This window comes from Vibrio sp. 1288 (assembly GCF_033344475.1).
On sequence record NZ_JAWPOX010000015.1, the window covers coordinates 1 to 115,343 of the forward strand.

Genomic DNA, 115,343 nt, shown 5'->3' on the forward strand with positions numbered 1-115,343 from the left:
CTTTAAAATACAAAACGCCCGATGAAGTACATCGAGCGTTTTAGTTAAAAAGTGTCAACCCATATCAGGACGGGTCATTGTCGTTTATACGTTGACAAAACTAAGCGGAATATCTGGATTCAACGCTTCCAACGTTGATTGCGTATCGGCTAAGTGACTGATCTTACCTTCAGAGTTTTCTACCAATGCAGCGGCTTTGATGCTGTCAAAGGTTTCACCCGCAAGTAAAACTTGGATTAGCGCAACTTGTAGCGGTGGCAAGCTAGGATTAAACGCTGCATTTTCTGCATAAGCGCCTTGGAATACACGGCCGCTAGTCATCTCTAATGCTAAACCACTCAAGTTGTTGGTGTATGGAGAGTGGCTCATGTTCATCGCTTCAACTGCACTTTGGATGAGTGCGTCTTCATCATCACATGAGAATTGGTGTTTAACTTCTGCCATTAAGCCGGACTCGATACCGAGATCGTTTGGTCCAAAGGCTTCAGGCAGGTATTCATGAAGTGACTTTTCTTCACGTTCTGGGAGCTGGATTTTAAGCTCGTTTGCGGTAGATAACTCATTCATGAACTGGCGGCAGTGACCACATGGGCTGAAGTTGATAGTGATATCCTTAACACCACGTTCGCCTTTCATCCAAGCATGGCTAATCGCAGACTGCTCTGCGTGAACCGTTTGACCCAACTGTACACCAAAGAATTCCATGTTGGCACCGAAGTAAAGGCGACCTGAAAGACCACGAACGATAGCGCCGACATAAAAGTCAGAAAGGGGAGCATAGGAGTACGCTGCGGCAAAAGGAAGTAGCGCAACACGAAGCTCTTTGTCTGATAGACCGGTAGCTGAAAGCAACTGCTCAAATTGTTGAACTGAAAGCGTAGCATCAAAATCATCAGCTTGGATGATAGGAGCAAGTTGTTTGGAAAGTGCTTCTGGAGCGCCTGCTAGCGCCTGTTCAATGCGACTTTTCATGTTGAATCCTTGTTATTGCATGGACAGTTATTCTATGTGAAAGATAGAAATGTTCCGTGCGTTAGATCACGATAAATAATGCAATTGATAATTCTGTTACATAATTAGAGTGAGCTCACACATGTATTCGATTGCACAGGTGTGAAGCGTTATCTCCGTCTCACAATTAACCATATCAGTATATATTCATATGACCAAGGAGCAGGAGTATGTTACCAACGCGACTTTTACCGCTATGCTACTTTATACTTACGTAATCTAGAGCGAGTGGTAGCAGCTAGAATGCTAATGCTATGAATGTATATCTCAGTCAAGTCCCTTCACGATATTACTGGGTGAGTTTGATAGATAAGATAGGGTTTTGAAAAGGGATAAGTAAGAAACGTAAAGGCTACGGCCTGCCGGAAGGAGGGCAGACCGAGAGCGCTTAACTATTGATATAGCCAGACCGCCAAAGCAAAAAAACTTGGAGCCAAAATAGAAGTTATGATCCCACATAAAACCAATGCGAGTGATGAGAACGCGGCATCTATGGGCTGTTTCTCTGCACATGTCGCGGTGCCTAAGGCATGAGACACGGTACCCATTGTTAGGCCACGTGCAATCGGGTGTTTAATTCCAATTAAGTTGTAAATTGGGTATGCCAAAATCGCGCCCAATAAACCAACAATCAGAACCAAGATCGCCGCAACGGCAGCTTCACCACCGAGGTGACTCGAAATTTCCATTGCTATTGGCGTAGTGACGGATTTACCCACTAGACTTGCGATTAAACTGATATCCGCTTTGAAAGCGACTGCGATCAAGGTGGTTGTCATCATCGACATCACACTGCCTACTGTGCAAGCGAAAGTGATGATTCGCCAGTTTGCTTTAATTTGTGGTAGTTGTTCATATAGTGGATAAGCCAGAGCAACTACAGCAGGTTGAAGCAAAAAGCTAATTCCTTCGTTATCCGCATAATACGTTTCAAATGGCACATTTAAGTAAGTAAGCAAAGGAATGAGCACTGCGATACTGATCAGCAAAGGGTTTGCTAGAGGATTGTTCACTTTGATTGCGATTTGACGAGCGATAAGAAAAACCGCAATGGTAACAACTAACCACATATCAGTGTTTCTCCTGTAGCAAGTAATCTAGCAGCCAAGCGAGGCTGACCAGTACAATGAGTGAACCGCCAACCGCGCTAGCGATGATAGGGAGCGCATTGGCGAGTAGTAGGTCGAAATGCTGCATTAATCCGACGCTGATAGGAACGAACAATAAGATCATATAGCGGATAAATAGCGTGGCGCCCGGTTTGACCCAGTCGACTTTTACAAGCCCAAGAGTCATGGAGAAAAACAGTACGAGCATACCGATGACACTTCCTGGAACGGAAACGCCAGTGAACTTTTGAATGGTAATTCCGATGCCAAGTGCTCCCATGATGAGGAAGATTGAAATGAGCAGTTGGATCAGTTGTAAGAATCGTTCTTTAATCATTTTGACAGTATATAAACAACAAGCACACCATAAGGTGCGCTTGTATTAGGAGGAGTTAGGAAGCTAAGCTCTCTACATAACGGTACACGGATTTTAATATCGCAATCTTCTTTTCGTCACTTTCATGTTCGTGAACTAAGTTTTCTAAATTCAGCATGTACTCTTCAATTTGGCTTTCAAACACTTCTCGACAGTGTAGTGCCCAGCGTCTTTGTTCTTGCTCGTCTAATGTGCCTGGGAAGTTACGCGCACGATAGCGGAACAATAGAGGTTTAATACGCTTGTCATCAAATTCAATGTCTAATGCAGCAAGATTATTCGGGTCGGTTTCTCGAATGATATCCATAGCTGCGCGATCAGCCGGAGAAAAGAACCCGTCGTAAAGCTGTGTATCGACGTCATCACTTTTATCGAATTTACGCTCGACGGAAAAGAGGCTAATCAGCTTTTCTCTAATTTCAGGATGTTGGCGCAACAAAGCGAGATTGGCGAGACATTGTTGGCGATCAATGCCAATAGACTCTGCATTTTCAGCCGTTAACGTTTTTGCAGGGGCGAGAATAGGGCATTTGTTCAAATGAACTAGTTTAACTGGCACTGGTAGCAATTCACCAAGATCTTCGCGCTTCGTGTAGAGTCTTTCGTGCAGCTCTTCTGCGGATAGCTCAAGAATAGGTTGAGGGTCTTTCGCTAAATCGATGGTGATAACGGCGTTATTATTGGTTGGATGCCAAGCAACAGGCACAATCCAGCTAGTGTACTGACATTCGCGCCCTAGCATGCCTGAAACGTGCATCAACGGTGTCATGTTGACGATGTCGACTAAATCATTGAGCTTGCGCTTTTGGCGCATAGAAAAAAAGTAATCAAACAATTTTGGTTGCGCTGCTTTTACTTTCTTTGCCATTTCGATAGTCGCAACCACATCTGCCATGGCATCGTGCGCGTTACTATGTTCTATGCCGTTAGCCACAGACAAGTGTTCTAATTTAAAGCTAGTGAAGCCATCTTCGTTTTCTGGCCATTCTACGCCTTCTGGGCGAAGGGCATGGCACGCGCGTAGTACATCGAGTAAATCCCAACGTGAGTTACCGTTTTGCCAACTCCATGCGTATGGATCGATAAAGTTGCGATAACAAGTATAACGGGTCACTTCGTCATCAAAGCGAATGCTGTTGTAGCCTAAACTGGTAGTATTTGGTTTCGCGAGTTCAGCGTGAATCTTAGCGATAAACTCTGGCTCAGAAAGGCCTTCTTGAACCGTTTTTTGCGGAGTAATACCAGTAATAAGTGCAGCTTCAGGAGACGGAAGATAATCAGCAGGTGGCTGGCAGTACATGACTAAAGGCTCGCCGATGATATTAAAGTTTTCATCTGTACGAACACCAGCAAACTGGCTTGGGCGATCTTTCGCGGGGTTGGTTCCCCATGTCTCATAATCAAAGAAGAAAAAAGTGGGCTGATTATCTTGGTGCATTCTGCTTACCGTTTACAAAACCGATGACAGTATTAGACCATTCAACGCCTTGACTAGCAACGAAAGATGCAAGTTGAATTTTTGAAAATGAAAAAAGCCGATGGCGAACCATCGGCTTGATATTTTACGTTTTATCGCTTTGGAAGGAATTTGAGTTCTATGCTCGTGTTTCTTCCAATGTTGCTTCACTTTCTGGTGACTTCAGCACTCGGCTAGCAATTGTACCCGCAGTCATTGAGCCTGAAACGTTTAGTGCGGTACGTGCCATGTCAATCAGTGGTTCAATAGAGATAAGCAGTGCCGCGATGGTCACAGGTAAGCCCATTGCAGGAAGAACAATCAAGGCTGCAAACGTCGCACCGCCGCCGACACCTGCAATACCAAATGAGCTGATGGTGATAATCGCAATCAATGACAGGATAAAGTGTAGATCAAGTGGGTTGATGCCCATTGTTGGAGCTACCATCACTGCCAGCATTGCAGGATAGATACCCGCACAGCCGTTTTGGCCGATAGTGGCACCAAACGATGCTGATAGGTTTGCAATCGCTGGTGGTACGTTAAGCTTGGTGATTTGCGCTTCTACGTTTAGTGGAATTGTTGCTGCTGAGCTACGAGATGTAAACGCGAAGGTCAGTACAGGCCAGATTTTCTTAAAGTATTCCGCAGGGCTAACGCCAACAAAAGAGACCAATACGCCATGAACAACAAACATCAGTGCGATAGCAACATAAGACGCCACAATAAAGCCAAGTAGGTTTAGGATGTCGCCTGCGCTTGATGTCGCTACCACTTTTGCCATCAGTGCTGCGATGCCGTATGGCGTTAGGGCCATGATCATCTTCACTAATCGCATAACGATAGATTGAGCAGCTTCTACGAAAGTACGAATCGGTGATTCCAACTCTGCTTTTTCTATCATCACTTTACGAGCGGCGATACCAGTTAACACGCCGAAAATCACAACAGCGATAATCGATGTCGAGCGAGCACCTGTTAGATCAGCAAATGGGTTGGTTGGAATGAAGCTAACTAGCATTTGAGGAATAGTTAAGTCACTTACTGTACCGGCACGGCTTTCTAAAACGGCGATACGAGCGGTTTCACGCGCACCTTCAGTTAACCCTTCTGCTGACAGGCCAAATGTCGTTGTCACCAAAATACCGATAAGTGCAGCAATTGCAGTCGTTACTAGAAGAACAGAGATGGTCAGGCCAGAAATTTTACCTAATGATCCACCTTTCTCCAATTTAACAACTGCAGAGATCATCGATACCAACACCAGTGGCATGATGACCATTTTCAGTAGACCAACGTAGCCACTGCCTACAATGCCTACCCATTCAAGTGTTTGAGCAATTGCGCTGTTACCTTCACCGTGAATGAGTTGCAAAGCAAGACCAAAAAGAGAACCGGTAACAAGACCGATCAAAACGAGACGTGAAAGAGTGTGTTTCTTTTGTTGTTGATTAAATAGAAAGAACAATATTCCAACAAAGACGGCTAGAGAGGCTATCACTGCAAAATTCATAATTTGACCTTATCAACCAACCTAAGTGGCGGTTGTTTTTTATACGGGGTTTTATACGGATTTATTTATGGAGCGTAAGATAACGCTCGTGATATAACTTTAAAAATGACAAACGGGTATTAGCTAGATCTAAAATGAATATAAAAACGAGATCTAAGTCGCGTGAGAGCGTGAATTAGCACATTAATTGTACAAAATGGTTATTCGTAGTGATGCAGTAAGTCACGCATTTCTTTCCTTTGTAAGTAAACCACCGAGTCTTCTTGATAACTGAAAAGTTGATAAATCATCGCTTTGGCGACATCTTCTGCTCGAATCGGTAAAAAGTTGGACAGTTTGCCAAGCATAAGTGGGCGAATTACCTTAAACAGAGTTTGTACTAACTTCTCGTCCATTCTTGGGTTTTGACGTTGACCAACAAGCGGGCCTGGGCGAACAAATACGATTTCCTCAAAATCCATAGCTTCGATTCGTTGTTCCATTTGTCCTTTACAAGCTAGGTAATGGGATGGCGATTTACTATTTGCACCGAGGCTAGAAACAACCGCAAGGCGTTTGACTCCGATTGTTTTCATCTGTTGGGCGACTTTGCACACCAGATCAACATCTACTCTACGCAAATTATCCTTACTACCAGCTTGCTTAAGGGTCGTACCTAAACAGATAAAGCCGATGGTTGGTGTTGGTTGGTTCTCATCCCATTGGTGGATAGAAAGGTCTGCATCAATGAGAGGAATAAGCTTGTTGTCCACATCTAGGACGCCATCGAGTGGGCGGCGAGAAAGATAATATAATGTTCCAACACCTGATTGATTTATGAGGTTTGCAATGACTTTTGAGCCTACTAAGCCAGTTGCACCGGCGATGATTGCGCAGGTGTTGTTATCCATATCTTTTCTCCTATATGGGAACATAGTCTAAGCTATTGTAGCGGATTTCAACGAGTTACTTATAATCTCGTGCAAGAAAGGTGAGACGCTCTGCGAACTCGGCAGACTATCCTGAGATAAACTTGATTAGCGCTGCCCCAATTGGATGCAAGTGTATACAATAGTGGGGCGCGCAAAAACTGTCGCTGAACAAGACCTCTTGAACAACAGAACACCTCTCACCCAGACAACATCAAAGGAACGTAAAAAATGGATGACTCTTTTGCTGCGGAGATACAAGCACGCATAGATAACAAAACCAAACCCGTCGGTTCTTTAGGCTTATTGGAAAAGGTGGCACTGCAGTTAGCTCTTATTCAAAGTCAGGATAAACCTCAGCCAGTTGATTCCATCGCTATCTGCAAACCGAGCATGCTGGTATTTGCTGGAGATCACGGCGTTGCAGAGGAGGGTGTGAGCATTGCGCCAAGCGAAGTCACTCAGCAAATGGTGGCTAACTTTCTCGCTGGCGGCGCAGCCATCAACTGTTTTTGCGACATTAATGGCATTCAACTCAAAGTAATAGATTGCGGCATGTTGGCTCCTATTGATGTGCTGGTTCCAGAATTTAAATCCCATCCCAACTTGGTTGAACAACGGTTGGGTAACGGTACGGCTAATTTTTCTAAACAATCCGCGATGTCCCCAGAACAAGTGGCGTTAGGTTTAGAATATGGTGCGAAGATTGCTGAGCATACCATTTTGCATGGTTCAAACCTCTTAATGTTCGGCGAGATGGGCATCGGTAATACCAGTTCGGCCTCAGCATTGTTATCGGCGCTGAGCTCATTAGATATTGATTATTGTGTTGGCGTTGGCACCGGAATCAATCAACAGCAGTTGAGCCGCAAATATAAACTGGTAGCACAGGGGGTAAACCGATGTCGAGGTCTTGATACCAAAGCGATTCTCGCACAGGTTGGGGGCTTTGAAATCGTACAAATGGTGGGCGCTTTTTTAGAAGCCAAGCGGCTTAAAACTCCAGTTTTAGTGGATGGGTTTATCGTATCGGTAGCGGCTTATATTGCGACGTTGTTAGACGAAGAAACGCGTGAATACATGTTGTTTGCCCATCGCTCTGAAGAAAATGGACATAAATTTGTATTGGAACATCTAAAAGCAGAACCTCTGCTCGACCTTGGTTTACGGCTAGGGGAGGGAACAGGAGCCGCTCTTGCCTTGCCTCTGTTAAAAGCTGCTGCTCAGTTTTACAACAAAATGGCGAGCTTTGAGAGTGCAGGAGTTACAGTTTAGTGTCAGTCCCTGATAATTCTGAGAAAGTCATGCCGTCATCGTTAAGATACCAGTGGGAGTTATTTCTATTAGCTACCAGTTTTTTTAGCCGCTTACCCGTGCCCCAAGCGTTGCCTTACAGTGAAGAACGCATGAATCAGGCAGGCCGTTACTTCGCGTTAGTTGGTCTCGTGCTTGGAGCACTTTGCGCTTTGGTATTCTCGCTCACCTCAATTTTTTTCCCAGAGTCGGTTGCCATAGTATTAACGATGGTGTTTAGCTTATTGTTAACTGGGGCTTTTCACGAAGACGGCTTGACCGATATGGCGGATGGCATTGGCGGTGGCATGACCGTAGAGCGACGCCTCTCTATTATGAAAGACAGTCGTATTGGCACTTATGGTGCCGCCACTCTCATTATGGCGTTATTGGCTAAGTATGTTTTTTGGAGTGAACTGGCTAACTTGCCGCACTTTTGGTTGGTCATTGTCGTCGCTTACACCGCAAGCCGAGCACTAGCAGCGACGCTTATTTATGACATGCCTTATGTCAGTGACAGTGATACGTCGAAAAGTAAACCGCTAGCAAGTCGCCAGTCTTCTCTAGAAGTCTCCATTTTGTTGTTTACTGGTGGCGTAACATTGCTTGTGCTTGGTATCGCGGATGCGATCTTGATATCGCTTGTTCTCGTGGTATTTCGTTTGATGTTCAAACGTTGGTTAACCAAGAGAATTGGCGGCTTTACGGGGGATTGCCTTGGCGCAGCGCAACAGTTGTCGGAACTGCTTATTTATCTCACTATGATTGGGTTGTATCACTCCTCATGAAGCAATTGATACTCGGTGGCGCGCGCTCTGGGAAGTCGCATTTGGCAGAAAAAACAGCTAAGCAATTATCGGTCGCTTCTCATCGATCATTACAATATGTTGCAACCGCGCTGCCATTTGACCAAGAAATGCGAGAGCGAATAGCGCATCATCAAAAGCAACGCGGGGGCGAGTGGCAAGAGCATGAATGCCCCCTTCATTTATCTGAGTTACTGACAAATTTCGCTATCACCGATGTTGTATTGATCGACTGTTTAACCTTGTGGCTCAACAATTGGATATTTGAGTTAGGTGATGAATGTTCCAATGAGAAGCTAGAAGCAGAAATTGAAAAGCTTATACAGGTGGTACGTGGTTCAGATGCGACGTTAATATTCGTCTCTAACGAGGTTGGAATGGGCATTGTACCTTTGGGGGCGGTTAGTCGTTATTTTGTGGATAATGCAGGACGGATGAATCAAAAACTAGCCAGTGTTTGCCATCGCGTTACCTTTGTTGCTGCTGGTTTGCCGTTGGTTCTTAAAGAGTAGGATGGAACAAAATGAAAACACTCAATATCTATCTTGTGCGTCATGGAAAAGTAGACGCTCCACCAGGACTCCATGGCCAAACAGATGTAAAAGTTACGCCTGCTGATCAAGAAAGTATTGCTCGGGCTTGGGCTGAGAGTGGACGAGGTGTGGGTGGAATAATTTCTTCTCCACTTTCACGCTGTCAAGAACTGGCAAACATCATTGCTGAACAGCAATTATTACCAGTAATGACGGATGAATCTTTACAAGAGATGGCATTTGGTGATTTTGATGGTATGCCTTTTGATCTGCTCACTGAGCAGTGGAAAAAGCTAGATGCTTTTTGGCAATCGCCAGCACAACATACGTTGCCGAATGCTGAGAGCTTAAGCACATTTTCTGAGCGCATATGTCGCGTTTGGTCTCAAATCATCAACGATATCAATGACAATCTCCTTATCGTCACGCATGGTGGCGTCATTCGTATGATTCTTGCTCATGTATTGGAGTTAGATTGGCGTAATCCAAGGTGGTATTCGACGTTGTCGATAGGAAACGCTTCTGTCACGCATATAACAATTACCATAGATGAGCAAATTTACGCCTCGGTGCGTTCGATTGGCGTACCTCTTTTAACTCGTTAACTTATAAATATTAAAATGCCCAGAACGATATTGCTTACGGGCATAGTCACGGAAGATGTCAGTGGAAGCCCATCTGCTAGGTGCAGGAAGCGAAAATTGACTCAGTTACATAAAAAGGAAATATAGAAATGACAACGCCGAGTTGGGATTTGTCCATCGTTTATAACGACCTTTCTGACCCACGAATTCAAGACGATATTGCTCTGGTGGAACAATGTATTGATCTTTTGAATAAACAATCAGTAGATTGTGGCAACGTAGAGATCATGCAAAATGCGATTTTGACCAATGAAGCTGCGAGTCGTTTAGCGGGTACAGTTGCAAATTTTGCGAGTTGTTATGCTTCTGTTGATGCAACAAACGCCAAAGCGAAATCGTTACTTGGTAAAATGACCCGCATCTTTTCGGAGCTTTCCCAAGCGTTCAGTCCCTTTGATTTGACATTAACTCATGCCGACGAAGAGTTTATCTTGCGCGTGTTAGACCATGAAAATCCTGATATCAGTGGGCAAGCTTTTTCTATCTTGAATTCTAGAAAGTTGGCGGATACTCGTCTTAGCAACGCAGAAGAACAGTTACTGGCTGCGATGAGTGTGGATGGCAAATCGGCTTGGGGTAACCTATACGATAACCTGACTGGCTCATTGAAAGTGAAGCTTGAGTACACAGATGGTAATAGTGAAGAGCTTGGGTTTTCTCAAGCGGCAAGCATTCTTTATGGTTCTGAATTCGAGCGTCAAGAAGCCGCGTGGCGTGGCGTACAAGATGCAATGCAAACGCACCAAGAATCATTCGCTGCGATTTTGAATGCGTTAGCAGGATGGCGCTTAACTGAAAACAAAAAGCGTTCTACGAAGCGTGAAGTTCACTTCCTAGAGCCGAGTTTGCATGGTAGCCGAATCCAAGCTGAAACTTTAAATGCGATGATGACAGTAGCCAAAGACAGTCGAGCTATTGGTCAGAAAGCAGGTTTATTGATGGCGCAAGTACATGGTCTGGATGAGATGAAACCTTGGAATCATCTGGCGGCTATGCCTGCTTTGAGCGGTGAAGCGAAGGTTTACGATTTTGATGAAGCGATTGAGGTTATTTGTGAAGCATTTGAAACAGTAAACCCTGAGATGTCGGAGTTTGTCCGTTTGATGGTACAAAATGGTTGGATTGATGCCGCGCCAAATGCTAACAAGCGTCTTGGCGCATACTGCACCAAACTGCCAGCAACGCGAACACCACTTGTGTTTATGACTTGGAGTGGCAGCCGTTCAGACCTTATGACTCTGGCACATGAACTTGGCCATGCGTTCCATAACTGGGTTATTCGTGATTTGCCACTTTGCCAAACTTACTACCCAATGACGTTAGCAGAAACCGCCTCTATCTTTGCAGAAAACATCGTTCGTGATCATTTGATTTCGAAAGCGGAGAGCGTTGATGAAAAGCTCGAAATGTTGTGGGAAGAGTTGTCATCTGCGCTAGCTTTAATGATCAACATTCCGGTTCGCTATGAGTTTGAAAAATCGTTCTATGAACGCCGCCAGGATGGAGAGTTAACCGCAGATGAATTCTGTGAGTTGATGTCAGAAACTTGGAAAGAATGGTATGGCGACGTAATGAGCGAACCGGATCCGTACTTCTGGGCAAGCAAGCTGCACTTTTCTATTGATAGCGTGAGCTTTTATAACTACCCATACCTATTTGGTTTCTTGTTTAGCAAGGGTATCTATGCACAGCGAGAAACCAAAGGCGAAGCGTTTTACACCGATTACATCAATTTGCTGCGCGATACAGGCTGCATGATGGCGGAAGATGTCGTTGAAAAGCATCTGTCGATGGATTTAACCCAGCCAACGTTTTGGCAGCAGAGTGTTGAGCTAGTGCGTGAAAAAGTCGATGAGTTTGAGCGTTTGCTCGCACAGCGCGGCTAAGTTTTTCGCAGTGTTGATGCATAATCTGCTTTATAGCTACAAAAATTTGATCAAATCATAATGATCTTAATCAGGGCTGTGGTAAAGTTCACAGCCCTAACACTTTGTAATTGTTTGAAAATTAAACGCCTCAATGCTTGATTTGAGTGCCTGGCGCGAAAAGGCATCGGATTTTCGAGGGAAATAGTGATTTCTACTCATAAGTGAGATCGCAGCAACAAAAATCCTTTGTACAATTTATTAACATATCCGCCGTGCTATTAAGGAGTAACGCATGACGAAGTCTCTCTTTCGCCAATCGTTTTTAACTGACACGTTAGATGTTCATATTGATGTTGCACCAGCGGAGCAGGTGCTTTCTAACGGTGTAAAACTTAAACTCTATCAGCGTGGTGTATTAGAAGTAATCCCTGCGAATTATACTCAGGATACGAAGAACATCATCATCTCTTGTGGGGTTCACGGAGATGAAACCGCACCGATGGAGCTGGTGGATTCCATTATTCAAGACATAGAATCTGGGTTCCAGACGGTCGATACCCGTTGTCTGTTCATTATTGCTCACCCAGAATCCACTCTGGCGCACACGCGATTCCTTGAAGAAAACCTCAACCGTCTGTTTGACGAAAAAGAACACAAACAGACAAAAGAGCTTGTTATCGCCGATACGCTTAAGCTGCTTGTTCGAGATTTTTATCAGGATACCGACCCGACAACACGCTGGCACCTTGATTTACACTGCGCGATTAGAGGCTCGAAGCACTATACGTTTGCAGTAAGTCCTAAGACTCGTCATCCTGTGCGCAGCAAAGCATTGATCGATTTCTTGGACAGTGCACACATTGAAGCAGTGCTCCTGTCAAACTCACCATCGAGCACGTTTAGCTGGTACAGTGCCGAGAACTTTGGTGCGCAGGCTCTCACAATGGAGCTTGGCCGTGTGGCTCGTATCGGTGAAAATGACCTCGATAAACTGACCGCGTTTGATTTGTCTTTACGTAATTTGATTGCGGAAACGAAGCCAGAACACCTACCAAAACCATGCATTAAGTATCGCGTAAGTCGCACAATCGTTCGTTTGAACGAAGACTTTGACTTTATGTTCGACGACAATGTTGAAAACTTCACCTCATTTGTTCACGGCGAAGTGTTTGGTCATGATGGCGACAAACCATTAATGGCGAAGAATGAAAACGAAGCGATTGTCTTCCCGAATCGCCACGTCGCAATAGGTCAACGCGCAGCTCTGATGGTTTGTGAAGTGAAAACCCGTTTTGAAGAGGGTGAGTTGGTTTACGATTAATCCAACATTGCTTTGAGAAGTTAATTGCAATTTACCGAGGCTTAACTGTAAGGTTAAGCCTCGTTTGTTTGTATCGGCTGCTATGGATTTTCAACAACTTATCCTGAACAAGGAGCGACGCTGGCAACGTAACCTGATGGTTATGTCGATCGTGCTCGCTGTACTCTCTGCCATTCACTTGATGGTCGGAGAAATTTTCCTTTCTCCTTTTCAATCCTTATCTGCATTTGAACAGAAGTTATTGGTGGACTTGCGTTTACCGAGGTTAGTGTCTGCGGCAATTATTGGTGCTGCGTTAGCGGTATCTGGCGCGACGTTACAAGTGTTGCTTGGGAACGTGTTGGCTGAACCCGGCGTACTCGGTATATCTGGTGGTGCAAGCTTAGCAATGGTCTTAATCATGTTCGCGTCACCTGTTCTTCCTACCCCGATTGTTTTTATGTTGGCAGCGATTGCAGGCTCGATGGTATTCACGTTTGTTTTGGTGGCGATAGCAAGGGCAATGCACCTGACGACGGCTCGATTGCTTTTGGTTGGGGTCGCATTGGGTATTTTATCGAGCGCGATTGTGACCTGGGCATTTTACTTTAGTGATGATCTCAGTTTACGCCAACTGATGTATTGGTTAATGGGCAGTATTGGCGGTGCAAGTTGGTATCAACATACCGTTACTTTGGTGATGTTACCGGTGCTTATCTGGTTATGTTGTAAAGGCAAGTCGCTTGATAAATTGATGCTGGGTGAGATTCATGCGACCCAATTGGGTGTCGATGTGCATCAAATGCGTTGGAAATTGATCCTCGCCATTTCTGTTTTGGTGGGTAGTTCAGTCGCTTTGGGTGGCATCATCAGTTTTGTTGGTTTGGTGGTGCCGCACTTGTTGCGTTTGGCTTTTGGTACGGAAAACCGTTATTTATTGCCACTTTCTGCAATATCTGGTGCTGCGTTGCTTGTATTTGCTGACATCGGCGCAAGACTGTTATTGGACTCCGCAGAGTTACCTTTAGGTGTCATGACAACATCGATTGGCGCACCTATTTTCATCTGGATGCTGGTGAAGAGTCATGATGCACGTTAAACATATGTCGGTTGGTAGTCGATTATTGCCTCTTTCTTTTGAATGCAAAGCTGGCGAAATCGTACATATCGTTGGGCCTAATGGTTCCGGTAAGAGTACTTTATTGGCTGCGATTTCTGGTACGTTAAGTCACCGAGACGGTATGAGTGGTGAAGTGTACGTTGGCAACAAAAACTTGCTTACTTTACCGTTGTCAGAGCAAGCTCATGTTCGAGGTTATTTGTGTCAGCAATCGCGCCCAGCGTTTAATGTTGATGTGTTTCAGTATCTCGCTTTATCTCTGCCAAGTGGTGCTGAGATTGCGGATATCAAAGTGCGTGATGCCGTCAATATGGTGGTGGAGCTGGTACAACTGCAAGATAAGCTTCATCGCAGTATTCAAACATTATCCGGTGGTGAGTGGCAGCGTGTCCGATTAGCAGGTGTATGTTTGCAGGTGTGGCGTACCATTAATCCTTTTTCGCAGTTTTTAATTTTGGATGAGCCAGCAGCACCGTTAGATATTGCGCAAGAGGGTCTGCTCTATCAATTGATTAACGCTATGGCGGCGCAGGGAATTGGAGTATTAGTTGCTAATCACGATCTCAATCGCACATTAAAGCACGCAGATAAAGTATTGCTGCTTAACAACGGTGTGCTGCACTCATCAGGAAGTGCCGATACTGTGCTAACGGAAGAAGCTCTCGGGGAAGTGTTCAATACTCAAGTCAAAAAGGTCATCGTAGATGAGCAACCTTATTTAATCTTTGATTAGTATTTAGGGACAATAAAAAAACGACCTACTTGAGGTCGTTTTTTTTAATCGAGATAGCCAAACTCAACGCTTATTGAGTTAACGGTTTTAGATCTGCAGGGCGGTAGTAAACAGATTTGAGTACTTTGCCTTTACGAATGGTTTTACCTTCCGATACGAAATCTTCGGCGCATTTCGCGATGATGTATTCACCTTTCTGCACCGCCATCAACTTGATGCCTTGTTCCGCGTAGAATGCTTCTGTTTCTGAGTACTCTTGCTCGTTACGGCATACTTTGCTCATGTTGCTTGAATGTACTTCATCCCAGCAAGGAATAAACTCGATACCACGGTTTACCGCAACGTTTAATAGAAGATCAATTAAGTAGCTGATCGCCAGGTTGTCTTCTACTTTGCTGTGGCCAAGATGAACGAGACGGCCCATTAATACATACACGCTGTCTACGATGGCATCTGCTTGCTCAGTTTTACAATCTGCTTCTGCTAGCTCTGTTAGCTCTTCGATCGCCAAAGAGGTGTGTAGTGTGTCTGCTTGCGTATCAAGGCTTGCAGCGTCTGCGACTGGTAAGTCGAAGGTACTACGGAACTCGGTGATATCACGGTATAAGTGATCAAAAATCTCTTGGGTTAGCTTTGACAGTTGCATTCTAATTTCCATTGAATCGATTGAAGCGGCAATGATACCAAACCGCACTTTGAACCCCAAGGGCATTGCATCTAACTGGTGATAAATCTGCCTTTGGGAATGGTGGTGCTTAACGAAATAGGTAAGGGAACAGCTTTTTACGTTCTTCCTCTGAAAGGGCGGAAACACGAGCGATGTTCGTATCGGGAATGGATTCAGGATCAGGATAGTGTTTTAGTACCTTTTCCATACTCTCTTCGCGAATCAAATGGAAGATCGGGTAAGGAGAACGATTGGTCAGGTTTTCGTCGTCTTCAGGCCTTGCGCCGCCAAAACAGTAATCAGGATGGAAAGTCGCTACTTGGAAAATACCTTCCCAGTTTTGCTGCTTAATTAATCCTTCAACCCAATCTATGCAAAAGTTGTAGTCCCAGAAATCTTGTAGCATGTTGGGAACCACAACCAACGTGGTCTCAAGTTGTTCGGGCTCTGTGTTACTCAGCTCAATCAGTTGCAATAAAATATCTTCAAGAAGCGTTTCTTCTTGAGTCGCTTCACTAACAAAGATTTTGATTTGTTTATTACGTTGCGGCTTGGCAGCAAACGGACAAAGGTTGAGACCGATTACTACATCGTTGAGCCATTGATCGACCTGTTGAGTGATCGCTTCGATATCTGTGTTTTGTGTTGAACGCGTTGACATACGACTTTCTGGTTTTTATTAAAGTAGCGCAAGCATAGCAGAGTTGGTTATCCAAGTAACCAGAGAGGTATTACGTAAATGAGCGTACCTTAGCTACTCTTTAAACTCGCAGTGTCAGGTGTTTGGTCAGTATGCTTTCTTTCGGCAATGTGTTTCAAATACGCAATTGCAGCAAACATTGCTAGGTAGACTGCGCTTCCCCCCATAAGAACACTCGACCAACCTCCATGCTGCCAACAATAAAGAAGTAAGAATCCTCCTAAGCTACCGCCTACGTAGTAGTGTACTAAGTAGAGCGCTGTCGCGGTGGCTTTGGCACGAGTGGCATTCTGACCGACCCATCCGTAGGCGAGGGTATGAGTAAAGAAGGCACCAAAACTTATCAACAACAATCCAAATAGCATTGCAGTCAAGCTTTCAACCGCCGCAATCCACATCCCCGTCATGCTCACTATCGCGCCTAAGAACATACCGAGGATTGATGAATAACGTTTACTCCAGTGGCCTGCGCAACGAGAGGAGAAAGTCCCTCCCAAGTAACAAATAAAGATCAGTGAGGCCAACCCGACGGGCACATTGTGAGGTTCACTCACCAGACGGAAACCCATGACGGAGTAAAGGTTGACGAACAAAGCAAAGTTGAGTCCTCCTATCAGCATCGCGAACCACACGCGTTGGTTTTTAAAATGACCAATAAGCGCACGATTTTGATGGCGCAAGCTGCTTGATGACGGGGTGAAGTTGCGCTGTGTTGGCAATAAATAGTGAACGCCAATGACACCAAGAAGAGTGAACACCATCATAACTTCTATGGCGACATCAACACTGAAATTGTCCGCCAATAAGCCGCCGCTAATACGCCCTGCAATACCGCCTAATGAGTTAGCCGCAATGTACGTTCCAATTGCCATCGAGAAAGCGTGCTTGTCGAGCTCTTCTGCCATGTAAGCCACGGCGACCGCAGCAAAAGCTGCGAGCGCGACACCGATCAGTGCTCGACATACCACCAAAAACAGAAATGAGTCACCAAACAGCATCAAAGCGGAAAGGGTAGGAATCGAAAACAGACCAGCCATCATGACTGGCTTTCGTCCCACTGATTCTGACAACACAGCCATTGGAACGAGGCTAAAAGAGAGAGCGAGTGTTGAGGCCGCAAATAACCAGTTCACTTGCGTTTCTGAGATCGTGAAAATTTGGGCAAAAGTGGGCAGCATTGGCTGTAGTAGGTATAAATTTGAAAAAACCAAGAAGGAACCAAGCGCTAGCGAGAGCGTAATGCGTTTGTATTCCGGTGTGCCAAAACTGACCATGAATCCTGCCTAATGTGAGCAAATGGAGAGACTGTGATCAATCTATCAGTTCGTTATAAATTAAAAAAATATATTAAAAATATGGACACCATATATTTATGATCTAATGGAATCGAAACAACTTAAACATTTTCTGGCGGTCGCTGAACATGGAAATATTACCCATGCGGCGAAAGCCCTGCATATTGCCCAGCCCGCATTAAGCATTTCTATCAAAAAGTTTGAGCAGTCTTTGGGCGTTACCCTATTTCGCCGTGATGATAAAAAAATCAGCTTAACGAAAGAGGGCGAAACGCTACTTATACATGCCAAGCGGGTGATTCAACAGTTGCACGACGCGCAGCTCGCGATTGATGAGTTGAAAGGCTTAGCGAAAGGCGAAGTAAGGCTCGGGACGCCATCAATGATGGGCAGTTATTTCTTTCCACGAATTGTGATGGCGTTTAAAAGCCAGTTCCCGGAGTTAAAATTGACCTTGGTCGAAGCTGGGACTCAATCGATTCGTCGTATGCTGCTCAATGGTCAACTCGATATCGGTGTGATCAGTTGTGATAACGTGCCTGATGACCTAGAAACTGACCATTTGTTTACTAGCCAAATGGTCGCAGTTGTTTCACCTGAGCATGAGTTAGCCCAGCGACACGCTCTTACTTTTGATGAGTTCTTTGAACACGATTTGGTTATGTTTCAGCATGGCTATTTTCACCGCGAATTTTTGGATCAGGTGAGTGAGGAGCATGGGTTTACCATGAAGTCATCATTCGAGACCAACTTACTGCCTTTGATTTTGAGTATTGTAAAACAAGAGTTTGCGATTACCGCGTTACTGGAATTGGTGACTCAACATGAGTCGGGCGTTGTTGGCTTACCGTTTGAACCACCAGTGACGCTGGATCTGGCACTTGCTTGGCGCAAGCAGGGGTACTTATCAATAGCAGATCGAACGTTTATCGACTTTATCAAGCGCTACGTTTAAACGCAGCGCAGATTCATCGTCCGAGCACTAGTCGCCTTTGTACATCTTCTCGAAGTTCTTTGGGTTCCAGCCAATCATTACCCGATCACCAATTTTTAAAACTGGCACTGAACGAGCACCAAGCGCATCAAGTTCTTTGCGACCGCGTTGCATCTTAGCATTGCACAAACGATAGTTAATATTTTTCGAATCCAGATAACGTTGAGCATCTTTGCAGTGAGGGCATTTGTCTTTGACATAAAGAACGACACGTTTCATTGAATTTCTCTCCATTATCATTGGGAGGCGAAGTTTAACGGCCTTTCACAATAAATGAAAGGCGAAAGCTAAGGTGAAACTGTCCTTTATCTCAGGTATATTGAGCGCCTTTATTTTGTCATAACAGACGTTAACTCTATGCATCCGTCACTTCGATACATTCAAGGCTACCCACAAAACATCGTAGAGCAGGTGAGCTCATTGATAGCGAGTGGCAAGTTTGTTCCTTGGTTCGAAAAGCGTTATCCCGACAGGCACCAAATCAAAAGCGAAAGGGCGCTCTATGAGTACGCCATGGCAATCAAAAACCGCTACATGAAGAAAGCCGCGCCAATCAGTAAAGTCGTCTACGATAAGAAAATTCACGCGGTAAACAACGCGCTTGGTTTGCACAGTGTAATCAGTAGAAACCATGGCGGTAAGCTGAAGTCGAAAAACGAGATACGCATTGCCAATGTATTTAAAGATGCGCCCGAGCCACTATTAAGAATGCTGGTGGTACATGAGTTGGCACATACTCGTGAGAAAAACCACGACAAGGCGTTCTATCAGCTATGTTGCTACATGGAGCCTGAGTATCACCAACTCGAATTTGATGCTCGTTTGTTTATGATTTACCTCGATTTAAAAGCGAATTTGAATGAAGAACAATAATCACAACGCGAAGCAAGCAAAGCCAAAGGCTTCAATGACGGGTCAGAAGAAAGACGCGAATAAAGCCAAGCCGAAGCGTGTTAAAGACAAAGTTGCGCGCAAATCCTCGCAGCCTGCAGGAAAGAGCGAAGTCGAGTTCATAAAAATAGCGAAGAATGGTTTGCATGAGCGTAATGTTCATCGAGGTCGTTACGATTTTAAAAAACTCGTGGAAAGTGAACCACAGTTAAAGCCATTCGTTATCAAAAATCCGAAAGGGGAAGACTCCATAAACTTCTCTGATCCTAACGCTGTTAAAATGCTCAATAAAGCATTGCTTGCTGCGTATTATGGTATCGAGTTCTGGGACATTCCCGACACCTACCTTTGCCCACCGATTCCGGGCCGCGCTGATTACATTCACCGAGTGGCAGAACTACTTGATGGTGAAGTAAAAGGTCAGTACGCGCACCAAAAAGTGAAAGCGTTGGACATTGGCGTGGGAGCAAACTGTATTTATCCGATTGTTGGTGTAACAAAATACGGTTGGCACTATACGGGCAGCGATGTCGATCCAAAATCCATCCAATCGGCTCAAACGATCGTAGAGCACAATCGTGTTTTGACGGGAAAAATTGCACTGGTACAGCAATACAATGATGCCAATATTTATCGAGGTATCATTCAACCGAATGATCGTTATGATGTGACGACATGTAATCCGCCATTCCACCGTTCGGCGGAAGATGCCGCTATGGGCAGCCAGCGTAAAATCGATAATCTAAAAGCAAACCAGCTTAAGAAAGGGCTAAAACCTCAAACCACACAAGTAAAGACAAGTAAACCTGCGTTGAATTTTGGCGGTCAAAACGCTGAATTGTGGTGTGAAGGCGGAGAAGCGGCGTTTATCCGAAAAATGGCGAATGAAAGCCAAGCTTTTGCCGCACAGGTCTTGTGGTTTACGACACTTATATCCAAAAAAGACAACGTTCGCCCGATGCGCAAGCAGCTTGAAAAATTGGGTGTGAAGGCCATTCGTGTGGTTGAAATGAGTCAAGGGCAGAAAGTGAGCCGCTTTGTAGCTTGGTCATACATGGATAAGCAACAGCGCAAAGCATGGATTGAACTAAAGTAACGTTGACCGTTTCACACTGAACAATAAAGTAGGAAGCCCGCTGATATCAGCGGGCTTCTATTTTGGGAGATCTAAAACTTAATGATGGGCTCACAATCTAGTGAACTGAGAGAGACAAAAGTATCTGTTTTGGCATAGTACAAGCCACAGGTTTCACCTCTTATCTGCAACGTATATTGGTCTGGAAGATCCGTATAGCTGCCATCCAACAGTTGATTGTTGTTCCCTTTTACTCGTCCTTTTTCAATCAACAAATGCGGTGAGGATTCAAATACGTTATTTGCGATTCTAGGTGCTGGTGTCCCTTGGATTTCTGCGATCGCGTTTTGAATCTCTATGACTGTTTCCGGAGAGTTCTTTTTACTTAATGCTTCAACGGGTTCTTGTGACATAGCTTGGCATCCTATCAAAGAAATCGAAGTGCCTAAGAAAAGCGCAACCCGAATCAGCATTCGTAAAAAGTTAGTTGATCTCAACATGAATTGCCTCTGTTCGTAGCGGAGAGCGAACATCGCTTAACTCCGGAGATGAAATGTTACGCGGCATGGCGTTGAAACTTGAAGGGGATACTGGCGGACAGGTTCCTGTTTCCATGTAGTTTAGCGCCGCAGAAAGCATACCTTCAGATGGATCGCCTAATGGTTTTGTTAGGTCGTCATTGACCCAGCAACCTTCCACTCTATTGTCTAAGCCTAGCTCGGTATTGATTTGGCTCTTTGGAGTAGGAATAAAACCATCAGCGAAGTCGCCAAATTTTTTCTCGTTCGCCGACTTGAACTGAATAGTGTAGTACATAGTGCCGCAGTTTTGTTCTGGTGAGAACCCGTACGGTTTACCTGTGGTTGTTGAACCTATTTGGATAACCTCCACATCAATGCCGCGCAAAGCGTTGATTAGCAGTTCACTTGAGGAAGCCGTGCCTCCTGAAGTCAGTACATATACGCGCTTTTTGTTCAGTGTCGGAAGCACTTGATCCGAATATTTCTGTGCTGCCCAGTCTATTGCTAGATTCGTAAAGCGATAGATGTTATCCCCATCTTTAATGGTACGCATCACTTTGTCATTATGAATCAACTCACTGAAGACTCGGTTCTGACCAGCACCGCTTAGCATGTAGCCTACTTGCGAGGACTGAAGGACTAAGCCACCGCCGTTGTAACGTAAATCAACGACGATCTCGTCAACATTCTCTGCTGAGAGCGTACTGAACGCCTCAATAAGCGGGGCTTGAGCGCTTGGTTCAAAGGAGTTGTATTGCAGATAGCCGATCCGCATACCATTTTGTGTAATCACTTTGGCATTTTTAACTGGAGAGGTCATGACATCAGAGGCGGTAAGCGTCACGGTTTTCTCTAGACCGCCAACACTCTCAAATGTGAAGGTGTAATCTTGATTGATGTCAGGGTTAAAGAGCGTTTTATTAATAAAATCAATGTCGGACTGACTACCGGTGTTAACCACATCAATATTATTGATTTTCAGAAGCTTATCACCACGAGCAATGCCGCTTCTATCAGCTGGCGAGGCTTCTTCAGTGTAGGAAATACGAACGTCTCGAGGTTGTACGCCACGTAGGAATGCCCAGTTAAAACCAAATCCAGCAACTAAACCGGATTGCGATGATTTCATATCATCCTCATAAGGGACGGTAAAATGGAAGCGATCTTTTGGTTTACCCGTCGCGGTAGTAGCAGAGGTGACCAGCGTATTGAAGTAATCAGTAACAGTTTTGTAGTTTGCTGGATTATTATCAGGAACCTCGTCATACCATAGATACGTTTCGTTAGTAAAAGCTCTTAAAAAGAGTTTTTCGTGTAATGCAGAGCCCAATTTATCTGGATAGGCGGCATAGTTGTCATATGGGTCCAGTCCGACGCGGGGCGTTTCACATTGGTTGATAAACGTTTTCGACGATTGGCTAAAATCATGAACTTTCCATGTTGGACCGTTTGCACTGCTAGTGGACGGAGTAGGTGATGAGCTATCACCGCCGCCACCGCCACAGCCTTGTAATAATGCGAGAGTGACTGCCGTTGCTAAAGAATACTTAAATTTCACTTTTCTATGTCCTTATAAATAATAGAATTATAATTATGTGTTTTGCTTTTGTTTTTATTAGCTAGGTGAATGTATTAATTTAATTTGTTCGTCTGCAAATTTATAGTTAAATAGTGTGAGGTAAATAACGTAAAAAAGTTGTCTTTTATCCTTAAGCTAAATTAGTCATTACTTAAGTTTTCTGTCTATTTCAAAAGATCTAACAAGACAATTAATAAGTGTGAAATTAAGACAAGTTCTTAGTTGACTAAGCGATGCTTGTTAAATAAAAATCAGAATTAGATTCAGGAAACGCTTTGAATCAATAATTTGGTAGGGGTATATGATGTTATCTGGGATTTGTTTGATTTATTTGTCTGATGCTTTAACTTAATTTAGTGAGTTGAGCGACGTGCTTTAATAGGCTTCCGTCAATGTTAGGTAAATCATCAGCGAAAAATATCTGAGCACCGGGAGTGCAGCGCATTAATATATTTGTTAGTTCACCTTCATTGTTGGAAGTGTTAACTGCGTTAAGTTTCGCTAATTTATTACAAAGCTCGTCCTCTATTTGCACTTTCTGCTCTTCGGTGAGCCTAATGCGACCTATACATACGCCTGGGTTGATATCATGAGAAAGCGAATCTTGTTGAAATCGCTCTTTGAATAAGGTGTCTAATGCCGTACCTTCTTCCATAATAAATCGACGACCAGAACGGTAAAACAAGCCGTCTCCGAAGTTTTCGACATATCCTAGAATTTCCGCGATACGCAAATAGAATCGTAAGCTTGTATCAGAAAGTCCGTAAGTTTGGGCTATCTCTTGCGGTTTAATATCACGAGAAGTCAGCATATAAATAAAATCAAGTAAATAAGGATGCTCAACGAAAAGGGCGCTCTCTTCATCTGTTAGCATTTGCTCGTTTTGGTGCTGAAGCTCGTTGGCTAAGGTTGCGAGTTCGATGAGATCGGTATTCAGGTAGTTCAGATAAATAAGTACTTTATCCAAACCTAAAGCTGGATTATGTAGGTGGCGTTTAATACTAGATAAAGGGATGCCACTTTTCTCTGACAAGGAATTGTAGCAAAGCCCTTCTTCTTTAATCTTTTGTCGTAGCGCTGCAAGTAAAAACTTTGGTCCAACATTCATCCTTGAATATCACCTTATTCGTTATTCCGTTTACTGGCTGATATTTTGCCTTTCAAGCAGCAGGTTTCGAATCGCTGTGCCCGCTTCTAGAATGTGCTTTTTCAGTAGATACTTGGCGCCTTCGATATCGCGATTTTGGCACATTTCAAACAAGCTTAAGTGCTCTTCTTCTGCCTTTTTAATGCCTGTAGTAAACAATAGCTGCATGCGTATGTATCGGTCACACTTTGTGTTCAGGTTGTAAATGACGTCCATAGTTTCAGGCATGTTGGCTGGCGCATATAGGGCTTTGTGGAACTCGTAGTTGTAGTTGCTCCATTCTTCTACTTCGTCGCCACTGTTCACTACTGACTCGAAACGTTCGCGAACTTCGCGCGCGCGTTCAAGGTCAGCGTCTGTCATATTTTGAATCGCGCGCTCTAAAATGTGGCATTCCACGACAGCGCGCAGTTCAAATAGCTCATTGATTTTCTCTGGAGATAGCTCAGTGACCGTCGCACCTTTGTGAGGTTCAAAGCTAACGAGTCCTTGTGCTTCCAATTGAACTAACGCTTCACGCACAGGAATTCGGCTAACATTAAACTCTTTTGCTAACGCATCTTGACGTAAAGGTTGACCAGTTTTTAACTCGCCCTTCAAGATCTGAGTTCGAATTGCTTCCTCAACGAGCTGAGTGCGCGTTTTAAAAACAGGTTTCTGTGACATTGAAGTCTCCCGTGAAATTAATATTGTATCCAATCCATTTTACTTTAGTAGTTTATTGTTTTTCTGGCACAAACCAACTAGGAAAGAAGGTTTTGAGAAGTAGAGTGAAATAAAAGGCATCAGTTGATGCCTTTTTGAGCCATTTGTTGATCTTATTGGGACACACTGCCATCTATGGCGCGTTGGATACCCAGTGGGTTCGACGCTTTTAATGAATCCGGCAATAAAGATTCTGGCAAAGCTTGATAAGAGACCGGACGCAACCAACGATGAATAGCCTCCGCACCGACAGATGTTGAGGCAGAATTGGTTGAAGCCGGATATGGTCCACCATGAACCATAGCGTAACCAACCTCGACGCCAGTTGGCCAACCGTTGAATACAAGGCGTCCGGCGATTTCTTCCAAACTTGGAAGCAGTTGCTTGGCTTGTTCTTCGTCTTCAGCGGTAGCGTGAAGGGTTGCGGTGAGCGATCCAGTCAGTGAATCACTCAGTTTCAACATGTCATCGAAATCTTCACAGATTACGATTAACGATTGAGGACCAAATATTTCTTCCTCCCATTGCGGGTTTTCACGCCAGTTTTTACTGCCCGTCACGAACAGTGCTGGTGAGACATTGGTCGTTTCTGCTTGTTCAGAACGAGTGACGTTAATGCCTGTTTCGGAAGCTCGCTTATCCACTTCGGATTCATACGTTTCTCGGATTCCTTGCGTTAGCAAAGTGGCCGTTGATTGTTGTCGAATTAACCCTTGAGCGATTTCGATAAAGGCTTGCGTTTCTGGGCTATTCAAGACAAATACAACGCCTGGTTTTGTACAAAATTGTCCACAGCCCAAAGTCATAGAAGCCACAAATTCTTCAGCCAATGATGCGTTTGCCCGTATGGCTGAAGGGAGAATAAATGTTGGATTAATCGCCCCTAGTTCGCCATAGAAGGGGATTGGCTCTGGTCTTTGCTGGGCTAGATTGAACAGCGCACGGCCACCACCGACTGAACCTGTAAACCCAACCCCTTTAATTTTTGGATGGGTAACGAGTGCTTGGCCAAGTGCACGTTTGTTACCTTGCAATAGCGTGAAGATGGCTTGCGGTAAGCACTCTTTCTCAAGTGCAGCCTCAATACACTCAGCAACAAGTTGACTGGTGCCAGGGTGGGCGGTATGGCCTTTTACAATCACAGGGCAGCCAGCAGCCAGTGCCGAAGCCGTATCACCTCCTGCAGTAGAAAATGCGAGCGGAAAATTAGACGCACCAAACACGGCGACAGGGCCAATTGCTATTTGCTGACGACGAATATCTGGTTTTGGCAGTGGTTGGCGGTCTGGGTTTGGCGTATCGAAAATTGCTTGATGGTGATTACCCGATCTCACAACCTCGGCAAATAGTCTTAATTGGTTCGCGGTACGTCCTATTTCGCCGCTTAAACGTGCTTCGGGAAGGGCAGTTTCTAAATGAGCACGAGCAACGATTTCTTCACTCTTCACTTCCAATTCAGAGGCGATAGAGCAAAGTAAGCTCGATCGCTTTGCATTACTTAGTTGGCGAAACTCACGCGCAACGTTTTGGGCGGCTGAGGCGGCTTGATTAACTTCTTGCTCTCCATGTACCGGAAACGCAATAGGTAGAGGCTCACCAGTAAAGGCGTTGACTGCGTAAAAAGTGGTTGGTTCTTGTGGGTTCATCATTCTTCCTTACTATCCTTAATACTTCACTTCAAATCCGTACGCATATGGATCTTCATCGTCTACCCATATTGTGTTGTGACCGTATACTTGTGCCCATCCTTCAATACTTGGCAAAATAGCGGCTTTGCCATTCACCTCGGTAATGCCTTCTATACGTCCTTGAAATAGGCTGCCGATGATACTTTCGTGAACAAAGTCTTCTCCTTGATTGAGTTTGCCTCTTGCATGCCATTGCGCCATGCGTGCACTAGTACCCGTACCACATGGCGAGCGATCCAACGCTTTGTCGCCGTAAAACACAGCATTTCGAGCGGTGGCGTTTTCTTGAGTGGGCTCTCCGGTCCATAGCACGTGAGAAACACCGCACACTGTCGGATCTTCTGGATGTACGCACTCAACCGCTCGAGATACCGCTTCGCGAACTTTTGGAGAAAGCATCAAAATTTCATCTGGAGAGTAGTGTTCAAGTCCGGCGTAGTTTTCTTGAGGGTCGACGATTACGTAATAGTTTCCGCCATAAGCAACATCGACAGTGAGCTCACCTAAGCCCTCTATGTCCACGGTTACGTCTTGGTGGGCAAGGTAAGCCGGTACGTTAAATATCTTTACCGACGTGACCTTGTCACCTTTTGTTTGGTAGTGCACTTCGATTTGTCCTGCTGGGACATCAAGTATCAAACGACCTTCTTTTTGGGGAGTGATAAGGCGATTTTCGATAGCGGTGGTGACGGTTCCAATGGTGCCGTGGCCACACATTGGTAAGCAGCCACTGGTTTCAATAAACAGAATTGAAGCGTCTGCGTTATCGCTGCAAGGAGGCAAGACAACGGACCCCGACATCATCGAGTGTCCGCGAGGCTCAAACATGAGTGCCTGACGAATCCAATCATAATGCTCAAGAAAGTATTGGCGCTTTTCGCTCATGGTATTGCCTTCGAGTGGAGGCACACCGCCTGCTACCAGCCTAACTGGGTTGCCGCAGGTGTGGGCATCAATACAGAAAAAAGTTCCTTGTCTCATTTTTCGCTCCTTGCTGAAAAAATGGTTGAATTAAACAATAGTGATGTTAACGTAATGTAAAATATATTGTATACAATCTACGTTTTCAAGTGTGACTCGGAGCATATTTATGTTGGTCAAGGATGAAACTAAAAAGGAAAGGATCGCTGTGATAGGTGCGGGGATTATTGGCTTATCAATTGGCTTGAAATTGCAGCAGCAAGGTTATCAAGTCACGATTTTTGATCCCAATGGCGTGGGGAATGGATGCTCTAAGGGAAATGCAGGCCATATCGCGACTGAGCAAATCTTCCCTCTTGCAACGCCAGCGCTGCTTCCACAATTACCTAAAATGCTGCTAGATCCCAAAAGTCCGGTTTCGATCCGTTGGCAAGATATTCCAAACACAATCGGGTGGATGATTCGTTTTCTATTACAAACCAAGCCATCAGCCGCGGAGCGGGCAAAAAACGTGATTAAGAGTCTTAACGAGCGGTCAGTGGCAAGTTGGCGTGGCATGCTTGATTCAATCGGAAAAGCGCATCTAATAAAAATGAATGGTTCATTGCTCACTTTTGAAAACGAGAAACTGTTTCAGAATTATCAAAGTAAGCTTAACTCACTGGCTAAAAACGGTGTGACGCATCAAGTTTGGACACAAGAGGAGATTCGAGAGCGGATACCTGATCTCAGCCATAAGGTTCGTATCGGAGTCTTTTTTCCCGAAACCGGTCATACGCTAGACCCTTATCAGCTCTGTGCTGAGCTAAGTGAAGCCTTTGAAGAGCTTGGCGGTAAGGTTTTACAAAAAGGTGTATCTGCGTTGGCGAAAAATGGCGATGTGCTGGTTGAGTCTCAAACACATTCATTTGACCGAATCATTGTTGCCGCTGGTGTACATTCTAAGCCTTTGATACGGCAACTAACCGGAGTCAAAGTGCCTATTCAAGCCGAGCGTGGTTATCACCTAATGGTGGATGACAAGCGTGATGTACTGCCATTTCCTATTAGCTCTGCCGATAGAAAATTCATCATGACTCCGATGTCTGGTGGGCTACGCTTGGCAGGCACTGTTGAGTATGCCGATGTAGAATCACCACCCAATATGAAACGTTCAGAAATGCTTTTTCAGTTAGGTGATGAGATGTTTGAATCGGGGTTAAATCCACTCAAGCAAGGAGAAAAGTGGATGGGGAATCGGCCTTCAACAGTCGACTCGTTACCGGTTATTGATAGCATTTGGGATGGAAATGTATTACTGGCATTTGGCCACCAACACCTTGGATTAACTCAAGCGGCGATTACGGCAGATCTCCTTTTAGAGCTTATCGAAGGAAAGCCAACATCGATTGATCTTTCACCTTTTTCACTACAACGATTTGCCTGAAAAATTTAATATTAAATATTGTATAAAATATATTAAATGCTAATGTTAACTTAATTTTAACAAAAACTGGTATCCAACAGCCGTACTCGGATGCCTCCAGAAAAACAACCAAAAGGAGTAAAACATGTCACGAATGACCAAAGCACCATTGGCGCTGTTGATTTCAGGAATGCTGTTGGGGACCTCTGCTTATGCTGAAGACAAATTGACGGTCGTATCTTGGGGTGGTGCATTCACCAAGAGCCAAGTGGAGGCATATCATAAGCCTTTCATTAAAAAAACAGGTGTTGAGATCGTATCCGAGGATTTCAGTGGCGGATTAGCCGAAATTAAAGCGCAGGTGGAAGCGAACAATGTGCGCTGGGATTTGGTTTCTCTCGACAAGCCGGACATTGTTCGTGGTTGCGCCGAAGGGTTACTAGAACCAGTGAGCCCAAGTATTTTGCCTCCGGGCGCAGATGGAACACCAGCACAAGAGGATTTCATTGATGGTGCGATTCACGAATGCGCAATCAATACCATCGTTGTGTCCACAGTATTAGCGGTGAACGAAGACGCGTTTAAAGGTAAGGCTTTGCCTAGCAAGTTGACCGATCTTTTTGACCTAAAAACTTTTCCAGGTCGACGTGCATTGCAAAAACAACCTCAGGGCAATCTTGAGTGGGCACTATTGGCTGATGGTGTAAAGCCAGAAGAGGTCTACAGCCTGCTCGAAACCGAAGCGGGGCGTGAGCGTGCTTTTGCTAAGTTGGATACGATCAAATCAGAAGTGCTGTGGTGGACAACAGGTGCCCAGCCACCTCAAATGCTTGCAGACAAAGAAGTGGTGATCGCCTCGGCGTTTAACGGCCGAATCCACAATGCCCGTAAGGATGAAGGTCAACCATTTCGGATTATATGGGACCGTCAAATGGGTTACATGAATGGATGGGCGATACCTAAAGGGAGTGAGAACACAAAGCTTGCATTGGACTTCATTGCTTTTTCTTCAGGAACAAAACCATTAGCTGATCAAGCTAAGTACGTTGCCTATGGGCCTACGCGTAAGTCGTCTTCGGCGGAGGTGAACCCAGACATTTTAGCGAACCTTCCTACCGCACCTCAAAACTTCCAAACCGCCTTCCTGATTAACGATGAATGGTGGTCAGACTACGCAGATGAACTCAATGAAGAGTTCAACACTTGGCTGCTTAACTAGGCGTTAATTTGTGTATAGGGCCGAGTTTTCATCCATAAGCGAGGTTCCGTACTTTTCCTCAACTGTATTTATGTTTTCGGAGAAATGATGAAAGTCATCGAAGCACAGCAAGTCGCGCAATGTTTAACAATGAAGTCTCTTATTGAAACGATGCGTGAAATGTACTCGCGGCCAGCGACAATACCTCAACGCCGAGTCATGCCCTTAGAAGAGGGAGAATACGAGGCGTTTGCGCTACTTCCAGCTTGGAACCAGGAGTTGATTGCGGTGAAAGCCTTTACGTATTTCCCGCATAACCCTGAGCAAGGCAAAGATACGCTTGCATCTAAGCTGCTTGTTTTTAGACGAAACGATGGTGAGCCGCTCGCACTCGTGGACGGTAAAGTTTTAACGTTTTGGCGCACCGCCGCAGCTTCTGCGTTGGCAGCGGACTATTTGGCGCGTCCCGATGCTGATCGTCTGTTGATCTGCGGAACGGGCAATCTTGCGCCTTATTTTGCGTGGGCATACGCTGCGGTTCGCCCACTTAAGCAGGTTTATATTTGGGGGCGTAACTCAGATAAAGCCGAGGCGACGGTAGATGCCATTGTGTCATCTTCAGAGTATCAGTCGCTTCCTGATGAGCGTCGGTTCCGTGTTTCAGTCGTAGAAAATGTGGACCACGTTATCAAACACGTTGACATCATCAGCTGTATTACCGCATCAGCAGAGCCTTTGTTTAATGGCGCAGACGTGCAGCCGGGCACCCATATTGATTTGGTCGGTAATCATGACTTGGATAAGCGTGAATGCGACTCCGAAGCAGTGCAACGAGCACAGGTGTATGTTGATAGCCGTATTAATGTATTAGCCGAAGCGGGCGATCTTCTCATTCCAATTCAAGAGGGCGTGTTCACGTCAGACGATATTAAAGGGGAATTACCGCAGCTTTGCGCCCAACAAATCTCAGGACGTCAAAACGATGAGGTCATTACTTTATACAAATCAGTTGGCAGTGCTTTGGCTGATTTGGCCGCTGTAAAGGCGGTGTTGTTAGAAAATGGCATAGATAGCCATGCCTGAGCATTTTTGCTCGTTCATTTAAATTGCATACAATATACATATAAGGAAAGTAGTTCATGAAAATTGATTGGAAAGGTGTTTATCCGGCGGTCAGTACGCAATTTCGTCAAGATCAGTCAATCGACTTAGACGCAACGCAAACTGTTATAGATAACCAAATTAAAGATGGTGTGAATGGCATTATCTGCATGGGTACTGTCGGTGAGAACTGTGCGTTGTACCCGGAGGAGAAACGCCAGGTCTTGCAAGCGGCAAAAGAAGTCGTAAATGGCCGTGTGCCTTTGATTGCTGGTACAGCAGAGTCTATTACCACAGCAGCTGTTGATTACATGCAGGATGCGTACAAAATTGGTATCGATGGTTGTATGGTGATGCCTGCCATGGTTTACCGCACGTCTGAGAGCGAAACGTTCGAATATTACCGCACGCTAGCAGAAGCAACGCCAGAAATGCCAATCATGATTTACAACAACCCGGTTGCTTATGGTGTCGATGTAAACCTCGACATCATGGCGAAACTGGCTGAGTTTGAAAGTATTGTAGCTATCAAAGAGTCGACCACTGATACTCGTCGTATCACCGAGCTTTACAATAAATTTGATGACCGCTTTACCGTGTTCAGTGGTGTTGATGACATCGCTCTTGAATCATTGATGCTAGGTGCGACCGGCTGGATTTCTGGTTTAACCAACGCATTCCCAGAAGAGTCCGTTGCGATTTATAAACTGGCAAGCCAAGGTCGTTATGCTGAAGCGTTAGAAATCTACCGTTGGTTCTTACCGCTACTGCGTTTAGACACCATTCCTACGCTGGTTCAGTGCATAAAATTGGCCGAGCAAGTCTGCGGACGTGGCTCTGAGCAAGTTCGTGCGCCACGCCAACTCTTACAAGGTGAAGAGCGTCAACAAGTCATTCAAATGGTTGAACATGCGTTAGAAACCCGCTTAGACCTATCCAAATACAATCTGTAATTGTGCTGTTTAGTAGAGCGTTAACTGACGCTCTACTCATTCGTAATATTCAAAAAATGAGAAGAGGGAAGTCATGAGCACGGAAAACAAGGACTATGTCAGCTTTCAACACGTTAAGAAAACCTACGATGGCACGAATTTGGTGGTGAAAGACTTCAACTTAGATATTGCTCCTGGAGAGTTCGTTACTATGTTGGGGCCGTCAGGATCGGGCAAGACCACTTGCTTGATGATGCTAGCAGGCTTTGAAACTGCGACTGGTGGAGACATTTATATTGATGGCGTTCCTGTCAATCATCTCGCGCCGCACAAGCGCGATATTGGTATGGTGTTTCAAAACTATGCGTTGTTTCCACATATGACCATTGCTGAGAATCTTGCGTTTCCTTTAAAGGTGCGAAAACTCGACAGTGACACGATTCAAAGCAAAGTTCAGAGTGTATTAGAAATGGTCGAGCTTGAGCATGTTGCGACTCGATACCCGAAGCAGTTATCAGGTGGTCAACAACAGCGTGTTGCGTTAGCGCGAGCATTAGTGTTTGAGCCTAAACTCGTGTTGATGGATGAACCACTAGGCGCGTTAGATAAGCAGCTGCGTGAGCAAATGCAGATGGAAATTAAACATTTGCATGAAAAGCTTGGCATTACCATTTTGTATGTGACGCACGATCAAGACGAAGCTCTCACTATGTCCGACCGTATTGCGGTTTTTAATCACGGCGAAGTGCAACAACTCGCGACACCAACCGAGCTTTATGAATCTCCGAGTAATACGTTTGTTGCGCAGTTTATCGGAGAAAACAACCAACTCTCAGGTTTAGTCAAAGAGTGGGACGGAAAGTATTGCCAAGTGCTCGTTGGGAAAGAGTTATTTACTGCGAAACCTGTCAGAGTCTCTGAGCAAGGGCAGAGAACAACACTTTCCATTCGACCAGAAAAGATTGTTATTCAACCAGAGAAAGCGTCTTGCGAGAACCAAGTCTCAGGCGTCCTACGAGAATTGATTTATCACGGTGATCATTATCGTCTGGTCGTCGAAGTAGAGAGCGTTGGTCACTTCATCGTTAAAGTACCTAACGATAATCGTAAACACTTGCAGTTAACGCCTGGCTCAATTTGTCGTATTGGTTGGCAAAGTGACGATTGCCATGCTCTTGATGGGACACAAACTCAAAGTAGCGAGGTAGCAGCATGAGTCGAGAGCTAACCGCATTAGATTCTGTATTGGAAATCGAACGCCAAGTTCATGAGCAAGAAACCAATTTGAAAGCGCAGTTGCAAAAGGCCGAGCGCCGAAAAAAGCTTCGCTCCATTATGCTCACAACGCCATTGGTGTGTTTTATTCTGCTTACGTTTGCTTTTCCTATCCTCGACATGCTTTATCGAAGCGTGGATAACCGAGAAATATCCCTGTCACTACCACAAACTATTCAAGCCTTAGAAAGTTGGGATTATCAAGGTCAGCCTCATCAAGAAGTCATTGAGGCATTCTCTGTTGAAGTACTTGCGCTTTATCAAAGCAAAGAGCTGCCGAAAATAGCCAACCGGATGAATATTGAAGAGTCTGGTATGCGCAGTTTACTCATGAAAACCGGCAGAAAGTTGTCTCGTTTGACGTCGCTGCCGAGCTCGGTGACACAGTTGGCTAAGCTGGATAAGCGATGGACTAATCCTAAATATTGGGCGGCGTTTAAGAATCTTAGTGGCGCATTAACATTCAGTCACTATCTTGCAGCGCTAGACTTGCAAGTGAATGAGTTTGGAGACATTGAACCCCAACCAGAAAAACGCCAAATATACGTCGACCTTTTCTTTAAAACTTTTTGGATGTCTATTTCAATCACCTTAATTTGTTTGGTGATGGCGTACCCCGTTGCTTACCTGCTTGCCAATTTACCTGATAAGCGCGCGAACTTACTTTTAATCATTGTGCTGCTGCCATTTTGGACATCATTATTAGTCAGAACCACGTCTTGGATTGTTCTGCTGCAAAACCAAGGGGTCATTAATGATCTCCTTATTTGGTCGGGTTTTACTTCTGAGCGAATTCAGATGATTCACAATACCTTCGGAACGGTGGTGTCTATGGTGCACATTCTGTTGCCTTTTATGATCCTGCCTCTGTATAGCGTAATGAAAGGAATTAGCCCAACTTATTTCCGTGCCGCTCGTTCTCTAGGCGCGACGCCTTTCATTGCGTTCATCAAAGTTTATATGCCGCTTACTTTACCGGGGATAGGTGCGGGGGCTTTGCTTACTTTCATTCTTTCTATTGGTTTCTACATTACGCCCGCTTTGGTTGGTGGAAGAAGCGGACAGATGATCTCCAATATGATTGCCTATCATATGCAGACATCACTGAACTGGGGGATGGCTGGCGCATTGGGTGGACTGCTTTTGTTCGTTGTACTGGTTCTGTTTTATATGTTCAACCGTGTGGTTGGCATTAACAACCTTAAGGTAGGGGGATAACCATGGCATTACCAAAATATGCATCAAAAGTAGAGCGAGTTGCTTACGCAGGTTACTTAGCTTTTTGTGGGGTGGTGCTGTTCTTTTTAATCGCTCCAATTCTGACCATCATCCCGTTATCGTTTAATGCAACGCCTTACTTTACTTTTACCGAGGGGATGTTAAACCTTGACTCGGCAGCGTATTCTACTCGCTGGTATCAAGAAATGTTTACTAGTGATCAGTGGCTGTTGGCGCTGAAAAACAGCACGTTTATTGCTTTTATGGCGACACTCGTTGCAACAGGGCTAGGAACTCTGGCGGCGTTGGGTTTAGCAAGTAGTAACTTGCCTTTTCGCAATACGATTATGGCGCTGTTGATCTCACCCATGATCGTACCAGTCATTATCTCTGCTGCTGCGATGTACTTTTTCTACACACGCCTTGGCTTATCACAAACTTATTTAGGCGTCATTTTGGCACATGCTGCGTTAGGTACGCCTTTTGTCGTCATTACCGTTACTGCGACGTTAAGCGGCTTTGACCATAGCTTGGTAAAAGCGGCGGCTAGCTTAGGAGCAAACCCTGTTTATACTTTCAGACACATTACCTTTCCGCTGATTCGTCCGGGGATGATATCTGGCGGCTTGTTTGCTTTTGGCACCTCGTTCGACGAGGTTGTGGTGGCGTTATTCCTGACTGGGGCAGAACAAAAAACCGTTCCGAGGCAGATGTGGTCAGGAATTCGAGAGCAAATTAGTCCGACCATATTGGCGGTCGCTACGTTGCTGATTTTTATGTCGGTGTGTTTGCTCGTGACATTAGAAGTTTTACGTAGACGTAATGTACGCATTCGAGGCATTCAAGAATAACCAGACTTTTTCTTTGTTGGTCACTTTACACTTTTGTTTAGGGGCACCTCAATTTTTGATCAAATGCGCCTCATTGTAGGCGCTTTTCTTTTGTGTTTGTCGTCAGCGATGACTGACATATCACTCTTGTAGCTTAATGCCAGCTTGCTCGAAACGTGCCAAAGGCGACTTGTTTGATTGCTGATACCAACTAGCTGGCATGTTTGATTTAAGTCGCGCTTTTTCTTCCTTGCTAATCACAACATAGTGTAAAAACGCATCAAGTGTGGTTCCCACCACGTCAAACGTCATTTCCCCGTCTTTGCTGATGGCTTTCAATAACCCAACGACGGTTTCCTCAGAGACTAACGGTTCAACCACCGCGTTTTTTCGCTCTTTTATTGATGTTGAAGCGGGCAGGTTTGCACGTGCCGTCTCCCAGCAAACTTTGTTGGCTTTACTGACAAGGTTGTGCTTGTAGCAGTAGTAACTGAATAAAAAGCGTGGCAGGTTTTGCCAGCGTTCGGCTTGCACTTCTAACCAAAGGTGTTGTAGCTCAATATCAGCGTCGGTCATAGGAGTTGTTTAGCAAAAAGAGAAGAAACCATTTTATCGCTTTTGTGAGGAGCAATAAAAGATATTTGAATGGAAAGATAAACAACTAGTTGATCAATATTACTAAAGCAAATCGATTTCTGGCAAGCTCGTGCAACGGCAACTCGAGTACCAAAAACTGACACCGTCACGTTCAGTTGTTAACAAAATGTTTCATCTTGTCTTGCGAGTAGATTATATGGAGATGCTCTTGCAGTAATAAGGGCAGTGGCGATGCAAAAGACGTAATGCATTTAAGGAAAACTCAATATAGAAGAAATTAGATGGAACTGAAGACTTTGAGTGTCGCGATTGCGACAACATTAACCAGCACTGGCGTATTTGCGTTAAGCGAGCCAGTTTCTCAAGTTACAGAGCAACATGCACATTCGGCTCATACACACGGTGTTGAATCCAATCGAGTTGAATACCAACCAACCGCAACTCTCCCTATTCAGCCCTCCAAGGCAACTCGAGTACAGTCACTTGAAAGCCTTGATGAGTCGAGCACTGCTTGTGATTTGGAAGCATTGGTTACCGAAAGCAGTAACCAATTGATCAGCGAAATTTTAAGTCAGGGCGCGACGTGCGTGAACCAGTTATTCTCTGCTGAAAGTCGGATTCAGGAGTCGGTATTTAGCTCCGATCATATGTACAACATTGCGAAGCGCACTACGACATTGGCGAAGGGGTATACAGGTGGCGGGAGCGATGAACTCGAAACGTTTTTCTTATACTTGCGCGCGGGTTATTACGCCGAGTTTTACAATGACAACATCTCATTTATTGAATGGGTTACCCCAGCGGTGAAAGAATCCGTGGATGCGTTTGTTAATAACGCAAACTTCTATGAGAACAGCGACCGTCACGGCAAAGTGCTTAGTGAAGTCATCATCACTATGGATAGTACGGGCTTGCAGCACGCGTACTTACCGCAAGTGACCCAGTGGCTTACACGTTGGAATGATCAATACGCCCAGCACTGGTATATGCGCAATGCAGTTAACGGTGTTTTCACTATTTTGTTTGGTGGGCAGTGGAACGAGCAATTTGTGCAAATAATTGGCAACCAAACGGACCTTGCCAAAGCTTTAGGCGATTTTGCTCTGAGGGCATCATCAATCGGTGCTGAAGATGAGTTCATGGCCGCGAATGCGGGGCGAGAGCTCGGGCGTTTGACCAAGTATACGGGTAACGCGAGTTCTGTTGTGAAGAGTCAGCTGAGTCGAATCTTTGAACAGTATGAAATGTATGGTCGGGGTGACGCGGTTTGGCTTGCGGCGGCGGACACTGCCTCATATTACGCAGATTGTAGTGAGTTCGGAATTTGTAATTTCGAAACTGAGCTAAAAGGCTTAGTGCTATCGCAAACTTATACTTGTAGTCCAACAATTCGAATATTGTCCCAGAATATGACGCAAGAGCAACACGCGGCCGCATGTTCTAAAATGGGTTACGAAGAGGGTTACTTTCATCAGTCATTAGAAACTGGTGAACAGCCAGTAAAAGATGACCACAATACTCAGCTCCAAGTCAATATCTTCGATTCAAGCACCGATTATGGTAAGTACGCAGGGCCAATTTTCGATATTAGTACTGACAATGGCGGTATGTACTTGGAAGGCGATCCTTCCCAGCCGGGGAATATTCCCAACTTTATTGCTTATGAAGCCTCTTATGCGAACGCGGATCACTTTGTCTGGAACTTAGAGCACGAATACGTGCATTACTTAGATGGTCGATTTGATCTCTATGGAGGGTTTAGTCATCCAACTGAAAAAATAGTGTGGTGGAGTGAAGGCATTGCAGAGTATGTCGCTCAAGAAAATGACAACCAAGCAGCACTTGAGACGATTTTAGACGGCTCGACATATACCTTAAGTGAGATTTTCGAGACTACTTATGATGGGTTTGATGTCGATCGAATTTATCGTTGGGGGTACTTAGCTGTACGTTTTATGTTTGAAAATCATAAAGATGACGTAAACCAAATGCTGGTGGAAACACGCCAAGGGAATTGGAGCAATTACAAAGCAACGATCACCCAATGGGCGAATTTATATCAAAGTGAGTTTGAGCAGTGGCAGCAAGCCCTTGTCTCAAATGGTGCACCTAATGCAGTCATAACCGCAAACAACAAGGGGAAAGTCGGTGAAAGCATTACATTTAGCAGTGAAAACAGTACAGACCCAAACGGGAAGATCGTCAGCGTCTTATGGGACTTCGGTGATGGCTCGACAAGTACACAAACCAAGCCGACGCACCAATATGGGAGTGAAGGGGAGTATTCGGTCAGTCTAAGTGTGACAGACAGTGAAGGCTTGACGGCAACCGCCACTCATAGTGTTGTTATCTCAACGTTGGGCGGTAATGACACATTGCCACAAGACTGCGCGGTGCAAAGTAAAGTAAGCGGTGGGCGCCTAACAGCAGGAGAGCCTGTTTGCTTGGCAAATCAACAAACCATTTGGCTGAGCGTGCCAGCGGTGAATGAGAGCTCAAATCTGGCGATAACGACGGGGAACGGTATGGGCAACCTAAAGCTTGAATACAGTAACTCTGGTTGGCCGGATGGTGCTAATCTTCACGGGTGGTCAGATAATATTGGTAATGGAGAGTGTATTACGTTGTCAAATCAGAGTAACTACTGGGGCTACGTTAAAGTCTCTGGTGACTTTGAGAATGCCGCCATCGTCGTTGATTTTGATGCTCAGAAGTGTCGTCAGTAGGGCATTTTAACTGCATCATTTTAATTTAATTGATCGCCTCGCTAACATTGCGGGGCGTTTTTGTTTTTCACGCCGTTATCTCTATAAAAAAACCAGCCCGAAGGCTGGCAAACAAGGAGTTTGAGATGAAAATGAAAACGTTATAAAGCTTGCTGATATCCTATTTCTCAATAAGTTGGGTTGTGCGTTGAAGCCAGTTTTTATCTTGCGTATCAAGAAAAGGGCTAAGTGCTTGATAGACTCGTGAATGGTAATGATTGAGCCAGTCTAGCTCTGCTTGATCTAGCATTGATAAATCAAGGGCGTTGGTCGCAATTGGAGCAAGAGTGATGGTCTCAAAACCGTAAAACGTGCCGAACTCATTTTGTTCTACTTCTACAACTTTAAGAATGTTCTCTATTCTTACCCCGTACTCACCTTCGCGATAAACGCCTGGTTCATTAGTAATGACCATACCCGGTTTTAGCTCAACCTCATGGTGGCTTTGCGAGAAATTTTGTGGGCCTTCGTGAACATTCAAGCAAATGCCCACGCCGTGTCCAGTGCCGCACTTGTAATCAATACCATGTTGCCATAAGACGCCACGCGCCATGATATCAAGATTGGCACCCGTAGAGCCTTTCATGAATCGAGTCTGAGTCAGTCGGATGACCGCTTTGAGCACCAAGGTATAATCTTTGCGCTGCTTAATGGTCGGTGACCCGAAGTGGAAAGTACGGGTGATGTCTGTTGTCCCGCCAAGGTATTGGCCACCAGAATCGACGAGAAAGAAGTTGCTTTCATTGACTGCCGCATTGCTTTCTTCATCGGCGGCATAATGCATTTTTGCCCCGTGAGCTGCGAAGCCTGCGATAGTGCGGAAACTGTCACTCACATAATGTCGGGTTTGACGGCGATAGTGATTCAGTTGTGCCTCAGCAGACAATTCTGTAACGAGTCCGCTTGGAACTTGCTCTTCGAGCCAGTTCATAAACCTTACGATTGCCACACCATCATCTGTTAATGCCTGTTCTAGGCTAGTTAGCTCGGTCGCATTTTTTATGGCCTTCATTGCCGTTACAGGGCAAGCCATTGGCTTTAGATTCACATTCCCTTCAATCGAACTCACCAATAAGCTGTCTGTGTGGGTCGGGTTAAAAGCGAGCGATAATCCCTCACATTGCTGATTCAAATACTGACTTACGTAGTTGTAATGGCGAATGTGTACACTCTGCTCGGTCAGCGCTCTTTCAACGTCTTGAGGCAGTTTGGCTTTATCAATAAACAGTGTCGCAAGTGATTGCTCTACGACTAGATAGGCTTCAGAAACTGGGCAGTAATTCGTATCACCACCTCGAATATTCATTGTCCACATGACATCATCTAGCGTTGACACTAATAAGCTATCTACTTGGTTCTCGGTTAACCAAGAACGGATTCTCGCTAACTTATTTTCTGTGTCGACGCCAGCAAAAGCGGTGGTGTGCTCGAATACGGGTGCACTTGGGCGAGGTGGTCTTTCAAGCCAAATCGGTGTGAGCAAATCTAGGTCGAGAATGATCTTAATGTTTTTCGCTTCAAAGGCTTGTTTGAGGCCTTGATAAAAAGCGTAACTGATGGCGCGCCCGTCAACCGCGACAATACTGTTTTCTGGGAGCGTGGTAGCCAGCCATTTGGCAATTGTCGGCGTTTCTGGTTGTTTGGCTTTAAACAGTTCAAGTCCTGTGCCGTGTAACTGTTCTTCAGCTTGAATATAGTAACGACCATCAGTCCACAGGCCACCACCTTGTTGGGTAATGACGACATCGCCTGCTGAGCCGGTAAAACCTGAAATCCAGCTTCGCGCTAACCAATGATCCGCTGAGTATTCACTGTTATGTGGGTCATTGTTGGTCACGATATATGCAGACACGTTATGAAAGGACATTGCCTCACGCAATAACGTAAGGCGTTGGTTTACTGAGTTAGTATTGTTCATTAAATGGTTCCTAAAGTCATATTTGAGCAATAGATATGATGCTGCTCCGAGCCTGTTTTTATTGGGTTCTGTTGCCCACATACTTCTGTTGCTTCTGGGCATCGAGTACGAAAAACGCAACCGCTCGGTGGATTAAGTGGAGAAGGAAGGTCGCCGGGCAATAGTTGTATTTCACGGTAACGTGCTAATTGCGGATTAGCTATCGGGACAGCAGATAACAGTGCTTTGGTGTAGGGGTGTTGTGCATCATCAAATACTTTATCGTAACGTCCTACTTCCATAGGTTTACCAAGATACATCACCATAACGCGGTCGCTGATGTGGCGCACCACGCTTAAGTCGTGCGCAATCATCACCAGTGTTAACCCCATTTCTTGTTTAAGATCATCTAGAAGATTGATGACCTGAGCTTGTATGGAGACGTCTAGCGCACTAACGGGTTCATCACACACGACCAAATCTGGATTGAGAATTAATGCTCTGGCAATACCCACACGTTGGCATTGACCTCCGGAAAATTCATGTGGATAGCGGTTTCGCTGGCTCGCCAAGAGACCCACTTTATCCATCATAGCGATGACACGCTTTTCTACCTCTGCCCGTTTAAGTTGTGGCTCGTGGGTGAGCAGTGGTTCGGCGATGCATTCTGAGATGGTTAATCTCGGATTCAAACAAGCGGATGGGTCTTGAAACACCATCTGAAATTCTCTACGTCGAGAGGAAAGCTCTTTCTTACTAAACCCGCGCATGTCTTGATCTTTCCAAGTCAACTCGCCATGTGTAGGTTCAATTAAGCGAAGTAAGGCGCGTGCAAGCGTTGATTTTCCGCAGCCTGATTCCCCCACAATGCCAAGTGTTTCACCTCGATAAACATCTAAGTCGATACCATTGACCGCTTTCACGATTTTACGTTGACTTGGAATAAGGTGACGCGAAACAGGAAAGTGGACGTTTAAATCACGAGCAGACATGAGGACTTCTCTTTTATTCATAATGCCTCCTTAAGCTTTTATTTGAATAGGAGTGATAACACTGGGTGCGTTAACGTGACAGGCAATGGACTGGCTCGTGTTTAATGGAGAAAACCGTGGGGTTTCGTATTGGCAACGCGTCTCTCGATGCTCGCACCGCTCTCTAAACGGACACCCTTGATGGTTAATCAACGCACTTGGTGGGTTACCTGGGATGGTTGGTAAACGCGGCATATCTTCAGTGATGGAAGGAATCGCCTTTAGCAGGCCTTGAGTATAGGGGTGCGCAGGTTGAGCGAACAATGTCTCGGTATCTGATTGCTCCATTTTTTGACCACCATACATGACCAATACGCGATCACACATCTCGGCGACGACGCCCATATCGTGAGTGATCAGTAAAATTGCGGTGTTGAACTCTTGTTGTAAGTCTCGTAATAGCGTCAAAATTTGAGCCTGAACGGTTACATCTAATGCGGTGGTTGGTTCGTCTGCAATTAACAACTCGGGCTTACACAACAACGCCATCGCTATCATGATTCGCTGACGCATTCCGCCAGATAATTCTTGAGGGTATTGATTCATCCGAGTTTCGGGAGAGGGAATACGCACCGCATCCAACATGTGAATCGATTCAATTTTTGCTTGTTTTCGGCTCATTCCTTTATGAATCATGAGAACTTCACAAAGCTGCTTGCCAATTTTCATGAATGGATTAAGTGACGTCATCGGATCTTGAAAGATCATTCCGATTTTCTCTGCACGGATGCGGTTGAGCTGCTTTTTCGACATCGCGAGTAAATCATCACCGTGGAACATTGCGCTTCCAGACACGGCGCCGTTGTCCGCGGTTAACCCCATTAATGCGAAAACAGATTGGCTTTTTCCCGAACCTGATTCCCCAACAATCCCAAGAGTTTCGCCCGCTTTAATCGAGTAGGAGAGATTACTGACCGCTTGCACTTGCCCATCTGGCGTATCGAAGCGCACGTTCATGTTTTCAATAGATAGCATGGGTTTGTCCTTATCGGTCTTTCGGGTCAAGAGCATCACGCAAGCCATCGCCGATGAAGTTAAAACAAAAGAGGGTGGCAACTAAAAACAGAGAGGGAAAAAGCAGCATCCACAATGCAACGTCAATTGTTTTTGCGCCTTCGGAAATCAGGATCCCCCAGCTCGTGTCTGGTGGTTGAACACCAAGCCCTAAGAAGCTTAAAAACGATTCGAACATAATGAATCCTGGTACCATTAAGGAGGAATAAACCATCACGATCCCAAGAACATTAGGCAGAACATGGCGTCGGACAATTGTCAATTTAGAAACCCCAATAGAGTGTGCGGCTTCGATGAACTCTCGCTTTTTTAGACCGAAGGTGACACCACGTACAACACGGGCAATGCCCAGCCAAGATACCATTCCGATCACGATAAAAATCAGGTAGATGTTGTTGCCAAAAAGGGTAACAAACAGGATAACCATAAACATAAATGGCACCGAATCGAGCACCTCAATAATGCGCATCATTACGCTATCGACAACGCCGCCAAGATAGCCGGAAATACTTCCCCAAATCGTACCAATAACAACGGCGACTAAGGCCCCGACAAAGCCCACCAAAATAGAGAGCCTGCCACCTTGCATCGTGCGAGCGAAAACATCTTGCCCGAGATCATCGGTACCAAAGTAATGGCCACTGCTCAGTGAAGGTTTCCCTAGCTCGTATGGATCGATGAGCACTTCCCAGTCAATTTCATCATGGCCAAAAGCGGCAAGAGAGGGGCCGAAAGTTATGCATAAGGTAATGAAAGCCAAAACATACACTGATGTCATCGCGGCTCTGTTTTTACGAAATCGAGTCCATGCATCCTGCCAAAGACTGCGACCTTCGACGGCTTCAATATTGTCGACGACTTGATCTTGAAGAGCTTGTGTATCCAGTTTTTTTATCGTTAACATGCCGGACTCCTAAACGCGTATACGAGGGTCGATAATCGTATATAGCAAGTCGACCACAAGGTTAAAGAAGATAGTGAGTGAAGCGACAATCAGAGTAATGCCCATTACTAGGCCGTAGTCGCGGTTGAGAGCCCCAGACACAAAGTGTTGTCCCATGCCACCTGTACCAAAGAAAATGTCGATAATCACCGAGCCTGTCACGACAGAAACAAACGCAGGGCCGAGCATCGCAACGACGGGAATCAGGGATGGTCGCAAAGCGTGATGGAATAAAATGTAGGTTGTGGACAAACCTTTGGCTTTTGCCGTTCGAATGTATGGTTGGTTGAGCGTTTCAATCATTGCGCCACGCATGACGCGTGCAATACTCGCAATGGAGCCAATCGCCAGGCTGAGCACGGGAAGAACAAGAAAAGCCAGCTTTCCTCCTTCCCAACCACCAGCAGGGAACCAGCCGAGCTGAATGGCGAAGATCATGACTAAAACTGGAGCAAGTACGAAAGCCGGAACCACAACTCCAGTCATCGAAAGTGTCATCAGGCCGTAATCTAGGCGGCTATTTCGGTTCAATGCCGCAATGGTGCCAAGCAACATGCCAAGTGGAACGGAAATGCAAAAGGAGAGTACGCCTAATACTGCTGAAACTGGCCATGATTGTGCGACGAGCTGTGTAACACTGAAGTCTTGATAAACGAAGCTCGGACCGAGATCTCCTTGTATGAAATTACCAATGTAAATCCAAAACTGAGTAAGGAAGGGCTGGTCCAAATGGAATTTTGCTTCGATATTCGCCCGTACCACCTCTGGCATAGGCCGTTCCATATCAAATGGCCCCCCTGGTGCAATGTGCATCAGCCAAAATGATACGAGTGCGATGAATAGAAGCGTGGGGATAGCGATAGCTAATCGCTTAACAATGTACCAAATCATGATCCATCATCCTTTGGTCATCCGAAATCACTTCGAACGGTTATGAATAAAAAAATGGTCTGAGCTCAGGTTGCCTTCTCCACCGAGAGATATGAGGAACGGCAAGTAAACATTGAACTTGCCGACTCAGACCGAAAACATGCTTTTAGTGGGCTTTTACATAGACATTCTTGCGGTAGTACGACGACTCAGGGTTTGTCAGTTCGTAGCCGCCCACGTAAGGCTTGATGAGGTATTGATCGTTACCCGGACGATAAATAGGAATAATGGCCATGTCTTCAATCAGCATGCTTTCTGCTTGTAGATACAGTTCTGATGGGTTGCTCATGGTCTTTGAGCGAGCCATTAACTCGTCGTATTGCGGGTTGTTATAACGAGAATCGTTGTACTCGCCACTAGAAACGAAGATATCCAACCATGTAGAGGCTTCATTGTAGTCGGCCGTCCAGCCGCCGCGAGTAATGTCGGTCGGCTCTTTAAGTGCGTAGAACACTTTCGGTTCTAGCTGTTTTATCGTGACTTGCGCACCCAATCGGCTTTTCCACATGCCTGCCATGGTGGTTGCCATTTTTACGTCCATCGAGAAAGTTGGTACGGTAAACGTTAACTTAAGCGGATTGCTTTTATCGTATCCAGCTTCTGACAGTAATTGCTGCGCTTTTTCGATACGTTTATGGCGGTTCCAAGTTGCGAACTCAGGAGTGTGAGATTTAAAACCATCTGTTTGAGGTGGCACAAGGGTATACATTGGAACCCCACCGTTTCTCAAAATAGCACTCGTTAACAGTTGACGGTCAATGGCATATGAGAGGGCTTTACGAACTCGCACGTCTTTTGTTGGCCCTTGTTGAGTGTTGAGGTAATAGAATGTGGAGCCAAGAGACGCACTGGTGCTTGCCACTTCTTGTGGGCGTTGTTGAATTAACTTTTTCTTCTGAGCGGCAGGAATGGAAACCGCTTGGTCTATCTCACCAGCTAGGTAGCGGTTTAGCACTACGTTTGCATCACCAATTGGTAGCCAGGTGACTTTTTCCAGCACTACATTGCTTGCGTCCCAATAATGTGGATTTTTAACCATCACCAGTTTTTCGTTAACTTTCCATTCAGAGACAGTAAACGCACCATTTGTAACTATATGTTCTGGCTGGGTCCAACGGTTGCCATGTTTTTCAATGGTCGCTTTATGAACGGGGGCAAGCACTGGATGACTTAATAGTTTCGTAAAGAAGGGAATAGGCTCTTCTAGTGTTACCTGGAACGTTTTTTCATCCAGCGCCTTCACGCCCAAAGACTCGGGTGCGGCGTCGCCCTTCATAATCGCTTGCGAGTTTTCGATCTTTGGAATGGCCGCAAACCAAGCGTAGGGTGAAGCAGTGCTTGGATTCAGTAAGCGTTGCCAGCTGTAGACAAAATCTTGTGCAGTGACCGTTTCGCCATTTGACCATTTTGCATCACGTAAGTGGAAGGTATAAACCGTATTGTTGTCATTGACTGACCAAGACTCAGCAACACCAGGAATGGTTTTACCTTGCTTATCTTGAATGACCAGACCTTCAAACAGGTCTCGACCGAGATTAAAAGCGGGCTCTGCGGCTTGCTTGGCTGGGTCAATAGAAGTAACTTCAGCTCCATTGTTTAGCGTAATTTCTTGTATCTCATCGAGGGTCACACCTGCGGGATACGGTGCGGCATAGCTTGATGTTGCCAGTATTGGACTCATCATCGACGCTAATAAAAGCAACTTAGGTAATTTCATCCTTGTCTCACTCTTTTCATCCTGAAAGATGCCAAAAATGTATATTGTATAAATTGTCTGCACAATCGAGTTTTAACATTACTGTAACAGGGTGTCGGGTGTTGAGCTGTCTGGTCTCAAAAAGTGAGCTAGGGGAATTTCTTTGAAGATCTGATATCAAGTTGGCATGACGGGAAGTAATTTTGCTTCGATACAAATTAAAATCCCCTTCAAGCACAGGCTAGAAGGGGAAGATAGTCAGTCTGCTCTTCAAAAGGCACGACGTTAACTGACTAGGAAATGTTTCACGAACTCAGTGATTTTGACCATATCACTTACCGCGATAAACTCTTCTGTCGTGTGTACTTTTGCCATGCCAGTTGAAAGGTTGACAGTTGTGAGACCTTTCTTGTTAAAGTTGTTGGCATCGCTACCGCCGCCAGTGCCTTTTGTGAAGGCGTCAATGCCCAACTCTGAAAACGCTGCTTTTATAGCGTTTACGTGTGGGTGGTTTTCTTCAATAACAAAAGCGTCGTAGGCTCGGCTAGATTCAATTTCGACTTCTGCACCGTGTTTTTTACAGACAGACTCTAATGTTGAGATCATATGATTGACCTGAGCATCTAGTTTATCGCCATTCAGGGAGCGTGCTTCTGCCACGATTTTTAATTCAGGCATAACAATGTTTGTGGCCTGACCGCCGTTAACCATACCGATGTTGGCTGTCGTTTCTTCGTCGATTCGAAGCAGCTTCATTTGGTTGATGGCATCTGCCGCCACCATGATCGCACTGATGCCTTCTTCTGGCGCAAGCCCTGCGTGTGCTGGTCGACCTTTGATTTTTGCCATGATCTTTTGCTGGCCTGGGGCTGCGGTCACAATGGTGCCAATAGGGCCACCCGTATCTAACACGATTGCTTCCGTTGAAGTGACGTGTGACATATCGAAGTATTGTGAACCGAATAAACCGCCTTCTTCATACACGGTGAAAGCAAGTTCTAACGTTTTGTGCTCACGGTTTTCCGCTTGAATACAACGAACGGCTTCCATGATGGCAGCAATACCAGATTTATCATCGCCACCAAGAATCGTATTGCCTTTTGAACGGATAACGCCGTCTTCGATGAGTGGCTCAATGCCAATACCTGGAGTGACCGTATCCATATGACAGCTCATTAGAATAGAGCCGTCTTTTTTGCCGTCTAAACGGGCGTACACGTTAAAACCGTTAGAAATGTGCTCAGGTACTGGAAGTTTGCGTACGGTAAAGCCTAGCTCGCCTAGCTGTTCTGCCAGTGTTTCTGCAATTTGTTTTTCGTTTTTTGATTCGCTGTCGATACGTACTAGTTGGCAAAAGTGTTCAACTAAGCGTTCTTGATTGATGTGTGTCATTAGATGTCTCTTTTTCTGATCGAGCGTGAAGCCTTGTGGCTCGGCTCGATAGGGAACAGAGCACCACTTATGGCACAGTTACTTTTGAATAAAACTGAGGTGAATCAATAAAGGGGTATCCATGACACGATTCTGACCGATGAGCCTTTCGAACTGTATGAAGCGTCACGAAACATTACTTTTGATGTTTTGCAGGATCAAATGAATAAATCGGATAGAGATAGGGTGCAATAGACTTTCCATCCCCTTTTGCTTTTTGAGCTACGTTGCCAAGATAAAATGCCAAAGTAACAACTTGTTTACATTTTATGTGGTGGCGTAAAGCCGAAAATATCAATCTAATATATTGAAAATAAGCAGTTTGTTTGATGTTTACGAAAGTGGGTTCGACGGGCTCTCTATGTGTAACATATATTTTACAATTATGCGTAAAAATCGCCAAGATAAAGATTTCTCCCCACGTATTCCAATTTCTCAAGACCTGCGCCAAGTTAGAAAAATAAGTCCAAACAAAAGCTACTGAGACAAGGAGAAAGTCATGGTTGATGCATATAACCCACTAGGAACAGACGGATTTGAGTTTGTTGAATATACCGCTGCTGACAACAAAGGCATTCAACAGCTTAAAGATCTGTTTATATCGTTAGGTTTTGCGGAGATTGCAAAGCATCGCTCAAAAGAAGCGTGGTTATATCGACAAGGTGACATTAGCTTTATTGTGAATGCGCAGCCGCATAGCCAAGCTGAGGGATTCGCCAAAGTTCACGGTCCGTCGGTTTGTGGCATGGCATTTCGTGTGAAAGACGCCACCGTTGCTCTGGCGCATGCGTTAGAGAATGGCGGTAAAGAATATAAAACGGAAATTGGGCCGATGGAGCTTAGCATTCCTGCTATTTATGGCATCGGTGAAAGCTTGCTTTATTTTGTCGATCGTTATGGAAAGCAGAGCATTTATGATGTCGATTTTCGTTTTTATGATGATGCTGATGAGCGTTTATCAAAAGCGAATGTTGGTCTTTACGAAATCGACCACTTAACGCACAACGTTAAGCAAGGCAACATGGATGTCTGGTCAGGTTTCTATGAGCGCATTGGTAACTTCCGCGAAATTCGTTATTTCGATATCGAAGGTAAGCTGACTGGTCTTGTCAGCCGTGCGATGACCGCACCTTGCGGCAAAATCCGAATTCCTATCAATGAGTCGTCAGATGATAAATCGCAGATTGAAGAGTTTATCCGTGAATACAATGGCGAAGGTATTCAACACATCGCATTGACCACAGACGACATCTACGAAACGGTCAAAACATTGCGTGAGCGCGGCATGGACTTTATGCCAACGCCAGATACTTACTACGAGAAAGTCGATCAGCGTGTTGAAGGCCATGGTGAAGATGTAAGCAAGCTTCGTGATTTGCAGATTCTTATTGATGGTGCGCCAACGAAAGATGGCATCTTGCTACAAATCTTTACTCAAACCGTTATCGGCCCTGTGTTCTTCGAAATCATCCAACGTAAAGGCAATGAAGGCTTTGGCGAGGGTAACTTTAAAGCGTTGTTTGAGTCGATAGAAGAAGACCAAATTCGACGAGGAGTATTGAGCGATGCATAAATGGATCACATTCCCTCACCGGGAGGGAGTGTGCTCTAAACAAGCGCATGCTGACTTCCCGGAAGAGGCAATTTATGAACGTGAGGCAGGTCGAAGTGGCTTCTTCGGCCCCGCAACACATTTTCATCATCAACATGCCCCAACGGGGTGGTCTGAGTGGGAAGGCGAGCTACGTCCACGAGCATTTGATTTTAATCTAGTCGAGAAAGCCAGCCATATTACCCCTTGGGCAGTCCCGCATCTATTACACAACGCGAATTGTAAAGTTCGTGTTTGGCGTATGGATGAAAAAATGGACTTCTTGGTGAGAAACGCGGATGGCGACGAACTGCTATTCATCCACCAAGGTACGGCAGATCTCTACTGTGATTATGGTCATTTGAAAGTAAGTGAAGGGGATTATGTCATGATCCCGCGCTCAACGAGCTGGCGTTTAGAACCAAGCGAGCCGATGTTCATTCTGATGATTGAAAACACCGATGCGGCCTATACATTGCCCGAAAAAGGCATGGTTGGAAACCACGCGGTGTTTGATCCAGCGGTTTTAGAAACGCCGTCGATCAACGATCAGTTCCGTGCTCAATATTCTGAGAATCAAACACAGGTTCAGGTGAAACGCCACGATAAAGTCAGTGTTATCACTTACCCATTCAACCCGCTGGATGCGATTGGGTGGCATGGTGATTTGGCGGTAGTAAAAGTGAACTGGCGTGATATTCGTCCACTTATGTCACATCGTTACCATTTACCGCCTTCTGCACATACTACATTTGTAGGATCAGGATTTGTGGTGTGCACCTTCGTTCCTCGTCCAATTGAAAGTGATCCTGGAGCGCTCAAAGTACCGTTCTACCACAACAATGACGATTATGACGAAGTCTTGTTCTACCATGCAGGTGACTTCTTTAGTCGTGACAACATTGAAGCGGGTATGGTGACATTCCATCCAGCAGGTTTTACACATGGCCCTCACCCGAAAGCTTTCAAGGCAGGGCGAGAGCATAAGAAGACTTTTGCCGACGAAGTCGCGGTCATGATTGATACGCGTCACGCACTTCAGTTTTCGGATGAGCTGGAAAAAGTAGAAAACAAAGAATACGTCTATAGCTGGCAAGAGAAGTAAGAGGCAAGGATGAAATTAGCAACCAAGAAAAATGGCACTCGTGACGGTTTGTTGATGGTCGTGAGCAAAGACTTAACGCGCTGCGTACCTGCGACAGAAATTTTCCACCCTATGAACTTAGCACCGACGATGCAGGTGGCGCTTGATAACTGGGATACGCTAGCACCACAACTGGAAGAGCTATACGTTGCACTGAACAATGGCACGGTTGCAGGGTATGAAGAGTTTGAAGCGCACTACTGTGAGTCGCCGCTTCCTCGCGCTTATCAGTGGGCTGATGGCAGTGCTTACGTAAACCACGTTGAGTTGGTTCGAAAAGCTCGCGGCGCTGAAATGCCAGAGAGTTTTTGGACGGACCCGTTGATGTACCAAGGAGGCTCTGATGCCTTTATTGGACCTTGTGACAACATCGAGTTTGCGAGTGATGAATGGGGTATTGATTTCGAAGGTGAAGTTGCTGTGGTAACTGGTGACGTACCAATGGGCGCGAGTGTTGCAGAGGCTCAGGAGTCGATTCGTTTGATCATGCTGGTGAATGATGTCTCACTGCGTGGGCTAATTCCCGCAGAATTAGCTAAAGGGTTTGGTTTTTTCCAATCTAAACCTTCTTCTGCGTTTTCTCCTGTGGCAGTAACACCAGACGAACTAGGCGATGCGTGGTACGAAAACAAAGTGCATTTACCATTGGTCTCGACCTACAACCACAAGCCGTTTGGTCGCCCGAATGCAGGTATCGATATGACGTTTGATTTCGCAGACTTAATTATTCACGCGACTAAAACGCGCCCGCTATCTGCTGGGGCGATTATAGGCTCAGGTACGGTATCCAACAAGCAGGGAACGGAACATGGCACTTCTATTGAAGAAGGTGGCGTTGGCTATTCATGTATCGCGGAAGTTCGCATGATTGAAACCATTCGTGATGGTAAGCCGTCGACTAACTTCATGTCGTTTGGAGATTCAATCAGATTGGAAATGTTCGATGCGGATGGCAACAACATATTCGGCTCGATTGACCAACAAGTTAGCCAATATCTCAAGCACTAACAATGCTGGTTGGGAGACGATATGAGCGATAGCATGATTTTATACGGATACTGGCGATCATCGGCGGCGTATCGTGTGCGTATTTGCTTGAATCTTAAAGAGTTATCGTATGATTCAAAATCGGTACACTTGGTGCGCAATGGTGGCGAACAACACAGTGACGAGTACCATGAGTTAAACGCTTCTGAACTGGTTCCTTTGCTGGTGGATGGGGAGGTTCAGTTAACCCAGTCACTGGCGATCATTCAATACTTAGAAGAACACTACCCGGATGTCACTGTGATCCCCAAGCAAACGCCGCTTCGATACCAAGCGCTAGCTTTGGCTCAGGATATTGCAATGGAGATTCATCCCCTGAATAACTTAAGAGTTCTACAGTATTTAGAGGGGGAGCTAGCTTGCGAACCAGAGCGCAAAGTCGCTTGGATTCATCACTGGATCCACAAAGGTTTTACAGCATTAGAAGAGAAACTTCAGAAGCATCGTAAACTAAATGGTGATTGCAAGTTTAGCCTGACAAGCTCGCCATCTATTGTCGATATTTGTCTGGTACCACAATTTTATAACGCACAACGCTTTGGTGTAGATACCTCTCTTTATCCAACCATTAACGCTGTTGTGCAGTCATGCAATCAACTGCCAGCTTTTATTGATGCGATGCCAGAGAATCAGCCAGACGCTAATAGTTGATTCTTAGCATACATAATGTATTAACAAAATTTAAACGAGCCAATCCAAGTGTGTGATTGGCTCGTTTTTATTGGTGAGCAAAATTTTCTGTTTCTCGCTATCGTCGTGGCGCCTCAAAATTGCGAGGTTTTGTTGCTCTGCATAACATTTCCATTTACGCTTTGAGCAACGAGTTGTTTTGGATGCACTTTATTTATGACCAACATTTTTATCATTGTTGTTCTTCTGGTTTTATTCTTCTTTGTTATTCAAAAGTACGTGATTAAGCACGATGACACGCGTGATTATCCTTATCGCTCGAAAGGCCCTCTGCTCAGAGGTCAAGAGGGTGCGTTCTATAATGCGTTAAGAGCGGCGGTAGGGGAGCATGCCGTAGTATTCGCGAAAGTAAACATGTCCAGTTTGGTTACGCCAAAAGAAATCAAAAATAAGAAGCAGTTTTTTGTCGCGAACAACCGTATATCTCGAAGCTATTTTGATTACGTTATTTGTGACCCAAGGACACTAGAGCCGCGCGTTATCGTTGAATTGGATAATGGGCAGGAGCTAAACAAGGGTAAGATAGAAAGACAAAAGTTATTGATTCATGTTTGTAAGACGGCCAACCTGCCTTTAATTGGCGCTTCGATAAAGCACAGTTATCAAGTTGGGCGATTACGTCGTTTGCTTGCGGCACACATTGATTTGATTGAGCCCGATAAAGAAGTGCGTTTTTGTAAAAAATGCGGCAGTCCGATGATCATTAAAACCGCAAGCCAAGGTGAGTTCAAAGGGAGACGTTTCTTTACTTGTAGCCGTCAGCCGAATTGTACATACACCGAAAATTATAACGTTGTGTTTGAGGCGGACGACTAAACACGACAATTAACCAGCAGAAACAAGGGGCTTTGATTAGAGATGATCAAAGCCTTTTTTGTATCAGTCATCAAGGCAGGGCCTATACTTTGAAAAAGAGGGCAGAATAGGGCAGCCATATGCGATACGGATGGATTTTATCGGCGTTGTTCATCGCATCGAATGTTAGTGCGATACCTAATTTGAAACCACTGGAGTGTGAATTGACAGAGACACCCCAAGATCATTTCTTGTTTTACCGAGAGCAAATGGTTTACCACAGTGAGCAGTTTGTCATATTTCAAAACTTCAAAGGCAGGGTGAGCACTCAAGTAGACGTCAAAACAGGAGAGTTGATCCGTACAACCTATATCAGCGAACCATTTAAACCTAAATATCAGATTTTGTTCGGCACTTGCCCTAAGGTATCGCAAACCTTACAGATTTGGATGCTCAGTGAAGTGCCTTACGACAATTAAGTGAGATAATAAAAGTTATATAGATCACACTTTTAAACCCTGCAGGCTCAGTCCTTGTCGATAAAATCATCTGAAAACGCGTGTTGAGTTTACATTTTCGCCAAACGGTTCAAAGTTGGTAAATTTGTGCTTGCACCGTCGTTCGCTTATAGCTAATATCCTCGTCGTTCCAGAGAAAAGCGTCCGTAGCTCAGCTGGTTAGAGTATCGCCTTGACATGGCGGGGGTCGGTGGTTCGAGTCCACTCGGACGCACCATTCTGAATTGAATGGTTAGGAACATAAAAATTTGGGTCCGTAGCTCAGTTGGTTAGAGTACTACCTTGACATGGTAGGGGTCGGCGATTCGAGTTCGCCTGGACCCACCAAATTTTAGAAAAGCCCACCTTTTGGTGGGCTTTTTTGTGTCTGTAATTCATTAATACTCAAATAAAACTACTTCTTTTCTTGTCCTTGTTTTTGCTCTGCGTTAGCCCCTTGTTAAAGATAAAAGCGCACTACCTGATCCGCAACACAACCTCAAAACCCTAAATGCCAATGCATAAGGTGCATACGCTTCAAACCCACTAGAGCCGTCTATAAATTGTGTTGCGTGCCACTTGCTGTGGCACTAGAGACACTGACTACTAATCTAAATTATCTGGCGTGTGAAGATTAGTGCCGCATATTGTACATTTGTAGTCACCAGTCGCTTCGCCTTCCATTAATGAGCCAATTATTGCTGCAAATAGACCAGAGAAGAAACCTTTAGCTTTTTTCTCGGTCTTTTCCTGTGCTTTAGAGAAGCTTTCGTACCGATGTAGCGTTACTTCTTTACAATTACAGCAAAACGCTCTTGTCTCTTCAGAACCGTACATTTTTACCAATTGATTTACTCCCTGTAAGTTAATTTCCCCAAGTGGCGTTATGTTCAAGGGTAAGTCACACAAGACTGGTGTGTGACTTACCCTAAACACTAAAACTAACGTAATGTAAAACACCACATGTTATGAATGATTATTTAACGCCTTGTTATCCGAGCTTGCTAACTCTGCTGATTGAATAGTTGTGGCAATAAGCTCTTCAAACAGCTCTAATTGCCCAGCAGGTATCAATTGATTTTGTATAGCTTTTCGTTTGTTTGAGTCAAATAGCCGCTCTGTTAACCAACCAATTAGATACATCAGTGAAAGGCAGCCACCGGCCGTCGCTACATTACCGTCTATCACGAGAGGCAGATCCTGAACATCTCCTCCCATACTTTGTAGAACAGCCTTTGCATCTGGGTTTGTTGTTAATCGCTTGCCTTCTAGTAAACCGAGTTCATGGAGGATGAATGATCCCGCACAAATCGAACCTATTAGCTGCCTATTTGGATCAAGATTCAACGCTGACATAAATTCAGCATCTTTTAAAGCGGCTGGAATACCCCGTTTGCCGCTTGTAATAAGAACGACATCTTGATTCGTCACCTCAGAAAGGTGTCCGTCTGTTTTAACTTTCATACCGAGGTGGGAATGATGTTCAGATTTAGTTCCAAGTATACTTACTGTCCAACTGTCGGTTGTGCGCCCTAGCAAGTCATACATAAGAAAGAAATCGACATCCGTGAAATCATCAAATAAAACAACGCCGATTTTATACATAACATTTATCCTTTTGGACTTACTCGTAAGTCGCAAAATGTGTAGTAGGAGGGGAGGGGCATTCAATACGCAAGCTTCTGCTGAGCACCTTAAACACCAAAGGCGGTGCAAACTAACAATGCCATGTGTACCAAATCCCTATTATAAAACTTTGTTATGTTTGTTTTATGAGCCCGCCCAGAAAAACTCAACCCTAATACCACTTGGGTCGTAACACATTAAATGTTTTGCGGGTCCTGTTTTAACAAGCTCGGGACCAAACTCAATTTCGATTCCCGACGCCATAAATTGATCACGCAACTCATAGAGTTGCTTCTCAGTCTCTACGAGTAAAGCTAAGTGATGCAAACCAATATTCGTTTTTCTGTCAAATGGAGTGGCGGCATCAGCCTTAGCCGCCCATAGTGTAAGCATGATATGCCCATCACTCACAAATATTGCCGGGTAGCCTGGATTTCTTTTTACTTCACTCCAACCTAATTGTTCAGTGAAAAACTTCGCGCTTGCTTCTAGGTTAGATACGGTTAAACCTACGTGGTGTATGCCTTTTGTTAACACAGTCACTTTGTTTCCTTACTCGTTTTAATGGCTATCAAACAAAGATAACTCGATAAAAAGTAAGCATCAATACACATATATTGATTAACTTCGTCAATCTATTCGAATACGGTAATCCAACTGGAAACATAACATTGTAAACAAGAAACCCAATCTTGAACTAAAAATTAAACTTAGAGTTCATTCTTAAGTACTGTATTAATCAAATACATTAATAGCCATAATATTTAAGCCAGCCTATAGGGCATATCATTCCATTAAAGGTTTGAATGTTCTTATTCAAGCTAACGTCTTCCAATTTGTAACAGTGAACAACATTACTAGTCGAAGTAGATGCTGGTGTTGAATACGTCACAGGTTTAGAAGCGTTTGCTTTATGTATTTCATGTGCTCGCTGCTGGTTTATCGCCACTTGATTCTTGTGATTGTTAACTTCTCGCAACCCAGATTCTAAGGGTAGGTGCCAATCCTTACATGTTGTTCCTAAACCATCATTCTGAGACTGATATTCTGATAACGCTACACGAGCTTCATTTACAGACTGATCGATATCGGACTGATCGACTAGCCAAGTAGAAAAAGAATAGTTAATGGCCTCTCGATAGTTTACGGATTGCTCTAAGCTATAAGCATCGGAGTGAAAACAGGCCTCTACCACTGCCCATTGAGTCGATAGGTTTGATAATACGTTTTCAGGTATAGGCTGAAGCTGGCTTTGCGTAGACTGGCAACCGGTTAGAAGAAAAGGGACAGGGAGTAGTTTTAGAAAAAATTTTTGGTTCATTTTAATTTTAAAATTAGTGCAATCTTTTTCATTATCATAATACAGGACGATTGAAGAAAGTAGCATTTCTATCAGTAAGGGAATATAGCTAACGCACTGATAAGGTGTGAGTAAAGCGATATCAAAGCCCTTAACACACCTTAACTACGAATACTACCGCATAACAAAGATGCTATGCGGTAGCGGTAGTATTCAGGCTTGAACAGTTTGTCGCACGTTGCTCTCGCCTGACAGCACGGAAATTCTCTCAAAATCTCGACTCGGGAAGTCAGGGTCTACGTACACAAACATACGACTTATCATTTTTCCTTCAAACTCAAATACACTACAAAAACGCCCTGTGGAAACTTTGTTGTCCGGCCAAGAGGTACCATCACTCATTACGCCGCCTTCCTGTCCTTCAACAATGACCTTGTTTCCAGCAGTCGTTATTTGAAAGCCGTCTATGTCGTGCCAGATACTAATCAACGAGCTACCAATCCTATTGCCAAACTCCACTAAGGCACTCTTTCCTTTCGCTTGCCCAAATTTAGGAAAGAAAAAATCAACATCCTCTGAGAATAGATCCAGATAGCTAGGATCACCGGCATCTATTTTCTCGAAATACTTAACTACTAGCCCAACTAAATCGTCTTTTTCCATAATTATTTCACACCCATATTAGCTTTACGCACAACGCAGGGTTAAGTAGTAAGCGGAGCGACCACTCAACCTGAACGTTTGCATCTTAAACACCGAGTACATTTAAACTGAAATTGCCAAGAGTTGCGAATCTTATTGAAGTGCTTTGTTAGATGTAATCCGTTTAGCCTACGTATACTCCATTGAAGTACTCGACGCGTTCTAACGTCATTCTTAACTTACACTCTTCAATCTGGACACCTTGCCAGGGTGAGGGTGTGGAAGACAGGCCCGTAAATTCACATTCGGCGTCTCTGTATTTTAGCCAAGCTCTTTGGGCCTTTCGAAATGGCTCTACCAGTTCGGTCTGAGACCATGTTTTCCTTAGTGCTTTTTCTTCCTCACCTATTCTAGCGATTGCTTCCTTGTAACTTTCGTTAAGCTCTTTATCTGCAGATTCCATCTTCTTTTCTACACACTGATAACCAGCCATAACGCCCCCGCCTTTTACTTTGCAGGGATCTTCAACATCATCAGAAGCCAAGCAAGGTAAAGAAACCAACGCAAACATCATAAGTAATTTGTTCAAAATTGCCTCCAAGCTCCGAGTGCTTGTTAAACCGTTATCCGCTATTTTTCCTTTTTAATCATGCAGCTTTTTATCTGTGCCTTCAAAGATAAAATAGAAGGTTAGTGATTCTAGTGCCTAAACAGAAGGTAAAAGAGATTGATACACGGATTAAATGACGCCTTAATCTGAGTTACTTTTAGTGGGCGTTTTGTATCAATCTTTTCTGTGGAATCATTAGTTTGATGGCGACTGAGGACGTTAAGATGACTCCCATTGAATTTATTATCGCCCTGAAACACCTAGGTTGAATTAAGTGGTGACTATTCCCCTCCAATCATGAAGTTGGTTCAAAGGTAGGGCGATAAATGTTGCGATTCGTAATAAAAATTTATGCCAAGTGCAGTTCGCTATCGCGGCTTATATTGAGTTGGGCAATAACCTCTAATGATGTCTGAGTTTCGTAGCTTGTTGTGTTTTGTATTGCGCCCCGAAACCCTTTTACGCCACAATTTAAAGCTACTTGATTTGAGCCGGCTACGCATAAACTGAATCACGTCGGATTCATTCAAACCAAATTGAAATTCGATAGCCTCAAATGGGGTGCGGTCTTCCCATGCCATTTCTATTATTCTTGACTCAGTTTCCGAGGTCAGTTTCATTTCAAATAACCTATTTTAGAAAAGAGATTTCTACGACGGAAATTGAGTCTTGGTTCAAATGTTCTTATATGCGTGCTTAGTGTTTAGCGACTTAACACCTACAAAAACTTCTCAATGAGGACTTCGTCTACGTATTTCCCACGAACTTTTGCATGCTTCTTCGCGGTCCCTACGATTTCGAAGCCTTGTTTGAGATAGGCTGATAACGCTCGCTCATTATCGCCGCGAACGTACGCAAATAGTTTTTCGTAACCCTTTTGTTTGGCTACTTCGAATGTCGATTTGAAAAGCTGTTTAGACACACCTTGGCCACGAGCACCGTCACTAACAAACGTACCAATTATGCCAACATGGTCAAAAGCTTTTGTATATTGTGCAAATGGCTCGATATTTTGGAAACCTATGACTTGTGAGCTATTTTCGGATAAAGCGACTGTAAACACGCCCCGTTCTGGGAAATGAGTAATGAACTCTTTTTCTTCTTCAGGTGTGAAAGGCGTATCTAATACAGTGTATAAACCTTCAATAATGATGGGGTTGAGGACGTTTGTAATGCCTTCAGCATCACCTAAAGTTACCTGACGTACAATTAAATTCATGCCACTTAGCTCCTATTAAAATTAGGGCTGCTTTGTACATGAGTTGGAGACTTGCGGCAACAAGTAACGTCATTAAGTCGTAAAGAATATACCTATTACACTTAAACGGCGGTTAATAGTGCTGATTGTTACTTTAGTATTTCTGATATATCACTTTTTAAGTGACGGCTTAACTTCTACAGAATATTTCCACATCACGATCCCGTTTTCTACAAGATCATAACTCGCGCTTTGACCCTCGGAGTTGAGCACAAATACCGGCATTTCCATCCTTGACGTAGAGCCATCTTGGTTGCATGACATGGTAGCTTCAAGCTGTATACTATTTTTGCTCGGTTCTGAAAGGGTCCCTAAGTACGTGCAGCCGTCGACAAAACTGGTTTTGCTTTTTCCTTTAGAGGATATTTCAAAAGTCGGAAAAATGAATGTTGATTGAGGCTCTGTTACTACCACATTGACTTGATAGTTCGTCGCTGAAAAAGCATTGAAATGAGCTCCAATCATAAGTAAGAACAAGATTTTTGATTTCATAAACTCTTCTTTATTTCGATATTACTAGTTTGGTTACGGCGCTATTAACGTGACCACTTAATCTAAAACTTTACTGCGGAAGCATTAAAAAGGATACAAAGGTAGAGTAGTTGAATATGGTTAATCGGCCGTAAATAGTTTTATTAAGCGATCTTACATACCTAAAAGAGGTAAGTTCTTTCGCTTTTGATAGGTTAATGCTAATTCTAAACAGGTCTTGATTGAAGCTTCTGGCAAAGGTGCTGATAAAGATAGAATTATTGCTCGATTACCCTGAAACTCAAGTGAGTCACTATACAGTTCGCGGAATGTGTCGACGAGCTTAGTTTGGCAATTAAAGAACAGATAATAACGACTAGGCGTTTTCTGTTTCCAATCCATCCTTACCGGGCTACCTGTTTTCACACTGTAGCTTGGCTCTCCCCATTTTAGAGATTCTTCAACTTCCCCCAGTTTTAATTCAGAAGCGATAGTTAAGACGATATTTCGTAGCTCTTCTATCCGAATACGCACATGTTTTGGATACTCATCAAATCTTGCCTTCACTGCATGGTTCATTAGTATCTCCTATAAATAGCGCTGTTTTGGGGTGAAGCCCAAGCGTACTTTGGCTATGTAGCAATTACGTCATAATGTTATTAATCAATAAATCTAGCACATAGCCAAAATACTAAGCGTAAGGGTTTCCCTCGGTTACGTTTAGGATGCTCTGGGTGAAAACATGATGATTGACATGCCAAGCATAGCGACAGAAACCCCCACTATGTCCCAGAGCGTTGGTCGAACGCCGTCGATACACCACAACCATAGAATTGCGACAAAAATATAGACACCACCGTAAGCGGCATAAACTCTGCCAGTTGCGGTAGGATGTAAAGATAGAAGCCAAGCAAACATAGCAAGGCATAGCGCTGCTGGTACCAAAAGCCAAACTGACTTATCTTCCTTTAACCAGAGATAAGGTAAGTAGCAGCCTAATATTTCTGCAATGGCGGTTATAAAGAAAAGCCCAATGGTTTTGACTTCAGTCACTTAAACATTCCTATCTTTCTCTACAAATATATGATGCTTGTTAAATGGGCAATTGTTCGGCTCATTACATTTCGCCCAGCTTAATCTTGGATTGAGCCTCACTCACGGTTTGTTTACCGAATAACAGATCCATCATCGAAATGATTCGTTTGTTGTCTTTACCCCATTTATCTGGATTCGCGCTGTTTGGTGCTTTAAATTCAACTTGTCCTACTTTTTCGTTATTTTTGTAGGCTTTGATCTGAGCATCAGCGATAAATGTTCTAAAATCCCAGCTCCAGCGTGATACGTAAGTAAGTGTTAGCTCAGAGCTAACAGGAGGCGTGCCGTCGCTTACGACTGTGCATTTATGGGCGGTATCCAAACACCAGTCTTGCATCGAATCTAAGAAAACATCTCGCGTGGCGTTGTCTTTTACGATGGTGATTTCCTTGCTCTGATTTTCTTTCGAGATTGTTTCTACCGTATACTTTGGTGCCGCACATGCAGCTAATAGAATAGGCAAGCTTAGAATGATGAGTTTTTTGTGCATCTTATGTCTCTTTTTTTTAAATTTATATATTCAAACAACTTCAAGATACTGAGTTCAACGAGAATAACTAACAAGCATGGCAACTGTTATTAACAAAACCTTTAGAGTAGAAGGGTTTGTTTCGGGAGTATGCCAATGTCTCGATGCAAAATAATTAGTAAGAGATTGCTATTGCGTTATGTTAACTCTTGAACTTATGTCCGTATCAATGTCCAGAATTCTTCGCATTGAAGTTTTTGAAGTGCAATTCTAACGGAATTTTAAATTGCTGCATAATGCTCAATTAAGAGGAATAGGGGAGCTTATCGTTAAACATAACGTGTAGTGCTGTAAATTCGTCCCTAAGACTAAGCTAAAAGGGCCTAATGTTTTAAAATAGCTTCTTGTCTATTCTGTTGTGTGAGTTTTCAATGTTGTCTCATACTAGCCACTTAAAAGAGCGCTGTAAGAACTCGTCTGCATTATCAAGGACGATTTCACCGTGAGCCATAACCAATATATTAGGTTTCCAAGACAGCAATTTATTTAAGTGTTTTCGAGCCTCTTGTTTGCTAAACATAAAACTTAGGCGCCAATCCAAAGGCATTTTTCCATTCGGAGCAAGAATACCGGCCCCTTTAGCCACAAACCGCTGCCAGTAGTTAAAGTCCTGGCCAGAAAAATTCTCGACGAGGTCAGTAACAATTAAGGTCTTTGAAAGTCGATGATAAAACACACACTCTTCCATTAATGGAGAGCCAGAAAATAGTTCTTGTTCAACCTCAGAGTTCCAAGCATTACCGCCTTGGTTAAGTGAAGCGTGAAAGTGTATATCACGGCACTTCTTAATGACTTCATCTGTGCCATAAACTTCTGCGCTAGGATAGGCAAATACCCATTCAGATAAGAACAAGTGGTGTAAATGATTAGGAGCGATTAAGTATTTCACTTGGCCTAGATTGTTGATTTGCTCTCTAATCGAATTTGATAACTTAATTGGACTATGAATCCAAAGGCCACCATCAGAAAGCCTAACAATAGTCATACGAGTGGTGTATGGGAGTCCTAAAAATTGGACGGGATCTCCATCAAATATCCATATCTCATGGGCTAACTTTTTCATGTCTCTCCAACCGTTAACACTGTATTAAGGCGGCATTTTAGTTACTCAAAAGCTGCCTTGCTGCACAATAAACGCTTCGCTAAGCGTAAACCAAAAATATTAGGTTTACCAAACCCTTATTGAGTGCAGTTGTATATCTTTGAGTATTTTTATACTGAACGGGCGTAAAGTAGTTTTAAGAGGATCATTTGACTTGATAGAACAAAACCCCGCTATTTTTGAGCAGGGTTTTGCAATTAGATAAAGGGGCTAACCGATGATGAAGAAGAAAATCGCGGTTGCAACAATACCAATCAACGCATAAGGAAACTGTGTGGTTGCGTGTTGCATTGCTGTACAGCCTGAACCTTGTGCAGATAACACGGTTGAGTCACTAAAGAAACAAGAGTGGCTCCCTGCCGCTGATGCTGAAAGCAGCGCTGCAACGGTTAAGTGTAGAGGCACACCAAGCTGTTCGCCCAAAGGTAGAACAATTGGCATCGCTACTGCAAACGTTCCCCAAGACGATGCCGTTGCAAATACCAACGCGCCCGTAATCATAAAGATAATCGCAGGGAAGTAAGACGCTGACAGGTAAGGGCTGACGGTCTCAATGACATACTGCGTGACGCCCAATGAGTCGTTGACCGATTTCAACATGAAACCACCAATAACGGTCGCAAGCGGCAGTAGCATAACTTTAATGCCATCATAAACAGCTTCGAACATGTCGTTCATCGAGATCAGTTTTTGTGCGCCGTAAAAGCTAATAGTAAAGATTAACGCGACGAAAACACCAGCAAGTAGATCGATACCAAAATACCAACTTGCGGCAACAAGTACGATCATTGGTAACAAGAAGTTGACAAGGCCCATGGTTGGGTTGGTATGTGCAGATACATCGGGACCAAAGTCGACATCTGTTGCACCGTCTGGACGAACTTGACCATTCTTCGCACGCTTTTCTGCCTTTTTCATCGCACCTAGATCTGGGATCTTTTCCATTGCAACCAGCAAAACAATCACCAGCGTTACCCAGCCGTAAGCCATGTATGGAATAGCTTCAATGTATGCTTTGATACCATCTCCCGCTTCTGCTACTCCGTTTGCTTCTAGCAACGAACTGAAGAAAATTGCCCAAGTGGAAATCGGTACGAGGATACAGATAGGTGCGGCGGTTGAATCCACAAGATATGAGAGCTTTTCACGCGAGATTTGGTAGCCGTCCGTAACTTTTTTCATTGAGGAAGAAATTGCAATCGCATTCAAATAATCGTCGATAAAGATCAGAATACCTAAAGCAAAGGTCATCAGCATCGATTGCTTACGGCTTTTTACTTTCGTGACTAGCATGTCGGAGAAGCTTAAGATACTGCCGCCTTTCTCCAAAATAGCAATTAGGCCGCCCATCAAACCACAAACGAGGATGATCCAAGCAATAGTTTCATCCATCATTACACTCATGGAAATATCAACAATCTGTTCTACCGCTTCAGTTGGGTTAAGCAGAAGAACACCGGCAATAGCGCCGCTAAAGAGGGCTTCCACTGTTCGGTGTGTTGTCAGCGCAAAGACCAATACCAACGCCGTTGGTAAAAGACTCATCCATCCGTAGGCTTCGCCTTCCTCATGGTTCAAACCGATTGTGGTAAAAAAGACAAACGTCGCAACCGAGATTAAAGAAACAATAATGTGTTGAGAGTTGATTTTAAGAGGCGCATCCAGCGCCTTGGTCTGCGTAGTCATAAAGTTCATTTCCTTTGTTTATGCCGAGTGCAACATCCAGTCGATTTCCAATGGAGTAATCGCTCGCTCAAATTCTGCGAGTTCACTCTGTTTGCAAGCTAGATACAAATCGATAAAATCTCTTGAGATGTATTGAGCTAGCTCACTGTGCTCCAGTCGCTCTAGAGCTTCTGACATACGCAGAGGTAACTCAATTGCATCATCACTGAGAGTCGGTGGACATTGATCTTTGGTGTAGCTTTCACTCGCTAATACTGCGGAAAGTACTACTGCAGCGAGAATGTATGGGTTAACGTCAGCGCCTGCTATACGATGCTCTATACGGCGATTTTTGCTATCGCTGATAGGCACACGCAACGCAACACCGCGGTGGTTTTCTCCCCAATCGGCTTTGGTTGGGACGTAAGCGCCAGGAACAAAGCGACGGTAAGAGTTAACGTTAGGACAGATTAGGGCCATGGCATCGGATGTTTGTGACAGCATCGCTGCCATGGTTTGATAGAAGAAGGCGCTCGCTTGACCGTCTGATTGGCTAAAGTGGTTGTTACCATCTGTATCAACCAAGCTGAGATGAATGTGCATGCCATTACCCGCTTGCTCACTAAAAGGTTTCGCCATAAATGTGGCGTCAAATCCGTGCTGATGAGCGACCTGGCGAATCAAGCGTTTTGCGATGATGATTTCATCACATGCTCGAAGTACATCTTTAGAATGGTTGAAGTTGATTTCGAACTGCCCTGGTGCCGATTCAGATAGGGCTCCGGAAGTGTTTAAACCTTGTTCTAATGCAATTCGATTAAGGTCGGCCAAGAAATCAGCGTAGTCATCTAGTCCATCAAGGTCGTAAACCTCGGTATCTTTTTCTCGAGTTTTTTTCGTGGGGTTAATTGCCGTTAATGGTTCGCCATTTTCGCCGCGGGTTTTGTCTATTAAATAGAACTCCAGCTCGAGCGCGACACAAGGATATTGGTCTTTAGCATGCAGTGTTTGCAATATAGAAGCGAGAATGTTTCGGATGAACAGTGGGTTAGGGTGCTGCCCGGTTTCATCCATCATACTAAGCAGTAGCTGACCAACTTGTTCTTTTGCCGTCGGCATTAAGGTGCCGCTGATTGGATAGCAGAGATTATCTGGTTCTCCGAGATCTTCTCCCAACCCGGCCGTTTCAACGACGTTACCTTTGGTATCTAGGGTGATGGTCGAAAGGGGGAGGGCAACACCTTTATTCAGTTTTTCTAGAGCATCTATCGGGATGCGCTTTCCTCTTGGGGTGGCATTTATATCGGTAAAGATGAGATCGATAAATTCAATATCGGGCCATTTTTGTTTAAAATTTTGTACTTCCTGTAGATACGATTCCATTTTCTTCTCCAAATAGCCTGACGAGTAGAAATTAGAAATAACCAAATTAACAAATAAATTACAGCACTCTGAACGAGTTGTTTGTTTTTTAGGTTATTTTTAATTTAAACATGCACTTACACTGTGTTTTTGATGTTTAACGGCTGGTTTTTATGTCTTTCTGTTAACTATTTTGTAACAGTTGGTTTTGTTTTGTTCAATATAATGAGCATAAATATTCAGTTTTGAAGCCTAAAAAGTGCGTCAGATCACGTTGTGACGATAATAATGGTCATCTGTGTTGATAATTTTGTACATGGTTTGTAGGGTTTGTGTTAAATAAATTGAACATGGACATATCATGGCAGATACACACAAACCCATCATTGGTGTGGTTAGCTGCGCTAAAGAGTTGGGTGGTTATCAGATACAAGCGGTCAACGACTTTTACCTTCGCGCCATAAAGGATTTTGGAGGACTACCGATTATGTTGGCTCCCGACATGTCGGGCGATGACGTAACCACCATCCTAGACATATGTGATGGTTTTCTTTTTCCTGGCAGCCACTCTAACGTTGCGCCACATCGATACAATGCAACGCACGAAGAGAGCTACAAAGATGAAGCTCGTGATGAGCTCTCATTCACGTTAATTCGTCATGCGGTTGACCAAAACATTCCGTGCCTTGGTATTTGCCGCGGTTTTCAAGAGATGAATGTCGCACTTGGTGGCTCGTTAAACCCAGCCGTTCATGACTCCGGCTTCAATGACCATCGTGAAGCGCCTGTTGAAGATTTCGAACAAAAATACGCGCCAGCACACGCTGTGCTAGTTCAAAAGCAGAGCTTATTTGAACAATGGCTGGTGCAAAATCATTGGGAAAATACCACCTTCTTTGAAGTGAACACACTACACAACCAAGGCGTCGATCAGCTTGCTCCTCTCTTACAAGTAGAAGCTAAAGCCCCGGATGGCTTGGTAGAAGCATTTAGTCTTCCTAATCAAAAATTTTTCGTTGGCGTGCAGTGGCACCCAGAATGGGAAGCAAAAACCAATCATTTCTCTCAAATTTTGTTCAATGAATTTATGATGGCTACCTCTCGTTAAACGTTTGGAGCTGTATGAATGGACAATCAAGAGATTGGTAAAAATATTGTTCAGTTACGAAAAAAACATGGATTGTCACAAAGGGAACTAGCCGAGCGCGCTGGTATTACCCATAGTGCAATCTCATCCATTGAAAATGGCAAAGTGAGCCCGTCGGTCAGCTCACTACAAAAAATCGTTAATGTATTTTCTTTATCGTTATCAGAGTTTTTCACTTTTGAACAACCTTCGAACGATGAAGTGAAAGTAGTCATCAAGCCGTCAGATCTTGTGGAAATCGGGAGCGAGACGGTGTCCATGAAACTGGTAACGAATGGCGACAAAGATCAAGTAATCGGATTCTTGATCGAGGAATACGCACCTTATGGAACCACTGGTGCGGCAGAAATCAAACACGAAGGCGAAGAGATTGGCACCGTATTAGAGGGCGAAATCACTCTGGAATATAAAGGGCAATCTCATGTCATAACAGCGGGCGAGTCGTACATTATTGATACGACGAAGCCCCATCGATTTACAAATCACACAGACAAGGCTTGTCGAATGATAAGTGCGCATACGCCAACCACATTTTAGTGGGGGCTTGCCTTGTGTGATCACAAGGAGAGCGTATGAAAACCCAAGAGCAATGGATTGAACTAAAAAACAATCTAAACATCGAAAACAGGGCGTACATTAACGGTGAATACAGTGCCGCTTTAACAGGGCAAACCATCCCGGTAGTTAACCCAGCAACAGATGAGATATTCACCGAAATCGCCCGTTGCCAAAATGAAGATGTTGATCTCGCGGTTTCATACGCTCGCCAAGCATTTCAATCCGGTCAGTGGAGCGAGAGCAGCCCAGCTCATCGCAAAGCAGTGCTTAAACAGTTTGCTGACTTGATTGATCAAAACAAAGAAGAATTGGCTCTGCTAGAAACGCTTGATACCGGTAAGCCTATCTCTCACAGCTTCTCTACCGATATCCCTGGTGCGGCGAGTGCATTACGCTGGTACGCAGAAGCAATCGACAAAGTATACGGCGAAGTTGCCCCAACTGAAAAAGATGTACACGCTTTTATTTCTCATCAACCAATTGGTGTGGTTGCTGCGGTTGTACCGTGGAACTTCCCCCTTTGGCTTGCGTGCTGGAAGCTTGGCCCTGCTTTAGCTGCTGGTAACAGCGTGATTCTAAAACCGTCAGAAAAATCTTCTCTCACCGCGATATTCCTAGGTCAACTTGCTTCTCGAGCGGGCTTACCAACAGGCGTTTTCCAAGTCGTTACGGGTTTTGGTCATGAAGCTGGCGACGCGCTGGCGAAACACCAAGACGTAGACTGCATCGCCTTCACAGGCTCGACGCGCATTGCAGGTCAACTGATGGTCAGATCGGGTGAGAGCAACCTAAAGCGTGTGTTTGCAGAAGCGGGCGGCAAGAACGCGAACATCGTGTTTGAAGATTGTGATGATTTAGACCGCGCAGCAGCAGACACCGCCGCAGGGTGTTTCTACAACCAAGGTGAGGTGTGCGTCGCGGCAACCCGCCTGCTTGTTCACGAAAGCATCAAAGAGCAGTTTATAGAAAAAGTTATTCAAGCGTCGAAAGCGTTCACGCCAAAAGACCCAATGGACCCAAGTTCATCCATGGGTGCGCTTATCGACCATGATCATAAATCAAAAGTGTTGGAATATATCTCGTTAGGTGAATCAGAAGGTGCAAACGTACGTTGTGGCGGCGATGTCGATGGGCAAGGTGCATTTGTTTCCCCAACCATTTTAGACAACGTCGACAACAAGATGCGTGTCGCTCAAGAGGAAATTTTTGGTCCGGTGCTGTGTGTCATTCCATTCAAAGACGAAGCGCAAGCAATCGAGATCGCTAACGATTCGAAGTACGGCTTAGGCGCGGCACTCTGGAGTAGCAATATCAACCGCGTTCATCGCGTAGCAAAACGACTGCAAGCCGGCTCGGTTTGGGTTAACAACTACAACGAAGGTGACATGACGGTTCCATTTGGTGGATTCAAAATGAGCGGAAACGGTCGAGACAAGTCTCTCCACGCGATTGAAAAATTCACCGAAACCAAAACCACTTGGATTCGCCTCCATCCTTAAGCCTGCTGACGATTACGATAAATAAAGGAATAGTTCTATGAACAAGCATACGGATTCGTTCTACGCGCACTCTGTGCCAAACATGCCGGAATACCCACAGTTGCAAAACGACATCGAGTGCGATGTGTGTGTAGTCGGTGCGGGATTTTCTGGTCTTTCTTCTGCACTACACCTTGCAGAAAAAGGTTTTAAAGTCGTTGTGCTAGAAAGCGCAAAAGTGGGCTTTGGAGCAACTGGTCGTAACGGTGGTCAAATCGTTAACAGCTACAGCCGAGATGTTGACGTGATTGAAAGCCGTTACGACCAAAACCAAGCAAAAGCTCTGTGCGATATGATTTTTGAAGGCGGCGATATCATCCGGGGTCTGATCGACAAATACGACATCAACTGTGATTACAAGCAAGGCGGCTTGTTCACGGCACTGAACAGTAAACAACTCAAAGGGCTAGAAGAGCATAAGAAGAACTGGGAGCGTTACGGCAACGACCAACTGACTCTGCTTGACGCAGGAGAAGTAGAACAAGCGGTAGGGACCAAAGTGTACACTGGTGGCTTGTTGGATATGCGCGGTGGTCACATTCACCCGCTTAAACTCGCGTTAGGTGAAGCCGCTGCGTTTATTTCTCTGGGTGGCCAAATCTTCGAACAGTCGGCGGTCGTGTCGATTGACAAAGGGATTAACCCAGTAGTCAAAACGGCGCAAGGTAGCGTGAAGAGCAAGTACGTGGTTTTGGCAGGTAACGCGTATCTTGGTGGGTTGGCACCAAACATCAGCAACAAAGCGATTCCGTGTGGCACACAAGTGGTGGCGACTCAGCCTTTGAGTGATGAGCAGCTAAAACAAGTGCTGACCAGTGACTACTGCGTTGAAGACTGTAACTACTTGCTTGACTACTTCCGCTTAACCTCCGACAAGCGTTTGTTATTCGGAGGTGGCGTGGTTTACGGCGCACGTGACCCAGAAAACATTGAAGCATTGATTCGTCCGAAGATGGAAAAAGTCTTCCCACAATTGAGAGGCATCAAGATTGATTACACCTGGACAGGTAACTTCTTGCTGACTTACTCACGCATGCCGCAATTTGGCTCGTTTGCAGACAACATTTACTACCTACAAGGCTACAGCGGTCACGGTGTAACGTGTACTCACCTAGCAGGTAAGTTGCTGGCCGAAGCTCTGACCGGACACGCAGAACGCTTTGACGCGTTTGCGGCTCTAAAACATTACTCCTTCCCGGGTGGCCGCCACTTCCAAATTCCGTTTACGGCAATGGGCGCGGCTTACTACAACCTACGTGACAAACTGGCGATTTAAGAGATAAGGAATATCCAATGAGCAAAGTAGTGAAATTTGCAGCCCTTCAACTGACGAAAAGCTGGGATCTGGAAGAAAATCTAGTTAAAGCCAAAAAGGCGATTCGTGAAGCAGCACAAAACGGTGCGAACGTGATTCTTCCTCAAGAGCTGTTCGCCGCGCCTTACTTCTGCAAAAAACAAGAAGCGAAGTATTTCGAGCTCGCAGAAGAGACGGCAAATAGCCACCTTATTCAGGAAATGAGCGCACTGGCGAAAGAACTCGGCGTGGTTATTCCTGTTAGCTACTTTGAAAAAGCGGGCAACACGTTTTTTAACTCGCTAGTGATGATAGATGCCGATGGCACGGTACTAGATAACTACCGCAAGTCACACATTCCTGACGGTCCGGGCTACAGTGAAAAGTACTACTTTAGCCCTGGCGATACCGGTTTCAAAGTGTGGCAAACCAAGTTCGGTAAGTTCGGTGCCGGCATTTGCTGGGACCAATGGTTTCCAGAGCTTGCGCGCAGCTTGGCTCTGCACGGCGCGGAAGCGATTTTTTACCCAACTGCAATCGGTTCTGAGCCTCAAGACCCAACACTGGATTCTCGTGATCACTGGCAACGTACAATGCAAGGTCACTCGGCAGCAAACCTCGTTCCAGTGATTGCGTCAAACCGAGTGGGCACTGAAGTCGATGATGGTATCGAGACGACGTTCTACGGCTCTTCTTTTATCACTGACCACACTGGTGCAAAAATTGCCGAAGCACCGCGTCAAGGTGAAACCATCATTTACGCAGAAATCGACCTAGCTACGACAGCGAAAGCGCGTCACGCATGGGGCTTGTTCCGCGACCGTCGTCCAGACCTTTACACCAGCGTTGGCAAACTAGCCGTTTAAAGAGGCGTTAAAATGAAGTTATCGACAACACCAGCGCAGGATGGCTTCTATTTTCCGGCTGAGTTTCAGCCGGTTAGTGAAGTTTGGCTAGCGTGGCCAGAAAGGAAAGACAATTGGCGTGATGACGCATTACCCGCGCAAGAAACCTTCGCCAGAATCGCGAACTTAATCGCGGAAGTGACCAAAGTGTGTGTGGCGGTGTGCTCGCACAACTTTGACCGAGCGCGTCAAATGCTTCACTCAGATGTACGTTTGGTGGAAATCCCATTTAACGATGCGTGGATGCGAGACATCGGGCCGACCGTGCTTGTTAACCAAGCGGGCGAGCGCCGTGGGATTAGTTGGCAATTCAACGCGTGGGGCGGCGAATACAACGGCCTTTACGACAACTGGCAGCAGGACGATCTTGTCGCTGGTTCGGTGTGCGACATCATCGGTATTGATCATTACCGCGCACCGTTTGTACTTGAAGGTGGGGCGATTCACACCGATGGTGAAGGCACCCTTTACACCACAGAAGAGTGCTTACTTAGTCCGGGGCGAAATCCACAGTTGAGCAAAGCGCAAATTGAAGAGCAGTTAAAGGCGTATCTCGGTATCGAAAAAGTCATTTGGTTGCCAAATGGTTTATTCAATGACGAAACAGACGGCCATGTTGACAACCTGATGCACGTTATCGCTCCGGGTAAGGTGGTACTGAGTTGGACCGATGACCCAAGTGATCCGCAATACGCGTTATCTCGTCAAGCGGAACAAGTACTGAAATCTCAGCACGATGCGAAAGGGCGCAATATTGAAATTGTCCGTTTGCCATTACCGGGTCCGTTGCATTACAGCGAGCGCGAAGCCAATGGCATTGACGCCAGTTCGGGAATGAGTCGACAAGCTGGCGAACGCCTAAGTGCCTCTTATGCGAACTTTCTTATCGTCAACGAGCATGTGTTCTTGCCGATGCTGGACGAAGAGACCGACGCTATGGCGATCGATATTTTGCAAAACGCGATGCCGGAATACCAAATCATCGCGATACCGTCGAGAGAGGTTCTACTCGGCGGAGGGAACATTCACTGTATTACGCAGCAGATCCCTGCTTAAACATAAACTCGCCGCTGGCTTAGCGGCGATGATGAGTTGTCAAAAGGAATGACCATGCAACAGATACAAAACCAAAGCCTTGTTTCGTTTATGGTAGCGAATCCACAACAGGGCATTGCAGTGACTAATCCGGCGACCGGAGAACTCCTCGGGTACGCACCAGTCTCAAGCGAAAACGACATTTTAAATGGCATTGAACGTGCCAGTGTGGCGCAGAAAGAATGGTCGGCACTGACAGCAAAAACTCGCGCTGGCATGCTCAATCTTTGGTTCCAACTTCTGTTAGAAAACAAAGCCGACCTTGGCCGCTTAATGACGTTAGAGCAAGGTAAGCCGCTAGCGGAAGCTCAAGGTGAAGTGCTTTACGGCGCGAGTTTTATCGAATGGTTTGCTGAAGAAGCGAAACGTACCTACGGTGAGACGATTCCTGCCCCAAGTGCTGACAAGCGTTTGGTGACCATCAAACAGCCGATTGGTGTCGCCTGTGCGATTACACCGTGGAACTTCCCAATTGCGATGATCACGCGCAAAGCAGGTCCAGCTTTAGCGGCAGGCTGTAGCTTTGTCGTAAAACCATCTGAATCTACGCCGCTGTCTGCGTTTGCGGTCGCTGAGCTTGCCTATCAAGCGGGTATCCCACGCGATGTGCTGCAAGTGGTATTGGGGGAAAACTCCCGTCAGGTCGGTGCTATCTTCACTTCGCATCCGTTGATTCGCAAGTTGTCTTTCACTGGCTCTACCCAAGTTGGTAGTGTGCTGATGCAGCAAAGCGCGGCGGACATTAAACGTACCTCAATGGAGCTCGGTGGCAACGCGCCGTTTATCGTATTCGATGATGCGGATATTGATGCAGCCGTGGCGGGTGCGATGGCGTCGAAGTTCCGTAACGCAGGCCAAACGTGTGTTTGTGCGAACCGTTTCTATGTACACAGCAAAGTGTATGACGAATTCGTTGCTAAGTTTGACGCTGCGGTTCAGCAGCTCAAAGTTGGTAACGGATTGGAAGAGGGGGTCAACATTGGTCCAGTGATCAGCGAGTCAGCGAAGCAAGGCATTCAAGCGTTGATCGATGGTGCTATCGAGCAAGGCGCGAAGCCGGTTTCAGAACTTAAAAAGCTCGATGGTCTATTTATGCAGCCAGTGGTTCTCAAAGACGTTACTCACGACATGAAGATTGTCTCTGAGGAAATCTTTGGCCCTGTCGCGCCAGTGATTCGTTTTGACAGCGACGAACAGCTAGTCGAAATGGCGAACGACACCATCTACGGTCTCGCGTCGTACTTCTACAGCCAAAACATTCACCGTGTTTGGAAAATCGCAGAAGCGCTCGAATACGGCATGGTCGGCATTAACGAAGGTATGATCTCTACTGAAGTGGCTCCTTTCGGTGGTGTTAAGCAGTCCGGTATCGGACGTGAAGGAGCAAAACAAGGTATCGATGAATACATGGACGTGAAATATCTCTGCTTTGGCGGCAACTAATTAAGGACAAAACAATGACAAACCAACAACTACACGAAAGAAGAAGCCAAGTTATCGCTCAAGGCATGGGCGCACTGTACCCACTTTACGTCGAGAAAGCAGAAAACGCTTACGTATGGGATATTGAAGGCAATAAATACATCGACTTTGCAGCAGGCATTGCAGTGACCAATACAGGGCACTCTCATAAGCGCATCAGTGAAGCGGTCAAAGCTCAGTTGGATAACTTTTCGCACACCTGCGCGATGGTTACGCCGTACGCGTCATTCGTTGAGCTGGCTGAAAAGCTGACAGAACTTGCACCAGGTGAGACTAAGAAGAAAGCGATCTTTCTTACTACTGGCGCCGAGGCGGTCGAAAATGCCGTAAAAGTGGCACGCGCTCATACAGGTCGTAGCGGCGTAATAGCGTTTAAAGGCGGCTTTCACGGTCGCACAAACATGACGATGGGGTTAACTGGTAAAGTTGCGCCGTACAAAGCGGGCTTTGGTCCTTTCCCGAACGAAATCTACCACGCGCCGTACCCAAATGCGTTCCACGGCATCAGCGTTGAGCAAAGCTTACAAGCAATCGACGATCTATTTGCTTGCGATATCGAACCTTCACGCGTTGCGGCGATCATCTTCGAGCCAGTACAAGGTGAGGGCGGCTTCTACAAAGCACCTGAAGCGTTTGCACAAGGCTTACGTCAGCTGTGTGATAAGCACGGTATCATGCTGATTGCCGATGAAATCCAAACGGGTTTTGCTCGTACCGGTAAAATGTTTGCAACAGAGTACCTAGGCATTGAACCAGACCTAATGACAATGGCGAAAGGCATTGCTGGTGGTTTCCCAATCTCAGCGGTAGTTGGGAAAGCGGATGTGATGGACTCTGCACTACCCGGTGGTTTAGGTGGCACTTATGCGGGCTCGCCACTTGGTTGTGTTGCAGGTCTTGAAGTGCTGAAAATCATCGAAGAAGAAAACTTGTGCACTAAAGCGATGGGCATTGGTGAAGTGGTCAATGCACGTATGACCAAACTGCAACAATCTGTGCCTGCTATTGGTGAAATCCGTACCACGGGTGCAATGATGGCGATTGAGTTTACTGACCCAGAATCAGGCAAACCACTGCAAGAGATGACCAAAGCGGTGATTTCTAAAGCGCAAGAAAACGGCCTTATTCTGCTTTCTTGTGGAGTAAAAGCGAACGTGATTCGTCTGTTACCGCCGCTGACCATTGAATCTGACGTGCTAAATGAAGGCCTAGATAAGTTGGAAAAAGTGATTCTTGAAGTGGCGTAATTCAAGCGCTTTTAAATAGCAATAACAAATCAAGGAAGCGGTTGGCATCAATCGTTTCCTTTTTGTTTTTTAGCGTATCTGCTGCCTATCTAAAAAGTATTGCTCAAGCTCCAAGTTGTCACTTTTATTACGGATGACTTAACAATTGGGTTCGTTCTTACTTTCCACTTAGTCGCTACTTTGTTCTCCTCGAATGCGGTTTGGTGCTCACATTCTAAATCTCGACATCTGAAAGCCACTTGAGTCTATAATTTTATTGAGCGTCATTCCTCACTTTTTGGACTATAAAAATGAGATAGTATTCATATCCCACTTAGGTTGCTTGACAGATTAGCAGGACGAACTTTGATAACAAAGAATACAAGGTATGCCATTTTACTCGGCTTAGTTCCCATCGCCATATTTGTAGTGGCCTTTCATTCGATAACCAACTTTTACGTCAACTCGGTAAAAGCGTCGAAAATAGATGCTTACGTAGATTATTTAAATCAAAGGTCTGCCTATTTGGACGGAGCAATAGTGAAGCAGATTGCTCAGTTAGATTTTACTTGTAGTGATAGTGATGTAAGAACTTTACGCGACCCACGTTTTTATAACCGTTACATTCGTTTTATTGCGATGACCACAGAAGGCGGAAAAACGTGTTCCACGGTTGGTAGTGAAGTGTCTCGCCCATCTAGTAGTGAACGATTTCAGATGGATGAAAACTTTTTCGCATCACTTATTTTGCCGCAACAGAATGACCAAATAGAGTGGATGGTCATTTATGATAATGAACACGTTGAAGTCTTCTGGGTACTTGATAACAGTTGGGTTAACGAGGTAATAAAAACGCCTTGCAAAGACTGCCTATTTGTAGAGTTTAAGTATGATGAACCAATATTTGGTGATTTAACGATAAGCCGTGGCAAAGCGAATATTGCAGGAGAAGAAAACGCACTGTCAAAAGAGTTTTTCTTTTCAGGAGAGTCTCAAGCCAACATGCTCATCAAGATATACAGCGGTGAAAAACTTAAAAATTATGCTCAGGAAAGAGTACTTTTGTGGGGCGGTCTTGTAAGTGTGCTTGCAGGTCTTGTGACTGCCTTTGCATACATATCTGGTAAAAGCTTGAGAAAATCCATTACAGGTCTAATTGAAAATGGGATTAGTAATACAGAATTTATTCCTTACTACCAGGCGATTGTCGATAGTCGCGATGGTAAGACAGTAGGATATGAAGCTCTGATTCGATGGTCGCGACGTGATGGAATGGTGCCACCAAATATGTTTATTGGTGCTGCAGAAGAAAGTGGCCTGATTATCCCGATGACCAATCAGCTTATTCGTAAAATCATACAAGACTTAAGTGACTTGCCCGAGCATACGTGGGTCAGCATCAATATTGTTTCCTCCCATTTAGAGTCAGGCGTATTAACGAAGTTGCTGTCGGAGTTAAATTGGCCAATCTCGAATAGAATTCATTTTGAGTTGACCGAGAGAATACCAGTAAAAGACACTGAGGCCGCGAAAAAAGAGATTTTGTATTTAACGAATAAAGGCTACAAGTTCAAAATTGACGATTTTGGTACCGGATATGGTGGCTTTTCTTACCTACAAGATTTGGGCATCCGGTGTGTAAAAGTGGATAAGATGTTCATTGATCCAATAGGATCTGACGATCAAAAGTTGAAAGTGCTGGACTCAATTGTGTCTGCAGCGAACAAAGCGGAATGTGAGATGATTGCAGAAGGTGTAGAGAGCCAGGCTCAAGTCGAATATCTGGCTCAGCATGCGATTTACCTTATTCAAGGTTATGTTTACGCTAAACCAGAGCCCCTGACTAACCTTGCAAGCGCTTAACAGCCATAATGTCAAAACGTACCGTTTTAAAGGTGTCAGTTGCCTAGGTTAGCGCTGATTTCTGCTGATGGGGTTACACTTGAGGATTCCTAACACTCTCATTACTTCTAGAGTGTTAGGAATTAACGTTACTTAGGAGGAGAGTGCGGCTCTTTTCGTTTTGATTGACGTAATGAGCTGAGGTAGTAATGACATTACGATCATTCCTAGCATTAAGCTGTATTGCAGAGGAGTGAACGTTTCCCCCAATAGCAGTAGGCCCGAAACAATGCCTGCGACTGGGTTTGCAATACCACCAAAGGTAAAATCTACGACCGACATCCGCTGTAATAACCATACATACATGCCATACCCTAATGCGGTGTTCAGAATAACTACCCACAGTAACCCTAGAATATTCGTCATGGATACGTCCTGAACGACCGTAACATATGGCTCTGGATTGTTTATCGCCAGCACACTTGTTGCGATAGACATAATCACGCCACCCAAAATGAGCTGCCATGTTAGCACTGTCCACCAGTGCATTTTTGTACCTAGTGACTTTGTTACGCTACTTCCTATCACGATGCACATAATGGCGGAGATCATCGCAAGTAAGCCCACGGGTTCGAGAGAAATAGAGCTAGGATCAAATAAGAACCAAGCTAAAGCAATCAAAGTTGCGCCGCTTATCGCTTGAATGCCACTAGGCTGACGTTTGTAGACCGCCCAACCAAACAGCATCGCAAAAACGGGGACCGAAACCATACCAACACCAGAGATGGCAGAAGGAAGCGTCAACGCCATGACAAAAATGAGACCAAAGAAGCAAGCGATGTTGATGGTTCCTAAAACAAGCAGCACTTTCCACTCACTTCTTTTTGGAAACGAGGGCTTTATTGCCAGCAACAAAAGACCCGCAGGCAGTGCCCTTAGAGCACCAAGTAAAACGGGAGGCCAGTCCGGTAGAGTAAACTGAGTAACAGCGTAAGTCGTCCCCCAAAAAAAGGCAGGAATCATCGCAAGTAAAATGTTCATGTTAAATATCTTTATGTAGAGATAATTAAATGTAACGATATCGGCAAGGTGGCTTTTTGTAAAGTATCTTTATGTTAAAATAAAAAATATATGATGTTTGGAGAGAAATAATGGATGCAATTGATAGAGTGGTAGAGCAGTGGGCTAGGGAGAAGCCAGACCTCGACACTGAACCGATGGCAATAATGGGTCGACTAATGCGAATTGCAAAACACATGGAATCTAGGGTCGCCGAGCTACATAAGAAGTACGATCTGAAAATGGGTGAATTTGATGTGTTAGCGACACTGCGTCGAGCTGGTTCACCATATTGTCTTACTCCCTCAGCGTTAATAGAGTCAATGATGCTCACTTCGGGTGCGATGACCAATCGCTTAGATAAACTAGAGAAGAAAGGGTTTATTACCAGAACCCATAGCAAAGAAGACCGACGTAGCGTCACCGTTGAACTAACAGAGCAAGGCTTAACCTTAATTGACAAGCTAATTTTGGAGCATGTAGACGTTCAGCAATCGTTATTGCATGGTTTAGAAGGCAATGAAAAAGAGCAGGTTAACCAGGCGTTAAAATTGCTATTGCCACAATTTGAGTGAGAACGTAGAAGGAGGTAGGGGATATGAAAAGCAAAGAACTAGAACAATACTTAAGTACCTTCATGTGTGCAGAAAGTGATTTCCCATTTGGGCCTGAAGCGCTTGTATACAAAATCAAAGGCAAGATGTTTGCCATCATTGCAGAGAGAAACGGTCGGGAGTATGTCAGCGTAAAAGTAAAACCAGAAGATGGAGAAGTCTTAACGTCGCAGTTTACGGATATTATCCCGGGTTATCACTTAAATAAGCGTCATTGGATAACGGTTTATTTTAACGGTGATGTCGAGGATGGGTTGATTCAAGATTTGTGTGAACGCTCTTATGCTCTTGTCGTTGCCAAGCTGCCGAAAGCACAACGAGCGTTGCTTGGTGAGTAATCGGCAACGCACTGGCCTCTGTTGTCTTGTCGCTCGTTGCTCGTAGCCTTTACGGAAAAATTCGCACCTTTTTCATCCTCGGGCTATATAAGAATAAGAAGGTGGAAAAGGGGAATGATATGCGAGCATTATCTGAATGGCTAAAAGAATATGGTGAGAGTCACCAAAACCCTATCAACCAAAAGATTCACACAATCGCAGTTCCAGGTATTTACCTTTCTGTGGTTGGACTTATTTGGTCGATTCCCCAGATTTCATTATTAGGCTTCGAACTTAATTGGGTTTGGGTAGCGGTGATCCCCACTTGGGTTTTCTATTTTCGTTTGTCTCTGAGCGTATTCATGATGATGATCGGCTACACATTAGCGTGCATTGGCCTTATTTGGTCTCTAGAGGTATTGATGTTGCCCGTTCTGCATATTTCTATGCTTTTGTTTGGCGTATTGTGGATATTGCAATTTATCGGTCACAAGATTGAAGGTAAAAAACCGTCGTTTTTTGAGGATTTACAGTTTCTACTCATCGGCCCGATTTGGGTGTTCAGAAAACACTAGCGATAAGCAAAATCAGGCATCATCCGAATGACACAAGACATATAACGTTCAGAGATTATGTAGCTCTTACTACAGAATACCTCTCCTTCTTATTGCCACGACAAGCATTCACTTTAGATACGCACTATGATTAAAGAGGTGCCAACGCACTTTACGCTATCGAGATGCTTAAACTTACGGCAAGTTTACTTTAGGGGGATGAATGTACGACCGACAATATAAATATGCCTATTGGAGAGAAGAGCGTAAAAAAGGCAAATGGCACTATATATTAAAGTCCTTCTTTATGATTTGTTGTGCATTACTGCTTGGTAAAGTCATCGGTTTGTTCATTTTTGGAGAGCTGCATTCTTTAAGCGACATTTGGGAACAACTCCCTGCGGATGTTTTTATTATGATGCTCGTGGGCTTCCCAATTAGTGTCCTTGGTTGGTACCACGAAGAGTCAAAGTTTTTCCGGGCACTGCGACGCAAAGAAAAGCGGTTAAAAGGCAATCAAAACAAACCGAAATAGAGTAACCTTTGTCTCTGTTTGGATTGCCACTTACCTATCTGATCGATTCTATCCCTTCCAGTCGTTTAGCGTTTAGTTACGTGTTGCAAAAAGCCTTCTTAATACAACAGCCCCCAGTGTTGTGGAAATTGGTACTGTAAGAAACATTAAAAAACGAAGTTGAGCATTAGCGTATAAAGGCTCGCACTGTCATCCTTTGGGGCTGATGAAAACGCGCCAGAGCTATTATTGTAGGCGTTGAACCTTTGCCATTCTGCGTTTAGGGAAACGTTGTAATCTAGATCGTATCTCAATCCGAGTAAGAAACTGTCTCCACTTTTTTTATCCCGACTATTAAACTGCTGACCGTAAACAATATAAGGAGTCAGCTTGTTTACATTATAACTTGTTGTCGCGTACCAAGATGAGGAAAGATTGCTGGTCTGTCCTTCTGCCATAATCACAATGTTATCGAGCTCGTATCTTAACCCTAGAGAGAACAGATCGATCGTGTTGTTTTTTTCTGTTTCAACTAGACGGTCAATGATTGTGGTTCCGCCACCGGGAGTGGACTGCTCAATGTTAGAGAGCGTCGTTGTTTGATCATAATCGCCGTGGAGGTAGGAAAAATTCCAACGATAGCTCTCTCCGCTTAGCGTTAAGTTCATCCCTGCAGTATTGTTTGACTCAATTTCCAATTCAGTACGTTCATTGATGGTTACGTCACTATTGTCTTTAAACCCGACAAACGGCATGGCAGTAAGTACGACTTGCTCATTGAGGTCATGAATCCAGCGTGCAGATAGGCCGTTATAAGCCGTGATACCTAGAATGCTGTCATATACCTCATTCGGTGGGCGGGCTTGGGTAAAAGCGTGGCCGACATAGTTGTACTCAGACATCAAAAACAGTGGCAGTCTTAAGCGTCCTCCTCGTATTTCTATGTTTTGATAGGTATAAGCCAAATACGCCCACTCGAGCTGAGGCGAGCTCCAATGGTCTTGCGGGCGCTTTACGACTTGTGCGGATGCCCGAAATGCCTTGTGAAAATAATCGAGCTGCATGCCGAAAGTGGTATCGCAATCGAAACAAGATTCATCGCCAATAAAGCGGTTAACTAGTAACGTAGTTGGGTTATCGGATTTTGCCCACGAAGTAGAGCCAAAACCACTTAAAGAAAGTTGTTCTGTTAGTTCAATCGTGGCTGAGCTCGGAAAGGTCGCGATACTCAGCGATAACATGGTTAAATATTTTTTCATATCAATTCTCCGAGCTAACCACACATAAAACATGAGCATTACTAGGGACGCTCGATGTTGGGGCATAACCAATTCTATTGGGCTTCTCTTGCATCCATGCTATGAGGTCATCAATGCTGGAGCGTGCAATCACTTTTGGCGGTCTAGCTTTACCTGAAAAAGACAAGCTTGCCCAATGCGCGTTCATTTGCGCTAAATTTTTGTTGAGAAGATAACGATAGAACTCAGCTCTTTCTGTTGATGTCGCAGGCCAGTCAGAGAGTTCAATTCGCTGGCCTTGTAAAAGTTGCGTCTTCCCTCTGTACAACTTTCGCGCTTTATTGACAGTGAGCGGAGAGAATTCGTCATTAAATGAGAAAACGGCGTAGCTCTCTGCAGCGAGAGCTTGGCAATTTAATGAAAGAAGGGCAATCAGAATAAACAGATAGCGTTTTATGTAACGCAAAGGAAAAGCAACGCGAGAATGATTTCTACTCATAGAATCCACCTACATTGCTTGTTCAATTTGATACAACAGTTTTTCTTTGCGCACAGGCTTTGGTACGTAGGCATCCATTCCTGAATCAAAGCAGCGTTGAATATCATCATCAACGACGCTTGCTGTTAATGCGATAATGGGCGTCTTAGCTAATCCTTTACTCGCTTCATAAGCTCTAATTTGCCTAGAAGCTTCAAACCCATCCATTATGGGCATCATGCAATCCATCAAAATAACATCAAACTTTCCATCTTTTTGGAACATTTCGACTGCAATTTGTCCGTTTTCTGCGACTTCGAATTGATAGCCTGCTTTAGATAGCAATAGAGAAGCCACTTTCTGGTTCACTCTATTGTCTTCGACAAGCAAGATACGTTCGGAGCGAATAGGCGTTACCGTTGCTTCTGGTTGCTCTGAACTCGCAGGTAGTTTATGAGTTGTATCGAGAGTAGTGTTCTCTTGGTGTGGTTCAGCAGGCGTCGTGTTGGAAACACGTAACCCAATTGCCTTATCTAACTTCTCTTTAAGCAACCCTGCTTTAAACGGTTTGGGCACATAGTCATCCATTCCAACGTCAAAGCATTTTTGTATATCGTCATCGACCACACTTGCCGTTAGAGCAATAATCGGAATTCTGAAAGCGCGTTTTTCTTTTACTTCTATTTGACGAATTATTTGGGTGGCTTCAAATCCATCCATTACGGGCATCATGCAGTCCATTAAAATTAGGCTGTATTGATTCTGTTGAAATTTCTCAACCGCTTCTTGTCCGTTTACTGCGACATCAAAGTCGAAGCCAGCTTTTGTGACGTGTAGCCCCGCGATTTTTTGATTGACCGTATTGTCATCAACGACCAAAATTTTCGGCAAAGATTTAACATGTTGCGCTGAAATGCTCTCTTGTTGTGCGTGCGAGAAATTTGCCGCACAACTTTCAAGTGCTTTAATTAAGCGCTGCCCTAGTAGTGGCTGAGTGACCAAGGCGCTGATACTGCTTCTAAAGTCGAATTGTGGGCTATGAAGGTGCTTGATGAGGCAGACACGAATGTTTCGTTTACAAAGGCTTTCTATCTCATCGATATGCATCGCCGCTGCATTTGGTGATCCTTCTACATGAATAACGATAACGCGCTCGTTATCAATCCACGTTGGCAACGCACTTAAGGTATCTACTGACTGCGTTATATTGATGTTGAAAAAACTTAACTCGTTACGCAGTTTTTGTTCTAGTTGAGTACTGCTGCATACAATCCATATGTCGTTGTGATTCAGAGCGTGATAAGCGTTAAACTCTTGCGTCACAACAGGAGCAGTTAGTTCAAAGAAGAAGCGACTGCCTTTACCTTTCTCGGATTCAAGTTGAATTTCTCCACCCATTAGCTCAACTAATTGCGTGCTAATGGCAAGCCCAAGTCCAGTTCCCCCAAATTGTCGGGTAGTAGAGTTATCCTCTTGGGCAAATGGAGCAAATATTTTCTTTTGCTGCTGGGCATCAATACCAATCCCAGAATCTTTAACGGAAAACTCGATGACCGCTTCACCATTTTTTATTTCGCGGGTGATGACCGATAGCTCTACACTGCCTTGTTCGGTAAATTTTACCGCGTTAGACATGAAGTTCATGACAACTTGGCGTATACGATGGTCATCCAACATTACGTGGTAAGGCGTGTTACGGCTAATGTTGACTTGCACATCGATGCCTTTTTCCTTTGCTTTCGGTGAAATGATAGAAGCAATGTCATAGATAGACTCTCGAACACAAGTTGAATGTGGGCTAATGAGCAACATCCCAGATTCAATTTTTGAGAAGTCTAGAACGTCATTAATTAAACTCAAAAGCAGTTGGGAGGAGGTTTCAATCGTATCGACGTAATCGCGTTGTGTGGCAGTCAGGGAAGTATCGGATAAGACTTCAGAGATACCAATAACGCCATTTAGCGGCGTGCGGATCTCGTGGGACATGTTGGCCAAAAAGCTACTTTTGGCTTTACTCGCCTTAATTGCATCATCTTTTGCTTGTTCTGCATCTTCTTTAGCTTGTGTGAGCTTTAGTCTGGACAACATCCGCTCATCACTAAGCTTTTTTACCTCTCGAGCAAACTTACTCAGCTCGTCTTTACCCTTTATTAGTTGAGCAAGAGGTGAATTTTCAGTGTTACTTTGTTCATTGCTTTCGTTACTGAGAAATTTGAGGACTAGATTCAAGTTTCCAGTAACTTTTCGCACCAATCTTAGCGTTAAACTTACGACCAACAGCGTTAAAAGGCTCATCATTGCGATAAAGGTAAAGCGGTGCTGTGTCGTCGTGTTGATTGTCTTTGATATATCATCACTCAGCTGCTGTTCCATTTTGTCGTCAACACTTTGTAATAACGATAAGCGTTTGTTGAGTGCAGATAACCCCGCATCAATCTCATCCGGGGTTAATGATTTGAGTTGAGCTGGTTGCAATAAATAAGCACGAAACTCTTGGCTTTTGATAAAGACTTCACCCGTAAACGTCTCAATGAGCAGATCTACTTGTTGTTGATTGGCATTTAGCGTCACAAAACGCTCTAGAAATAGTTGTTGGTTCTGGATTAAAGATTGGATAGAAGCCTGTGTTGTGAGGTCATACTCGTTATTTTCCTCTGAAGATCGAATCAAATATTCGCTTAATCTATGCTCTTCAGTGGACCAAAACATCAACCATTCAAGTTGCATCAAAGAAGAAAGGTGAGTGTTTGTTTCATAACTCACATTTCTAAAATAGACTTTGTCTAAGCTCATGAGGATTTCTTTGAACGTATCAGCGCGCCACTCTGCCGCATCTAACTTTTCTTCTTGATTTTGCGAAGAGAGCATCGAGAGGGTTGCTTCCTCAAAGCTTGTCAACTGGTTTAGTATCTCAGCGTTTTCACCGAATACTGGTGCTGCAGTGTCGCGTAACAATTGAGATATCTGCTGAGTTTTTAGTTGCTTATCTATTACATCAGGGTTATTCGGTAGGTGATAAAGCGAAGATACGCGGTCTATGTAGACAGAGAATAACTGTGCTTTTTGTAGTTCCTGAGCCTGGATAGAAAGGCTTTGTACATGTTTACCCGCGAGGACAAGCAACAATAAAATTGGCAGCAAAACCAACCCAAATAGCTTTTGTTTTACCGACAGGTTGTTCCAAGAAAAGATTCCTACCACGCGCATTTCCATATCCAAGAAGTTGATATGAAAAGTGTAGTTTATTTATCTCAGATGTTAGATTTTAAGAGAAAATTCATATTAATGAGGTGGGGGAAGTGTGACCGATATTGCATTACGAGTACTAACGCGCTAAGCGGCAATAGTTAACAAAACGGCGTTCTAAGCAAAGTGATTGACGCTTTGAGCGCCACTCCCTCGTTGGTATTCAAATGCAATCAATTCCTCGGCAGGTACAGGTCTACCTAAGAAAAAACCTTGTACGACGTCACAGTGGAGAGACTCCATTCGTGTGAGTTGAGTTTGAGTTTCTACGCCTTCGGCTACTACTTTCATTCTTAGGTTGTGAGCCATGGATACAATCGCGCGAACTAATGAATCGTCTTGATCGCTTTTTCGGATTTGAGCGATAAATGAACGATCAATCTTGAGCCCGTTAAAAGCCATATGTTGTAGGTAGGCAAGGGCTGAATACCCCGTACCAAAGTCATCTAGCCAAACTTCCACTCCGATACTTTGTAGTTTTTTAAGCACATATTGAGCTTTCTCTGTATCATCAATAAAAAGTGACTCTGTCACTTCAACATGAATGGTTTGAGGGGCGACATCATGTCGTCGTAAATACTTAGAAAATAATTGACTTAAATCTTGGCGATAGATTTGTCTTGGGGACAAGTTTAATGCGATGTGAAAATCCGTACCGAAATGTTCTGCCCACATTGCCCGCTGAGCAATTGCCGTCTCAATGATATGTTCTCCAAGCTCCAATATTAAATCACTTTGCTCTGCGATCGGGATAAACGATTCTGGACTGATATAGCCTTTCTCGGGATGATTCCACCTAACCAATGCTTCGACCCCAATTAGGCGATAGGTTTTTAGATCAAATTGTGGTTGATACCACAGCTCGAATTGAGACAAGTCACGTACTGAACGACGCAGTTCTCGTTCTATGTATAAACGTTGTTTAATCGTTTCATCAAACGTGGAATCGTATATCGTCATAATGTCTTTACCGCGTCTTTTAGATTCCTGCGCCGCAAGAGAGGAAAGCTGTAAAAGAGACTCAGCGTTTGAACCAAATTCTGGATACACAGCAATTCCGAGGCTTGCCGTAATTTGAATATCGTTCTCTTCCAAACTAAAGGGAGAGAGTAGTTGGCGATGAATATCGTTCGCTTTTTCTCTAGCTTCATGATTGTCCGAGCACGGAAAGGCCAGTACAAATTCATCCGCACCTACTCGACTTACGATGGTAGAAAGGCGGTAAAGCGGCTTAAAATAACTCGGCAAACGGCCTTGAAGCTCTGAGGCAAGATGGCCTAGCAATTTATCCCCAATGTTATGTCCATAGTTATCGTTAATGTGCTTAAAGTCATCCAAGTCAATAAACACAACCGCGAGTGAGGGGGATTTGTGGTCAGTTATTTGCGTTTGAATATCAATGAGTAACTTTTCTCGGTTTGGCAGGGAAGTCAGAATATCGTGGTATGCCATGAACTCAACTCGGCTGGTGTATCGGTTCACTTTGTTTGACATTTTGTTGTACGCCGAAATAAGTTCTCCCACTTCATCTTTGCTTTGTATGTCGGTGACTGGCAGCGCTTGGGTATTTGACTCTGAAAATTGATCTTTTAGTTGCTTGAGTGGCTTAGTTAACGACCGCCCCAAAGCATAAGCGATGATGCTACCGAATAGAACGGATATCCCACTGATCGTTAGCAGCAAGTTAAACATCTTCTGTTTATCGTTTGAGGTAATCGCTTGGACTTGTTCAATGTTCTGTTCTTTCTCTTCCAGTAGATGTATCAAGTTAAGCTCAAGATATACCGCCCCAAGAGTAATATTTGATTGCTGAATCGGCGCTGCGATCTCCAACTGATGCTTGGAAAAGGAAACGAGAGTTCTGGATTCTTCTATTGCTTTCAAAATAAAAGGAGAGCGGTAATGGGGTTGGGCAAACATCCTTAGCTGAGTAGTGCCGTCGTGAAAGATTAGCCCTTCATTGTCAACAACATGTATTTTCGAGACATCTGGCTGGCTCAATGTTGCCTTAATTTGCTCATACGCTTGACTGATATTGTCTGTATAGAGTGGATCAAAAAGCTGTTTTGATAATAGCTCTGCATAAACCAACCCTTTTTGCTTAACGTAAGATTCGGTTTTTTCTTGAGAGTTGTTCGTGATTTGTTGAGTTAAGCTATTTGAATACGCATCGTAACCGTGCATGTATAACGCAAGATTTATCACCACAACAAACAAGACAACGAACATTGTCGAGCAAATGTATTTGGTTTCGAGTGAGAGCTTTTGAAACATCAATCCACCTTCGGTAACAAGTGAACTGACTTGCGCACTGTACTTAAGGAGGCTCGCATTTCTGGAGTAAGTGCGCTGAATTTTTTGGTGTTCTGAAACTTTTTAAGTGCGAGAGAGCCTTCGTGAGTTGTATCCATATCAAGCAGTATGGACGTGATTTTACGCTGTTGCTCTAGGCTCATGCTTGGAGAAGCGAGAATCAAATCCCTGGGTATTTCAACAGAACGAGAAAAAATCGCTAGTTTGTCTTTCATGTTCTCTGGCAAATCTTTGGGATTGTTCCAGTTGAAGTTACTGAATGCTCCTGCCGCAACTCTCTGTTTATATACCCATACAGATAGGTTGATTTCATTTGACTGAGCGAGTTGCTCATCAAGGAATAAATAACCAATACTGTCTTTGGCCGGTTTGTCATCAGGAGAGGGAAGGTATTGCAGTTTTTCTCCGTGATTCAGCAATGTAATCGCAGGTAGGTAATAGCTGCTGGTAGACGTGCGCTTTTCAAAAACAAGCGTTTTTCCGCGCAGGTCAGAAAGTGACTCAATCCCACTCTCTTTATTAGTAAAGAACACAGTATGATATTTTTGCAGGCCTTTTTTCCATCGTATAGCAAGAACTTGGCTATTAGACTCCTTTTCTAAGGTCATCGCATTAAAGGGGGTCGCCGTTGCAATTTGAACGGTGCCATTTTCAAGCGCAACCGCGAGCTGACGATAATTTTTAAATACCTTTACTGCCCCTTTTGCGTAACCATATTCAGCCATATTTTCAGTTACATACTGAGTAAGGGGCGTCGCTTTTTTGATTTTGCTTTGGGCTTTATTGGACACAATGCCAAACGTGAATGTTTTCTCAATATTTTCTTGTGCACTGACAACAAAAGGTGAACTCAGCAAAGTGAGTAATAACAGAGTGCAGGCAGGTTTCATCCGGCTTCAACTTCCTTCTGGTGCATGTCAGTAATATTTAGTATTTATCAATGTGCCGAAATCAATCTTAAAAACAGTATGATGTACAAATTTCGTTGTGTGCGCACTTTTTATAATGTGACTTGGTCACTTATTCCGTTCAAATAGTACCGAATTTGACGTTTATGTACAGGATGAATGTATCACCGTGAGTCTGAATTCACTGGATTCTTGGTCAAGCGCTGTATTGGCTGTGAGCTAATGCGCCTTATGTATCGCTATTTTGTACTAAGAAAATTTTTCCAATTGTTTTTGATACTTTTTCTCGAGAGCTTCATTGCCTGCTGCACGTTCAAGTTGAATCATGAGTTGCAAAGAGGGCTTCTTCACGCCATACATTTGATTGAATCTCATTAATCGAATTCTAGCTTCAGTATAATCACCGCTATCAATTTCTATTTTAGCGAGTTGCAAAATCGATTTTGGTCTATGAGGGTCATGATCGATAGCTCTAGTAAAGTAGTATCTCGCTTTGTCTTTATCTTGTGATTTTAGCGCACAAAAAGCTGCATTCTCATAGCTTGCTGGAATAAGGTAGTAATAAGGCTGCTCAATGGCTCGATTAAACATCTGATCGGCTTTTTCGAAGTCACCTCGCTTGCAAAGAAAAGTACCGTAGTTATTGAGCACATTTCCGTTTTTAGTGTGTTGGCGTAGAGAGCGTTTATACATCTGTTCGGCTTTAATATCTTCACCAACCGTTTCGTAGTAGTGAGCCATAGATAATTGCGCGCGATAGTATTGAGGTGCGTGGTTTAAGGCTTGTTGTAAGTTATCATGCGCGCGAATCATGTTACCGCCGTTTAAATAACCTAAGCCAAGTGCGATACGTGATTCTGCCATTGCCACAGGATCGGCTTTAACGACAGGGCTTCCATCTTCTTTCACCGTCACGCAACCCACGAGTGCAAACTGAGACAATAATATTAGTGCACCGAGCTTTGCTGTTTTCATTCTTTATCCCTACATCCCTGAATCTTTCTGCATGATATGAATTACTTAGCAAAAGCCTATTGAGGAAAAAACACTATGCGATCAGGTTTGCAAACTGTTATGAAAAAGCCGCCATATGGCGGCTTGGTTCACATATTACATTTCGGTAATGATGAGTGCTTTGTTTGCTTATTTTGAAGCTAATCGTCTTTAGTGAAAGCATCTTCACTGAAGTGATCGAGATCGTACGGTGTTTGCTGATAAACACAGTAGTTCAGCCAGTTTAAAAAGAGGAGGTGTCCATGGCTTCTCCAGCTTGCAATTGGTGGGTTATCTGGGTTGTTGTTTGGGTAATAGTTGACAGGAATAGCGGGCTCCATACCTTCGCTTAAATCTCGGATATATTCATTATGTAAGGTGTGAGAATCATACTCAGGGTGTCCTGTGACAAAGACATTGCGTTTGTCTTTTGTGGTGGCCAAGTACACACCTGCGACATCCGATGTCGCTAAAATGTCTAAGTCAGTATGCTCTTCTAGAAAGTGAGGCGAAAAATCTGCGTAACGCGAGTGAGGAGCCAAAAACGTGTCATCAAATCCGCGTAAGATAGGGTGAAACTGATGATGGATTTGATGATGATACACGCCTGAAAGTTTTTCTTTACGCGTTTTTTTAGGTAGATCGTAGAGTAGCTTTAACCCTGCTTGCGCAGCCCAGCAAACATAAAGAGTGGATGTCACATGATCTTTTGCCCACTCCATGATGGTTTTGAGATGATCCCAATAAATGACATCTTCAAATTGCACCAAACCTAATGGAGCCCCAGTAATGATCATGCCATCGAAGTTTTTATCTCGCACCATTTCAAATTGGCGATAAAACGTGTCTAAATGTTCAGTTGGCGTATTTTTACTCGGGCGGTTATCAATGCGCAGTAATTCGACGTTAACCTGTAGTGGGCTGTTTGAGAGTAGACGCAGAAACTGAGTTTCAGTCTCTATTTTTTTTGGCATCAGATTAAGGATCAGCACTCTTAAAGGACGTATTTCCTGACTCGCTGCACGCGTTTCACTCATCACGAAGATGTTTTCTGTCCTTAATACATCGGTAGCTGGTAATTGATCTGGAATTCTAATTGGCACGACTTTCTCTCCCTAAGTATAGTCAATCTAGACGTCTATACTTCTAAAGCTAACTTAATTAAGTTTAGATGTCGATACGAAATCCGACTTTTCAATCTACTCTTTACATTATGGTAAACCGTACTCGGGGTTGTCACACAATTGTGACTAAAGCAGAGTTTCTGATGAGATAGGTTTGAAACGCAGTGTGTACTATTTGCTGGTAATTATGCGATCACGTTAATATGTGAAGGTGACTTCGTATTAAGGAAGTCTCAAATTAATGAGCCATACTAAAAACAATCAGCTCACCATTTTGCATTAATGTGCATGTTTGGAAACATCGTCAGTGGAGGACATTATGTTCGGTATTTTCAAGAGAAAGACAAAGATTCAGAGCATCGCTCAAGAAGTTCCTTGCGTGCTACTGCATTCGTTTGGTGATAAAGACATTTATACGCCGGAAGAGATTGATCAAGCTCTTCAAAAGCTGGGTTATGATAAGAGCAAGGATATCAGTCATTATCAGTATGCGTATGGAATGTTTGCCGATGAAGCCTCTTACGAGCTCCTAGAACTAACGGATGAGCTAGGTAATTATGGTCATTTCCAACGTGAAGTAGGTAAGATGCTACTCAATACACCTGAGCCGATTGATATGCATATCTACTTTGAAATTTCTCGTCAGCACCAAAACGTCAGCCTTTCACCTGGTCATCAAAAAGTAAGCGAAAGTGATGGTGTGTAAACATCGTTAGTGGTATTCCATCGTGAGATGAGTTGGGTATAATGCGCGGCCTAATTATCCGGACATGTTGTCGGTTACATTTCTGTTGAGCGTTAATGCCTTATGTTCAAAATGCTTGTCTCTATGCCACCAATGTTGGCGCTGTCGATAGCGATTGTATGTGAAGTGATTGCCACTTCTTATATTCCCAAAACAGAGCAATTTACGAAAGTAATGCCGAGCACAGTCGTTTTGATTGGTTACGGCATCGCTTTCTTCTTGCTTTCCGTCACAGTGCAAACAATGCCTGTCGGGGTTGTTTATGCCATATGGAGTGGTGCTGGGATCGTTTTGGTTGCGACGGTTGGTTACTTTGTTTACGGACAGCGTCTAGACTTACCAGCCCTAGTTGGTATTGGGTTTATCATCGCAGGTGTGTTGATCGTAAATTTATTATCCAAAACAGTAGGGCACGAATAACGCCACTCTACTTGTTAAGTGAATAAGAAGCCGCAGCGAGAAATTGCTGCGGCTTTTTAGTACAAATTCAATCGCTAATGGCGAGTATTGATATGACGTCTTATTGTTGTATTCATAACGGTCGCATTATGTGATTGAAAAATAGACATTATTTAGCGCATTGAAAATACAAAGTTATGTTTCTTCAAACTTTAGGAAAGGGCAGTAGATAAATCACTCCGATAGATGTTAACGTGGCGACTCATCTTTACTGCTTTTTCATTCCCTACATATTTCTGCAAAGTTCTTATTGTGTAGTGTGTCGAAGAACCATAGAATCCGCGCGCTTTAATTTATGTTATTAGCGTTATCAATGATAAAAGTGCAGTCCATTATCATTGTTTTTATCACTTATAGATGGGCACATCTGACAATACTTACATGAACAAATACAAAAAGCCTGCTTTCAAGGCCGAATTTCTTTTGCCTCGTTACTGGGGAACGTTAATTATCATTAGCGTGATGTACTTACTTAGCCTCCTTCCTTTTAAAGTTCAACTAGCTTTGGGACGCAACATTGGTCGTTTAGCTATGCGATTCATGAGAAAACGTCAAGTTACGATCAGACGCAATCTTGAGCTTTGCTTCCCTCATATGGAAAAATGCCAACGCGAAGCAATTCTAAAAGACAACATCGACAATACTGGCATCGCACTTTTTGAGACCGCAATGGCATGGTTTTGGTCAGATAAACGGGTAAACAAACACGTCACGATAAAAGGCATGGAGCATCTAGAGGCTTTAGAGAAGTCAGGCAAAGGTGCATTAATGTTGGCCGTACACTCAATGAATCTAGAGTTAGGTGCTCGAGCTTTTGGCATTAAAAAGTCTGGAACCGGTGTTTATCGCCCAAACAATAATCCGTGCTTTGATTATTTTCAGTATAAGGGACGCTCTCGCTCTAATCGTACACTGATTGATCGTAAAAACGTCAAAGCCATGCTTGAAGCACTTAAAGCGGGTGAGCGGGTTTGGTATGCACCGGACCACGATTATGGTAACCGACGCTCGACATTTGCACCGTTATTTGCCGTTAAAAATGCTTGTACTACGACAGGTACAAGTTTGTTGGTTGATTCTACAGATTGCGCCATTGTGCCTTTTACGATGGTAAGAGGAAAAGACGGACACTATACCCTAACCATTAGTGCGCCCGTCGAAGGTTTCCCGAAAGAGGATCATCAACGCGCCGCCGCATTCGTGAATCAAATAGTTGAAACATCAATCATGGCAAGTCCGAGCCAGTATATGTGGCTTCATCGTCGGTTTAAAACTAGACCAGAGGGTGAGGACTGTTTGTACAAGCCTAGGCTCATCCCTAGCTTGGCATAACACATAGAGAGCCTACAAAAAGCCCAAGGAACATACGAACCTTGGGCTTTTACTTTCTATTCTTTTCGCTTTATAAGTAGCGATCTTTTAGGTGAGCTTGAAAGTGTTTAGCATTCAGTGTTTCACCCGTGGCTTGTTTTACCAACTCATCAGTGGTGAATAAGCTACCTTTACTCCAGATGTTTTCCGAGAGCCAATTGAATATCGGAGCTAAGTCGCCAGAACGAATAACCGCATCTACATCGACGGTTTGTTTCATTGCTGCCATAAATTGTGCAGCGTACATCGCACCGAGCGTGTAGGACGGGAAATAGCCAAAACTTCCGTCTGTCCAATGGATATCTTGCATACAGCCATTTTTGAAGTTTCCTTCGGTTGATAGCCCCAAGTACGCTTTCATCTTTTCGTTCCAGAGTTCTGGTACATCTGTATGTTTGATGACGCCGTTCATGAGATCTCGCTCAATTTCATATCGAAGGATAACGTGAGCAGGATATGTTAGTTCGTCAGCATCTACGCGAATAAAGCCTTTTTCTACGCGAGTGTAAATTTTGGCTAAATTGTCTTTTTCGAATTCACTACCAGAAAAATGGTTAGAAGCCAGTCGAGCGAGGTGATCGATAAACGCGCTGCTTCGTCCTATTTGCATTTCAAAGAAGAGTGATTGTGATTCATGAATACCCATAGAGCGAGCTTCTCCCGCGGGTGTTCCTGATAAATCTTTTGGTAGCCCTTGCTCGTATCGAGCATGGCCAGTTTCGTGGACAATCCCCATCAATGATTGGACAAACTCGTTTTCATTATAACGTGTCGTAATACGCACATCTGTCGGTACACCGCCACAAAATGGGTGGGTACTCTCATCAAGTCGACCGTGTTCAAAATCGAATTGAAGTAGCTTCATGACTTCCAAACCGAGCGCTTTTTGCTTTTCCGCAGGGTAGTGTGCAGTTGGCAATAAGATGTTGTCTGATTGTTGTTTTTCAAGCGCTTCATCGATCAAAGTAGGAAGCCAGGTTTTCACGTCAGCAAAAAGAATGTCTAACGACGCAGACGTTGTGCCAGGTTCATAAACATCGAGCATGGCATCATAAGGAGTCGTGCCATTTGCTTCGGCTCTAATTTGCGCTTCTTCCTGCGATAGCTTTACGACTTCAGCCCAGTTCTTTTCAAAACCAGCCCAGTCATTTTCTCCACGTTGCGTACGCCATGCATGTTCACATTTGGAGCCAGCAAGAGATTGAGCTTGAACTAATGATTCTGGTAGTAAGTTAGCTTGCTGCCACCCACGCTTCATTTCTCTTAGGATAGATTTTTCTTTTGTAGACAGCGTCTCTTCTTCTGCCTGAGCGAAAAGCTCTCCCAAGTGCGGTTGAGTCATTAAAGAATGGATATGTACATCGAGCTCTGCCGTGGCATTCGAGCGTGCTTCAGCGCCACCAGGTGGCATGACCGCCGCTTGATCCCAATCTATGATGGCTGATAGATGCTCAAAATTTGCCACTTTTTTGGAATGTTCAACGAGTTTTGTAAATGCGTTCATGTGACTACTCTTATTCTTTTGTTCTTTCCCTAAACACCCGATAACGGGTCCTTCATATGGTGTTGCACTAAGCAACCTGCGTTAATTTACTAATAATTAACAATTAACTCCAACCCATTGTCCATAAACTCACCCAGTTGTATAGCTCTCTTAAAAAAGAAGCTTGCGAATCTTGTGGATTGGCGGTATTGATGAAGGATTAACAATTAATTATCACGATAATATGGATATTTTGAATTTCGAGGCATTTATTATTGCCATTACGATTTTAACGTTAACGCCAGGTTTAGATACTGCACTTGTTATCCGTAACACTAGCCGATCGGGCCTAAAAGATGGATGTACAACCAGTCTAGGGATTTGTTTTGGCTTATTCGTACATGCTTTTTTTTCTGCGGTTGGTATCTCGGCGATTCTTGCGCAATCAGCAGAGTTGTTCCAAATCGTAAAAATGATTGGTGCGGCTTATCTTATCTGGCTTGGTTTGAGCAGTTTAAAAGCGCTAATGTCGTCGAAAGATGGATTGACCGTGACCGAGCAGATTCACGAAGTGTTTAATGGTAAGCGCTCTTTTAGAGAGGGCTTTCTTTCTAACGTCTTGAACCCGAAAACGGCGGTCTTCTATTTGGCTTTCTTGCCACAGTTTGTGAATCCAGAAGGTTCACCCTTGCTTCAATCAATGATGATGGCATCTGTACACTTTGCTATTGCGATGGTTTGGCAGTGTGGTTTAGCTGGCGCGCTTAACTCGGCTAAAAATCTACTAAAGAATCCAAGCTTTATGAAGTGGATGGAAGGCGCGACGGGCGCAGTATTAGTCACACTTGGTGTGAAGTTATTGATTGAAAAACCCGTTTAATGCGTAATATTTATCGATTGTTGATACTACTCGCTGTATTTATTGTGGGGGTAGGTGCCGCTGTTGCTTGGCATACGTGGCCACAAGTACAGTTTGCGCAACGCGGCATGATCTGGTCTTGGCACTGGGGCTACTTCGAGCCTTTTGCTAATGGAATACAACAAACGCGAACTCAAGATACTAAACAGTTATTGCTCAGGCGTGTGTATTTGCATGACGCTATTGTCGTTTTTGTTTCGACAACTATGGACAATAAATTTGAGGTCGACGTTGTAAAAGAGCAAACCTGTGAACCTAAAACGACGACTTGGGCTTCGGTCTCTGTCAATCATCAACGTGTTAGGCATGTACCTATGGTGTGCGATGCGTTTGGGCAAGGCTACTTTTATCGCTACATCGGGAAACATCTGGAATCGATTGAGGTTGGTGTCGGTGACTCGTTTGTAACAGAAGCATTTTTAGACTGGCCGCTATCAGAGTTGAAAGCGGATCAATTCAAGCAAAAAAATGCGAAGTTTTTTGAAGAACGTGGAGAAAACGTTGAGCATCAATGGTTGAGAGATTAACCATTTAACCGAAGATAAATAAAGCCCGCTAAATAATAGCGGGCTTTGTGTTTTACCATTTCTAATGTGTTTTGCTCTCTGTGACTGACAGTTTGTGACCGCAAACCTGCCGTTTCACTAAGCTTTCACTGCTTCAACTTCACCTGATTGCGATGTTGAGCTAAAGAACAGTTTGGTTTCTGCCAGTACGACGTGACGCAGTGCGATCAAACCAATTAGGTTAGGAATTGCCATCAGACCGTTTACGATATCAGCCAGTAGCCAAATCATATCGAGGTGAAGGAATGCACCAGATGCCACCAAGCCGACGAAAATCAGTTTGTATGGAAGCACAGCTTTAGTTCCGAACAGGAACACAACGCAACGCTCACCGTAGTAGTTCCAACCAAGAATGGTGGTAAAAGCGAAGAACATCAAACCGATTGAGACGAGCATAGGGCCAAATGTATCTGCATTTAAACCCACCGCAAAAGCATGAGTCGTCATCGCGGCACCTGCAAGGTCACTTTGCCATGCACCGGTCAGGATTAGAGCAAGGCCTGTCATGGTACAAATAATGATGGTATCGAAAAAGGTACCCGTCATTGAAATTAGGCCTTGTTTAACACAAGAGTCTGTCTTCGCTGCTGCTGCTGCCATAGGCGCGCTACCCAAACCTGATTCATTTGAGAACACACCGCGAGCGATACCTGATTGGATTGCCAACATGATGCTTGCACCTAGAAAACCACCAGTCGCTGCTGTTGATGTAAAGGCTGAAACCAGCACTAATTCAACGGCATTGAACAATTGGTCTGCATTCATGATGATCACGCTTAAACACGCCAACACATAAAATACAGCCATGGTAGGAACCACTTTTCCTGCAACGTTAGCAATGGATTTGATGCCACCCAAAGTTACGAAAGCAACCAAAAGAGTTAGTACAAAGGCAGATAGCTCACGGTTAACACCAAGAGATATCTCACTTGCATCCAGAATCGCGTTTACTTGTGGAAACGTACCGATACCAAAACAAGCAACACCCAAAGCAAACACTGCAAACATGATCGCGAGAGCTTTTGAGCCAACACCGTATTGCAAGTAATACATTGGGCCACCAATCATTTGGCCTTTATCATCGACTCTTCGGTACTTAACCGCCAACAAACATTCGGCGTATTTAGTCGCCATTCCGAAAAGGGCAGCGAGCCACATCCAGAATAGAGCGCCTGGTCCACCGAGTTTGATTGCTGTGGCAACACCAACAATGTTACCAGTACCAATTGTTGCTGAGAGTGCAGTACAAAGAGCTGCAAAGCTAGAAACGTCACCTTGAGTATTAGATGACTTATCTTTACTGAATACCATCGCTAGCGCTGTTGGGAGGTGTTTAAACTGGATCAAGCCAAGGCTAAAAGTGAAGTAAACACCTGTACCCACTAGCAAAATAAGCAGCGGTGGACCCCAGACAAAATTATCGATGGTTTGTAGTAAAGATTGTAGGTTGTTCATGATTTCCCCTTAATAAAACAACTAATAAGGAGAAGAGGGAAAGGACGAGATCAACGATCTCTAAAAGAACTAAGCTATTGGTTGTAGGCGGGAAGGCCAAGCAAAATAGTTAGGTTATAACTTTCCACTCCTCTGTCCTTTTGCCTGAGAGTTTCACCTTGCGTGAGTGCAAGACTTGCTCCTTCGGCGACCGATTTAACGGTTCTCTCCAGAGGTTCCTCCAACTACAGTCCCCGCTACCTAGGTAGCACCTGAAATAGTTAATTCTTCGGCGAGTTATGCTAATCAAATGTTAAAATTTGATTAATAACCACTCTCCTGCAGTCTTCATCGGAACAATTACTCAATTAAATGAGTAAAGGTTAGTTAATGATGCTGGTCATCATTAACGTGTGAACTCTATCATGTTTTTGGTCCATTTCAACACCCTATGTCAATTTATTTTCAATGAAATAACCTCATCTATTTTCATGAAGGTATGTTTGCCAATCTTTTTGTGCGAGCAACTGCATAAATAAAGCTTATTGGGTTAGGGAATGGAACCCAAAAACACTTCAGAACGATAAATGTGTTTCGATTGTTACGACATAAGTTATTCAATTAAGAACACAAAATTGATTAAAATCGGAGCACTTATTTTAAAATCTACGCTAAGTTGACCTTATGGTACGTATAAATGGGTTACAATGAATCTTTGTGAAACAGTCTACGGACCTAGGCAGTTTTTCATGAGTGGACAAGGAGGCGGTATGACCAGATTATTAGCCATTGCGGTGTTGATTGCAGTAGCATTTGTGCTGTTTCGTTATCGAACCAATGAAAAAGTCCAAAAAGCGACCGTTATAACATTAATTGGCGCATTTCTGATTTATACAGCATCAATTATGTTTGCGGAATTGATCCGCTAGCAAAGTAAAAGAGTCCTTGGAGTAGTATACGGTGAGTTCTCAGAACAAAATGGAAGAGCAAGACGACGTAGTTGTCATTGAAGAGCGTGACAAACGTACGCATATCTATATCGCAATCGCTGCGGTGTTAGGCTTGGCATTTGGTGGCCTTGTTGGATCGGTTGTCACTGCGAACAAGTGGGAATCGACTTACCACGTATTAGAAGAAAAGTATCAAGCACTAACGCAAGATAAAACCCAGTTGGCATCTCAAGTAAAAGTGCGTGAAGAGGCGCTCGACCAAGAAATACAAAACCAAGTTAGTGAGTTACTCGCCGCGAAAGATGAAGCTCATCAGAAAGCACTTAAGAAGTTGCAAAAGCAATTGACTGAGGTCGAGAAGGTTAACTTGTCACTAGAGTCTCAATTGAAGCAGCAGGCAGATAAGATTAACACGACGAAGTCAGAAAATGAGAAGTTGAGTCGTCAAGCGGATATGCAAGCGACTATGTTTGAGCGGTCCCGCGAAGTATTCCAGAAAGAGCTAAAAATTTCGCAAGAATTAGAGTCTCTCGAGAAAGAACGGTCGAAATTATTACCTAAGATTGAGAAACTCAAGAAAGAGTGTGACGTATTTTTAGAAGGCAAATCTTGGGACGTGAAGTCGGACGCGTGTGATAAACATGATGAAGCTAATTCACGACTAAGTCAGGTCGATCAAATGATTGAAGTCTATAAAATGGACCTCAAACAAATCAAAGCAATAACGGAAGATATCGGCCTTTAAGTCTTTTGTATCCGGTTTTGAAAAGCAAAAGGAGCTCTGTAAGAGCTCCTTTTTCGTTGTTAGCTATGACTTTTAGGCTGTCGCTTATATTAGATTCGTGAGGCGTCATAGCCTGAGGCGAGCAGGAGCTCTCGTTCGTGTTTAATCAGCTGAGCTCGATCTTCAATTAGTTCATTGAGTGCTTGAGATGGCTTACCTGCTAATGCTTTGAACGAAGCAAAAGATTCCGCGGTGTCGATTTTATCAATCATCTGACTGATGACATTACGAGCCTCACACGGGTTACTCGTCGTTGTAAAGTATTCTACTTGCTTTGCTGCCGATTTCATCTCAGTTAATAGCTCAAGCGGGCTACTTTCTTTGGCTACTGCCATGTAGTTATCCAGCACGCGCTTTGCATAAAGCAGTTCTTTGAGGGGGATATCTCTTCCGCTCTCGATTAGGGATTCGCTAAGGATCATACTTGAGCTCATGGGCATTCCTTCTTATTACTACGCCGCTTTTGATGTTTCCTTGAGTCTAATTTATTGAAGTCACATTGGGAATGGGTAAAAAGCATTTTTAACGCATTTTTATTCATTTATGAAAACACGAATGCGATGCTTATCTGGATCGATAGCCATAAAATTTAACCCATACACTGATGTCGCTGGTGGTTGAACAAACTCAACACCTAGGTCTTTCCAGCGCTTGTAAATGCGCTCTAGCATATGACTATTGGGCACCGATAAAGACAACTCGGTGCCACCACCTCTAATTCCGCTGTAGGGTGAAAGATTATCTCTTTGCTTGAGTGTCAACGTTAAGCCTTCGGTCAGTGGAATAGCGGCGAAGGTTGGAGACAACTGCGTGACTTTGCGTTCGAACAGTTTCGAATAAAAAACTTGGCTTATGTGGATGTCCTCAACGTAGAGAACGAATGAATTGATAGTCAGCATGGTTTGTTCCTTAATCAATTAGAAATAGTAGGGGCAATCTAACGGAAAGGAACGACAGGAGTTGTCAGTAGAACGTTCTCGAAGGTAAGTGACAGAATAAGAAAAAGGAGCCGTTTAGCTCCTTTTTATCAGCGGAATCATTGGTATTAATGAGTGTGTTTGGAAGAATACCAGTTGTTTTGATACGCTTTAGATGCAAATAATGCGTTTGCTTTTGCACGCTCGATAATAGACTCGTCCACCTCTAGCGGCTTCATTGTTTGGTCTTTAAAGTCGTACGCCAGGGTCGATATCTTTTCACCAGGGGAAAGCACAACGAGATTGTCGCGCGTTAAATAACCAAAGTTTTTGTCGTATTGCATCATTGCGCGTTCATCTTCGCGAGCCAGTGGCTTCGTTAAATCACGACCAATCATCGGTGTTTTAGCATCTACCCCAATCAGAGATAACAGTGTAGGCGGCATGTCGATGTTGTTTGCTATGCGGTCATCTTTACGTGGTTGAATGCCTTTACCAAGGATCAATGCTGGAATGTGAAAGTGCTTAACTGGAACAAGGTTAGCGCCAGAAACACGTGCATCATGATCTGCAATTACAATGAAAATGGTATCATCCCAATAAGATGACTTTTTCGCCTTTTCAAAGAAAGTGCCCAAAGCGTAATCGGAATATTTAACGGCGTTGTTACGCGTCATATATTCTGAATCGTATGGCTCAATTTTGCCTTTTGGATACTCATAAGGGCTATGATTACTTGACGTAAAAACTAAGCTAAAAAAAGGTTTGTCGCTTTTTGAAAGGCGTTCAAACTCTTCGTTTGCTTTGTTATATAGATCTTCATCACTAACACCCCAAGAGCCAACAAAGCTTGGGTTGTTATAATCGTCTTCTTCTACTATTTGATCAAAACCGTTACCAAAGAAGAAAGTTTTCATGTTGTCAAAGTTGGCTTCACCGCCGTAAATAAATTGCGTGTGATAGCCTTGAGCTTTCAGTAAGTCCGCGATGGTAAAGAAACCCGTTTGGCTTTTACTCAGCTTCACTACCGCGCGAGACGGAGATGGAGGAAAGCCCGTGGTTACGGCTTCAATTCCACGAACAGAACGAGTACCAGTGGCGTACATTTGTGTGAACTGCCAACCTTCCTTCATGAGTTCATCAAGGTTTGGTGTTAGAGGCAAACCACCCAAAGCACCGACAAATTGGGCGCCTAAGCTTTCTTGTAGCAAAATCACTAAGTTTTTATGTTTACCCTGGTAAGTCGCGGGGTTACTGTTCATGGTTGGGAGTAATGAAGGGGTGAAGTCGGACTTTGTTGATGAAGTGCGAACTAATTCCAACATCTTTTGAGTGTCCATTTTTCCGTAGAACTGCTCAGCACTCTTTTCTGACTTCATGCTATTAACCGCAAACAACAATGAGTAAGATGAGTTCAGTGCTAAGTCGTTAAGCAGTGGATCGTTAGAAAAGGCGACCATAGCAGGATTTAGCGGGCGGTGCCCTAAAGATGAGCGAGCACCTGCAACCCCAAAAAGAACAACGAAAAGTGCCAATAGTGGTCGCCATTTCCAGTTGACCTGCTGCGCCTTATCGGTCAGTTTCTTACTCCACTTCCAACCTAAAGTGATGGTTAAAACTGTACCTAACGCACCAATAAACAGTTCTAATTTGTAGCCAGTCCAGAGCATACTCAAGACTTCTTTTGGGTAGATTAAGTATTCCACAAACAGGCGGTTTGGACGTAGGTCGTATTCCTGAATGAATGGCGCTGTTGCTAGCTCCATGTATACAAGCACCCAAAGCCCTAAAACCATCCATATGCGTAATATTCGCTTCCAACACTCTCCCATCTTACCGGTTAATGGCATGAAGGTTGAAAACAGTGCTGGAAGAATAAATAACCAGCAAAGCGTTGCAATATCTACGCGCAAACCTTGACCTAGGATGTAAATTAAGTCGTTTAGAGAGTCAATACGGTCAATCTGCCAAAAAGCTAGCAAAACTCTTGAGATAGACAGAAATAGAAGCGAAAACAAAGAAAAGGCAGCAATTGGCTGCAAAGGCCCCCACACAGAGCTCTTTGATAAGTTTTTCATATTTATTCGAATAGTTTAATTGTTATGTTGTGTTGTTTTTAGCAAAGCAAGCGTGAAATAAACGTGAATTATAATGTGGGTTTATGGTCGAGTAGTGTAAGTGTTGGTATGTCTATGTAAGGGGGAGGGGCGTTTGTGTAAAAAAGAGCCAGTTGATAACACCAACTGGCTCTAGAGGTTGATAAAGGCATGATTACATTGCGGCTTTCTTCGCTTCTTCGACCCATGCGTCGAACTTTTTCTGGTTCGCTTTGATCCAGCCATTTACATGAGACTCGATGTCCGCTGAGCTGTTCTTACCTTGGCTCATCATCATATTCTGAGCACTAACATCATTGATATTTAGTTTGATGATTTCAAACAGCTTTGCAGCAGCAGGGTTGTTTTCTGTAAACTCTTTATTGGCAACGATGCGCATAGAGTTCATCTCGAAGCCGTAGTTCTTACCGTTCTCTAGTGTTGTATCAATGTCCTTACGCTCACCAGGAAGTGAAGAGAATGGCACTTCTAACCACACAACATCTTTCCCCGGAACTAAAACGCCACTTACCCAGTACGGTGTCCAAGTGTAGTAAAGAATCGGATCGCCTTTTTTGTAACGTGAGATCGTATCAGCGATAATCGCTGCGTAGTTACCTTGGTTGTGTGTTACTGTGTCACGGAGTTTGAAAGCATCCAACTGATGCTCAACAACCATTTCACAACCCCAACCTGGGTTACAACCAGTTAAGTCCGCTTTGCCATCGCCGTTTGCATCGAATAGCTTCGCCAATTTTGGATCTTTTAACTGACCAATGTTAGTGATGTTATATTTTTCCGCTGTTTTCTTATCGATCAAATAACCTTGCGCAGCACCACTTACGTATTGGCCTTTACGGAAGAACTTATCATCACCGCCCGACATCGTGTACTTATCGGCGTGAAGAGGGAACCAACCAACCGCTAAGAAAGTAGCATCACCTTTAGCAATAGAGGTGTAGCCTACGTTGTAGTCCACTTCTTTGGTCGGTTTAACATCGTAACCAAGCTCTTCAAGTGCGCGGTTTACGATCAACGTTTGAAATGTTTCTTCTGCAACGGTTGATTGAACAGGCTGAACAGTGACACCTTCACCCGGTAGTTCACTTGCCACACCATAAGTTGAAAATGCGATAGTACTTAGAGCTCCAACAGAGAGCGCTTTCTTCCATGAATTATTCATTGATGTTTCTCCTAAGTTTTAGATCGTCTTGGTTCGTCTTTGTTTTCAGTTTTAATAGGTATGAAACAGGACCTGTGTGATACCAGCGAAGTTTAGTGTTGCCCGCATTAACCCCTAACACCTGGGTGATACGGTCTAACAAAATCGCAAGAATAACGATGCCTAAGCCACCAACGGCAGCAAGACCCATATCAAGTCGGCCAATACCACGAAGTACCATTTGGCCTAAGCCGCCAACAGCAATCATTGAAGCAATCACTACCATAGAAAGTGACAGCATTAAGGTTTGGTTTACACCTGCCATGATGGTTGGTAACGCCAACGGTAACTGGATGCGATAAAGCATCTGTTTTTTGTTTGCCCCGAAAGAGTGGCCAGCTTCGATAAGCTCTTCAGGTACTTGCTGAATACCCAAAATAGTCAGGCGCACAACGGGAGGCAGGGCGAAAATGATCGTTACTACTACGCCAGGAACGTTACCAATACCAAACAACATAACAATTGGCACAAGGTAAACGAACGCGGGAGTCGTTTGCATTGCATCTAATATTGGCCTAACAAATTTGGCAGCGGTTTGGCTCCTTGCCAACCATATCCCCATTGGTAGCCCTATAAGCAAACAGAAGAAAACGGCGGTTAACACCAGTGCTAGCGTTGTCATCGCTTGTGACCACGCACCAATTAGGCCGATGAAAACAAGGGATACAAGAGTAGAAAAACCAAGTTTTACATTGGAAAACTGCCACGCTAGCAAAAATAAAATGAGTACCATTATAGGCGCAGGTGTAGACACCAAAGCAGTTTCAAACGACGTTAGAATAAAGTCGATTGGAACTCGTATTGCTTGGAAAACAGGTCGACCATGTTCCACCAGCCAGTTCAAACCGGACTCTACCCAGCTATCGAGGGGTAAAACCGCATCTTGGAATGGGTTCATAATATCGAATGGTGCTTGCTCTACAGTTTCTGAGTTGAGCCAATCATTACTTGGCGCGGCCTCTGTACCTTGCGACCAAGGATCATCTTGCGCAGGAGCAGTATTTGACCAGGGATCATTGTTAGTTTGCTCTGAAGACATCGTGTTAATCCTTATCTAGTGTTTGTAGAAGACGTGATTTAGTCACGACACCAAAGTAAGTTCCTTGCTCATCTACGACAGGCACGGCATAAGGAACACCAGCAACCAGACCCAAAATGTCATTAATTGACTGATCAGGCTGAAGAGTAACTTCATCCGGTAATTGAGCACTGGCTAACGAACGGTTTTCTTTATGAGCCAAACGTAGTGAATCAAGAGATACGATGCCGGAATATCGGCTAGATTTATCGACGACAATACCGTAATCACGGTCGTGATCCATCAGAATCTGCATCGCAGAGCCTGGACCGTCATTTTCCGATTTCTTAAAAACAGCCGCTGGCTTCTTGCGCGCGATATCTTTTGCTGTCAAGACACTTGCGATGTTTACGCCGCGGAAAAAGGCTTCGACATAATCATTTGCTGGACTGTGTAATATTTCATCAGGTGTACCAACCTGAACAACCTCACCGTTTTGCATGATGGCGATACGGTCGCCAATGCGCATTGCTTCATCCAAATCATGAGAAATGAAGACAATTGTGCGTTTGTCATCGTTCTGTAGACGAATAAGCTCATCTTGCATCTCAGAACGGATCAATGGGTCTAAAGCGGAAAACGCCTCGTCCATTAATAGGATGTCTGGATCACAAGCTAACGCTCTCGCTAAACCAACGCGCTGTTTCATACCACCGGATAATTCGTCAGGGAAAGATTCTGCATAAGGGTCTAAACCCACTCTTTCTAAGGCGGAAAGGGCACTTTTCTGACGCTCATTAACGTCGATGCCGGCAAGTTCTAAACCAAAGGCGGCATTTTCAATCACCGTCATGTGTGGCATGAGTGCGAAACTTTGAAACACCATTGAGATATTGTTACGACGAACTTCTCGAAGTTCATTTTCGGAGATGTGGGCGATATCTCTTCCTTTGAGATAAACACTACCTTTAGTCGGCTCAATGAGCCGGTTAAGAAGTCGAACAAGGGTGGATTTCCCGGAGCCAGAAAGGCCCATGATTACGAAAATTTCCCCTTCATTTATGGTGAGAGATACATCGTTTACGCCGACTGTTAAACCTGTCTGTTCAAAAATACCGTCTTTATCGACGCCTTTGTCGATAAGCGAGAAGGCTCTCTCTGGGTCTTCTCCAAACACTTTATACAGTCCCTTAACTTCCAGTATGGGATCCATGTTATCTGTCCTTTTTCGTGTGTTTATAACTGTTTAACGATTTGTACTCTAATTAATTTTAGTTCAACTTTCAACGAAAGGGGGTTGGTTAACTAGTTCTGCCGTGCATAGAGAGTTCGTTGAGCAAGGTATGTTCAATTCTTGTTTTTTATATTTAAAACAATTGCTTGTGATGTGTTTTTATCCGCCATAACGTTGCCCTGACGTAGGGTTGAATTTATTTTGAATTTTTTTGTACATTTCAACTCAACTCGCTTGCATAGATATAAGCTGTGATAGCTTAGAACTCTACATATAAAAAGGTTAGAGCTCTAATTTTTGATTAAGACTTGGTCCTGTGAAATCGGTTAGGTACTGTTATCCTTAGATTTATTTATTGCTTGATTTCACTCAGGGTGATATTTATCGCTGTAGTTTAGGCAACGTATGGAATAAAAAATGGAAGCCGAACAGTTAGAAGTGCTCAATTTCATTAGCCAGTACCCACCTTTTGATGACCTACCTGAAGAGCAGCTTAGAAAAATTGCTCTCAATGCCGAGGTTGCATACTTTCGGCAAGGAACAAAAATCCTTAACTTCGGAGATACGATCCGCGACTTGTATATGGTGAGAAGTGGGGCGGTAGAGATTTATCGGCGTAAAGGTGAACTTTACAACAGGATTGATGCTGGTGGACTGTTTGGTCAGATGGGGTTGTTGATGAACAACCGCGTACGGATGCCAGCCAAAGCGATAGAAGACACTCTCGTTTACTGTATTCCGGAAAACATCTTCAATGAACTTTGTGATGAGTTTGAAAACTTTGCGGACTACATGGAACTGGAAGATAGCGCGCGTTTGCGAAGCGCAATATCTAGCCGCTCCGAAAGCAATGACTTTACCACCGCTAAGGCACGTAAAATCTTAGCAAGAGATCCAGTAACCCTGGAGGCAACGGCTTCAATTCAGGAAGCTGCGATACTAATGGCAGAGGAAAATGTCACCTCTCTGCTCATTATTCGCCCGACAGAGGAGCTCACAGAAGAAGATGACGAACAGCTGCTTGGAATATTGACTGATCGCGATCTTTGCATTCGCGTACTAGCTCAGGGTATTGATACCAATATTCCAGTGAGTGAGGTCATGAGTTATGACGTGGTTTCATTGGATTATAACGCCTATGTGTTTGAGGCCATGTTAACCATGTTGCGTTACAACGTGCATCATTTACCAATTTTAAAAGATAAAAAGCCGATAGGAATTATTGGCATGACGGACATCGTTCGTTACGAATCTCAGAACAGCCTATTGCTAGTGAGCTCTATTTTTCAGCAAACCAGTGTCGAGGATCTCAAGCAGGTTTCTGAACAAGTAAAAGACTGTTTCGTAAGAATGGTCAATGAAGATGCCAACGCGCACATGATTGGTCGAGCCATGTCGGTTATAGGCAGTAGTTTCAAACAACGCCTCGCTGAATTAGCTGAGCAAGAGTTCGGCCCAGCGCCCATTCCTTATTGTTTAGTCGCAATGGGTTCAATGGCGAGGGATGAGCAGCTAATTGTAACGGATCAAGATAACGCGCTTATTCTCGATAACAGTTATGACGTTGAGATTCACGGAGAGTACTTTGAAAAGTTTGCTAAATTTGTTTGTGATGGTTTAGCGGCATGCGGCTATGCTTATTGTACTGGAGACATTATGGCTACCAACCCAGAATGGCGAAAAACTCGTGCAGAATGGGAAGAATGCTTTGGAAACTGGATAGACAATCCAACCCCTGAGAGATTGTTAAATAGTAATATCTTTTTTGATCTCCTCGGTGTGCATGGGCGAGTGAAGTGGGCGGAGCAATTAAGCAGCTTTATTGTGAGACGAGCGAAAAGAAATAACCGCTTTCTTGCTTGTATGGCGTATAACGCAATACGTAGGACGCCTCCACTGGGCTTTTTCAAAGACTTTGTGATGGAGAAAGATGGTCGTCATCGCAACTCGATTAACTTGAAGCGAAGGGGGACGGCTCCGTTGGCCGATTTAATACGGGTGCATTCTCTGGCAATCGGTTCGCGATCGCAAAACTCTTTCGACCGTTTAGATGACATTAATGATGCTGGCATTTTACCGAAAGGTCGAGGTTTGGATTTAAGGGATGCGATGGAGCTAATCTACATGGTTCGAATTCGTCACCAAGCCCTTGATATAGAAAATGGAGAAGAGCCAGACAACAATATTGAGCCGGAGAACATGTCTGAATTTGAACGTCGAAACTTAAAAGCAGCATTTCAAATTCTAAGTAACGCACAGAACTTCATTAAGTTTCGATACCAGAGAAGTAGCAAATGATGTGGTTCTCAAAAAAGGCAGAAAAAGAACATCCGTTGTTGGATACATCCCAGACGCCAGAGTGGTCAATGTTGTTCAAGCAACTCGCTAAAGAAGCGAAAGACGAGAGGCTCAAACGCTATTATTCGACACCGATGGTTAATGGGGAAACACCAATTGAACAAGTGCCATTTGTCTCGGTAGACTTTGAGACAACAGGATTGAACTCGGAAGAGGATGTCATTCTCACGATCGGACTTGTGCCGTTCACTATTGATCGTGTTCAATGTAATGGTTCTGCTCATTGGGTCGTTAACCCAAACAGAGAGTTAAACCACGAGTCTGTCATTATTCACGGTATCACTGACTCTGAGGTTAAAAACGCGCCGCAGCTGTCTCAGATCTTGGGTGAAATATTGGATGCGTTGTCAGGCAAAGTGGTACTTGTTCACTACAAGAACATTGAAAGGCAGTTCTTTAATAACGCCTTGCTAAATAGCATCGGAGAGGGGATACAGTTTCCTGTTGTTGATACGTTAGATATTGAGTATGCGATACAACGCCGTGAATGCAGAGGTTTTATCAATAAGTTGAAAGGCAAGAAACCCGGTTCTGTACGATTAGGGTACGCTCGTGAAAGATATGGCCTCCCTGCTTATCAACCTCACCATGCCCTGACGGATGCGTTAGCAACTGCGGAGCTGTTTCAAGCACAACTGCAGTATCACTTTAATCGAAACATGCCAATATCTTCGGTTTGGCAATAGGCGTTATTTATGGTGAAAACAATAAAATGCAATGAGAGATAGGGGGCTTTAAGATTATGATGGCGGATTGAGTAACCGCTTATAAGAACAATGTTTTATGAACATGTGCTTGGTAGTGATGAAGACGTTTCATTACTCGAACTCCCACGAAAGTAATTTAAACTTGGTCACGTATTTTTAAGGAGATTATCCGTGAGCACCGATAATAACGGTGGCATTCAACGCCCCGATGGAAAAGTAAACGCAATAGATACTGACTATCAAATTGGTCAGGATAACGTTGCGCTAAAGGTAGGCCCATTTGGCCTTGATATTCACAACCGTGTTTTTGCAATTTCTGGCTTAGCAATCGTCATGTTTGTTGTGATAACACTATTATTCCGAGAACAGGTAGAGCCGTTTTTTGCAGACCTACGAGCGGGTTTGTTACACAATTTAGACTGGTTTTTTCTCGCTTCAGGTAATATTTTTGTCATTGTCTGTGTCGGATTGATCTTCACACCATTGGGCCGTGTGCGAATCGGTGGTACTGAAGCAACACCGGATTACTCCTATGCCGGATGGTTGGCAATGCTATTTGCTGCAGGTATGGGCATTGGTCTCGTATTCTTCGGGGTATCAGAACCGATGTCCCATTTTAGTTCTGCGATTGGTGGCGTGAGCGTTGAGAATGGTGTACGTACTGACTGGGCACCGCTAGGTGGTGCAGAGGGCGATGCAACTGCAGCTTCGGCATTAGGGATGGCTGCGACGATTTACCACTGGGCACTTCATCCGTGGTCAATATACGCGCTCTTGGCTCTTGGACTGGCTATCTTTTCATTTAACAAAGGTTTGCCACTCACTATGCGCTCAATTTTTTACCCTTTGTTTGGTGAGCGTGTATGGGGTTGGACTGGTCATATTATCGATATTCTTGCAGTGGTAGCGACGGTTTTTGGTTTAGCAACATCGCTAGGCTACGGTGCATCTCAAGCCGCAACGGGTTTGAACTTCCTGTTTGATGTCCCAATGACCAATACCACGCAGGTCATATTGATTATTGGTATTACTGCGCTCGCTTTAATCTCTGTTGTGGCTGGACTCGATAAGGGCGTGAAAATCTTATCTGAAATCAATATGGGTCTTGCAGCACTGCTATTGCTATTTGTTATTGTTGTTGGCCCGACGATTGCGATTTTAACTGGTTTCTTCGAGAACATCGTTTCCTATGTGGCTAATATCCCTGCCTTATCTATGCCATTTGGACGAGAGGATGTGAATTACTCTCAAGGCTGGACGGCGTTTTACTGGGCGTGGTGGATTTCTTGGTCACCATTTGTGGGTATGTTCATCGCACGTGTGTCTCGCGGTCGTTCGGTTCGTGAGTTTATTATTTGCGTTATTCTTATCCCATCTTCAGTTTGTGTGTTATGGATGACGGCTTTTGGCGGTAACGCAATTAGCCAATACGTTAATGATGGCTATGAGGCGGTGTTTAACGCAGAACTCCCTTTAAAACTTTTTGCCATGTTAGATGTTATGCCATTGGCTGAGATAACATCTTTTGTCGGCATTATCTTAGTCGTGGTGTTCTTCATTACCTCTTCTGACTCAGGATCACTGGTTATTGATACTATTGCTGCGGGCGGTAAGGTCGATGCACCAACGCCACAACGCGTGTTCTGGTGTACGTTTGAAGGTTTGGTTGCGATTGCATTGATGTTGGGTGGTGGTCTAGCTGCTGCTCAAGCAATGGCGGTGACGACTGGTTTACCATTTACTATTGTTTTGCTTGTTGCAACGGTATCTTTGATAAAAGGTTTGATGGATGAACCTCGTCCAAAGGCGGTTTCTAAGAAATCAAAATAACTAGTATCAGCAGTTAAATTATTGATAAAAGCGGTATGCGAAAGCATGCCGCTTTTTTTTTGGATTTCTATTTTTTTCTGAGAAATGAACAGCATGGAAAATGGTCTTATTCTGGTTGTTTTTTGTACTGCGCATTTAGGTGACTATTTAATAAATTAGACCTCAAACTATTTTAACTTTTGGTTAATAGGTTTATTTTTGTGATGCAAATCACAAAAATGCCGATAAAAAGGCGGATTATTTGATTTTTAGTCGCGAGGGATGCCCATAATAAAAAGGAAATTTAATTAGACCTCAAAGGATATGTATTTTCACATGATCACATCAGCACCTTGGGTCCTTTATCCAGAGATTGGAGAAGACTCAAGTAAAAAATGGATTTTTCGTGAGCCTAAAATCTCTGATGGTGACGACATTTACAGCTTGATTGCAGACTGTCCTCCATTGGACATGAACTCATCTTATTGCAATTTCCTACAGTCTACGCATTTCAGCAAAACCAGTATTTTGGTTGAGCAAAAAGGCGAAATCGCAGGTTTCATTTCCGGTTATCAGAAACCAGACGAGCAAGACGTTTTATTTGTCTGGCAAGTTGCAGTCTCACCTCGCTTTAGAGGTCATGGTTTAGCATTCCGCATGTTGAAAGAACTTCTCACCCGAGAGGAATTAGGCGGTGTTAAATCGGTAGAAACTACCATCACGGAAGATAATAAAGCCTCTTGGGCACTGTTCAAAAAGTTAGATGCGATGAACGGCAATTCTGGCCAAGTAAGCACATTTTTGGATGAAGAAGCCCACTTTAAAGGCAAACACGATACAGAATATTTGTATCGCATTCCTCTCAAATAATCCTCAAACAATAGGAATTAAAAACGGTCTCATCATGGATATTTTCAAAAAGCAGGAATCCAACGTACGCTCATATTCAAACAATTTCCCGGTCGTTTTTCGTAAAGCGAAAGGCTGCTGGCTAGAAACAGAACAAGGTGAACGATACTTAGACTTCCTTGCTGGAGCGGGATCTCTAAATTACGGCCATAACAATCCAGTACTAAAACAAGCGTTGCTTGAGTACATTGAAATGGACGGTATTACTCACGGTTTGGATATGCACTCAGAAGCGAAAGCATCGTTTCTGGAAGCGTTGGATACTTACATCCTTAAACCAAGAAACTTGGATTACAAGGTTCAGTTTACGGGCCCAACAGGCACTAACGCTGTTGAGGCGGCATTGAAGCTGGCTAAAAAAGTAAAAGGCCGCGACAGCGTCGTTGCGTTTACTAACGGTTTCCATGGTTGTACTGCTGGCGCACTGGCTGCAACGGGTAACCAGCATCACAGACAAGGTAACGGTTCTAGTCTAAGTAACGTCACTCGTATTCCATTTGAAGGTTACGCTGGCGTAGATGGTCTCGCGCTGTTCGAAACCATGCTAAATGATAACTCTGCAGGTATGGATAAACCAGCCGCTGTACTTCTTGAAACTGTGCAAGGTGAAGGTGGTTTAAATGCTGCTTCAAACGAGTGGTTACAACGTTTGAGCAAAATCTGTAAAGCCAATGACATTCTTGTGATTGTCGATGACATTCAAGCAGGTTGCGGACGTACCGGTACTTTCTTTAGTTTCGAGCCGTCTGGTATCCAACCGGATATCGTGACGCTATCGAAGTCGATCGGTGGTTACGGTTTGCCGATGGCTGTCGTATTACTTAAGCCTGAGCTTGACCAGTGGAAGCCAGGCGAGCATAACGGTACGTTCCGTGGCAATAATCACGCCTTTATTACTGCTGCAAAAGCACTAGAAATTTACTGGGCAAACGATGATTTTGAAACACACATCAAGCAGTGTTCAGACAAGGTAAGTGCAGTGATTGACCGTTGTGTTCGTCGCTTTCCTCAAATGTTTGTGCAGAAAAAAGGCCGCGGCATGATGGTTGGTATTGAATGTATCAATGGTGACATGGCATCTGAAATTGCGAAAAACTGTTTCGAGAATGGAATGGTGATAGAGACAGCGGGTCCAGACGATGAAGTTGTGAAGTTCTTCTGTCCACTAACCATCAGCGAATCAGAGCTAGATCAAGGACTAAGCATCTTTGAAAATGCAGTAGAGACTATCGCTGCGAAACATTTCAAACAAGCATCTTAATAAGGATTTTAATTATGATCGTCAGAACTCTAGATGAATGCCGCAACAGCGAACGACGTGTTGTTTCAGATAACTGGGAAAGTGTCCGCATGTTGTTGAAAGACGACAACATGGGTTTCTCTTTCCACATCACAACGATTTATGAAGATACAGAAACTCATATTCACTATCAAAACCACCTTGAATCGGTGTTTTGTATGAGTGGTGAAGGTGAGATTGAAGTTGTAGGTGGAGAAACGTACCCAATCAAACCAGGTACATTATACATCCTTGATAAACACGATGAGCACTACTTGAGAGCTTATAAGAATAAAGAAATGGTAATGGCGTGTGTGTTTAACCCACCGATTACTGGCGCTGAAGTGCACGATGAAAACGGTGTTTATCCTCTCGTTGACTAAAAGATGATGGTGGGGTGCTTTGCCACCCCACACTTTACTATCTCTTCTTTTTTCTTTTTAAAGTTACTAATCAAAAAAGGCTTATCATGACATTTACCGTAGAAAAAATCGGCGGTACATCAATGACAGCATTTGATGCTGTTCTCGACAATATTATTCTTCGTCCCAAAACACCATACAATCGTATTTTTGTCGTATCTGCATACGGTGGTATGACCGATGCGCTGCTCGAGTGTAAAAAAACCAGTAAACCAGGCGTTTATCAGCTTATCGCGAAACGCGACGACAAATGGGAAGAAGCGTTAGCGTACGTTGAAAGCCGTATGTTGCTGACCAATGAAAATATTTTTGCGGACCCAATGAATCGTATCCGTGCGGATAAATTCATTCGCTCCCGCATTGCTGAAGCGAAAAACTGTATCGCGAATATTTTAGAAACCTGTCAGTACGGTCAATTTTCGTTGCGCCAGTACTTGCCTCAAATTCGAGAGTTTCTCTCGTCTATCGGTGAGGCACATAGTGCTTACAACACAGCACTAAAACTAAAAAATATGGGTATTAACGCTAAGTTCGTTGACCTGTCTGGTTGGGATAATCAAGCGCCAAGAAGCCTTGATGAGTCGATCAGTGACGCGTTTGCTGATATCGATGTATCAAAAGAACTGCCAATCGTGACAGGTTATGCTTACTGTAAAGAGGGCCTAATGCACACTTATGACCGAGGTTATAGTGAGATGACATTTAGCCGAATTGCAGCAATAACAAAAGCGGATTTAGCAGTAATTCACAAAGAGTACCACTTGAGCTCAGCGGACCCACGCGTTGTTGGCCCTGAAAAAGTATTACCAATTGGTAGTACAAACTATGACGTAGCAGACCAACTTGCCAACCTTGGCATGGAAGCGATTCACCCAAATGCCGCTGCGGGTTTGCGTGAAAGTGGTATTGAGCTACAGATTAAAAATACATTCGAACCTGAACACGAAGGTACTTTGATCTCTTCAAGCTACCGCCCAGAAGAAGACAAAGTCGAGATCATCGCAGGTAAAGAGAAAGTATTTGCACTGCATTTGTTTGACCAAGCAATGGTAGGAAAAGCCGATAACGTTAGTTACGAATTGATGGAAATCATCTCCGATGCTCGTGTAAGTTTGGTTGGTAAAGAGATGAACGCTAACTCTATTACTTACTATCTAGGTGGCAGTACAGATAGCTTAAACAAAGTATTGTATAAAGCCGAGAAACGTTATCCGAATGCCTCGATTAAAGGTCGTATGGTCGCGCTTATCTCAGCCATCGGTTCTCAAATTGATACCAACAAGACGTTGGCGAAAGGTGTGCTTGCATTGATGAATAATGGCGTTACGCCAGTTGCACTGCACTCATCATTGAGAAATGTAAATGTTCAATTTGTTGTCGGTGATAAGGAATACCAGCACGCGATTTGCGCATTGCATGATGAGTTTTTCCAAAGTAGCAGTTTAGCTAAATCGGTTAATGTGGCTTAGTTTATCCACGGTTAAAATACAAAGGAGAGCAGGTTAGCTCTCCTTTTTTGTTTTTCAGTTTGTACTTTTGCATAGTCTAAACAGACGATTTAAGTAAGTTCCTATGTGGCGATACACATAAGCCAGCAGAATGGTCTGCTGGCTTAATGTTACTGATTAACTAACGTTAACTTAGTTTACTTAAACTTGCTGATTTCTTGTTCAACTTTGTCTAGTTGCTGCAGCTTCTCTTGCATTTTTAGAGAGTCGTAGTTTAGTGAAGCAGGGTTCATCGCTGTGCCACGTTGCATTGGGTATTCTGGAAGTGTTTTAAAGAACTCTCCCACAACGTCTTGAACAGGTACAAATAGCCACATGTTGTCAGCCATCCAACGCAAGTACATTTGTGATTCGCTTGGGCCTTTTTCGAATGGGTCAGCGCGTAGGTGGATGATTTTAGGCCAGTTCGGAGCAAAACGAACTGCGTTACTTAGGTTCCCTTCAAGCGTTGCAAAGTGAAGTTTCCAGTCATTCCAGCGGACAGCGTTTAATTCACCATTAGACGTAAAGTAAAGCAGCGACTCACGAGGGCCTTTTTCTTCCTTACCTTCAAAGTATGGCATGAAGTTATAACCATCTAAATGTACACGCCACTCTTTGCCATTTGCTTTGTAGCCTTCTGCCAGTTTTTCTTTTACATCAGGTACGCCAGCAGCTGCCAATAATGTAGGCAACCAGTCTTGGTGTGCCATCATTTCATTGATCTTGGTTCCTGGTTTAATGACGCCTGGCCAACGAACCAGTTGAGGAACACGCATACCGCCTTCCCAAGTTGTACCTTTTTCACCATGGAATGGTGTTGCGCCACCATCTGGCCAAGTCATGGTTTCTGCGCCGTTGTCCGTTGAGTAGATAACGATAGTGTTGTCTGCAACACCTAGCTCATCCAGCTTGTCGAGTAAAACACCTACATGATCATCATGTTCCAGCATACCATCGGCATAAATGCTTACACCTGATTTACCTTGGTATTTTTCCTGCAAGCGAGTCCAAACGTGCATACGAGTGGCGTTATGCCAAATAAAGAAGGGTTTATCCGCCTTAACTGCTTTTTCCATAAATGCCAAAGAGCTCTCTAGGAACTCTTCATCTGCGTGCTCCATACGTTTTCGTGTCATCGGGCCAGTGTCTTCAATCTTACCGTCGGCATAAGACTTAATGACACCACGAGGGCCATAGTTTTTACGAAACTCTGGGTCTTTAGGGTAGTAATAAGTTTCAGGTTCTTCTTCTGCGTTTAGGTGATATAAGTTACCGAAGAATTCGTCAAAGCCGTGTTTTGTCGGTAAGTGCTTATCTTGGTCACCTAAGTGGTTTTTACCAAATTGACCCGTCATGTAACCTTGTTCTTTTAACAGATCTGCAATGGTTGGCGCCCAATCAGGTATGCCGTGGTCAGAGCCTGGCATACCAATTGTTAACAAACCCGTACGAAATGGTTCTTCACCCGTAATAAAGGCCGCGCGACCAGCAGTACAAGACTGTTGTCCGTAGTGATCTGTGAACAACGCACCTTCATTCGCGATACGGTCGATGTTTGGCGTTTTGTAACTCATCATACCTTGGTTGTATGCGCTGATATTCCAGTAGCCGATATCGTCACCAAAAATTGCCAGAATATTCGGTTTGTCGGCTGCCATAGCAGCACTGGACGCCGCTAACAGTCCTGCGCCTACAGCGATTTTGCTCAATTGATTTGCCATAAAAACTCCAGATTGTTGAGAGTAAAGATAAGCACAAGTGAGCCTTATGCTTAGTTGCTGCATAAGTTAATGATGTATATAGAAAAATCCTCTTATACTCGATATAACCATAAGTTATTGCTAGGTAGTAACCATTTGTTAATTAAGAAGAAATAGGATTATCCTGTTAGTTTGTAGAGATTCGTAAAGTAGATTTAGATCACTGAAGAGCCTTATTTTTATTGCGTAGTAGAAGAGGGGATGGAAATGAAAAACAATAGGATGTTCGCTTGTTTTACGGTCCTAAAGCAATACTAAAGTCGTTATGTATTGCTTGTAATTATTTGTATAACCAGTGATTTAGTGTCTATATTGATTTAGGTTGTACATTATAAATATAAGGATATCTATGAGTCAGTGGGCAGGCCGGTTTCGCATTTTATTGCTGGTCAACGTTGTTGTCAGTTTTATGGCTTTTTCTCAAGA

General features: G+C 44.1%; 109 protein-coding genes, 2 tRNA genes and 1 riboswitch (1 of these 112 running past the window's edge). Of the genes, 55 read left to right on the plus strand and 56 right to left on the minus strand.

Features of this window, described 5'->3' with window-relative positions; translation table 11 throughout:
* Window positions 1–84 precede the first annotated feature (84 nt).
* The 6 genes from cdd to R8O11_RS12755 all read right to left on the minus strand — a co-directional run bounded on the left by cdd (window position 85) and on the right by R8O11_RS12755 (window position 6,355).
* Window positions 85–972 carry a cytidine deaminase gene (cdd, locus tag R8O11_RS12730; protein ID WP_005377892.1) on the minus strand — a complete coding sequence of 296 codons (888 nt, stop codon included), beginning with the start codon at window positions 970–972 and terminating at the stop codon, window positions 85–87.
* 431 nt (window positions 973–1,403) lie between these two features.
* Window positions 1,404–2,081 (minus strand): LrgB family protein, encoded by a 678-nt coding sequence (locus R8O11_RS12735; RefSeq protein WP_005385454.1) that lies wholly within the window; start codon window positions 2,079–2,081, stop codon window positions 1,404–1,406.
* Between the two features lies 1 nt (window position 2,082).
* Complete coding sequence (locus tag R8O11_RS12740) at window positions 2,083–2,457, minus strand: CidA/LrgA family protein (RefSeq protein ID WP_005377887.1); 375 nt, start codon at window positions 2,455–2,457, stop codon at window positions 2,083–2,085.
* A 55-nt stretch (window positions 2,458–2,512) separates the two neighbouring features.
* Window positions 2,513–3,934 carry an exodeoxyribonuclease I gene (gene sbcB / locus R8O11_RS12745; protein WP_085569561.1) on the minus strand — a complete coding sequence of 474 codons (1,422 nt, stop codon included), beginning with the start codon at window positions 3,932–3,934 and terminating at the stop codon, window positions 2,513–2,515.
* A 157-nt stretch (window positions 3,935–4,091) separates the two neighbouring features.
* Window positions 4,092–5,465 carry an L-cystine transporter gene (locus tag R8O11_RS12750; protein ID WP_025766775.1) on the minus strand — a complete coding sequence of 458 codons (1,374 nt, stop codon included), beginning with the start codon at window positions 5,463–5,465 and terminating at the stop codon, window positions 4,092–4,094.
* 200 nt (window positions 5,466–5,665) lie between these two features.
* Window positions 5,666–6,355, minus strand: coding sequence for an NAD(P)H-binding protein (locus R8O11_RS12755; RefSeq protein ID WP_053350419.1), 690 nt, complete (start codon window positions 6,353–6,355; stop codon window positions 5,666–5,668).
* A gap of 249 nt (window positions 6,356–6,604) precedes the next feature.
* On the opposite strand from R8O11_RS12755, the gene cobT reads away from it, so the two are divergent.
* The 8 genes from cobT (at window position 6,605) to btuD (ending at window position 14,670) form a co-directional block, all read left to right on the plus strand.
* The gene (gene cobT, locus R8O11_RS12760) at window positions 6,605–7,648 is read left to right on the plus strand and encodes a nicotinate-nucleotide--dimethylbenzimidazole phosphoribosyltransferase (RefSeq protein ID WP_085569560.1); all 1,044 of its coding nucleotides are present in this window, start codon (window positions 6,605–6,607) and stop codon (window positions 7,646–7,648) included.
* Between the two features lie 29 nt (window positions 7,649–7,677).
* Entirely contained in the window at window positions 7,678–8,454 is a 777-nt protein-coding gene (locus R8O11_RS12765) for an adenosylcobinamide-GDP ribazoletransferase (protein WP_054574173.1), read from the plus strand.
* The gene (gene cobU, locus R8O11_RS12770) at window positions 8,451–8,984 is read left to right on the plus strand and encodes a bifunctional adenosylcobinamide kinase/adenosylcobinamide-phosphate guanylyltransferase (protein WP_170893858.1); all 534 of its coding nucleotides are present in this window, start codon (window positions 8,451–8,453) and stop codon (window positions 8,982–8,984) included. The genes R8O11_RS12765 and cobU overlap by 4 nt, the downstream gene beginning before the upstream one ends.
* A gap of 11 nt (window positions 8,985–8,995) precedes the next feature.
* Window positions 8,996–9,610, plus strand: a complete 615-nt coding sequence (gene cobC, locus R8O11_RS12775; protein ID WP_213868412.1) for an alpha-ribazole phosphatase — start codon at window positions 8,996–8,998, stop codon at window positions 9,608–9,610.
* 128 nt (window positions 9,611–9,738) lie between these two features.
* Entirely contained in the window at window positions 9,739–11,535 is a 1,797-nt protein-coding gene (locus R8O11_RS12780; protein WP_258636776.1) for a M3 family oligoendopeptidase, read from the plus strand.
* 274 nt (window positions 11,536–11,809) lie between these two features.
* Window positions 11,810–12,838 (plus strand): succinylglutamate desuccinylase, encoded by a 1,029-nt coding sequence (locus tag R8O11_RS12785; RefSeq protein WP_005377878.1) that lies wholly within the window; start codon window positions 11,810–11,812, stop codon window positions 12,836–12,838.
* 82 nt (window positions 12,839–12,920) lie between these two features.
* On the plus strand, window positions 12,921–13,916 hold the full coding sequence (gene btuC / locus R8O11_RS12790; protein WP_042521936.1) for a vitamin B12 ABC transporter permease BtuC: 996 nt from the start codon (window positions 12,921–12,923) through the stop codon (window positions 13,914–13,916).
* Complete coding sequence (btuD, locus tag R8O11_RS12795) at window positions 13,903–14,670, plus strand: vitamin B12 ABC transporter ATP-binding protein BtuD (protein ID WP_017820884.1); 768 nt, start codon at window positions 13,903–13,905, stop codon at window positions 14,668–14,670. The genes btuC and btuD overlap by 14 nt, the downstream gene beginning before the upstream one ends.
* 70 nt (window positions 14,671–14,740) lie before the next feature.
* Here the strand turns inward: btuD and R8O11_RS12800 are convergent, their stop codons facing one another.
* The 3 genes from R8O11_RS12800 to R8O11_RS12810 all read right to left on the minus strand — a co-directional run bounded on the left by R8O11_RS12800 (window position 14,741) and on the right by R8O11_RS12810 (window position 17,311).
* Window positions 14,741–15,316: a nucleoside triphosphate pyrophosphohydrolase family protein gene (locus tag R8O11_RS12800; protein ID WP_005377875.1), complete on the minus strand. Its 576-nt coding sequence runs from the start codon at window positions 15,314–15,316 to the stop codon at window positions 14,741–14,743.
* Window positions 15,317–15,425: 109 nt separating this feature from the next.
* Window positions 15,426–15,998, minus strand: a complete 573-nt coding sequence (locus R8O11_RS12805) for a DUF1415 domain-containing protein (RefSeq protein ID WP_017633946.1) — start codon at window positions 15,996–15,998, stop codon at window positions 15,426–15,428.
* Window positions 15,999–16,087: 89 nt separating this feature from the next.
* Window positions 16,088–17,311, minus strand: a complete 1,224-nt coding sequence (locus tag R8O11_RS12810) for an MFS transporter (protein WP_017820886.1) — start codon at window positions 17,309–17,311, stop codon at window positions 16,088–16,090.
* Between the two features lie 106 nt (window positions 17,312–17,417).
* On the opposite strand from R8O11_RS12810, the gene R8O11_RS12815 reads away from it, so the two are divergent.
* Window positions 17,418–18,287 carry a LysR family transcriptional regulator gene (locus R8O11_RS12815; protein WP_017820887.1) on the plus strand — a complete coding sequence of 290 codons (870 nt, stop codon included), beginning with the start codon at window positions 17,418–17,420 and terminating at the stop codon, window positions 18,285–18,287.
* Between the two features lie 27 nt (window positions 18,288–18,314).
* Here the strand turns inward: R8O11_RS12815 and R8O11_RS12820 are convergent, their stop codons facing one another.
* Window positions 18,315–18,545 carry a glutaredoxin family protein gene (locus R8O11_RS12820; protein ID WP_005377871.1) on the minus strand — a complete coding sequence of 77 codons (231 nt, stop codon included), beginning with the start codon at window positions 18,543–18,545 and terminating at the stop codon, window positions 18,315–18,317.
* Window positions 18,546–18,683: 138 nt separating this feature from the next.
* Here R8O11_RS12820 and R8O11_RS12825 point away from each other — a divergent pair, with 138 nt between their 5' ends.
* The gene (locus tag R8O11_RS12825) at window positions 18,684–19,199 is read left to right on the plus strand and encodes a M48 family metallopeptidase (RefSeq protein WP_005377870.1); all 516 of its coding nucleotides are present in this window, start codon (window positions 18,684–18,686) and stop codon (window positions 19,197–19,199) included.
* Complete coding sequence (gene rlmF / locus R8O11_RS12830) at window positions 19,186–20,313, plus strand: 23S rRNA (adenine(1618)-N(6))-methyltransferase RlmF (protein ID WP_258482064.1); 1,128 nt, start codon at window positions 19,186–19,188, stop codon at window positions 20,311–20,313. The genes R8O11_RS12825 and rlmF overlap by 14 nt, the downstream gene beginning before the upstream one ends.
* Before the next feature lie 71 nt (window positions 20,314–20,384).
* Here rlmF and R8O11_RS12835 read toward each other — a convergent pair whose 3' ends face one another.
* The 6 genes from R8O11_RS12835 to R8O11_RS12860 form a co-directional block, all read right to left on the minus strand.
* The gene (locus R8O11_RS12835) at window positions 20,385–20,705 is read right to left on the minus strand and encodes a hypothetical protein (protein WP_005397755.1); all 321 of its coding nucleotides are present in this window, start codon (window positions 20,703–20,705) and stop codon (window positions 20,385–20,387) included.
* 70 nt (window positions 20,706–20,775) lie between these two features.
* Complete coding sequence (locus tag R8O11_RS12840; RefSeq protein WP_318194200.1) at window positions 20,776–22,371, minus strand: S41 family peptidase; 1,596 nt, start codon at window positions 22,369–22,371, stop codon at window positions 20,776–20,778.
* A gap of 364 nt (window positions 22,372–22,735) precedes the next feature.
* Window positions 22,736–23,500, minus strand: coding sequence for a hypothetical protein (locus R8O11_RS12845; RefSeq protein WP_005377865.1), 765 nt, complete (start codon window positions 23,498–23,500; stop codon window positions 22,736–22,738).
* Between the two features lie 30 nt (window positions 23,501–23,530).
* Window positions 23,531–24,205 (minus strand): GntR family transcriptional regulator, encoded by a 675-nt coding sequence (locus R8O11_RS12850; RefSeq protein ID WP_005377862.1) that lies wholly within the window; start codon window positions 24,203–24,205, stop codon window positions 23,531–23,533.
* A 152-nt stretch (window positions 24,206–24,357) separates the two neighbouring features.
* Window positions 24,358–25,890: an aldehyde dehydrogenase (NADP(+)) gene (locus R8O11_RS12855; protein WP_318194211.1), complete on the minus strand. Its 1,533-nt coding sequence runs from the start codon at window positions 25,888–25,890 to the stop codon at window positions 24,358–24,360.
* Between the two features lie 18 nt (window positions 25,891–25,908).
* The gene (locus tag R8O11_RS12860; protein ID WP_318194201.1) at window positions 25,909–26,913 is read right to left on the minus strand and encodes a 4-hydroxyproline epimerase; all 1,005 of its coding nucleotides are present in this window, start codon (window positions 26,911–26,913) and stop codon (window positions 25,909–25,911) included.
* A gap of 109 nt (window positions 26,914–27,022) precedes the next feature.
* On the opposite strand from R8O11_RS12860, the gene R8O11_RS12865 reads away from it, so the two are divergent.
* The 7 genes from R8O11_RS12865 to R8O11_RS12895 all read left to right on the plus strand — a co-directional run bounded on the left by R8O11_RS12865 (window position 27,023) and on the right by R8O11_RS12895 (window position 34,833).
* A complete protein-coding gene (locus R8O11_RS12865) occupies window positions 27,023–28,279 on the plus strand; it encodes an NAD(P)/FAD-dependent oxidoreductase (RefSeq protein ID WP_206957308.1) in 1,257 nt (418 codons plus the stop codon).
* Window positions 28,280–28,403: 124 nt separating this feature from the next.
* Window positions 28,404–29,477, plus strand: coding sequence for a polyamine ABC transporter substrate-binding protein (locus tag R8O11_RS12870; protein WP_017633955.1), 1,074 nt, complete (start codon window positions 28,404–28,406; stop codon window positions 29,475–29,477).
* Window positions 29,478–29,564: 87 nt separating this feature from the next.
* A complete protein-coding gene (locus R8O11_RS12875; RefSeq protein WP_213915123.1) occupies window positions 29,565–30,539 on the plus strand; it encodes an ornithine cyclodeaminase family protein in 975 nt (324 codons plus the stop codon).
* Between the two features lie 56 nt (window positions 30,540–30,595).
* Window positions 30,596–31,510, plus strand: coding sequence for a dihydrodipicolinate synthase family protein (locus R8O11_RS12880; protein WP_213915031.1), 915 nt, complete (start codon window positions 30,596–30,598; stop codon window positions 31,508–31,510).
* A gap of 73 nt (window positions 31,511–31,583) precedes the next feature.
* The gene (locus tag R8O11_RS12885) at window positions 31,584–32,705 is read left to right on the plus strand and encodes an ABC transporter ATP-binding protein (RefSeq protein ID WP_054866064.1); all 1,122 of its coding nucleotides are present in this window, start codon (window positions 31,584–31,586) and stop codon (window positions 32,703–32,705) included.
* Window positions 32,702–33,982 (plus strand): ABC transporter permease, encoded by a 1,281-nt coding sequence (locus R8O11_RS12890; RefSeq protein WP_047100695.1) that lies wholly within the window; start codon window positions 32,702–32,704, stop codon window positions 33,980–33,982. The genes R8O11_RS12885 and R8O11_RS12890 overlap by 4 nt, the downstream gene beginning before the upstream one ends.
* A 2-nt stretch (window positions 33,983–33,984) precedes the next feature.
* Window positions 33,985–34,833 carry an ABC transporter permease gene (locus R8O11_RS12895; RefSeq protein ID WP_138939941.1) on the plus strand — a complete coding sequence of 283 codons (849 nt, stop codon included), beginning with the start codon at window positions 33,985–33,987 and terminating at the stop codon, window positions 34,831–34,833.
* A gap of 120 nt (window positions 34,834–34,953) precedes the next feature.
* Here R8O11_RS12895 and R8O11_RS12900 read toward each other — a convergent pair whose 3' ends face one another.
* On the minus strand, window positions 34,954–35,388 hold the full coding sequence (locus R8O11_RS12900) for a hypothetical protein (RefSeq protein WP_033905164.1): 435 nt from the start codon (window positions 35,386–35,388) through the stop codon (window positions 34,954–34,956).
* Between the two features lie 302 nt (window positions 35,389–35,690).
* Between R8O11_RS12900 and R8O11_RS12905 the strand changes: the two genes are divergently transcribed.
* Window positions 35,691–38,135 (plus strand): collagenase, encoded by a 2,445-nt coding sequence (locus R8O11_RS12905; RefSeq protein WP_318194202.1) that lies wholly within the window; start codon window positions 35,691–35,693, stop codon window positions 38,133–38,135.
* A 160-nt stretch (window positions 38,136–38,295) separates the two neighbouring features.
* On the opposite strand, the gene R8O11_RS12910 is transcribed toward R8O11_RS12905, so the two are convergent.
* From R8O11_RS12910 to R8O11_RS12940, 7 genes are all read right to left on the minus strand, one after another.
* Complete coding sequence (locus R8O11_RS12910; protein WP_318194203.1) at window positions 38,296–40,092, minus strand: aminopeptidase P family protein; 1,797 nt, start codon at window positions 40,090–40,092, stop codon at window positions 38,296–38,298.
* Window positions 40,092–41,084 carry an ABC transporter ATP-binding protein gene (locus R8O11_RS12915; protein ID WP_239938899.1) on the minus strand — a complete coding sequence of 331 codons (993 nt, stop codon included), beginning with the start codon at window positions 41,082–41,084 and terminating at the stop codon, window positions 40,092–40,094. Before R8O11_RS12915 ends, R8O11_RS12910 begins: the two co-directional genes overlap by 1 nt.
* A 9-nt stretch (window positions 41,085–41,093) precedes the next feature.
* Window positions 41,094–42,077: an oligopeptide/dipeptide ABC transporter ATP-binding protein gene (locus R8O11_RS12920; RefSeq protein WP_318194204.1), complete on the minus strand. Its 984-nt coding sequence runs from the start codon at window positions 42,075–42,077 to the stop codon at window positions 41,094–41,096.
* 10 nt (window positions 42,078–42,087) lie between these two features.
* A complete protein-coding gene (locus R8O11_RS12925; protein ID WP_005377839.1) occupies window positions 42,088–43,020 on the minus strand; it encodes an ABC transporter permease subunit in 933 nt (310 codons plus the stop codon).
* Between the two features lie 9 nt (window positions 43,021–43,029).
* Window positions 43,030–43,950: an oligopeptide ABC transporter permease OppB gene (gene oppB, locus R8O11_RS12930; RefSeq protein WP_005377838.1), complete on the minus strand. Its 921-nt coding sequence runs from the start codon at window positions 43,948–43,950 to the stop codon at window positions 43,030–43,032.
* A 145-nt stretch (window positions 43,951–44,095) separates the two neighbouring features.
* Window positions 44,096–45,706 carry a peptide ABC transporter substrate-binding protein gene (locus tag R8O11_RS12935; protein ID WP_238970304.1) on the minus strand — a complete coding sequence of 537 codons (1,611 nt, stop codon included), beginning with the start codon at window positions 45,704–45,706 and terminating at the stop codon, window positions 44,096–44,098.
* A 264-nt stretch (window positions 45,707–45,970) separates the two neighbouring features.
* Complete coding sequence (locus R8O11_RS12940) at window positions 45,971–47,077, minus strand: M20/M25/M40 family metallo-hydrolase (RefSeq protein WP_025766746.1); 1,107 nt, start codon at window positions 47,075–47,077, stop codon at window positions 45,971–45,973.
* A gap of 538 nt (window positions 47,078–47,615) precedes the next feature.
* Between R8O11_RS12940 and hppD the strand changes: the two genes are divergently transcribed.
* From hppD to R8O11_RS12980, 8 genes are all read left to right on the plus strand, one after another.
* Complete coding sequence (gene hppD, locus R8O11_RS12945) at window positions 47,616–48,689, plus strand: 4-hydroxyphenylpyruvate dioxygenase (RefSeq protein WP_005377835.1); 1,074 nt, start codon at window positions 47,616–47,618, stop codon at window positions 48,687–48,689.
* Entirely contained in the window at window positions 48,682–49,812 is a 1,131-nt protein-coding gene (locus tag R8O11_RS12950) for a homogentisate 1,2-dioxygenase (protein ID WP_017633969.1), read from the plus strand. Before hppD ends, R8O11_RS12950 begins: the two co-directional genes overlap by 8 nt.
* 9 nt (window positions 49,813–49,821) lie before the next feature.
* Entirely contained in the window at window positions 49,822–50,859 is a 1,038-nt protein-coding gene (locus R8O11_RS12955) for a fumarylacetoacetate hydrolase family protein (protein WP_005377833.1), read from the plus strand.
* 21 nt (window positions 50,860–50,880) lie between these two features.
* A complete protein-coding gene (gene maiA, locus R8O11_RS12960) occupies window positions 50,881–51,549 on the plus strand; it encodes a maleylacetoacetate isomerase (protein WP_170893845.1) in 669 nt (222 codons plus the stop codon).
* Window positions 51,550–51,744: 195 nt separating this feature from the next.
* Entirely contained in the window at window positions 51,745–52,404 is a 660-nt protein-coding gene (locus R8O11_RS12965) for a DUF2726 domain-containing protein (protein WP_005377831.1), read from the plus strand.
* A gap of 119 nt (window positions 52,405–52,523) precedes the next feature.
* Window positions 52,524–52,862 carry a hypothetical protein gene (locus R8O11_RS12970; protein ID WP_318194205.1) on the plus strand — a complete coding sequence of 113 codons (339 nt, stop codon included), beginning with the start codon at window positions 52,524–52,526 and terminating at the stop codon, window positions 52,860–52,862.
* Between the two features lie 179 nt (window positions 52,863–53,041).
* Window positions 53,042–53,118, plus strand: a tRNA-Val gene (locus tag R8O11_RS12975).
* 33 nt (window positions 53,119–53,151) lie between these two features.
* A tRNA-Val gene (locus tag R8O11_RS12980) sits at window positions 53,152–53,228 on the plus strand.
* 258 nt (window positions 53,229–53,486) lie between these two features.
* On the opposite strand, the gene R8O11_RS12985 is transcribed toward R8O11_RS12980, so the two are convergent.
* The 15 genes from R8O11_RS12985 to R8O11_RS13055 form a co-directional block, all read right to left on the minus strand.
* Window positions 53,487–53,717 carry a hypothetical protein gene (locus R8O11_RS12985; RefSeq protein WP_005377829.1) on the minus strand — a complete coding sequence of 77 codons (231 nt, stop codon included), beginning with the start codon at window positions 53,715–53,717 and terminating at the stop codon, window positions 53,487–53,489.
* 129 nt (window positions 53,718–53,846) lie between these two features.
* A complete protein-coding gene (locus R8O11_RS12990) occupies window positions 53,847–54,485 on the minus strand; it encodes a DJ-1/PfpI family protein (protein ID WP_005377828.1) in 639 nt (212 codons plus the stop codon).
* A 165-nt stretch (window positions 54,486–54,650) separates the two neighbouring features.
* Window positions 54,651–55,049 carry a VOC family protein gene (locus R8O11_RS12995; RefSeq protein ID WP_005377827.1) on the minus strand — a complete coding sequence of 133 codons (399 nt, stop codon included), beginning with the start codon at window positions 55,047–55,049 and terminating at the stop codon, window positions 54,651–54,653.
* A gap of 205 nt (window positions 55,050–55,254) precedes the next feature.
* Complete coding sequence (locus tag R8O11_RS13000; RefSeq protein WP_054865570.1) at window positions 55,255–55,893, minus strand: hypothetical protein; 639 nt, start codon at window positions 55,891–55,893, stop codon at window positions 55,255–55,257.
* A gap of 126 nt (window positions 55,894–56,019) precedes the next feature.
* On the minus strand, window positions 56,020–56,469 hold the full coding sequence (locus R8O11_RS13005) for a nuclear transport factor 2 family protein (RefSeq protein ID WP_005377826.1): 450 nt from the start codon (window positions 56,467–56,469) through the stop codon (window positions 56,020–56,022).
* 163 nt (window positions 56,470–56,632) lie between these two features.
* On the minus strand, window positions 56,633–57,022 hold the full coding sequence (locus R8O11_RS13010; protein ID WP_065274430.1) for a lysozyme inhibitor LprI family protein: 390 nt from the start codon (window positions 57,020–57,022) through the stop codon (window positions 56,633–56,635).
* 404 nt (window positions 57,023–57,426) lie between these two features.
* Entirely contained in the window at window positions 57,427–57,678 is a 252-nt protein-coding gene (locus R8O11_RS13015; RefSeq protein ID WP_005377824.1) for a TIGR03643 family protein, read from the minus strand.
* 98 nt (window positions 57,679–57,776) lie between these two features.
* Entirely contained in the window at window positions 57,777–58,277 is a 501-nt protein-coding gene (locus tag R8O11_RS13020) for a GNAT family N-acetyltransferase (RefSeq protein WP_053306918.1), read from the minus strand.
* A 150-nt stretch (window positions 58,278–58,427) separates the two neighbouring features.
* Entirely contained in the window at window positions 58,428–58,808 is a 381-nt protein-coding gene (locus R8O11_RS13025) for a hypothetical protein (RefSeq protein ID WP_318194206.1), read from the minus strand.
* A 153-nt stretch (window positions 58,809–58,961) separates the two neighbouring features.
* Window positions 58,962–59,366 (minus strand): DUF1801 domain-containing protein, encoded by a 405-nt coding sequence (locus R8O11_RS13030; RefSeq protein WP_017633973.1) that lies wholly within the window; start codon window positions 59,364–59,366, stop codon window positions 58,962–58,964.
* Window positions 59,367–59,507: 141 nt separating this feature from the next.
* Window positions 59,508–59,840 carry a YnfA family protein gene (locus R8O11_RS13035; protein WP_005377819.1) on the minus strand — a complete coding sequence of 111 codons (333 nt, stop codon included), beginning with the start codon at window positions 59,838–59,840 and terminating at the stop codon, window positions 59,508–59,510.
* A 64-nt stretch (window positions 59,841–59,904) separates the two neighbouring features.
* Window positions 59,905–60,372, minus strand: a complete 468-nt coding sequence (locus R8O11_RS13040; RefSeq protein ID WP_005385757.1) for an Sbal_3080 family lipoprotein — start codon at window positions 60,370–60,372, stop codon at window positions 59,905–59,907.
* Between the two features lie 418 nt (window positions 60,373–60,790).
* Window positions 60,791–61,474 carry a DUF4336 domain-containing protein gene (locus tag R8O11_RS13045; protein WP_205460928.1) on the minus strand — a complete coding sequence of 228 codons (684 nt, stop codon included), beginning with the start codon at window positions 61,472–61,474 and terminating at the stop codon, window positions 60,791–60,793.
* A gap of 249 nt (window positions 61,475–61,723) precedes the next feature.
* Entirely contained in the window at window positions 61,724–63,199 is a 1,476-nt protein-coding gene (locus R8O11_RS13050; protein ID WP_005377816.1) for a Na+/H+ antiporter NhaC family protein, read from the minus strand.
* 18 nt (window positions 63,200–63,217) lie between these two features.
* Window positions 63,218–64,561: a glutamine synthetase family protein gene (locus tag R8O11_RS13055; RefSeq protein WP_005377815.1), complete on the minus strand. Its 1,344-nt coding sequence runs from the start codon at window positions 64,559–64,561 to the stop codon at window positions 63,218–63,220.
* Window positions 64,562–64,901: 340 nt separating this feature from the next.
* Between R8O11_RS13055 and R8O11_RS13060 the strand changes: the two genes are divergently transcribed.
* From R8O11_RS13060 to R8O11_RS13100, 9 genes are all read left to right on the plus strand, one after another.
* The gene (locus tag R8O11_RS13060) at window positions 64,902–65,648 is read left to right on the plus strand and encodes a gamma-glutamyl-gamma-aminobutyrate hydrolase family protein (RefSeq protein ID WP_005377814.1); all 747 of its coding nucleotides are present in this window, start codon (window positions 64,902–64,904) and stop codon (window positions 65,646–65,648) included.
* A gap of 18 nt (window positions 65,649–65,666) precedes the next feature.
* On the plus strand, window positions 65,667–66,224 hold the full coding sequence (puuR, locus tag R8O11_RS13065; protein WP_005377813.1) for an HTH-type transcriptional regulator PuuR: 558 nt from the start codon (window positions 65,667–65,669) through the stop codon (window positions 66,222–66,224).
* A gap of 35 nt (window positions 66,225–66,259) precedes the next feature.
* Entirely contained in the window at window positions 66,260–67,744 is a 1,485-nt protein-coding gene (locus R8O11_RS13070; RefSeq protein ID WP_318194207.1) for an aldehyde dehydrogenase, read from the plus strand.
* A gap of 37 nt (window positions 67,745–67,781) precedes the next feature.
* Window positions 67,782–69,059: an NAD(P)/FAD-dependent oxidoreductase gene (locus R8O11_RS13075; protein ID WP_158173845.1), complete on the plus strand. Its 1,278-nt coding sequence runs from the start codon at window positions 67,782–67,784 to the stop codon at window positions 69,057–69,059.
* Between the two features lie 17 nt (window positions 69,060–69,076).
* Window positions 69,077–69,943, plus strand: a complete 867-nt coding sequence (aguB, locus tag R8O11_RS13080) for an N-carbamoylputrescine amidase (protein ID WP_318194208.1) — start codon at window positions 69,077–69,079, stop codon at window positions 69,941–69,943.
* A gap of 12 nt (window positions 69,944–69,955) precedes the next feature.
* Window positions 69,956–71,038, plus strand: a complete 1,083-nt coding sequence (gene aguA, locus R8O11_RS13085; protein ID WP_017633979.1) for an agmatine deiminase — start codon at window positions 69,956–69,958, stop codon at window positions 71,036–71,038.
* Window positions 71,039–71,092: 54 nt separating this feature from the next.
* Complete coding sequence (locus tag R8O11_RS13090; protein WP_213972317.1) at window positions 71,093–72,520, plus strand: NAD-dependent succinate-semialdehyde dehydrogenase; 1,428 nt, start codon at window positions 71,093–71,095, stop codon at window positions 72,518–72,520.
* Between the two features lie 14 nt (window positions 72,521–72,534).
* The gene (gene gabT, locus R8O11_RS13095) at window positions 72,535–73,806 is read left to right on the plus strand and encodes a 4-aminobutyrate--2-oxoglutarate transaminase (protein ID WP_053350393.1); all 1,272 of its coding nucleotides are present in this window, start codon (window positions 72,535–72,537) and stop codon (window positions 73,804–73,806) included.
* A gap of 345 nt (window positions 73,807–74,151) precedes the next feature.
* A complete protein-coding gene (locus R8O11_RS13100) occupies window positions 74,152–75,648 on the plus strand; it encodes an EAL domain-containing protein (protein ID WP_031777195.1) in 1,497 nt (498 codons plus the stop codon).
* 132 nt (window positions 75,649–75,780) lie between these two features.
* Here the strand turns inward: R8O11_RS13100 and R8O11_RS13105 are convergent, their stop codons facing one another.
* Entirely contained in the window at window positions 75,781–76,668 is an 888-nt protein-coding gene (locus R8O11_RS13105) for a DMT family transporter (protein ID WP_017820923.1), read from the minus strand.
* Between the two features lie 110 nt (window positions 76,669–76,778).
* On the opposite strand from R8O11_RS13105, the gene R8O11_RS13110 reads away from it, so the two are divergent.
* The 4 genes from R8O11_RS13110 to R8O11_RS13125 all read left to right on the plus strand — a co-directional run bounded on the left by R8O11_RS13110 (window position 76,779) and on the right by R8O11_RS13125 (window position 78,706).
* A complete protein-coding gene (locus tag R8O11_RS13110) occupies window positions 76,779–77,261 on the plus strand; it encodes a MarR family winged helix-turn-helix transcriptional regulator (RefSeq protein ID WP_017633984.1) in 483 nt (160 codons plus the stop codon).
* 23 nt (window positions 77,262–77,284) lie between these two features.
* On the plus strand, window positions 77,285–77,638 hold the full coding sequence (locus R8O11_RS13115) for an MmcQ/YjbR family DNA-binding protein (RefSeq protein ID WP_017633985.1): 354 nt from the start codon (window positions 77,285–77,287) through the stop codon (window positions 77,636–77,638).
* A gap of 119 nt (window positions 77,639–77,757) precedes the next feature.
* Window positions 77,758–78,192 (plus strand): DUF962 domain-containing protein, encoded by a 435-nt coding sequence (locus R8O11_RS13120; protein ID WP_005377800.1) that lies wholly within the window; start codon window positions 77,758–77,760, stop codon window positions 78,190–78,192.
* Between the two features lie 202 nt (window positions 78,193–78,394).
* A complete protein-coding gene (locus R8O11_RS13125) occupies window positions 78,395–78,706 on the plus strand; it encodes a hypothetical protein (RefSeq protein WP_005377799.1) in 312 nt (103 codons plus the stop codon).
* Between the two features lie 146 nt (window positions 78,707–78,852).
* Here R8O11_RS13125 and R8O11_RS13130 read toward each other — a convergent pair whose 3' ends face one another.
* From R8O11_RS13130 to metA, 7 genes are all read right to left on the minus strand, one after another.
* On the minus strand, window positions 78,853–79,944 hold the full coding sequence (locus R8O11_RS13130) for a hypothetical protein (protein ID WP_025766727.1): 1,092 nt from the start codon (window positions 79,942–79,944) through the stop codon (window positions 78,853–78,855).
* Window position 79,945: 1 nt separating this feature from the next.
* Complete coding sequence (locus R8O11_RS13135) at window positions 79,946–80,422, minus strand: hypothetical protein (protein ID WP_017633987.1); 477 nt, start codon at window positions 80,420–80,422, stop codon at window positions 79,946–79,948.
* A 9-nt stretch (window positions 80,423–80,431) separates the two neighbouring features.
* Complete coding sequence (locus R8O11_RS13140; RefSeq protein WP_080773706.1) at window positions 80,432–83,608, minus strand: response regulator; 3,177 nt, start codon at window positions 83,606–83,608, stop codon at window positions 80,432–80,434.
* Window positions 83,609–83,764: 156 nt separating this feature from the next.
* The gene (locus R8O11_RS13145) at window positions 83,765–85,921 is read right to left on the minus strand and encodes a GGDEF domain-containing phosphodiesterase (protein ID WP_206949100.1); all 2,157 of its coding nucleotides are present in this window, start codon (window positions 85,919–85,921) and stop codon (window positions 83,765–83,767) included.
* Window positions 85,921–86,850 (minus strand): phosphate/phosphite/phosphonate ABC transporter substrate-binding protein, encoded by a 930-nt coding sequence (locus R8O11_RS13150; protein WP_005385723.1) that lies wholly within the window; start codon window positions 86,848–86,850, stop codon window positions 85,921–85,923. Before R8O11_RS13150 ends, R8O11_RS13145 begins: the two co-directional genes overlap by 1 nt.
* Before the next feature lie 267 nt (window positions 86,851–87,117).
* The gene (pilW, locus tag R8O11_RS13155) at window positions 87,118–87,843 is read right to left on the minus strand and encodes a type IV pilus biogenesis/stability protein PilW (protein WP_025766722.1); all 726 of its coding nucleotides are present in this window, start codon (window positions 87,841–87,843) and stop codon (window positions 87,118–87,120) included.
* A 179-nt stretch (window positions 87,844–88,022) separates the two neighbouring features.
* A complete protein-coding gene (gene metA, locus R8O11_RS13160) occupies window positions 88,023–88,964 on the minus strand; it encodes a homoserine O-acetyltransferase MetA (protein WP_005377792.1) in 942 nt (313 codons plus the stop codon).
* 340 nt (window positions 88,965–89,304) lie between these two features.
* On the opposite strand from metA, the gene R8O11_RS13165 reads away from it, so the two are divergent.
* The 3 genes from R8O11_RS13165 (at window position 89,305) to R8O11_RS13175 (ending at window position 91,521) form a co-directional block, all read left to right on the plus strand.
* Window positions 89,305–89,691: a DUF6559 family protein gene (locus R8O11_RS13165; protein WP_005377791.1), complete on the plus strand. Its 387-nt coding sequence runs from the start codon at window positions 89,305–89,307 to the stop codon at window positions 89,689–89,691.
* 123 nt (window positions 89,692–89,814) lie between these two features.
* Complete coding sequence (locus R8O11_RS13170) at window positions 89,815–90,150, plus strand: DMT family transporter (RefSeq protein ID WP_069593657.1); 336 nt, start codon at window positions 89,815–89,817, stop codon at window positions 90,148–90,150.
* 420 nt (window positions 90,151–90,570) lie between these two features.
* The gene (locus R8O11_RS13175; RefSeq protein WP_042522548.1) at window positions 90,571–91,521 is read left to right on the plus strand and encodes an LpxL/LpxP family Kdo(2)-lipid IV(A) lauroyl/palmitoleoyl acyltransferase; all 951 of its coding nucleotides are present in this window, start codon (window positions 90,571–90,573) and stop codon (window positions 91,519–91,521) included.
* A gap of 70 nt (window positions 91,522–91,591) precedes the next feature.
* Here R8O11_RS13175 and R8O11_RS13180 read toward each other — a convergent pair whose 3' ends face one another.
* Window positions 91,592–93,064, minus strand: coding sequence for a carboxypeptidase M32 (locus tag R8O11_RS13180; protein WP_005377788.1), 1,473 nt, complete (start codon window positions 93,062–93,064; stop codon window positions 91,592–91,594).
* A gap of 223 nt (window positions 93,065–93,287) precedes the next feature.
* Between R8O11_RS13180 and R8O11_RS13185 the strand changes: the two genes are divergently transcribed.
* Both R8O11_RS13185 and R8O11_RS13190 read left to right on the plus strand, forming a co-directional pair.
* A complete protein-coding gene (locus tag R8O11_RS13185; protein ID WP_042522551.1) occupies window positions 93,288–93,923 on the plus strand; it encodes a LysE family translocator in 636 nt (211 codons plus the stop codon).
* On the plus strand, window positions 93,923–94,489 hold the full coding sequence (locus R8O11_RS13190) for a hypothetical protein (protein WP_025766721.1): 567 nt from the start codon (window positions 93,923–93,925) through the stop codon (window positions 94,487–94,489). Before R8O11_RS13185 ends, R8O11_RS13190 begins: the two co-directional genes overlap by 1 nt.
* A gap of 117 nt (window positions 94,490–94,606) precedes the next feature.
* On the opposite strand, the gene R8O11_RS13195 is transcribed toward R8O11_RS13190, so the two are convergent.
* The gene (locus R8O11_RS13195; RefSeq protein WP_005377785.1) at window positions 94,607–95,983 is read right to left on the minus strand and encodes an alanine/glycine:cation symporter family protein; all 1,377 of its coding nucleotides are present in this window, start codon (window positions 95,981–95,983) and stop codon (window positions 94,607–94,609) included.
* Window positions 95,984–96,105: 122 nt separating this feature from the next.
* A riboswitch (glycine riboswitch) is annotated at window positions 96,106–96,205 on the minus strand.
* 527 nt (window positions 96,206–96,732) lie between these two features.
* On the opposite strand from R8O11_RS13195, the gene R8O11_RS13200 reads away from it, so the two are divergent.
* Window positions 96,733–96,891, plus strand: a complete 159-nt coding sequence (locus tag R8O11_RS13200) for a hypothetical protein (protein WP_005377784.1) — start codon at window positions 96,733–96,735, stop codon at window positions 96,889–96,891.
* A 31-nt stretch (window positions 96,892–96,922) separates the two neighbouring features.
* Window positions 96,923–97,657, plus strand: a complete 735-nt coding sequence (locus R8O11_RS13205; RefSeq protein WP_017820934.1) for a chromosome segregation ATPase — start codon at window positions 96,923–96,925, stop codon at window positions 97,655–97,657.
* An 89-nt stretch (window positions 97,658–97,746) separates the two neighbouring features.
* Here the strand turns inward: R8O11_RS13205 and R8O11_RS13210 are convergent, their stop codons facing one another.
* The 6 genes from R8O11_RS13210 to proV form a co-directional block, all read right to left on the minus strand.
* Complete coding sequence (locus R8O11_RS13210; protein WP_005377782.1) at window positions 97,747–98,130, minus strand: hypothetical protein; 384 nt, start codon at window positions 98,128–98,130, stop codon at window positions 97,747–97,749.
* Window positions 98,131–98,229: 99 nt separating this feature from the next.
* Complete coding sequence (locus tag R8O11_RS13215) at window positions 98,230–98,595, minus strand: VOC family protein (protein WP_005377781.1); 366 nt, start codon at window positions 98,593–98,595, stop codon at window positions 98,230–98,232.
* A gap of 146 nt (window positions 98,596–98,741) precedes the next feature.
* Window positions 98,742–100,691: an LTA synthase family protein gene (locus tag R8O11_RS13220; protein ID WP_017633995.1), complete on the minus strand. Its 1,950-nt coding sequence runs from the start codon at window positions 100,689–100,691 to the stop codon at window positions 98,742–98,744.
* A gap of 193 nt (window positions 100,692–100,884) precedes the next feature.
* On the minus strand, window positions 100,885–101,892 hold the full coding sequence (gene proX / locus R8O11_RS13225; protein ID WP_005385703.1) for a glycine betaine/L-proline ABC transporter substrate-binding protein ProX: 1,008 nt from the start codon (window positions 101,890–101,892) through the stop codon (window positions 100,885–100,887).
* A complete protein-coding gene (proW, locus tag R8O11_RS13230; protein WP_005377778.1) occupies window positions 101,885–102,970 on the minus strand; it encodes a glycine betaine/L-proline ABC transporter permease ProW in 1,086 nt (361 codons plus the stop codon). Before proW ends, proX begins: the two co-directional genes overlap by 8 nt.
* Window positions 102,971–102,974: 4 nt before the next feature.
* Window positions 102,975–104,162 (minus strand): glycine betaine/L-proline ABC transporter ATP-binding protein ProV, encoded by a 1,188-nt coding sequence (proV, locus tag R8O11_RS13235; RefSeq protein ID WP_017633996.1) that lies wholly within the window; start codon window positions 104,160–104,162, stop codon window positions 102,975–102,977.
* 438 nt (window positions 104,163–104,600) lie between these two features.
* Here proV and R8O11_RS13240 point away from each other — a divergent pair, with 438 nt between their 5' ends.
* The 7 genes from R8O11_RS13240 to R8O11_RS13270 all read left to right on the plus strand — a co-directional run bounded on the left by R8O11_RS13240 (window position 104,601) and on the right by R8O11_RS13270 (window position 113,136).
* Window positions 104,601–106,481: a DUF294 nucleotidyltransferase-like domain-containing protein gene (locus R8O11_RS13240; RefSeq protein WP_005377775.1), complete on the plus strand. Its 1,881-nt coding sequence runs from the start codon at window positions 104,601–104,603 to the stop codon at window positions 106,479–106,481.
* Window positions 106,478–107,227 (plus strand): 3'-5' exonuclease, encoded by a 750-nt coding sequence (locus R8O11_RS13245; RefSeq protein WP_042522538.1) that lies wholly within the window; start codon window positions 106,478–106,480, stop codon window positions 107,225–107,227. The genes R8O11_RS13240 and R8O11_RS13245 overlap by 4 nt, the downstream gene beginning before the upstream one ends.
* Before the next feature lie 192 nt (window positions 107,228–107,419).
* Entirely contained in the window at window positions 107,420–109,078 is a 1,659-nt protein-coding gene (locus tag R8O11_RS13250; protein ID WP_005377772.1) for a BCCT family transporter, read from the plus strand.
* Window positions 109,079–109,393: 315 nt separating this feature from the next.
* A complete protein-coding gene (gene ectA / locus R8O11_RS13255; RefSeq protein WP_005393379.1) occupies window positions 109,394–109,927 on the plus strand; it encodes a diaminobutyrate acetyltransferase in 534 nt (177 codons plus the stop codon).
* 34 nt (window positions 109,928–109,961) lie between these two features.
* Complete coding sequence (ectB, locus tag R8O11_RS13260; protein ID WP_017820939.1) at window positions 109,962–111,227, plus strand: diaminobutyrate--2-oxoglutarate transaminase; 1,266 nt, start codon at window positions 109,962–109,964, stop codon at window positions 111,225–111,227.
* Between the two features lie 14 nt (window positions 111,228–111,241).
* Window positions 111,242–111,628 carry an ectoine synthase gene (locus R8O11_RS13265; RefSeq protein ID WP_005377769.1) on the plus strand — a complete coding sequence of 129 codons (387 nt, stop codon included), beginning with the start codon at window positions 111,242–111,244 and terminating at the stop codon, window positions 111,626–111,628.
* Window positions 111,629–111,714: 86 nt separating this feature from the next.
* Window positions 111,715–113,136 (plus strand): aspartate kinase, encoded by a 1,422-nt coding sequence (locus tag R8O11_RS13270; protein WP_005377768.1) that lies wholly within the window; start codon window positions 111,715–111,717, stop codon window positions 113,134–113,136.
* A 176-nt stretch (window positions 113,137–113,312) separates the two neighbouring features.
* Here the strand turns inward: R8O11_RS13270 and R8O11_RS13275 are convergent, their stop codons facing one another.
* Window positions 113,313–114,878, minus strand: coding sequence for an arylsulfatase (locus tag R8O11_RS13275; protein ID WP_005377767.1), 1,566 nt, complete (start codon window positions 114,876–114,878; stop codon window positions 113,313–113,315).
* Window positions 114,879–115,266: 388 nt separating this feature from the next.
* On the opposite strand from R8O11_RS13275, the gene R8O11_RS13280 reads away from it, so the two are divergent.
* Window positions 115,267–115,343 carry the 5' portion of a tetratricopeptide repeat protein gene (locus R8O11_RS13280; RefSeq protein WP_258669395.1) on the plus strand. It continues 2,254 nt past the right edge of the window, so the window shows 77 of its 2,331 coding nt (coding positions 1–77); it begins with the start codon at window positions 115,267–115,269; its stop codon lies off the right edge, out of view.

Excerpts from the sequence above, each read along its gene's own strand:
- cdd (WP_005377892.1), bottom strand. The coding sequence starts at position 972 with ATGAAAAGTCGCATTGAACAGGCGCTAGCAGGCGCTCCAGAAGCACTT.
- R8O11_RS12735 (WP_005385454.1), bottom strand. The coding sequence starts at position 2,081 with ATGTGGTTAGTTGTTACCATTGCGGTTTTTCTTATCGCTCGTCAAATC.
- R8O11_RS12740 (WP_005377887.1), bottom strand. The coding sequence starts at position 2,457 with ATGATTAAAGAACGATTCTTACAACTGATCCAACTGCTCATTTCAATC.
- sbcB (WP_085569561.1), bottom strand. The coding sequence starts at position 3,934 with ATGCACCAAGATAATCAGCCCACTTTTTTCTTCTTTGATTATGAGACA.
- R8O11_RS12750 (WP_025766775.1), bottom strand. The coding sequence starts at position 5,465 with ATGAATTTTGCAGTGATAGCCTCTCTAGCCGTCTTTGTTGGAATATTG.
- R8O11_RS12755 (WP_053350419.1), bottom strand. The coding sequence starts at position 6,355 with ATGGATAACAACACCTGCGCAATCATCGCCGGTGCAACTGGCTTAGTA.
- cobT (WP_085569560.1), top strand. The coding sequence starts at position 6,605 with ATGGATGACTCTTTTGCTGCGGAGATACAAGCACGCATAGATAACAAA.
- R8O11_RS12765 (WP_054574173.1), top strand. The coding sequence starts at position 7,678 with ATGCCGTCATCGTTAAGATACCAGTGGGAGTTATTTCTATTAGCTACC.
- cobU (WP_170893858.1), top strand. The coding sequence starts at position 8,451 with ATGAAGCAATTGATACTCGGTGGCGCGCGCTCTGGGAAGTCGCATTTG.
- cobC (WP_213868412.1), top strand. The coding sequence starts at position 8,996 with ATGAAAACACTCAATATCTATCTTGTGCGTCATGGAAAAGTAGACGCT.
- R8O11_RS12780 (WP_258636776.1), top strand. The coding sequence starts at position 9,739 with ATGACAACGCCGAGTTGGGATTTGTCCATCGTTTATAACGACCTTTCT.
- R8O11_RS12785 (WP_005377878.1), top strand. The coding sequence starts at position 11,810 with ATGACGAAGTCTCTCTTTCGCCAATCGTTTTTAACTGACACGTTAGAT.
- btuC (WP_042521936.1), top strand. The coding sequence starts at position 12,921 with ATGGATTTTCAACAACTTATCCTGAACAAGGAGCGACGCTGGCAACGT.
- btuD (WP_017820884.1), top strand. The coding sequence starts at position 13,903 with ATGATGCACGTTAAACATATGTCGGTTGGTAGTCGATTATTGCCTCTT.
- R8O11_RS12800 (WP_005377875.1), bottom strand. The coding sequence starts at position 15,316 with ATGCAACTGTCAAAGCTAACCCAAGAGATTTTTGATCACTTATACCGT.
- R8O11_RS12805 (WP_017633946.1), bottom strand. The coding sequence starts at position 15,998 with ATGTCAACGCGTTCAACACAAAACACAGATATCGAAGCGATCACTCAA.
- R8O11_RS12810 (WP_017820886.1), bottom strand. The coding sequence starts at position 17,311 with ATGGTCAGTTTTGGCACACCGGAATACAAACGCATTACGCTCTCGCTA.
- R8O11_RS12815 (WP_017820887.1), top strand. The coding sequence starts at position 17,418 with ATGGAATCGAAACAACTTAAACATTTTCTGGCGGTCGCTGAACATGGA.
- R8O11_RS12820 (WP_005377871.1), bottom strand. The coding sequence starts at position 18,545 with ATGAAACGTGTCGTTCTTTATGTCAAAGACAAATGCCCTCACTGCAAA.
- R8O11_RS12825 (WP_005377870.1), top strand. The coding sequence starts at position 18,684 with ATGCATCCGTCACTTCGATACATTCAAGGCTACCCACAAAACATCGTA.
- rlmF (WP_258482064.1), top strand. The coding sequence starts at position 19,186 with ATGAAGAACAATAATCACAACGCGAAGCAAGCAAAGCCAAAGGCTTCA.
- R8O11_RS12835 (WP_005397755.1), bottom strand. The coding sequence starts at position 20,705 with ATGTCACAAGAACCCGTTGAAGCATTAAGTAAAAAGAACTCTCCGGAA.
- R8O11_RS12845 (WP_005377865.1), bottom strand. The coding sequence starts at position 23,500 with ATGAATGTTGGACCAAAGTTTTTACTTGCAGCGCTACGACAAAAGATT.
- R8O11_RS12850 (WP_005377862.1), bottom strand. The coding sequence starts at position 24,205 with ATGTCACAGAAACCTGTTTTTAAAACGCGCACTCAGCTCGTTGAGGAA.
- R8O11_RS12855 (WP_318194211.1), bottom strand. The coding sequence starts at position 25,890 with ATGAACCCACAAGAACCAACCACTTTTTACGCAGTCAACGCCTTTACT.
- R8O11_RS12860 (WP_318194201.1), bottom strand. The coding sequence starts at position 26,913 with ATGAGACAAGGAACTTTTTTCTGTATTGATGCCCACACCTGCGGCAAC.
- R8O11_RS12865 (WP_206957308.1), top strand. The coding sequence starts at position 27,023 with ATGTTGGTCAAGGATGAAACTAAAAAGGAAAGGATCGCTGTGATAGGT.
- R8O11_RS12870 (WP_017633955.1), top strand. The coding sequence starts at position 28,404 with ATGTCACGAATGACCAAAGCACCATTGGCGCTGTTGATTTCAGGAATG.
- R8O11_RS12875 (WP_213915123.1), top strand. The coding sequence starts at position 29,565 with ATGAAAGTCATCGAAGCACAGCAAGTCGCGCAATGTTTAACAATGAAG.
- R8O11_RS12880 (WP_213915031.1), top strand. The coding sequence starts at position 30,596 with ATGAAAATTGATTGGAAAGGTGTTTATCCGGCGGTCAGTACGCAATTT.
- R8O11_RS12885 (WP_054866064.1), top strand. The coding sequence starts at position 31,584 with ATGAGCACGGAAAACAAGGACTATGTCAGCTTTCAACACGTTAAGAAA.
- R8O11_RS12890 (WP_047100695.1), top strand. The coding sequence starts at position 32,702 with ATGAGTCGAGAGCTAACCGCATTAGATTCTGTATTGGAAATCGAACGC.
- R8O11_RS12895 (WP_138939941.1), top strand. The coding sequence starts at position 33,985 with ATGGCATTACCAAAATATGCATCAAAAGTAGAGCGAGTTGCTTACGCA.
- R8O11_RS12900 (WP_033905164.1), bottom strand. The coding sequence starts at position 35,388 with ATGACCGACGCTGATATTGAGCTACAACACCTTTGGTTAGAAGTGCAA.
- R8O11_RS12905 (WP_318194202.1), top strand. The coding sequence starts at position 35,691 with ATGGAACTGAAGACTTTGAGTGTCGCGATTGCGACAACATTAACCAGC.
- R8O11_RS12910 (WP_318194203.1), bottom strand. The coding sequence starts at position 40,092 with ATGAACAATACTAACTCAGTAAACCAACGCCTTACGTTATTGCGTGAG.
- R8O11_RS12915 (WP_239938899.1), bottom strand. The coding sequence starts at position 41,084 with ATGAATAAAAGAGAAGTCCTCATGTCTGCTCGTGATTTAAACGTCCAC.
- R8O11_RS12920 (WP_318194204.1), bottom strand. The coding sequence starts at position 42,077 with ATGCTATCTATTGAAAACATGAACGTGCGCTTCGATACGCCAGATGGG.
- R8O11_RS12925 (WP_005377839.1), bottom strand. The coding sequence starts at position 43,020 with ATGTTAACGATAAAAAAACTGGATACACAAGCTCTTCAAGATCAAGTC.
- oppB (WP_005377838.1), bottom strand. The coding sequence starts at position 43,950 with ATGATTTGGTACATTGTTAAGCGATTAGCTATCGCTATCCCCACGCTT.
- R8O11_RS12935 (WP_238970304.1), bottom strand. The coding sequence starts at position 45,706 with ATGAAATTACCTAAGTTGCTTTTATTAGCGTCGATGATGAGTCCAATA.
- R8O11_RS12940 (WP_025766746.1), bottom strand. The coding sequence starts at position 47,077 with ATGACACACATCAATCAAGAACGCTTAGTTGAACACTTTTGCCAACTA.
- hppD (WP_005377835.1), top strand. The coding sequence starts at position 47,616 with ATGGTTGATGCATATAACCCACTAGGAACAGACGGATTTGAGTTTGTT.
- R8O11_RS12950 (WP_017633969.1), top strand. The coding sequence starts at position 48,682 with ATGCATAAATGGATCACATTCCCTCACCGGGAGGGAGTGTGCTCTAAA.
- R8O11_RS12955 (WP_005377833.1), top strand. The coding sequence starts at position 49,822 with ATGAAATTAGCAACCAAGAAAAATGGCACTCGTGACGGTTTGTTGATG.
- maiA (WP_170893845.1), top strand. The coding sequence starts at position 50,881 with ATGAGCGATAGCATGATTTTATACGGATACTGGCGATCATCGGCGGCG.
- R8O11_RS12965 (WP_005377831.1), top strand. The coding sequence starts at position 51,745 with ATGACCAACATTTTTATCATTGTTGTTCTTCTGGTTTTATTCTTCTTT.
- R8O11_RS12970 (WP_318194205.1), top strand. The coding sequence starts at position 52,524 with ATGCGATACGGATGGATTTTATCGGCGTTGTTCATCGCATCGAATGTT.
- R8O11_RS12985 (WP_005377829.1), bottom strand. The coding sequence starts at position 53,717 with ATGTACGGTTCTGAAGAGACAAGAGCGTTTTGCTGTAATTGTAAAGAA.
- R8O11_RS12990 (WP_005377828.1), bottom strand. The coding sequence starts at position 54,485 with ATGTATAAAATCGGCGTTGTTTTATTTGATGATTTCACGGATGTCGAT.
- R8O11_RS13000 (WP_054865570.1), bottom strand. The coding sequence starts at position 55,893 with ATGCTACTTTCTTCAATCGTCCTGTATTATGATAATGAAAAAGATTGC.
- R8O11_RS13005 (WP_005377826.1), bottom strand. The coding sequence starts at position 56,469 with ATGGAAAAAGACGATTTAGTTGGGCTAGTAGTTAAGTATTTCGAGAAA.
- R8O11_RS13010 (WP_065274430.1), bottom strand. The coding sequence starts at position 57,022 with ATGATGTTTGCGTTGGTTTCTTTACCTTGCTTGGCTTCTGATGATGTT.
- R8O11_RS13015 (WP_005377824.1), bottom strand. The coding sequence starts at position 57,678 with ATGAAACTGACCTCGGAAACTGAGTCAAGAATAATAGAAATGGCATGG.
- R8O11_RS13020 (WP_053306918.1), bottom strand. The coding sequence starts at position 58,277 with ATGAATTTAATTGTACGTCAGGTAACTTTAGGTGATGCTGAAGGCATT.
- R8O11_RS13025 (WP_318194206.1), bottom strand. The coding sequence starts at position 58,808 with ATGAAATCAAAAATCTTGTTCTTACTTATGATTGGAGCTCATTTCAAT.
- R8O11_RS13030 (WP_017633973.1), bottom strand. The coding sequence starts at position 59,366 with ATGAACCATGCAGTGAAGGCAAGATTTGATGAGTATCCAAAACATGTG.
- R8O11_RS13040 (WP_005385757.1), bottom strand. The coding sequence starts at position 60,372 with ATGCACAAAAAACTCATCATTCTAAGCTTGCCTATTCTATTAGCTGCA.
- R8O11_RS13045 (WP_205460928.1), bottom strand. The coding sequence starts at position 61,474 with ATGAAAAAGTTAGCCCATGAGATATGGATATTTGATGGAGATCCCGTC.
- R8O11_RS13050 (WP_005377816.1), bottom strand. The coding sequence starts at position 63,199 with ATGACTACGCAGACCAAGGCGCTGGATGCGCCTCTTAAAATCAACTCT.
- R8O11_RS13055 (WP_005377815.1), bottom strand. The coding sequence starts at position 64,561 with ATGGAATCGTATCTACAGGAAGTACAAAATTTTAAACAAAAATGGCCC.
- R8O11_RS13060 (WP_005377814.1), top strand. The coding sequence starts at position 64,902 with ATGGCAGATACACACAAACCCATCATTGGTGTGGTTAGCTGCGCTAAA.
- puuR (WP_005377813.1), top strand. The coding sequence starts at position 65,667 with ATGGACAATCAAGAGATTGGTAAAAATATTGTTCAGTTACGAAAAAAA.
- R8O11_RS13070 (WP_318194207.1), top strand. The coding sequence starts at position 66,260 with ATGAAAACCCAAGAGCAATGGATTGAACTAAAAAACAATCTAAACATC.
- R8O11_RS13075 (WP_158173845.1), top strand. The coding sequence starts at position 67,782 with ATGAACAAGCATACGGATTCGTTCTACGCGCACTCTGTGCCAAACATG.
- aguB (WP_318194208.1), top strand. The coding sequence starts at position 69,077 with ATGAGCAAAGTAGTGAAATTTGCAGCCCTTCAACTGACGAAAAGCTGG.
- aguA (WP_017633979.1), top strand. The coding sequence starts at position 69,956 with ATGAAGTTATCGACAACACCAGCGCAGGATGGCTTCTATTTTCCGGCT.
- R8O11_RS13090 (WP_213972317.1), top strand. The coding sequence starts at position 71,093 with ATGCAACAGATACAAAACCAAAGCCTTGTTTCGTTTATGGTAGCGAAT.
- gabT (WP_053350393.1), top strand. The coding sequence starts at position 72,535 with ATGACAAACCAACAACTACACGAAAGAAGAAGCCAAGTTATCGCTCAA.
- R8O11_RS13105 (WP_017820923.1), bottom strand. The coding sequence starts at position 76,668 with ATGAACATTTTACTTGCGATGATTCCTGCCTTTTTTTGGGGGACGACT.
- R8O11_RS13110 (WP_017633984.1), top strand. The coding sequence starts at position 76,779 with ATGGATGCAATTGATAGAGTGGTAGAGCAGTGGGCTAGGGAGAAGCCA.
- R8O11_RS13115 (WP_017633985.1), top strand. The coding sequence starts at position 77,285 with ATGAAAAGCAAAGAACTAGAACAATACTTAAGTACCTTCATGTGTGCA.
- R8O11_RS13120 (WP_005377800.1), top strand. The coding sequence starts at position 77,758 with ATGCGAGCATTATCTGAATGGCTAAAAGAATATGGTGAGAGTCACCAA.
- R8O11_RS13125 (WP_005377799.1), top strand. The coding sequence starts at position 78,395 with ATGTACGACCGACAATATAAATATGCCTATTGGAGAGAAGAGCGTAAA.
- R8O11_RS13130 (WP_025766727.1), bottom strand. The coding sequence starts at position 79,944 with ATGAAAAAATATTTAACCATGTTATCGCTGAGTATCGCGACCTTTCCG.
- R8O11_RS13135 (WP_017633987.1), bottom strand. The coding sequence starts at position 80,422 with ATGAGTAGAAATCATTCTCGCGTTGCTTTTCCTTTGCGTTACATAAAA.
- R8O11_RS13140 (WP_080773706.1), bottom strand. The coding sequence starts at position 83,608 with ATGCGCGTGGTAGGAATCTTTTCTTGGAACAACCTGTCGGTAAAACAA.
- R8O11_RS13145 (WP_206949100.1), bottom strand. The coding sequence starts at position 85,921 with ATGTTTCAAAAGCTCTCACTCGAAACCAAATACATTTGCTCGACAATG.
- R8O11_RS13150 (WP_005385723.1), bottom strand. The coding sequence starts at position 86,850 with ATGAAACCTGCCTGCACTCTGTTATTACTCACTTTGCTGAGTTCACCT.
- pilW (WP_025766722.1), bottom strand. The coding sequence starts at position 87,843 with ATGAAAACAGCAAAGCTCGGTGCACTAATATTATTGTCTCAGTTTGCA.
- R8O11_RS13165 (WP_005377791.1), top strand. The coding sequence starts at position 89,305 with ATGTTCGGTATTTTCAAGAGAAAGACAAAGATTCAGAGCATCGCTCAA.
- R8O11_RS13170 (WP_069593657.1), top strand. The coding sequence starts at position 89,815 with ATGCCACCAATGTTGGCGCTGTCGATAGCGATTGTATGTGAAGTGATT.
- R8O11_RS13175 (WP_042522548.1), top strand. The coding sequence starts at position 90,571 with ATGAACAAATACAAAAAGCCTGCTTTCAAGGCCGAATTTCTTTTGCCT.
- R8O11_RS13180 (WP_005377788.1), bottom strand. The coding sequence starts at position 93,064 with ATGAACGCATTTACAAAACTCGTTGAACATTCCAAAAAAGTGGCAAAT.
- R8O11_RS13185 (WP_042522551.1), top strand. The coding sequence starts at position 93,288 with ATGGATATTTTGAATTTCGAGGCATTTATTATTGCCATTACGATTTTA.
- R8O11_RS13190 (WP_025766721.1), top strand. The coding sequence starts at position 93,923 with ATGCGTAATATTTATCGATTGTTGATACTACTCGCTGTATTTATTGTG.
- R8O11_RS13195 (WP_005377785.1), bottom strand. The coding sequence starts at position 95,983 with ATGAACAACCTACAATCTTTACTACAAACCATCGATAATTTTGTCTGG.
- R8O11_RS13200 (WP_005377784.1), top strand. The coding sequence starts at position 96,733 with ATGACCAGATTATTAGCCATTGCGGTGTTGATTGCAGTAGCATTTGTG.
- R8O11_RS13210 (WP_005377782.1), bottom strand. The coding sequence starts at position 98,130 with ATGAGCTCAAGTATGATCCTTAGCGAATCCCTAATCGAGAGCGGAAGA.
- R8O11_RS13215 (WP_005377781.1), bottom strand. The coding sequence starts at position 98,595 with ATGCTGACTATCAATTCATTCGTTCTCTACGTTGAGGACATCCACATA.
- R8O11_RS13220 (WP_017633995.1), bottom strand. The coding sequence starts at position 100,691 with ATGAAAAACTTATCAAAGAGCTCTGTGTGGGGGCCTTTGCAGCCAATT.
- proX (WP_005385703.1), bottom strand. The coding sequence starts at position 101,892 with ATGAATAATTCATGGAAGAAAGCGCTCTCTGTTGGAGCTCTAAGTACT.
- proW (WP_005377778.1), bottom strand. The coding sequence starts at position 102,970 with ATGTCTTCAGAGCAAACTAACAATGATCCCTGGTCAAATACTGCTCCT.
- proV (WP_017633996.1), bottom strand. The coding sequence starts at position 104,162 with ATGGATCCCATACTGGAAGTTAAGGGACTGTATAAAGTGTTTGGAGAA.
- R8O11_RS13240 (WP_005377775.1), top strand. The coding sequence starts at position 104,601 with ATGGAAGCCGAACAGTTAGAAGTGCTCAATTTCATTAGCCAGTACCCA.
- R8O11_RS13245 (WP_042522538.1), top strand. The coding sequence starts at position 106,478 with ATGATGTGGTTCTCAAAAAAGGCAGAAAAAGAACATCCGTTGTTGGAT.
- ectA (WP_005393379.1), top strand. The coding sequence starts at position 109,394 with ATGATCACATCAGCACCTTGGGTCCTTTATCCAGAGATTGGAGAAGAC.
- ectB (WP_017820939.1), top strand. The coding sequence starts at position 109,962 with ATGGATATTTTCAAAAAGCAGGAATCCAACGTACGCTCATATTCAAAC.
- R8O11_RS13265 (WP_005377769.1), top strand. The coding sequence starts at position 111,242 with ATGATCGTCAGAACTCTAGATGAATGCCGCAACAGCGAACGACGTGTT.
- R8O11_RS13270 (WP_005377768.1), top strand. The coding sequence starts at position 111,715 with ATGACATTTACCGTAGAAAAAATCGGCGGTACATCAATGACAGCATTT.
- R8O11_RS13275 (WP_005377767.1), bottom strand. The coding sequence starts at position 114,878 with ATGGCAAATCAATTGAGCAAAATCGCTGTAGGCGCAGGACTGTTAGCG.